This is a genomic window from Mesorhizobium sp. P2_F8 (assembly GCF_056403655.1).
The window spans coordinates 391,318-505,841 of record NZ_JBFUFB010000002.1 but is presented as its reverse complement, the minus strand read 5'-3'; the positions used below and the strand labels follow the sequence as shown (position 1 = coordinate 505,841).

99 protein-coding genes, 1 pseudogene and 1 riboswitch (2 of these 101 only partly in view) are annotated in these 114,524 nt (G+C 64.0%); of the genes and pseudogenes, 43 read left to right on the top strand and 57 right to left on the bottom strand.

All coding sequences use genetic code 11. The annotated features are described in order from the left end of the window. The 3 genes from AC1DZP_RS06125 to pcaQ form a co-directional block, all read right to left on the bottom strand. A protein-coding gene (locus AC1DZP_RS06125; protein ID WP_477301160.1) for an ABC transporter ATP-binding protein crosses the window boundary here: on the bottom strand, positions 1 to 654 show its 5' portion. The gene continues 90 nt to the left of window position 1, outside the view; only the first 654 of its 744 coding nucleotides appear in the window; it begins with the start codon at positions 652 to 654; its stop codon lies beyond the left edge, outside the window. Positions 655 to 675: 21 nt separating this feature from the next. Beyond that, the gene (locus AC1DZP_RS06120) at positions 676 to 1,992 is read right to left on the bottom strand and encodes an ABC transporter substrate-binding protein (protein WP_477300838.1); all 1,317 of its coding nucleotides are present in this window, start codon (positions 1,990 to 1,992) and stop codon (positions 676 to 678) included. 143 nt (positions 1,993 to 2,135) lie between these two features. Further along, entirely contained in the window at positions 2,136 to 3,053 is a 918-nt protein-coding gene (pcaQ, locus tag AC1DZP_RS06115; protein ID WP_477300836.1) for a pca operon transcription factor PcaQ, read from the bottom strand. Between the two features lie 93 nt (positions 3,054 to 3,146). Here pcaQ and pcaD point away from each other — a divergent pair, with 93 nt between their 5' ends. The 6 genes from pcaD to pobA are packed head-to-tail and all read left to right on the top strand — an operon-like array spanning position 3,147 to position 7,952. After that, on the top strand, positions 3,147 to 3,956 hold the full coding sequence (gene pcaD / locus AC1DZP_RS06110; protein ID WP_477300834.1) for a 3-oxoadipate enol-lactonase: 810 nt from the start codon (positions 3,147 to 3,149) through the stop codon (positions 3,954 to 3,956). Further along, positions 3,949 to 4,356, top strand: a complete 408-nt coding sequence (gene pcaC / locus AC1DZP_RS06105; RefSeq protein ID WP_095080935.1) for a 4-carboxymuconolactone decarboxylase — start codon at positions 3,949 to 3,951, stop codon at positions 4,354 to 4,356. Before pcaD ends, pcaC begins: the two co-directional genes overlap by 8 nt. Next, positions 4,346 to 5,101, top strand: a complete 756-nt coding sequence (gene pcaH, locus AC1DZP_RS06100; protein ID WP_477300833.1) for a protocatechuate 3,4-dioxygenase subunit beta — start codon at positions 4,346 to 4,348, stop codon at positions 5,099 to 5,101. The genes pcaC and pcaH overlap by 11 nt, the downstream gene beginning before the upstream one ends. Beyond that, on the top strand, positions 5,101 to 5,715 hold the full coding sequence (pcaG, locus tag AC1DZP_RS06095; RefSeq protein WP_477300831.1) for a protocatechuate 3,4-dioxygenase subunit alpha: 615 nt from the start codon (positions 5,101 to 5,103) through the stop codon (positions 5,713 to 5,715). Before pcaH ends, pcaG begins: the two co-directional genes overlap by 1 nt. A gap of 12 nt (positions 5,716 to 5,727) precedes the next feature. Next, positions 5,728 to 6,780 carry a 3-carboxy-cis,cis-muconate cycloisomerase gene (locus AC1DZP_RS06090; RefSeq protein ID WP_477300829.1) on the top strand — a complete coding sequence of 351 codons (1,053 nt, stop codon included), beginning with the start codon at positions 5,728 to 5,730 and terminating at the stop codon, positions 6,778 to 6,780. Beyond that, complete coding sequence (gene pobA, locus AC1DZP_RS06085; protein ID WP_477300827.1) at positions 6,780 to 7,952, top strand: 4-hydroxybenzoate 3-monooxygenase; 1,173 nt, start codon at positions 6,780 to 6,782, stop codon at positions 7,950 to 7,952. The genes AC1DZP_RS06090 and pobA overlap by 1 nt, the downstream gene beginning before the upstream one ends. On the opposite strand, the gene AC1DZP_RS06080 is transcribed toward pobA, so the two are convergent. After that, positions 7,949 to 8,347: a GFA family protein gene (locus tag AC1DZP_RS06080; protein ID WP_095080944.1), complete on the bottom strand. Its 399-nt coding sequence runs from the start codon at positions 8,345 to 8,347 to the stop codon at positions 7,949 to 7,951. The genes pobA and AC1DZP_RS06080 overlap by 4 nt on opposite strands. 291 nt (positions 8,348 to 8,638) lie before the next feature. Beyond that, positions 8,639 to 9,112, bottom strand: coding sequence for an NUDIX hydrolase (locus AC1DZP_RS06075; RefSeq protein WP_477300825.1), 474 nt, complete (start codon positions 9,110 to 9,112; stop codon positions 8,639 to 8,641). A 189-nt stretch (positions 9,113 to 9,301) separates the two neighbouring features. Between AC1DZP_RS06075 and AC1DZP_RS06070 the strand changes: the two genes are divergently transcribed. After that, a complete protein-coding gene (locus AC1DZP_RS06070; protein WP_477300823.1) occupies positions 9,302 to 9,835 on the top strand; it encodes a sterol desaturase family protein in 534 nt (177 codons plus the stop codon). Between the two features lie 24 nt (positions 9,836 to 9,859). Here AC1DZP_RS06070 and rsgA read toward each other — a convergent pair whose 3' ends face one another. Next, the gene (gene rsgA / locus AC1DZP_RS06065) at positions 9,860 to 10,870 is read right to left on the bottom strand and encodes a ribosome small subunit-dependent GTPase A (protein WP_477300821.1); all 1,011 of its coding nucleotides are present in this window, start codon (positions 10,868 to 10,870) and stop codon (positions 9,860 to 9,862) included. Between the two features lie 426 nt (positions 10,871 to 11,296). On the opposite strand from rsgA, the gene AC1DZP_RS06060 reads away from it, so the two are divergent. After that, positions 11,297 to 12,331: a LacI family DNA-binding transcriptional regulator gene (locus tag AC1DZP_RS06060; protein ID WP_477300819.1), complete on the top strand. Its 1,035-nt coding sequence runs from the start codon at positions 11,297 to 11,299 to the stop codon at positions 12,329 to 12,331. A gap of 10 nt (positions 12,332 to 12,341) precedes the next feature. Here AC1DZP_RS06060 and AC1DZP_RS06055 read toward each other — a convergent pair whose 3' ends face one another. Together AC1DZP_RS06055 and AC1DZP_RS06050 are read right to left on the bottom strand one after the other, a co-directional pair. Next, entirely contained in the window at positions 12,342 to 13,286 is a 945-nt protein-coding gene (locus tag AC1DZP_RS06055) for an alpha/beta hydrolase (protein WP_477300817.1), read from the bottom strand. A gap of 10 nt (positions 13,287 to 13,296) precedes the next feature. Continuing rightward, positions 13,297 to 14,433 carry a Gfo/Idh/MocA family protein gene (locus AC1DZP_RS06050; protein WP_477300815.1) on the bottom strand — a complete coding sequence of 379 codons (1,137 nt, stop codon included), beginning with the start codon at positions 14,431 to 14,433 and terminating at the stop codon, positions 13,297 to 13,299. A gap of 187 nt (positions 14,434 to 14,620) precedes the next feature. Here AC1DZP_RS06050 and AC1DZP_RS06045 point away from each other — a divergent pair, with 187 nt between their 5' ends. The 10 genes from AC1DZP_RS06045 to AC1DZP_RS06000 are packed head-to-tail and all read left to right on the top strand — an operon-like array spanning position 14,621 to position 24,125. Further along, a complete protein-coding gene (locus AC1DZP_RS06045) occupies positions 14,621 to 15,967 on the top strand; it encodes an ABC transporter substrate-binding protein (protein ID WP_477300813.1) in 1,347 nt (448 codons plus the stop codon). A gap of 4 nt (positions 15,968 to 15,971) precedes the next feature. Further along, positions 15,972 to 16,904, top strand: coding sequence for a carbohydrate ABC transporter permease (locus tag AC1DZP_RS06040; protein WP_477225902.1), 933 nt, complete (start codon positions 15,972 to 15,974; stop codon positions 16,902 to 16,904). Beyond that, complete coding sequence (locus AC1DZP_RS06035) at positions 16,901 to 17,737, top strand: carbohydrate ABC transporter permease (protein WP_457151421.1); 837 nt, start codon at positions 16,901 to 16,903, stop codon at positions 17,735 to 17,737. Before AC1DZP_RS06040 ends, AC1DZP_RS06035 begins: the two co-directional genes overlap by 4 nt. 5 nt (positions 17,738 to 17,742) lie before the next feature. After that, complete coding sequence (locus AC1DZP_RS06030) at positions 17,743 to 18,564, top strand: sugar phosphate isomerase/epimerase family protein (protein ID WP_477300811.1); 822 nt, start codon at positions 17,743 to 17,745, stop codon at positions 18,562 to 18,564. Positions 18,565 to 18,575: 11 nt separating this feature from the next. After that, positions 18,576 to 19,652 carry a Gfo/Idh/MocA family protein gene (locus tag AC1DZP_RS06025; RefSeq protein WP_477300809.1) on the top strand — a complete coding sequence of 359 codons (1,077 nt, stop codon included), beginning with the start codon at positions 18,576 to 18,578 and terminating at the stop codon, positions 19,650 to 19,652. Further along, positions 19,652 to 20,470: a sugar phosphate isomerase/epimerase family protein gene (locus tag AC1DZP_RS06020; protein WP_477300807.1), complete on the top strand. Its 819-nt coding sequence runs from the start codon at positions 19,652 to 19,654 to the stop codon at positions 20,468 to 20,470. Before AC1DZP_RS06025 ends, AC1DZP_RS06020 begins: the two co-directional genes overlap by 1 nt. Then, complete coding sequence (locus AC1DZP_RS06015; RefSeq protein WP_477300805.1) at positions 20,470 to 21,300, top strand: alpha/beta fold hydrolase; 831 nt, start codon at positions 20,470 to 20,472, stop codon at positions 21,298 to 21,300. Before AC1DZP_RS06020 ends, AC1DZP_RS06015 begins: the two co-directional genes overlap by 1 nt. Beyond that, positions 21,297 to 22,019, top strand: a complete 723-nt coding sequence (locus tag AC1DZP_RS06010; RefSeq protein ID WP_477300803.1) for a ribulose-phosphate 3-epimerase — start codon at positions 21,297 to 21,299, stop codon at positions 22,017 to 22,019. The genes AC1DZP_RS06015 and AC1DZP_RS06010 overlap by 4 nt, the downstream gene beginning before the upstream one ends. Next, complete coding sequence (locus AC1DZP_RS06005) at positions 22,016 to 23,038, top strand: ROK family protein (RefSeq protein WP_095080966.1); 1,023 nt, start codon at positions 22,016 to 22,018, stop codon at positions 23,036 to 23,038. Before AC1DZP_RS06010 ends, AC1DZP_RS06005 begins: the two co-directional genes overlap by 4 nt. Beyond that, entirely contained in the window at positions 23,031 to 24,125 is a 1,095-nt protein-coding gene (locus tag AC1DZP_RS06000) for an ABC transporter ATP-binding protein (protein ID WP_477300800.1), read from the top strand. Before AC1DZP_RS06005 ends, AC1DZP_RS06000 begins: the two co-directional genes overlap by 8 nt. A gap of 74 nt (positions 24,126 to 24,199) precedes the next feature. Here AC1DZP_RS06000 and AC1DZP_RS05995 read toward each other — a convergent pair whose 3' ends face one another. Continuing rightward, positions 24,200 to 25,528 (bottom strand): dicarboxylate/amino acid:cation symporter, encoded by a 1,329-nt coding sequence (locus AC1DZP_RS05995; protein WP_477300798.1) that lies wholly within the window; start codon positions 25,526 to 25,528, stop codon positions 24,200 to 24,202. Between the two features lie 322 nt (positions 25,529 to 25,850). Between AC1DZP_RS05995 and AC1DZP_RS05990 the strand changes: the two genes are divergently transcribed. From AC1DZP_RS05990 to AC1DZP_RS05980, 3 genes are read left to right on the top strand one after another with little or no spacing between them, the layout of a single operon-like run. After that, on the top strand, positions 25,851 to 27,671 hold the full coding sequence (locus tag AC1DZP_RS05990) for a sensor histidine kinase (protein ID WP_477300796.1): 1,821 nt from the start codon (positions 25,851 to 25,853) through the stop codon (positions 27,669 to 27,671). After that, complete coding sequence (locus AC1DZP_RS05985) at positions 27,668 to 29,059, top strand: sigma-54-dependent transcriptional regulator (RefSeq protein WP_477300794.1); 1,392 nt, start codon at positions 27,668 to 27,670, stop codon at positions 29,057 to 29,059. Before AC1DZP_RS05990 ends, AC1DZP_RS05985 begins: the two co-directional genes overlap by 4 nt. 39 nt (positions 29,060 to 29,098) lie before the next feature. Next, on the top strand, positions 29,099 to 29,527 hold the full coding sequence (locus tag AC1DZP_RS05980) for a GNAT family N-acetyltransferase (protein ID WP_477300792.1): 429 nt from the start codon (positions 29,099 to 29,101) through the stop codon (positions 29,525 to 29,527). On the opposite strand, the gene AC1DZP_RS05975 is transcribed toward AC1DZP_RS05980, so the two are convergent. The 9 genes and pseudogenes from AC1DZP_RS05975 to murA form a co-directional block, all read right to left on the bottom strand. Continuing rightward, on the bottom strand, positions 29,528 to 30,643 hold the full coding sequence (locus AC1DZP_RS05975; protein WP_477300790.1) for an anhydro-N-acetylmuramic acid kinase: 1,116 nt from the start codon (positions 30,641 to 30,643) through the stop codon (positions 29,528 to 29,530). 10 nt (positions 30,644 to 30,653) lie between these two features. After that, positions 30,654 to 31,662 (bottom strand): annotated as a pseudogene (locus AC1DZP_RS05970) (serine hydrolase domain-containing protein). Between the two features lie 202 nt (positions 31,663 to 31,864). After that, positions 31,865 to 33,613 carry an ABC transporter ATP-binding protein gene (locus AC1DZP_RS05965; RefSeq protein ID WP_477300788.1) on the bottom strand — a complete coding sequence of 583 codons (1,749 nt, stop codon included), beginning with the start codon at positions 33,611 to 33,613 and terminating at the stop codon, positions 31,865 to 31,867. After that, positions 33,610 to 34,449, bottom strand: a complete 840-nt coding sequence (locus tag AC1DZP_RS05960) for an ABC transporter permease (protein WP_477300786.1) — start codon at positions 34,447 to 34,449, stop codon at positions 33,610 to 33,612. The genes AC1DZP_RS05965 and AC1DZP_RS05960 overlap by 4 nt, the downstream gene beginning before the upstream one ends. Next, a complete protein-coding gene (locus AC1DZP_RS05955; RefSeq protein WP_457152837.1) occupies positions 34,449 to 35,408 on the bottom strand; it encodes an ABC transporter permease in 960 nt (319 codons plus the stop codon). The genes AC1DZP_RS05960 and AC1DZP_RS05955 overlap by 1 nt, the downstream gene beginning before the upstream one ends. A 31-nt stretch (positions 35,409 to 35,439) precedes the next feature. Continuing rightward, positions 35,440 to 36,960: an ABC transporter substrate-binding protein gene (locus AC1DZP_RS05950; RefSeq protein WP_477300784.1), complete on the bottom strand. Its 1,521-nt coding sequence runs from the start codon at positions 36,958 to 36,960 to the stop codon at positions 35,440 to 35,442. A 146-nt stretch (positions 36,961 to 37,106) separates the two neighbouring features. Then, positions 37,107 to 38,030 (bottom strand): N-acetylmuramic acid 6-phosphate etherase, encoded by a 924-nt coding sequence (gene murQ / locus AC1DZP_RS05945; RefSeq protein ID WP_477300782.1) that lies wholly within the window; start codon positions 38,028 to 38,030, stop codon positions 37,107 to 37,109. 180 nt (positions 38,031 to 38,210) lie between these two features. After that, on the bottom strand, positions 38,211 to 39,089 hold the full coding sequence (locus AC1DZP_RS05940) for a glucosamine kinase nucleotide-binding domain-containing protein (RefSeq protein ID WP_477300780.1): 879 nt from the start codon (positions 39,087 to 39,089) through the stop codon (positions 38,211 to 38,213). Next, positions 39,086 to 40,342: a UDP-N-acetylglucosamine 1-carboxyvinyltransferase gene (gene murA / locus AC1DZP_RS05935; RefSeq protein ID WP_477300778.1), complete on the bottom strand. Its 1,257-nt coding sequence runs from the start codon at positions 40,340 to 40,342 to the stop codon at positions 39,086 to 39,088. The genes AC1DZP_RS05940 and murA overlap by 4 nt, the downstream gene beginning before the upstream one ends. Before the next feature lie 131 nt (positions 40,343 to 40,473). Here murA and AC1DZP_RS05930 point away from each other — a divergent pair, with 131 nt between their 5' ends. Then, a complete protein-coding gene (locus tag AC1DZP_RS05930; RefSeq protein WP_477300776.1) occupies positions 40,474 to 41,334 on the top strand; it encodes a MurR/RpiR family transcriptional regulator in 861 nt (286 codons plus the stop codon). Positions 41,335 to 41,340: 6 nt separating this feature from the next. Here AC1DZP_RS05930 and AC1DZP_RS05925 read toward each other — a convergent pair whose 3' ends face one another. Then, positions 41,341 to 42,696, bottom strand: a complete 1,356-nt coding sequence (locus AC1DZP_RS05925) for a glutamine synthetase family protein (protein ID WP_477300774.1) — start codon at positions 42,694 to 42,696, stop codon at positions 41,341 to 41,343. A 341-nt stretch (positions 42,697 to 43,037) separates the two neighbouring features. Between AC1DZP_RS05925 and AC1DZP_RS05920 the strand changes: the two genes are divergently transcribed. Then, positions 43,038 to 43,850: a class I SAM-dependent methyltransferase gene (locus AC1DZP_RS05920; protein ID WP_477300772.1), complete on the top strand. Its 813-nt coding sequence runs from the start codon at positions 43,038 to 43,040 to the stop codon at positions 43,848 to 43,850. 131 nt (positions 43,851 to 43,981) lie between these two features. On the opposite strand, the gene AC1DZP_RS05915 is transcribed toward AC1DZP_RS05920, so the two are convergent. After that, complete coding sequence (locus AC1DZP_RS05915) at positions 43,982 to 44,680, bottom strand: GntR family transcriptional regulator (RefSeq protein WP_477300770.1); 699 nt, start codon at positions 44,678 to 44,680, stop codon at positions 43,982 to 43,984. A 371-nt stretch (positions 44,681 to 45,051) separates the two neighbouring features. Between AC1DZP_RS05915 and ftsZ the strand changes: the two genes are divergently transcribed. The 6 genes from ftsZ to AC1DZP_RS05885 all read left to right on the top strand — a co-directional run bounded on the left by ftsZ (position 45,052) and on the right by AC1DZP_RS05885 (position 53,677). Then, positions 45,052 to 46,089: a cell division protein FtsZ gene (ftsZ, locus tag AC1DZP_RS05910; protein ID WP_095088258.1), complete on the top strand. Its 1,038-nt coding sequence runs from the start codon at positions 45,052 to 45,054 to the stop codon at positions 46,087 to 46,089. A gap of 200 nt (positions 46,090 to 46,289) precedes the next feature. Then, on the top strand, positions 46,290 to 47,672 hold the full coding sequence (locus AC1DZP_RS05905; protein WP_477300768.1) for an SWIM zinc finger family protein: 1,383 nt from the start codon (positions 46,290 to 46,292) through the stop codon (positions 47,670 to 47,672). Between the two features lie 305 nt (positions 47,673 to 47,977). Then, positions 47,978 to 49,108: a DUF5691 domain-containing protein gene (locus AC1DZP_RS05900; protein WP_477300766.1), complete on the top strand. Its 1,131-nt coding sequence runs from the start codon at positions 47,978 to 47,980 to the stop codon at positions 49,106 to 49,108. A gap of 19 nt (positions 49,109 to 49,127) precedes the next feature. After that, positions 49,128 to 50,207 carry an ATP-binding protein gene (locus AC1DZP_RS05895; RefSeq protein WP_477300764.1) on the top strand — a complete coding sequence of 360 codons (1,080 nt, stop codon included), beginning with the start codon at positions 49,128 to 49,130 and terminating at the stop codon, positions 50,205 to 50,207. A gap of 4 nt (positions 50,208 to 50,211) precedes the next feature. After that, positions 50,212 to 52,461 (top strand): DUF5682 family protein, encoded by a 2,250-nt coding sequence (locus tag AC1DZP_RS05890; RefSeq protein WP_477300762.1) that lies wholly within the window; start codon positions 50,212 to 50,214, stop codon positions 52,459 to 52,461. Further along, positions 52,454 to 53,677: a VWA domain-containing protein gene (locus tag AC1DZP_RS05885; RefSeq protein WP_477300760.1), complete on the top strand. Its 1,224-nt coding sequence runs from the start codon at positions 52,454 to 52,456 to the stop codon at positions 53,675 to 53,677. The genes AC1DZP_RS05890 and AC1DZP_RS05885 overlap by 8 nt, the downstream gene beginning before the upstream one ends. Positions 53,678 to 53,742: 65 nt before the next feature. On the opposite strand, the gene fba is transcribed toward AC1DZP_RS05885, so the two are convergent. The 3 genes from fba to AC1DZP_RS05870 form a co-directional block, all read right to left on the bottom strand. Further along, positions 53,743 to 54,807: a class II fructose-bisphosphate aldolase gene (fba, locus tag AC1DZP_RS05880; protein WP_477225929.1), complete on the bottom strand. Its 1,065-nt coding sequence runs from the start codon at positions 54,805 to 54,807 to the stop codon at positions 53,743 to 53,745. A gap of 163 nt (positions 54,808 to 54,970) precedes the next feature. After that, positions 54,971 to 55,444 (bottom strand): 6,7-dimethyl-8-ribityllumazine synthase, encoded by a 474-nt coding sequence (locus AC1DZP_RS05875; protein WP_477300758.1) that lies wholly within the window; start codon positions 55,442 to 55,444, stop codon positions 54,971 to 54,973. Positions 55,445 to 55,520: 76 nt separating this feature from the next. Continuing rightward, positions 55,521 to 55,668: riboswitch (FMN riboswitch) on the bottom strand. A gap of 201 nt (positions 55,669 to 55,869) precedes the next feature. Further along, positions 55,870 to 57,045, bottom strand: a complete 1,176-nt coding sequence (locus AC1DZP_RS05870; RefSeq protein WP_477300756.1) for an MFS transporter — start codon at positions 57,043 to 57,045, stop codon at positions 55,870 to 55,872. 48 nt (positions 57,046 to 57,093) lie between these two features. Between AC1DZP_RS05870 and AC1DZP_RS05865 the strand changes: the two genes are divergently transcribed. After that, on the top strand, positions 57,094 to 57,633 hold the full coding sequence (locus AC1DZP_RS05865) for an Lrp/AsnC family transcriptional regulator (protein ID WP_095088168.1): 540 nt from the start codon (positions 57,094 to 57,096) through the stop codon (positions 57,631 to 57,633). 122 nt (positions 57,634 to 57,755) lie between these two features. On the opposite strand, the gene mtnA is transcribed toward AC1DZP_RS05865, so the two are convergent. Together mtnA and mtnK are read right to left on the bottom strand one after the other, a co-directional pair. Further along, entirely contained in the window at positions 57,756 to 58,850 is a 1,095-nt protein-coding gene (mtnA, locus tag AC1DZP_RS05860; protein ID WP_477300754.1) for an S-methyl-5-thioribose-1-phosphate isomerase, read from the bottom strand. Next, positions 58,847 to 60,118 (bottom strand): S-methyl-5-thioribose kinase, encoded by a 1,272-nt coding sequence (gene mtnK, locus AC1DZP_RS05855; RefSeq protein ID WP_477300752.1) that lies wholly within the window; start codon positions 60,116 to 60,118, stop codon positions 58,847 to 58,849. Before mtnK ends, mtnA begins: the two co-directional genes overlap by 4 nt. A gap of 135 nt (positions 60,119 to 60,253) precedes the next feature. Here mtnK and AC1DZP_RS05850 point away from each other — a divergent pair, with 135 nt between their 5' ends. From AC1DZP_RS05850 to AC1DZP_RS05840, 3 genes are all read left to right on the top strand, one after another. Then, positions 60,254 to 61,765 (top strand): sugar ABC transporter ATP-binding protein, encoded by a 1,512-nt coding sequence (locus AC1DZP_RS05850; protein ID WP_477300750.1) that lies wholly within the window; start codon positions 60,254 to 60,256, stop codon positions 61,763 to 61,765. 79 nt (positions 61,766 to 61,844) lie between these two features. Continuing rightward, entirely contained in the window at positions 61,845 to 62,840 is a 996-nt protein-coding gene (locus tag AC1DZP_RS05845) for an ABC transporter permease (protein WP_477300748.1), read from the top strand. Between the two features lie 48 nt (positions 62,841 to 62,888). Then, the gene (locus AC1DZP_RS05840) at positions 62,889 to 63,941 is read left to right on the top strand and encodes a substrate-binding domain-containing protein (protein ID WP_457150317.1); all 1,053 of its coding nucleotides are present in this window, start codon (positions 62,889 to 62,891) and stop codon (positions 63,939 to 63,941) included. A 48-nt stretch (positions 63,942 to 63,989) separates the two neighbouring features. Here the strand turns inward: AC1DZP_RS05840 and AC1DZP_RS05835 are convergent, their stop codons facing one another. The 4 genes from AC1DZP_RS05835 to AC1DZP_RS05820 all read right to left on the bottom strand — a co-directional run bounded on the left by AC1DZP_RS05835 (position 63,990) and on the right by AC1DZP_RS05820 (position 67,770). Then, positions 63,990 to 64,277 carry a type II toxin-antitoxin system RelE/ParE family toxin gene (locus AC1DZP_RS05835; RefSeq protein WP_477300746.1) on the bottom strand — a complete coding sequence of 96 codons (288 nt, stop codon included), beginning with the start codon at positions 64,275 to 64,277 and terminating at the stop codon, positions 63,990 to 63,992. Continuing rightward, positions 64,270 to 64,530 (bottom strand): type II toxin-antitoxin system ParD family antitoxin, encoded by a 261-nt coding sequence (locus tag AC1DZP_RS05830; protein ID WP_477300744.1) that lies wholly within the window; start codon positions 64,528 to 64,530, stop codon positions 64,270 to 64,272. Before AC1DZP_RS05830 ends, AC1DZP_RS05835 begins: the two co-directional genes overlap by 8 nt. Positions 64,531 to 64,657: 127 nt before the next feature. Beyond that, entirely contained in the window at positions 64,658 to 66,712 is a 2,055-nt protein-coding gene (locus AC1DZP_RS05825; RefSeq protein WP_477300742.1) for a bifunctional aldolase/short-chain dehydrogenase, read from the bottom strand. 92 nt (positions 66,713 to 66,804) lie between these two features. After that, complete coding sequence (locus AC1DZP_RS05820) at positions 66,805 to 67,770, bottom strand: sugar-binding transcriptional regulator (RefSeq protein WP_457150319.1); 966 nt, start codon at positions 67,768 to 67,770, stop codon at positions 66,805 to 66,807. A 188-nt stretch (positions 67,771 to 67,958) separates the two neighbouring features. On the opposite strand from AC1DZP_RS05820, the gene AC1DZP_RS05815 reads away from it, so the two are divergent. The 4 genes from AC1DZP_RS05815 to AC1DZP_RS05800 all read left to right on the top strand — a co-directional run bounded on the left by AC1DZP_RS05815 (position 67,959) and on the right by AC1DZP_RS05800 (position 74,939). Beyond that, positions 67,959 to 69,599 carry an acyl-CoA synthetase gene (locus tag AC1DZP_RS05815; protein WP_477300740.1) on the top strand — a complete coding sequence of 547 codons (1,641 nt, stop codon included), beginning with the start codon at positions 67,959 to 67,961 and terminating at the stop codon, positions 69,597 to 69,599. A 176-nt stretch (positions 69,600 to 69,775) separates the two neighbouring features. Further along, positions 69,776 to 70,396, top strand: coding sequence for a TetR/AcrR family transcriptional regulator (locus tag AC1DZP_RS05810; protein WP_477300738.1), 621 nt, complete (start codon positions 69,776 to 69,778; stop codon positions 70,394 to 70,396). Between the two features lie 52 nt (positions 70,397 to 70,448). Beyond that, on the top strand, positions 70,449 to 71,588 hold the full coding sequence (locus AC1DZP_RS05805; RefSeq protein ID WP_477300736.1) for an efflux RND transporter periplasmic adaptor subunit: 1,140 nt from the start codon (positions 70,449 to 70,451) through the stop codon (positions 71,586 to 71,588). A 204-nt stretch (positions 71,589 to 71,792) separates the two neighbouring features. After that, positions 71,793 to 74,939 carry an efflux RND transporter permease subunit gene (locus AC1DZP_RS05800; protein WP_477300734.1) on the top strand — a complete coding sequence of 1,049 codons (3,147 nt, stop codon included), beginning with the start codon at positions 71,793 to 71,795 and terminating at the stop codon, positions 74,937 to 74,939. A 66-nt stretch (positions 74,940 to 75,005) separates the two neighbouring features. Here the strand turns inward: AC1DZP_RS05800 and AC1DZP_RS05795 are convergent, their stop codons facing one another. From AC1DZP_RS05795 to AC1DZP_RS05720, 16 genes are all read right to left on the bottom strand, one after another. Beyond that, positions 75,006 to 76,715, bottom strand: coding sequence for an APC family permease (locus AC1DZP_RS05795; protein ID WP_477300732.1), 1,710 nt, complete (start codon positions 76,713 to 76,715; stop codon positions 75,006 to 75,008). 404 nt (positions 76,716 to 77,119) lie between these two features. Continuing rightward, complete coding sequence (locus AC1DZP_RS05790; protein ID WP_477300730.1) at positions 77,120 to 79,489, bottom strand: DUF1989 domain-containing protein; 2,370 nt, start codon at positions 79,487 to 79,489, stop codon at positions 77,120 to 77,122. A gap of 129 nt (positions 79,490 to 79,618) precedes the next feature. Further along, positions 79,619 to 80,248 (bottom strand): sarcosine oxidase subunit gamma, encoded by a 630-nt coding sequence (locus tag AC1DZP_RS05785; protein WP_477225942.1) that lies wholly within the window; start codon positions 80,246 to 80,248, stop codon positions 79,619 to 79,621. Then, on the bottom strand, positions 80,241 to 83,222 hold the full coding sequence (locus tag AC1DZP_RS05780; protein ID WP_477300728.1) for a sarcosine oxidase subunit alpha: 2,982 nt from the start codon (positions 83,220 to 83,222) through the stop codon (positions 80,241 to 80,243). The genes AC1DZP_RS05785 and AC1DZP_RS05780 overlap by 8 nt, the downstream gene beginning before the upstream one ends. Beyond that, positions 83,222 to 83,497, bottom strand: a complete 276-nt coding sequence (locus AC1DZP_RS05775) for a sarcosine oxidase subunit delta (protein WP_477300726.1) — start codon at positions 83,495 to 83,497, stop codon at positions 83,222 to 83,224. The genes AC1DZP_RS05780 and AC1DZP_RS05775 overlap by 1 nt, the downstream gene beginning before the upstream one ends. A 14-nt stretch (positions 83,498 to 83,511) precedes the next feature. Continuing rightward, complete coding sequence (locus AC1DZP_RS05770) at positions 83,512 to 84,765, bottom strand: sarcosine oxidase subunit beta family protein (protein WP_477300724.1); 1,254 nt, start codon at positions 84,763 to 84,765, stop codon at positions 83,512 to 83,514. A 35-nt stretch (positions 84,766 to 84,800) separates the two neighbouring features. Further along, complete coding sequence (gene glnT / locus AC1DZP_RS05765; protein ID WP_095088209.1) at positions 84,801 to 86,108, bottom strand: type III glutamate--ammonia ligase; 1,308 nt, start codon at positions 86,106 to 86,108, stop codon at positions 84,801 to 84,803. Between the two features lie 63 nt (positions 86,109 to 86,171). Further along, entirely contained in the window at positions 86,172 to 87,500 is a 1,329-nt protein-coding gene (locus AC1DZP_RS05760; RefSeq protein WP_027023053.1) for an FMN-binding glutamate synthase family protein, read from the bottom strand. 6 nt (positions 87,501 to 87,506) lie between these two features. Next, positions 87,507 to 88,238, bottom strand: coding sequence for a GltB/FmdC/FwdC-like GXGXG domain-containing protein (locus AC1DZP_RS05755; RefSeq protein ID WP_477300722.1), 732 nt, complete (start codon positions 88,236 to 88,238; stop codon positions 87,507 to 87,509). A gap of 4 nt (positions 88,239 to 88,242) precedes the next feature. Next, positions 88,243 to 89,139: a class II glutamine amidotransferase gene (locus AC1DZP_RS05750; RefSeq protein ID WP_477300720.1), complete on the bottom strand. Its 897-nt coding sequence runs from the start codon at positions 89,137 to 89,139 to the stop codon at positions 88,243 to 88,245. 85 nt (positions 89,140 to 89,224) lie between these two features. Continuing rightward, entirely contained in the window at positions 89,225 to 89,554 is a 330-nt protein-coding gene (locus AC1DZP_RS05745; RefSeq protein ID WP_095088217.1) for a hypothetical protein, read from the bottom strand. Then, complete coding sequence (locus tag AC1DZP_RS05740) at positions 89,551 to 90,240, bottom strand: hypothetical protein (protein ID WP_477300718.1); 690 nt, start codon at positions 90,238 to 90,240, stop codon at positions 89,551 to 89,553. The genes AC1DZP_RS05745 and AC1DZP_RS05740 overlap by 4 nt, the downstream gene beginning before the upstream one ends. Before the next feature lie 45 nt (positions 90,241 to 90,285). Next, entirely contained in the window at positions 90,286 to 91,680 is a 1,395-nt protein-coding gene (locus AC1DZP_RS05735) for an APC family permease (protein WP_477300716.1), read from the bottom strand. 14 nt (positions 91,681 to 91,694) lie between these two features. Beyond that, positions 91,695 to 91,856, bottom strand: a complete 162-nt coding sequence (locus AC1DZP_RS05730; RefSeq protein WP_095088222.1) for a hypothetical protein — start codon at positions 91,854 to 91,856, stop codon at positions 91,695 to 91,697. Positions 91,857 to 91,888: 32 nt separating this feature from the next. Continuing rightward, positions 91,889 to 92,266, bottom strand: coding sequence for a hypothetical protein (locus tag AC1DZP_RS05725; protein WP_477300714.1), 378 nt, complete (start codon positions 92,264 to 92,266; stop codon positions 91,889 to 91,891). 13 nt (positions 92,267 to 92,279) lie between these two features. Further along, positions 92,280 to 92,567 carry a hypothetical protein gene (locus AC1DZP_RS05720; protein WP_477300712.1) on the bottom strand — a complete coding sequence of 96 codons (288 nt, stop codon included), beginning with the start codon at positions 92,565 to 92,567 and terminating at the stop codon, positions 92,280 to 92,282. 287 nt (positions 92,568 to 92,854) lie between these two features. Here AC1DZP_RS05720 and AC1DZP_RS05715 point away from each other — a divergent pair, with 287 nt between their 5' ends. Genes AC1DZP_RS05715 through AC1DZP_RS05700 form a run of 4 tightly spaced genes read left to right on the top strand, consistent with a single transcriptional unit; the run spans position 92,855 to position 96,638 of the window. Next, complete coding sequence (locus AC1DZP_RS05715) at positions 92,855 to 93,988, top strand: aminomethyl transferase family protein (RefSeq protein WP_457153357.1); 1,134 nt, start codon at positions 92,855 to 92,857, stop codon at positions 93,986 to 93,988. 41 nt (positions 93,989 to 94,029) lie between these two features. Beyond that, positions 94,030 to 94,626 (top strand): dimethylamine monooxygenase subunit DmmA family protein, encoded by a 597-nt coding sequence (locus AC1DZP_RS05710; RefSeq protein WP_477300710.1) that lies wholly within the window; start codon positions 94,030 to 94,032, stop codon positions 94,624 to 94,626. Beyond that, positions 94,623 to 95,588 carry a PDR/VanB family oxidoreductase gene (locus AC1DZP_RS05705; RefSeq protein ID WP_477300708.1) on the top strand — a complete coding sequence of 322 codons (966 nt, stop codon included), beginning with the start codon at positions 94,623 to 94,625 and terminating at the stop codon, positions 95,586 to 95,588. Before AC1DZP_RS05710 ends, AC1DZP_RS05705 begins: the two co-directional genes overlap by 4 nt. Positions 95,589 to 95,597: 9 nt before the next feature. Continuing rightward, positions 95,598 to 96,638 (top strand): heme-dependent oxidative N-demethylase family protein, encoded by a 1,041-nt coding sequence (locus AC1DZP_RS05700; protein WP_477300706.1) that lies wholly within the window; start codon positions 95,598 to 95,600, stop codon positions 96,636 to 96,638. On the opposite strand, the gene AC1DZP_RS05695 is transcribed toward AC1DZP_RS05700, so the two are convergent. Further along, on the bottom strand, positions 96,635 to 97,360 hold the full coding sequence (locus AC1DZP_RS05695; RefSeq protein ID WP_477300704.1) for a helix-turn-helix domain-containing protein: 726 nt from the start codon (positions 97,358 to 97,360) through the stop codon (positions 96,635 to 96,637). The genes AC1DZP_RS05700 and AC1DZP_RS05695 overlap by 4 nt on opposite strands. A 314-nt stretch (positions 97,361 to 97,674) precedes the next feature. Between AC1DZP_RS05695 and AC1DZP_RS05690 the strand changes: the two genes are divergently transcribed. Then, on the top strand, positions 97,675 to 99,033 hold the full coding sequence (locus AC1DZP_RS05690; protein WP_477300702.1) for an NAD(P)-binding domain-containing protein: 1,359 nt from the start codon (positions 97,675 to 97,677) through the stop codon (positions 99,031 to 99,033). A gap of 15 nt (positions 99,034 to 99,048) precedes the next feature. Here AC1DZP_RS05690 and AC1DZP_RS05685 read toward each other — a convergent pair whose 3' ends face one another. The 7 genes from AC1DZP_RS05685 to AC1DZP_RS05655 form a co-directional block, all read right to left on the bottom strand. Next, positions 99,049 to 99,855, bottom strand: a complete 807-nt coding sequence (locus AC1DZP_RS05685; RefSeq protein WP_477300700.1) for a hypothetical protein — start codon at positions 99,853 to 99,855, stop codon at positions 99,049 to 99,051. Positions 99,856 to 99,872: 17 nt separating this feature from the next. Next, positions 99,873 to 101,855, bottom strand: coding sequence for an ABC transporter permease (locus AC1DZP_RS05680; protein ID WP_477300699.1), 1,983 nt, complete (start codon positions 101,853 to 101,855; stop codon positions 99,873 to 99,875). After that, positions 101,852 to 102,931, bottom strand: coding sequence for a quaternary amine ABC transporter ATP-binding protein (locus tag AC1DZP_RS05675; protein WP_477300698.1), 1,080 nt, complete (start codon positions 102,929 to 102,931; stop codon positions 101,852 to 101,854). The genes AC1DZP_RS05680 and AC1DZP_RS05675 overlap by 4 nt, the downstream gene beginning before the upstream one ends. A 77-nt stretch (positions 102,932 to 103,008) precedes the next feature. After that, positions 103,009 to 103,983: an ABC transporter substrate-binding protein gene (locus tag AC1DZP_RS05670; protein ID WP_477300696.1), complete on the bottom strand. Its 975-nt coding sequence runs from the start codon at positions 103,981 to 103,983 to the stop codon at positions 103,009 to 103,011. Positions 103,984 to 104,420: 437 nt separating this feature from the next. Further along, positions 104,421 to 105,185: an SDR family oxidoreductase gene (locus tag AC1DZP_RS05665; protein ID WP_477300694.1), complete on the bottom strand. Its 765-nt coding sequence runs from the start codon at positions 105,183 to 105,185 to the stop codon at positions 104,421 to 104,423. A 67-nt stretch (positions 105,186 to 105,252) separates the two neighbouring features. Next, positions 105,253 to 106,131 carry a DUF427 domain-containing protein gene (locus AC1DZP_RS05660; RefSeq protein WP_095088254.1) on the bottom strand — a complete coding sequence of 293 codons (879 nt, stop codon included), beginning with the start codon at positions 106,129 to 106,131 and terminating at the stop codon, positions 105,253 to 105,255. A gap of 2 nt (positions 106,132 to 106,133) precedes the next feature. Beyond that, a complete protein-coding gene (locus AC1DZP_RS05655) occupies positions 106,134 to 107,789 on the bottom strand; it encodes an ABC transporter substrate-binding protein (protein WP_477300692.1) in 1,656 nt (551 codons plus the stop codon). 113 nt (positions 107,790 to 107,902) lie between these two features. On the opposite strand from AC1DZP_RS05655, the gene AC1DZP_RS05650 reads away from it, so the two are divergent. Further along, positions 107,903 to 108,805, top strand: coding sequence for a LysR family transcriptional regulator (locus AC1DZP_RS05650; RefSeq protein WP_477300690.1), 903 nt, complete (start codon positions 107,903 to 107,905; stop codon positions 108,803 to 108,805). Positions 108,806 to 108,835: 30 nt separating this feature from the next. On the opposite strand, the gene AC1DZP_RS05645 is transcribed toward AC1DZP_RS05650, so the two are convergent. The 4 genes in view from AC1DZP_RS05645 to AC1DZP_RS05630 are tightly spaced (at most 11 nt apart) and all read right to left on the bottom strand, a layout consistent with a single transcriptional unit that may run on beyond the window. Next, complete coding sequence (locus AC1DZP_RS05645) at positions 108,836 to 110,866, bottom strand: dipeptide ABC transporter ATP-binding protein (RefSeq protein WP_477300688.1); 2,031 nt, start codon at positions 110,864 to 110,866, stop codon at positions 108,836 to 108,838. After that, a complete protein-coding gene (locus AC1DZP_RS05640) occupies positions 110,859 to 111,737 on the bottom strand; it encodes an ABC transporter permease (protein WP_477300686.1) in 879 nt (292 codons plus the stop codon). Before AC1DZP_RS05640 ends, AC1DZP_RS05645 begins: the two co-directional genes overlap by 8 nt. Continuing rightward, the gene (locus tag AC1DZP_RS05635; protein ID WP_457152682.1) at positions 111,734 to 112,687 is read right to left on the bottom strand and encodes an ABC transporter permease; all 954 of its coding nucleotides are present in this window, start codon (positions 112,685 to 112,687) and stop codon (positions 111,734 to 111,736) included. Before AC1DZP_RS05635 ends, AC1DZP_RS05640 begins: the two co-directional genes overlap by 4 nt. Positions 112,688 to 112,698: 11 nt before the next feature. Then, positions 112,699 to 114,524, bottom strand: partial view of a molybdopterin guanine dinucleotide-containing S/N-oxide reductase gene (locus AC1DZP_RS05630; protein WP_477300685.1) — the 3' portion only. It continues 526 nt past the right edge of the window; 1,826 of the gene's 2,352 nt are visible here — the last part of the coding sequence; the start codon falls outside the window, past its right edge; its stop codon occupies positions 112,699 to 112,701.

The window sequence follows — 114,524 nt, the reverse complement described above, 5'->3', positions numbered from 1 at the left end:
ATCCATGCAGATCAGCCGCTCGGCCACCTGCAGCAGGATATGAACGATGTGCTCGATCCAGACGATGCCGATCTTGCGCCGGCGCAATTCCTTGATCGTGTCGACAAGTTCGCCGGCTTCGCCATCGGTCAGGCCGCCGCCGATCTCATCGAGCAGCAGCAGCGTCGGTCTTGCGGCAAGCGCCCTTGCCAGTTCCAGCCGCTTGCGATCGAGCAGCCCGAGCGTTTCGGCGCGCCGGTTGGCAACGCCCAGCATGCCGCACAGTTTCAACGAGCCGAGCGCTTCCTCATAGGCCTCGTCACGGCCGAGACCGGCGCCGTGCGAGGCGGCGACGAAGACATTCTCGAAGGTGGTCATGCCGCTGAACGGTTTTGGCACCTGGTGCGTGCGCACCAGGCCGAGCCGGCAGCGCTGCGTCGCTGACAGCGGCGTCACGTCGCCGCCCTTGAAGCTGACCGTGCCTGAGCTTGGTGGAAAAGCCCCGGCCAGCACGCTGAGCAGTGTCGTCTTGCCTGCACCATTCGGACCGACAATGCCGACCGCCTCGTCGGCGGCCATGGTGAAGTCGACGGCATCCAGCACCACGAGTGCGCCGAAGCGCTTATGGATAGCGGCGGCGGCGAGGATCGCCTGTTGTTGCGGATGGGTCACCAGGCGATCCTCGTCAGCGGTCCATCAGCCGTTGTAAGGCAAAAGCTTGGCTTCGACGGGCACTTTCGGGTCCGTGGCATTCTCGGTCACGACATAGTCGAGCGGGAACTTGGCTCCTTCCTTGGCGGCCACCCATTGCGTGCCGATGATCGGGCCGGGAGAGACATTGGCAACCGGGCCGCTGGTGAAGTCGACCTTGCCGATCATCGTCTCGGTTTTGAGCTGGCTCAGCGCCTTGGCCACCGCCGCCTTGTCCTTGGCGTCGGTGCTTGCCTTCAGCGCTTCGAAGCCGGCGTCGAGCAACGACATCGAGGCGCCAAGCTGCTGCGTCCACTGCTTGCCGCTCGCCGCCTCATAGCCGTCGGCCAACTCGGTTCCCGAAACGCCGGTCAGCGGCGACTTGTAGGGGAATGCCTTGTGCCAGTAGGCGGCACTCGAAATCTTCATGCCGAGATCGCCGAGGGCTTCGATATCCGACGGGAACAACCCGGTCTTGGCGACCTGGCAGATCTTGATCTGCTTGATCAGCCCTTGCTGTGCCGCCTGACGCCAGAACGCCGCGAAGTCCGGCGGGATCGGGAAGGAATTGAAGATCTCGACGCCTTCCTGTTTGAACAGCGCGATCTGCGAGGAATAGTCGGTGGTGCCGGTTTCATAGGCGCCGGGATCGACGATGGTGAACCCCTGCTTGGCCAGCAGTGGCGCCAGATTGGCACGGATGGCGTTGCCGTCGGCGTCGTTCGGATACATGACGCCGACCTTCTTGTTGGTCTCGATCAGGTTCCATTGCGAGATGTAGGTCTTGAAGAACTCGCCGACGCCGAAGCCGAAATGATAGGTCCATTTGAACGGCGAGGGTGCACCGGGCTTGGCGCCGCGGCCGAAATACCAGGCCTCCCAAGGCATGACTGTCGACAGGCACGGCACCCCTGCGGCTTCGCAGGCGTCGGCCACCGGGTTGATCACCTCGGGCGTCGACACGGCCAGCATCAGGTCGATGGCCTGGTTGTTGATCAGGTCCTTGGCCAACTGGCCGGCGCGCGATGGGTCGGACTGCGTGTCCTGGTCGAGGATTTCAACGTTGTACTTCTTGCCGCCCAAGTCGAGCCCGCCGGCCAGCGCCTTGCGGGCCAGATCGAGCACGTAGCCGTCGGTCTGACCGAAACCGGCGAGCGGCCCAGTGCGCGGACTGACGAAGCCGACCTTGAGCGTGTCGCCTGCTTGAGCAAAGGCGCCGCGGCCGCCAAGCGCGAGCGCTGCGCCGCCGGCAATCGATGTGGCGATGAACTGGCGTCGCGATAGGCCTGTAATGGTGGATCTGCTGCCAATGGCGTGGGTCATATTTTCCTCCCTCTGTGGCTCCTCCATCGCCACAGTGCACCACCGGTTTGGTTCGGTAAAATGATATTTTGCGGTGTTTCATTAACCCCTGGGTTAGGAAACCACGCAGCCGAGACGACGTCCGGTTGGAATGTTCCGAGACGTCAGCTGCCTTGCCTTGCCGCTTCGCGGATGGTCTGCAGCAGGATGGAGAAGGCCGGCGAGGGCGCGGTATCCGTCCGCATCGTCAGGCCGACCGGGCCCTTGGTTTCCTCGGTGTTGACCGGCAAGGCGATGAAGGCGCCGCTGCCCAGTTCATTGGCGACGACGCCGGCCGAAATGATCCAGACGGCATTGCTCTGCCGCAGGAAGGCGCGACCGAACGAGTCCGAGACGGTTTCGATCTCGGTTGCCGGCGCGGTCATGCCGTTGGTGATGAACAGCCGGTCGACGAAGGGACGGATGACGGATTCCCGCGTCGGCATCAGCATCGGGAATTCGTCGAGGCGCGCGAACACGTCCTGCCCGGGATCAAGCAGCGGATGTCCCGCTCGCACCACGAACAGCACCTGTTCGGAGTAGAGGTGCTCGAAGAAGAAGCCGGTCATGTTCTCCGGCGCTGCCAGCCGCCCGACAACGAGATCGAGCGCGCCGGTGCGCAATTGTTCGAGCAGCACCGCGTTCTCGCCGGTGACGATCTTGATCGCCGCCCCGGTGCCCTCCTTGAGGAACAGGGTCATGGCAAGCGGCATCACCCGCGCCGACACCGTCGGCAGCGCGCCGATGCGGATCGGGTGCCGGTTGACCGCCCCATCCTGCCGAACGGAATCGACGCCTTGCTTGAGCGCCGTGATCGCCGTGCCGGCATGGCGAAGGAAGATCTCGCCGATGCGCGTCAGCCTGATGCCGCGGCCATCGCGTTCGACCACCGCGACGCCGAGCGCCTCTTCCAGTTCCCGCAACGTCTTGGTCACCGCCGGTGGGCTGACATGCAGCAAATCGGCCGCTCGCGCCACGCTTCCTTGCCGTGCAACTTCCAGGAATGCCTGCAGGTGACGGAACCGGATGCGGCTCTCGGACATGGATTTGATAACCCCTAAGTTAATGAAACGGCGCAAAATATCATTTTACCGAACCAAATGCCTTGTGCAATGTGGAGATGGAGGATCGAAATCGTGCCATTCGTCACCATTGGCGGCATCACGCTGCATCACCGTCACGTCAGGGCGAACGGCAGTGCGCGCCCGATCGTGTTCATCAATTCGCTCGGCACCGACTTCCGGATCTGGGACGAAATTGTCTCGGCTCTTGATGGGGAAATGCCCTTGCTGGTCTATGACAAGCGCGGCCACGGCCTGTCCGACATCGGCGACATCAGGTCGATCGACGATCATGTCGACGATCTCTCGGCGCTCCTCGATCATTTCGGGTTGGAGAAGGTCGTACTGTGCGGCCTGTCGGTGGGCGGCATGGTCGCGCAAGGCCTCTATGCCCGGCGACCCGAGATCGTCGAGGCCATGATCCTGTGCGACACGGCCCACAAGATCGGCACGACGGACAGCTGGAACACGCGCATCGCAACGGTCGAAAGCAAAGGGATCCAGGAGATTGCCGATGGTGTGCTCAAAGTGTGGTTCACCCCCAGCTTCCACGCAACGCGTTCAGCCGAGCTCGACGGCTACTGGAACATGCTGACCAGGCAGGCGCTCGCCGGCTATCTCGGGACATGCGCGGCCGTTCGCGACGCCGATTTCACCGAGGCCGCGCGCCGTATCTCCGTACCGACGCTTTGCATCGCCGGTGATCAGGACGGCTCGACGCCTCCCGATCTTGTCCGCTCGCTGGCCGCTCTCATTCCTGGCGCGCGCTTCGAGATCATCCGCGACGCCGGACATATTCCCTGTGTCGAACAGCCCGAAGCACTTGTCGCCCTGATCCGCCATTTTATCGCATCGCTTGCCCTTGGAGCCGAAACCCATGGATGAAGTCCCCGGCAACACCGCCAGATATCGCACGGGCCTTGGCGTACGGCGGTCCGTGCTCGGCGATCCGCATGTCGATCGGGCCGAGGTCGCCGCCACCGGTTTCGACCAGCCTTTCCAGGAGCTGATCACCGAGGCCGCCTGGGGGACGGTGTGGGCACGGCCGGGCTTCACCAAGCGCGAGCGCTCGATCGTCACGCTGGCGCTGCTGGCAGCACTCGGCCATGATGAGGAGGTCGCCATGCATGTGCGCGCCACCGCCAACACCGGTGCCTCGCGCGACGACATCTGCGAAGCGTTCCTGCATGTCGCCATCTATGCCGGCGTGCCGGCCGCCAACCGTGCCTTCAAGATCGCCAAGGACGTGTTTTCGGAAATGGACGGAGCCAAGAATGCCCGCTGAGTCCGGATCGAACCGGAGGCCCGAGACAGGCGCCTTCTTCCAGCGCGACCGGACATGGCATCCGCCGGCGCTGACGCCGAACTACAAGACTTCCGTACTGCGTTCGCCGCAGAAGGCACTGCTCGCCTTCGACAACACGCTTTCGGAGATTGCCGGCCCGCTCTTCGGTCACGCCATGCTCGGCGAACTCGACGCCGACCTGATCCACAATTTCGCCAGACCAGGCGAGAGCGCCATCGGCGAGCGCATCATCGTCCATGGGCGGGTGCTCGACGAACGTGGCGTTGGCGTGCCCGGCGCACTGCTCGAATTCTGGCAGGCCAATGCCGGCGGCCGCTACCGCCACAAGAAGGACGGCTACCTGGCGCCGCTGGACCCGAACTTCGGCGGCTGCGGCCGCGCCATCACCAGTGAGGATGGCGGCTATGCCTTTCGCACCGTCAAGCCCGGTCCCTATCCCTGGCCGAACGGGCCGAACGACTGGCGGCCATCGCACATCCATTTTTCGGTCTTCGGCCATGGCTTCGCGCAACGGCTGATCACGCAGATGTATTTCGAGGGCGACCCGCTGATCTGGCACTGCCCCATCGCGCGCGGCATTCCCGACAAGGCAGCGATCGAAACGCTGATCGCCGCGCTCGACATGCAATCGACAATCCCCTTCGACGCGCGCGCCTACAAGTTCGACATCGTGCTGCGCGGACGCCGCTCCTCGCTGTTCGAAAACAGGCTGGAGGGCAATTGATGGCCCAGTCGCTCGACCGGCTCAGGGAAAGCCCCTCGCAAACCGCGGGACCCTACGTCCATATCGGGCTGACGCCCAATTTCTGTGGCATCGGCGGCGTCTATGCGAGCGATCTTGGTGCGACCATGGTCAACGACAAGACCAAGGGCGAGCGCATCGGCCTGCGCATCCGCGTGCTCGATGGCACCGGCACGCCGCTCAAGGACGCGCTGATCGAGATCTGGCAGGCGGATGCCGACGGGCTATACAATTCGCCGGCGGAACTGCGCGGCACGGCCGATCCGAATTTCATCGGCTGGGGCCGTTGCCCGACCGACATGGACACCGGCCTGTGCACGTTCGACACCATCAAGCCGGGTCGCGTGCCTTTCGCCGATGGCCGCCTGATGGCGCCGCATATCACGCTCTGGATCGTCGCCCGTGGCATCAATCTCGGCCTGCACACACGGCTCTATTTTTCCGACGAGGAGAAGCCCAATGCGCAGGATCCGATCCTGGCGCGCATCGAGAACCGCATCCGCGTGCCGACGCTGATCGCCGAGCGCACCGGCGATATTTATGTCTTCGACGTCCATCTCCAGGGGGAGAAGGAAACGGTCTTCTTCGACAGCTAGGAGGCTCGCGCCATGACCGTTTCGCCCTTCGACCATCCATTGCTCTCCGCTCTTCTCGGCGACGAGGAAGCGAGCCGGCATTTTTCCGTCGAGGCGGAAATCGAGGCGATGCTGGCCTTTGAGCGCGCGCTGGCGGAAGTGGAGGCGGAAAACAGACTGATCACGGGGGAGGCGGCAGCAGCCATCGTGGCGGGGCTCGGCACATTCCGGCCCGACACCGCCTTGTTGCGCGCCGGTGTCGCCAGGGACGGCGTCATGGTGCCGGAACTGGTGCGCCAGATCAGGGCGGCGGTCGGCGAACCGCATGGTGCCTCCGTTCATTTCGGCGCGACCAGCCAGGATGTCGTCGACACAGGCCTGATGCTTCGGCTCAAATCCGTCGTCGAACATCTCAGCCTCCTGTTAACCGAAACCGGCATGCGCCTCGCCTCGCTCGAAGAGCGTTTTGGGGGCAGGGCGCTGACCGGGATCACCCGCATGCAGAACGCTATTCCCATCCGGGTATCGAATCGCGTGGCAGCATGGCGGGCACCGCTGCAACGACACCAGGAGAGGCTGGTGGAACAGTCGAGGCGCCTGTTGGTGGTGCAGTTCGGCGGCGCCGCCGGCACGCTGGAAAAGCTGGATGACAAGGGGCCGGCGGTGCGGGCGGCCCTCGCGGCAAAGCTCGGCCTTGCCGATGCGCCGCAATGGCATAGCCAGCGCGACGCGTTTGCCGATTTCGCCGGCTGGCTGTCGCTGGTGACGGGCAGCCTCGGCAAGTTCGGCCAGGACATCGCGCTGATGGCGCAAGGCGGCACCGACATCGGGCTTTCGGGCGGTGGCGGCTCGTCGGCCATGCCGCACAAGCAGAATCCGGTAATGGCCGAGGCGCTGGTGGCGCTTGCCCGTTTCAACGCCACGCAGCTTTCCGGCATGCATCAGGCCGTGGTGCATGAGCAGGAGCGCTCGGGCGCGGCCTGGACGCTGGAATGGCTGCTGTTGCCGCAGATGGTGGTGGCGACAGCCGCGTCGCTGCGCCTTGCCGCCGAACTGGCAGGGCAGGTCGAAAGCCTGGGACGCTGATGCGCACGCAGATCCTCATTGTCGGGTCCGGACCGTCCGGCCTGCTCCTTGGCCAGCTTCTCGGCACGATCGGCATCGAGACGGTCATTCTGGAGCGCGCCAGCCGCGAGCATGTGCTCGGCCGCGTGCGCGCCGGTGTGCTCGAACAGGGTACCGTCGAACTGCTGGAGGAAGCGGGTGCCGCGGCACGGCTGCACGCCGAAGGGCTGCCGCATTCCGGCATCTCGCTCGCCTTCGACGGACGTCTGCACCGCATCGACATCGAGGCGCTGACCGGCGGCAGGCATGTCACCGTCTACGGCCAGACCGAAGTGACGTATGATCTGATGGACAAGCGCGATGCGGCAGGACTGACCACGATCTACGAGGCGGCAAACGTCACGCTGCACGATTTCGACGGCAATGCGCCTTTTGCCACCTATGACAAGGACGGCGTCACCCATCGCATCGAGTGCGATTTTATTGCAGGCTGTGACGGCTATCACGGCGTCAGCCGCAAATCGGTGCCTGAGCGCGCGCTGAAGACCTTCGAGCGCCACTATCCGTTCGGTTGGCTCGGCGTGCTGGCCGAAGTGCCGCCGGCCGACCACGAACTGGTCTACGCCAACCATGAGCGGGGTTTTGCGCTGTGCTCGATGCGCTCGACGCATCGCAGCCGCTACTATGTCCAGTGCCCCGAGGGCGACCGCGTCGAGGCGTGGTCGGACGACCGGTTCTGGGACGAGTTGCGCCGCCGCCTGCCGGAGCAGACGGCGGCAAGCGTCGTCACCGGTCCGTCCTTCGAGAAGTCGATCGCGCCGCTGCGCTCCTTCGTTGCCGAGCCGCTGCGTTTCGGCCGGCTGTTCCTGGTCGGGGACGCCGCCCACATTGTGCCGCCGACCGGCGCCAAGGGCCTCAACCTCGCCGCCAGTGATGTGCGCTACTTGTTTGCCGGTTTGCGCGACTTCTACCGCGACAAATCGATGGCCGGCATCGACGCCTATTCAGACAAGGCGCTGGCACGGGTCTGGAAGGCGGTACGCTTCTCCTGGTGGATGACGACGATGCTGCACCGCTTTCCCGACACCGGCGATTTCGGCCAGCGCATCCAGGAGGCCGAGCTCGACTACCTCGTACACTCGCGTGCAGCGTCGACTGGGCTCGCCGAGAACTATGTCGGCCTGCCTTACTAGTTTTTCGTATAGTCAGGCCCAAACCGTGTCGGCAGGCCGTCGGCGAGTTTCAACCAAGGGAGCTTCTCCTCAAAAGCGACATGCAGCGTGGGTGCAAATTTTTCCGGCTCCTCCATCGCTGCGGCAAAAAAATGCATGACACCGGACATGTTCTTTGAGCGGAAGGACAGCGGCGAGCCACATTCATCGCAAAATGTTCTTTCCACACCGGGAGAAGAGTTGAATACCTTCGGTGGCTTGCCTAGCCATCGCCATTGGCTGTCCAAGACGCCAATGTAGGTGGTCATCGGCGCAGAACATTGGCGCCGACAACTTTCACAATGACAGCTCACGCATGCTTGTGCCGGGCCATCGACTTCGAAAGCAATAGCGCCACATAAGCAATGACCGCGCATGCAAATTCTCCTTGAGTCAACTGACCTGGCCAATACTTTGTACCGGGCGTAGTGAGAGAGTCGCCATGAGATACGCCGAGCTGGCGCTCAATTGCGACATCCGGCGCTAGTGATTGTTCTCGCATGCGCGGGGAGTTGTTTTGGCCTTGGCGGCCATCAGATTGGCGCTTCGCCTTTATGAGTCCGCGGCCTGATGCATGTCGCCCAAAAGTGGTCCCGGTCTTGGGACAACGACATGCAAAAAACATAGCTTCAAAGCGCGGCGCGCCTTAAGGACCGCATCGCCGGCGATCATCGTTCAGCGTCTTTTTGCCTGGCAAGATCCGACAGCATCGGTCGCTGCCCCTTGAGGATCTTGACCTCAGCCTCGGGCAAGGCGAACCAGCCGGCTCTGTCGACTTCCGGGAATTCCTTCATCGATCCCGACCTTGGCGGCCACTCCATGGTGAAGGTGTTGCTCCTGATGGCTGCCACATCGATGTCGATACGCGCCTCGACGGACCACGCCATGACGATCTTTCCACCCGGCTGCCTGTAGTCGCCGAGCCGCGTGAAGGGACCATCGATCTTGATGCCAAGCTCTTCCTCGGTCTCGCGTCGCGCCGCCGTCAACTCGTCCTCGTTCTCATCGACGAGGCCCTTCGGTATCGACCACGCACCATCATCCTTCTTCGCCCAGAACGGTCCGCCCGGATGAACCAGAAGCACCCTGAGATCGCCCTTGCTTCGACTGTGGATCAGCAACCCCGCACTACGTTTTGCCATTTTTTAATGTCCGTTTGTAAAGCTGGTTGTGAAGGCGGCGGTCCACCGATTCCCCTGGATCATGGGCGCCGACCTTGCGCCGAATGATTGCGACGCTATGTCAGGTGCGACTGCATTGCTCCTCACCCGCGAGTCCGGCAATCTGACCATCGCTTATTTGGCGGCTCGAAGGCTAGATGAGGCGTGACGATGCAACTCGGTCTTATTGGCTACTACAGCGACTTCGTGGTGTATCCGCTGGTGATCGCCGTGCTGGCAGTGGCCGGGCTGATCGAGGCCGGCGAAGACAATGCGCCGGGCTGGCTGGTCACTGTCGTCGCCTGCCTCTTGCTCTGGACGCTGACCGAATACGTCCTGCACAGGTTCGTCCTGCACCACATCCCCCACATCAAGGACCTGCATGATCGTCACCATGTCGAAGAGCGCAGTTCGGTGGGCACGCCGACCTGGCTCAGCCTTGGAGTGCATGCGTTGGTCGCGTTTTTCCCGGTCTGGATGATTTCAGGTTTCGCCGCCGCAAGCGCTGTAAGTTGCGGACTGATGCTGGGTTACCTCTGGTACATCAGCGTCCATCACATGATCCATCATTGGCACCCCTCCCATCCGAGTTATCTCTACACACTCAAGCGCCGTCACGCCGTGCATCATCATGTCGACGAAACGGTCAATTTCGGTGTCACGTCCATATTCTGGGATCGTGTTTTCGGCACRGCGCGGCTCTGAAGCCAGGGGCAGTGCCTCGGTCGTTCAACGCCTTTTTCCGCGACCGCCGGGGGATTTGGCTCCGCGAGGTCCGCTCTGAACCGGCGTGTTGCTCTGGTTTTCGTCGGACAGTTTTCGCCAGCGGGCAAGACGCTCCGGATCGAGCGTGCCTGCCTTCAAGGCGGCCTGCACCGCGCAGCCCGGTTCATGCACGTGGGTGCAGTCGCGGAACTTGCAGAGCGGCGCGAGTTCGGTGATTTCGGCAAACAGCGTGTCGATGCCGTAGGCGACGTCGCTGACCTGCAGCGTCCGCATTCCCGGCGTGTCGATCACCCAGCCGCCACCGGCAATGGCGTGCAGTGACCGCGACGTGGTGGTGTGACGCCCCTTGGCGTCGTGTTCGCGGATGTCTCCGGTCTGTTGCGGCAAGCGCTGGCCCGATCCGGCCAGCGTGTTGACCAGCGTCGATTTGCCGACGCCGGAGGAGCCCACCAGCGCGACCGTCTGGCCAGCACCGCACCAGGCGGCGAGCGCGGTCGCCGCATCCGATGTGCGCGGGTTCAGCGTCATCACCGCCAGGCCGCGTTGCAGCGCGGCGGCCTGCCGCTGATACGCGTCGGCGTCGGCTGCGGTATCGGCCTTGGTCAACAGGATCACCGGCGTCGTTCCGGCCTCGTTGGCCAGCGCCAGATAGCGCTCGAGCCGGGCCGGATTGAAGTCGGCATTGCATGAGGTGACGATGAACAGCGTGTCGACGTTGGCCGCTGCCAGCTGCGGCACCCGACCGCCCTGGGTGCGGCGTTCCAGCACCGTCTTGCGGGTCAGGCGGCGCTGCACAAGCCGGTCATGCGCGTCGACGAGCACCCAGTCGCCGACGGCGTAGTCACCGGTGTTCGCCTGCGCCGGCAGCGTCAGATCGATTGGCCCTGCCCGGGACAGGCCGGTCAGGCGGTCGCGATGGACCGTGGCGATCCGCGCAGGGACGAGATTGGCTTCGCCGGGCTCGAGCTGGTCGCCGAAAAAATCCGTCCAGCCCAGGCTGGCGAGAGATGGCATGGAAGGATCCGTCACGGCTTTGCCCGGGGGTACGGCGTCGCAGACATCGGGCAGGATCCCTGGCAGGTGGGGCGTGAACGGGGCGGGGGCGATTGCCCAGCCGTGTATGGGCGGCATGGCGGCATTTGGCAAGGCGGGCCTTGCCGATGGCCCGCGCGGCAAGCATCCAGTCGGAACCTATCCCGTCACACGGCGATCTGGGATCCCGCCGCACGACGGGAGGCTTCGTTCTGATCGAGGAATGTCATTTTTCATATCGTCAACAAATAAATTGACGCTCGTAATGTTTTCGCGCTGTACTGGAAACTGTGAAAATTGACTGAATAAGTTCGGCCAAGCATTGCCGCCTTCGGACAACGGCCGCATGACTGGTGACGGGCGGATCGTTCCGATCGGCGGGTGTGGGCAAGAGGGACCTGACGTTCGATGGCGGAGAAGACGCACCGCACGATGGATGATTTTGCCCGGGCATGTGGCGTGTCCCGGCCGACGCTGTCGAAATATTTTGACGATCCGGCGAGTGTGAAGCCGGCCACGCGGGCGCGCATCGAAGCCGCGTTGCGTTCCTCGGACTATCAGCCGAACCTTTTCGCCCGCAATCTCAACCGCAAGCGCACCCGCAACATCGGCATCGTCGTACCGACGATCACGGATCCGTTCTATGCCGAGATGGTCAGCCGCATCGAATTTCGCTGCCGCGACGAGGGCTATTGGCCGATCGTCATTTCTTCGCATGGCTCGCAGAAGCTGGAGGCGGAGTCGGTCAGGACGTTGCTGTCACTGAAGGTCGCCGGCGCGATCATCGCGCCGCTCGGCCTGGCCTCCGATCGGAGTGTTTTCGACAAGTTGGGGCAGGACATTCCGATCGTCTATTTCGACACCTATATCGAGGGTGACACGCCCTTCGTCGGTAACGACAACCACCAGAGCACGTCGACCATGGTTGACTATCTCAACCGGTCCGGAGAACCGCCTGTCTATGTCGACATTCCGCATGTCAACCACAATTCGGGGGAGCGGCTGCAAAGCTACATGGCGACGATGAAAGTCGCCGGCTTGGAACCGGTCGTCATCGACGCGGCGCGCGACTACACCTGGGACTTCGAGCGCATCGGCCATGAATGGATGGAAAGGACACTCGATGTTGGCGGTCTGCCAGGCCGCACCATCCTGTGCGCTAATGATCGTCTGGCCTTCGGCGTGATGGCGGCCGCGTTCTCGCGCGGACTGAAGATCGGCCGCAGACCTGACTGCGATCTGCGCGTTGCCGCGCATGACGATCATCCGCTGAGCCGCTACACCTGTCCGGCACTGACCACCATGGCACAGGATTTCGCCGCCATGGCAGGCCGCAGCGTCGAGATCCTGCTAGCTCTGCTGGACGAGGCCGAACCGCCAAGGCAGGGCATGGCGCAAAGGGTCAAGCTCGGCGCGACGCTGGTGATGCGTCAGTCGGCCTAAGCGTCCAGCTTCAGCGATCCTTCTCGAACTGGCGCCAGGCCGCCACCGCTTCGGCCACCGCTTGCCGCGCGGCGGGGATATGGCGCCCCATCGAGACGAAGCCGTGGATCTTGCCCGGCCATTGCCGCAGGACCAGCGGCACGCCCGCGGCTTGCAGGCGTTCGGCATAGGCTTCGCCTTCGTCGGCAAGGATGTCGCAGCCGGCAAGTGCGACGAAAGCCGGCGCGACGCCGCCGAGATCGGGTGCCAGCAAGGGCGAGACGCGCCAGTCCACGATGTCGTCAGGCGTTCGCACATAGTGGTCGCGGAACCATGCCATGGTGGTTGCCGTCAGCCCGAAACCGTCGCCGAAACGCCGGTAGCTGTCGGCCGTCTGCCGCGCATCGGTGTTGGGATAGATCAGGATCTGTGCGGCGAGGGATGGCGCCAGCCCATCGCGAGAAAGCAGCGCCAGCACGGCGGCGAGATTGCCGCCGGCGCTGTCGCCGGCAACGCCGATGCGGGATGGGTCGATCCCGAGAGCGGCGGCGTTCTGCGTCATGAAGCGCAGTGTCGCCAGGCAATCCTCCAGCCCGGCGGGAAACTTGTGGTCCGGTGCCAGGCGATAGTCGGGACAGACAATGACGGCGCCTCCGAGATTGGCCAGCCAGCGGCAGATCTCGTCATGCGAATCGAGGTTGCCGACGACCCAGCCGCCGCCATGCAGGTAGAGCAGCGCCGGCGCCCCGCTTTGCGGTGCGCCGAGGCCGCGATGGATGCGGACCGAAATAGGGCCGTTCGGCCCTTCGATCCGCTGTTCCAGGGTCGCAGCGGTCGGCTCGCGCTCGCCCTGCAGCGTCGGGAACGAGGCGTTGTAGGCGGCCCGCGCCGCAGCCACGTCCCCATTCTCGAACGGCTCTCCGCCAGCCGCGCGGCCGATTTCGAGGACGTGCAGCGCATCCGGGTCGAGTGTCATCGTCATATCCTCAGGCAAGCAGGTCGCTTGCCTCTTCTTCGGTCAGCAGAGACGGCTGAGTGACGTCGCCCGCGACCATCACCGAGCCCTGGCCCTCGCCGGAACGCAGGATCGCCTCCATGATCTCAAGCACATGCAGCGCGAGGTTGCCGGAGGCGCGTGGCGTGTTACCGGTTTGTAGCGAACGCGCCAGATCGGCGACGCCGAGCATGCGATAATTGGCGCGGTCGGGCGCCGCATAGGGCCAGTTGCGGGAGCCGTAGAGGTCGCCTTCGCTGGCAAAATCCTTCCAGTTGGCGCCGTGCTCGGACAGCGACACGGTGCCGCCGAACGTGTCGGGATCGGGCAGGCGTAGCGAGCCTTCCGTGCCATGCAGCTCGATCGGGTGGTTGGAGTGGCGAAAGACGTCCCACGAGGCGCCGAAGGTGACCGTCGCACCCGAGCGGAATTCAAGCAGCGATAGCACGTTGGTCGGCGTGCCGACCTTGAATGTGGTGTTCTTGAACGGTCCGTCGGCGGTGATCAGCCTTTCCTCCTGACCGCGCGTCGCCATTGCCATGACACGCTCGACCGGGCCAAGCAGGTTGACCAGCATGGTCAGATAATAGGGGCCCATATCGAACACCGGGCCGCCGCCAGGCTGGTAGTAGAATTGCGGGTTGGGGTGCCAGTGCTCCATGCCGCGGCCCATCATGAAGGCGGTGCCGGTGACCGGACGGCCAATGGCGCCGGCGTTCATCAGCCGACGCGCGCGGCGTCCGGCAGCGCCGAGGAAGGTGTCGGGCGCCGAGCCAAGCAGCAGGCCGCGCGACTTCGCCTCGCTGACCAGTCGTTGTCCGTCGGCGGCTGAGGTGGCAAGCGGCTTTTCGGTGAAGACGTGCTTGCCGGCCGAAAGCGCCGACATGGTGACGTCGAAATGCACGGCGGGAATGGTGAGGTTGAGAACCAGGCCGATTTCGGGATCGGCAAGCAAGGCATCGACGCCCATTGCCCTGATGCCGTATTCGCGGGCCCGCAGGGCGGCCGCGTCCGCGGAGATGTCGGCGCAGGCCTTCAACTCCACGCCTGCAAAAAGAGCTGCGTTGCGCATGTAGGTCATGGCGATGTTGCCGCAACCTATGACCCCTACACCAAGCTTTTCCATCATTCCTCCAGTCGGCGTCCGTCCGTCAGGATCGGCGATTCTTCGTTCACGTGGCCATCCTTCGCCCACGTCATAAGCACATTGATGCACCATTATGCAGTTTAAATCTTGACGCGCGACAATTTTTTATGAATCATGTGCGAAGTTGGACGGGCGGGAGTGGCTGCCGTCAACTCTGGGAGGACTACACATGGACGAGTCAAAGAAGGGGCCGCGCAGCGGTTCCAAGTCGATTGGGCATGTCACCATCGCCGATCGCCGGCAATTTCTCATCGGTTCCGCCGGCCTTCTCGGCGCGGCGGCTTTCGGGGCGGGGACGTCGCTCGGCATTGGCCGGGCCCGTGCCCAGAGCCGGGCCGAGATCAGCTTCGCCAGCGCCGCCTTCTTCGGCAAGGAGACCTTTGGCGACCTGATCAAGGCCTTCAACGAATCGCAGGACCGCATCCTGGTCAAGAACATCGAACTGCCGCCCCCGAGCTCCTCGACCGAGGTCTACCAGGGCCTGGTGCAGCAGCTCGCCCGCCGCACCGGCACGCCCGACGTCTTCAGCCAGGACGTGATCTGGATCGCCGGCTTTGCCGCCGCCGGATGGGCGCTGCCGCTGGACGAGTATTTCCCGGCCGACAAGCGCAGCGTCTACTTCACCGGGACCCTAGATGCCTGTACCTATGGCGGCAAGCTCACCGCCCTTCCCTGGTTCATGGATTCGGGCATGTTCTATTACCGCAAGGACGTGCTGGAAAAGCATGGCGGCAAGGTGCCGGAAAGCTGGGCCGACATGGCGACCATTGCCGCCGCCGCGCAGAAGGCCGGCGACATCGATTACGGCTATCTCTGGCAAGGCAAGCAGGCCGAGGTGCTGGTCTGCGACGCGGTCGAGATCATCACCTCCAACAACGGTGCCATCCTGGCGCCCGACGGCAAGTCGTCGCTGATCAACCAGAAGGGCGCGGTGGAGGCGATCCAGTTCCTGCACGACACCCTCGCCACCAACAAGATTAGCCCGAAGGACGTGCTGTCCTGGGACGAGGAGCCGTCGCGCCAGCCCTTCACCTCGGGCAAGGCGATGTTCATGCGCAACTGGTCCTATGTCTATCCGATCGCCCAGGACGCCAAGGCTTCCCAGGTGGTCGACAAGGTCGGCGTCGCGCCGCTGCCGTCGTTCCCCGGCGGCAAGAGCTCGGCCTGCCTCGGCGGCTACCAGCTCGGCGTCAATGCCAACTCGAAGCAGCGCGAAGCCGCGATCGAGCTCTTGACCTGGCTGTCGTCGACCGAGGTCCAGCACCGCATCGCGCTGAACTTCGGCCTCGCACCGACGCGGCCGGCGCTGTTCCAGGACGCACAGATCAAGAAGGAACAGCCGTTCATGGCCAGCCTCGAGAAAGTCTTCACCGGCGCCACGGCGCGGCCGATCACGCCTGAATACGCGAAAGTGACGCTTGCCTTGCAGTCCGGCATCTCCAAGGCGCTGGTCTCCGGCAACGTCCAGGCCGAGATGGACGCGACGGCGGCGCAAATCGACAAGATCGTAGGCTGAACCAATGTCCGCCGCGGCCACCATTCCCAGTGTCGGCCGGCCGCGGCGTCTCGGCAAAGCGCTTCCGGGCGCCTTGTGGGCCTTGCTCCTGCTGACGCCGGCCTTCGTGTCGCTGGCGTCGGTTTCCTTCTACCCGATCGTCAACGGGCTCTACCTCTCGCTCACCAACACCTCGCTGATCACGCAGGAACAGGATTTCACCGGCTTCTCCAACTATGTCGAGCTGTGGGGCGACCCGCAGTTCTGGAATGCGTGGTGGCACACGATCTGGTTCACCACCGCTTCGACCGTGCTGGAGACGGTGATCGGGCTCGGTATGGCGCTCATCCTGTGCGAAGCCTTCAAGGGGCGGGGGCTCGTCCGCGCGGCCATGCTGGTGCCGTGGGCGATGCCCACCGTCGTCACCTCCAAGATGTTCGGCTGGCTGTTCGATGGCCAGAACGGCATCATCAACTACATCCTCCTGCATGCCGGGCTGATCGACCAGAACATCAACTGGTACGGCTCCACTGACACGGCGATGATCACCATCATCATCGCCGATGTCTGGAAGACGACGCCGTTCATGGCGCTGCTGCTTCTGACCGGGTTGCAGACCGTGCCCAATTCGCTGATCGAGGCGGCGCGCATGGATGGCGCCAAGGGCTGGATAACCTTCTGGTACATCCGCTTGCCGCTGTTGATGCCGACCCTGCTGATCGCCGGCCTGTTCCGCGCGCTCGACGCCTTCCGCGTCTTTGACCTCGTCTATGTGCTGACCGGCGGTGGCCCGGCCGATTCGACCGAAACGCTGTCGACGCTGTCCTACAAGGTGCTCTTTTCGACGCTGCAGTTCGGCTACGGCTCGGCCGTCTCGACGGCGATGTTCGTCACCGAGGGCATCATCGCGCTGGTGTTCTGCCTCTACCTCGTCCGCCAGATCAGGAGAGCGCAATGAACGACACGCGCTCGCCGCTGCAGACCTTCGCCATCTATCTCGGCGCCTTGCTGATCCTCGTCTGGTCGGGCGGTCCGTTCATCTGGCAGTTCTCGACCTCGTTCCAGCTCGACAAGGCGCTGACGTCAGGCTCGCCGTCGCTGATCCCGGATCCCTTCACGCTGGAGCACTACTACAACGCCTTTGTCGAGAAGCAGCTTCACCGCTACGTCTGGAACTCGCTGGTGGTCTCCCTGGCGACCACGTTCCTCTGCCTGTTCGTCGGCTCGCTGGCCGCCTTCGCGCTGTCGCGGCTCAACATCAAGGGCCGCTTCGGCATTCTCATGGTCATCCTTTCGGTATCGATGTTCCCGCAGATCGCGCTGGTCGGGCCACTCTATCTGGTCGCCACCAATCTCGGCCTGCTCGACACCTACACGGCGCTGATTATCACCTATCTGGCGCTCGGCCTGCCGCTCGTCACCTGGGTGCTGTTCGGTTATTTCGAGACGCTGCCGCGCGAGATCGACGAGGCGGCGCGCATGGACGGCGTCAGTGTGCCTGGCCTGCTCTGGCGCATCATCCTGCCGATGTCGCTGCCGAGCCTGGTGACCACCGGCCTGCTCGCCTTCATCACCGCGTGGAACGAATTCCTGTTCGCGCTCGCCTTCACCTCCAACATCGACCGGCAGACGATACCGGTCGGCATCGCCAACTTCACCAACCTCTATTACGTCCCCTGGGGCGACATCGCCGCGGCCTCCGCCGTGGTGACCGTGCCCTTGATCCTCCTGGTGCTGTTCTTCCAGCGCCACATCATCGAAGGACTGACCCAGGGCGGCGTCAAGGAATGAATGACATGACGGAGACGAAGCTCAAGGTCGGCTGTCAGACCTTCACCTGGGAAATGCTGGGCAAGGGCTGGACCGGCGGCCCCGACGATCTGTTGAAGGCGATAGAAGATGGCGGCTATGCCGGCATCGAGATCACCGACACCATGATCGGCCGCTACGCCGACAGGCCGGCTGAATTCGCTGCCGCGCTCGACGCCCGAGGCCTCAACCTCGTTTCCTTTGCCTTTGGCTCGAAGAGCGGTTTCACGTTGAAAGAGGCGCTGGAAAGCGACCTCGAAGCCGCCCGGCGCTGGACAGGCTTTGCCGCGAACTTTCCCGGCGCACTGGTCTCGATCGGCTCGGCGACGGTCGTCTCCGATGGTCCGCGCGAAGACAAGTTCGCCATATCGGCCGAATTCTACAATCGCGCCGCCGAGATCGGCCGCAAGGCCGGTGTGGATGTCGCGGTGCATCCGAGTTCGCACCACAACACGCTGCTCTTCGACCGCGCCGACTACGACACGATCTTTGCCTTGCTCGACCCCGATCTGGTCGGCTGGGTGCCGGATACCGGCCACATCCTGCGCGGCCACAAGGACATGCTCGACACGCTGCGCACCTTCCGCGACCGCATCCGTTACATCCATCTCAAGGACGTCGACGCCAAGGGCAAATGGGCCATGCTCGGTCAAGGCGTCTGCGACACCCCGGCGGTCATCGAGATCGCCGGCACCGCGCCGCGTTTCACCGGCTGGCTGGTGCTCGAAGAGGAATCCGACACCGCCGCCGCGGACCCCGCCGGCGCGGTCAAGACCAACCGCCAAACAATGCGCAGCTACGGCGCCTGAAGAACGAGACGATGATCAAGAAACAGGACAGACGCCTCAGGGTCGGCGTGCTCGGTTGCGGCCCCATCGCGCAGTTTGCGCATCTTCAATCCTGCGCCAAGGCCAGCAATGCCGATCTCTACGCCATCTGCGACGCCGCACCCGACCTTCTCGCCCGCATGGGTGCTACCTACGAGCCGCGGAAGATGTATGCCGACTATGACGCGATGCTCGCCGATCCCGAACTGGAAGCGGTGATCGTCGCCACCTCGGACGCCTATCACGTGCCGATGTCGATCAAGGCGCTCGATGCCGGCAAGCACGTGCTGTGCGAAAAGCCGATCGGCACCTCGGTGGAGGAGGGCGAGGCGCTGGCCGAGGCGGTCAGGCGCTCCGGCAAGGTCCTGCAGGTCGGCCACATGAAGCGCTTCGATCCCGCGCTGGAGGCGGCGCGCGATTTCGTCCGCGACGAGATCGGCGACGTGCTGGCGCTGAAGGCCTGGTACTGCGATTCCACTTATCGCTATACCAACACCGATGCCGTTCAGCCGCTGCCCGTCACCAGCAAACTGGCGAGGAAACCGAGCGGCAATCCGAAGGCTGATCTCAGGCAGTATTTCATGCTGGCGCACGGCTCGCATCTCGTCGACACGGCGCGCTTCCTGTGCGGCGATATCGTCGCCGTGCGCGCCCGCCTCAACGAGCGTTTTGGCGCCTATTGCTGGTTCGTCGAGACCGAATTCGCCAGCGGCGCGCTCGGCCATCTCGATCTCACCGTTGCCGTTCGGATGGATTGGCACGAAGGTTTCCAGCTCTATGGCGAGAACGGCTCTGTCATCGCCAAGACCTTCAACCCCTGGTACTTCCGCGCCAGCGAGGTCGAGATCTTTCACGAGAAGTCGGCCACGGCCCACAAGCCGCTCGGCGCTGACGGCCATTTCTTCCGCCGCCAGCTGGAAGCTCTTGCCGAAACGGTGCTCGAAGGCGCGCCGATGCGCGGCGCCAACGTCGAGGACGGCGTCGCGTCGATCCGCGCCATGGTCGCCATCGCGCGCTCGGTGGTATCAGGCGAGCGGGTTGAGCTCGCCTCGGTTTCGGGGGCGGTGTGATGCGTCTCGGCATTTTCGCCAAGACCTTTCCAGGCGCCGAGCCAGCCGCCGTGCTGGCTGCCGTGCGGCATGCTGGCTATGAGACCACGCAGTTCAACCTCGCCTGCGCCGGCCTGCCGTCAATGCCGGATGCCGTGCCGTCGGACGCCATCGCGGCGATCCGCGCCGCCACGCAGTCGAGCGGTGTTTCGCTCGCGGCACTATCGGGCACCTACAACATGGTGCATCCCGACAAGGCCGTCCGCGACGATGGCCTCAGGCGCCTTGCCGTCGTCATCGAGGCTGCTGCTGCCCTGGACATTCCCCTGGTCACGCTCTGCACCGGCTCGCGCAACGCCGCCGACCAATGRGCATACCATCCCGACAATGCCGACCCGGCGGCCTGGTCCGACATGGCCACCGAGATGGCGAAGGCGCTGGCGCTGGCCGAAACCGCCGGTGTCGATCTCGGCATCGAGCCCGAGCAGGCCAACATCGTCACCTCTGCGAAGGATGCCAGCAGGCTGATCGCCGAGATGGGATCGAAGCGCCTGAAGATCGTGCTTGATCCGGCAAACCTGTTCGAACATGCGACGCCCGGCGAAGCGCGTACCATTGTCGCCGCCGCGATCGGCGAGGCGGCCGGCCACATCGCCATGGCGCACGCCAAGGACCGCTATGGTGACGGCCGTTTTGCCAGCGCCGGCCAAGGCATCGTCGACTTCCCGGATTTCATCGCGCGGCTGAAGGCGGTGGGCTTCGACAGGGCGCTCGTCACCCACGGGCTGTCCGCCGGCGAAGCCCCCGGCGTCGCGACCTTCCTGCGGAGGCTCCTCTGATGGACACCGCTCCGACGGTCATGCTTCGCGACGATGCGGCGCTTTGTGTCTTCGATACCGGGCAGGGGTTTCCGGTCATCTTCCAGCATGGTCTCGGCGGTGATGCGGCGCAGGTGGCGCAGAATTTTCCCGACAGCCTGTCATACCGCCGGCTGACCGTCGAATGCCGCGCACACGGCGGCTCTGGCGCCGGCTCGACGCGGCCCTTTTCGATCGCCATGTTTGCCGACGACGTGCTGGCCGCCGCCGACGCGGCCGGGCTCGACCGTTTCGTCGCCGGCGGCGTCTCGATGGGCGCGGCGATCGCGCTCAGGCTTGCAAGCCATCACGCGGACCGTGTCCTGGGTTTGGTGCTGGTGCGCCCGGCCTGGCGCTTCGATGCGGCGCCGCAGAACATGCAGCCCTTTTCGGAGGTGGCGAAGCTCATCCGCGATCGCCCGCTGGAGGACGCGCGCAACGCCTTTGCAACCTCGGTCACCGCCGCCCGCTTTCGTGGGGAAGCGCCTGACAATCTTGCTTCCCTGCTTGGTTTCTTCGAGCGCGAAAATGCGGCTGTCTTCGCCGAGGTGATGCGGGCGATCGCAAACGATGGGCCCGGCGTCACGCCGGCCGCTGCCCGCAACCTCGCTGTCCCCACGCTGGTCATCGGCAGCGGCGTCGATCTCGTCCATCCGCTGGCAACCGCCCAAGAGCTTGCCGAAACCATCCCCGACGCAGTCTTCACTGAGGTGACGCCGAAGGCCACCGACAAGGATCGCCATTTCGCCGAGGTCCGTGCTGCTATCGCGGGCTTCCTCGGTGATCGTTTCAACAACCAGGACCAGTCATGATCTCGAAACCTCTCTCAGGCCAGGCCGCCATCGCCGCATTGCCGCGCGATCGCATGATCGCTGAATTCTCGCTTTGGTCCGCCGACCTCGTCAATTTCGAGCGCGATCTGAAGCGCATCGAGCCCTATGTCGACCTTCACCACATCGACGTGGCGGACGGTCATTTCGCCCCGTCCTTCCTGTTCTTTCCCGATCTCGTCGCCCGCATCGCTGGGCTGACGGCCAAACCCATCCATGTCCATCTGATGGTCGATGCGGCTGTAGTCGAGTCGCAGACGCGCCAATTCATCGAGGCCGGCGCCGACATGATCAGCGTCCATGCCGAGAACGGCGAGGCGGGACAGCGCGCCGTCCGGCTGGCGCGGGAACTCGGCGCCGAAGCCGGCGTCGTGCTCAGGCTGGAGACGCCGGTCGAGACGGTGACGCCTTTCGTCTCCGAGGTCGCCTTCGTCACGCTTCTCGGAACGGCAATTGGCGTCAAGGGGCAGAGCCTGTCGGACGAGGCCTGCGGCAGGCTGGCCGCTGCCCGCGCCATCCTGAGAGAGACCGGCCGCGAGGCGGCCGTGGTTCTTGCCGCCGATGGCGGTATCCGCCACGAGACCGTGCCCTTGCTGCGTGCCGCCGGCGCCGAAACCGTGGTTCTCGGCTCGCTGGCCTTTGGCGACAAGGATCTGGCCGGCCGCATCGGCTGGCTGCATGGCCTGAAGGTTGCGGCATGAGCAACGAAGCCGCCCTTGCGATCGATCTTGGTGGCACCGAGCTTCGTGCCGCCCTGGTCGACCGTGACGGCAAGATCCTGGCATTCGCGGCGGTGCCGACGCAGGCGCAGGCTGGCCCCGACGTGGTGATCGGCCAGATCGAGGCGCTGGCCGCGACCATCTACGCCGAGGCCCCGGCGCTCGCCATCGTCGGCGTCGGCGTCGGCGCGCCGGGACCGCTCGATCCGCTGGCCGGCATCGCCGTCGGACCGCCGACACTCGCCGGCTGGCTGGACGTGCCGCTTGCCGATATCCTCGAACGGCGGCTCGGCCTGCCGGTGCGGCTGGAGAACGACGCCAATGCCGCGGCACTCGGCGAATGGCGCTTCGGCGCCGGTCACGGCGCCCGCTCACTGGTCTTCGTCACGGTTTCCACCGGCATCGGCGGCGGCGTCGTCGTCGACGGGCGCATCCTGCATGGCCGCCGAGGCCTCGCCGCCGAGATCGGCCACATGACCATCACCAATGAGGGCGAGCGCTGCATGTGCGGCGTCGTCGGCTGCTTCGAGGCCATTGCCTCGGGCACCGCGCTCGGTCGCCGTGCCAACGCCGCGACAGCACCCTTTGATGGCTCGGCGCTGCGGCGCCTCTCGGGCAACGGTGAGGTGACCGGCCGTCACGTGGTCGAGGCGGCACGACTGCTGGACGAGCTTGCCTTGGCCCTGCTCGAGGAGGAAGCCCGCTGGCTTGGCATCGGCTTCACCAATCTTTTGCATCTCTATTCGCCCGATGTGCTGGTCGTCGGCGGCGGCATTGCCAATGGCCTCGACCTCATGGCGCCTGCCATCGAGGCGACCATCAGGCAGCGGGCCATGCGTGCCTATCGCGACGTGCCGGTCGTTCAGGCCCAGCTTGGCCGCCACGCCGGGCTGGTTGGTGCTGCCAGCCTTGTCCTGTTCGATGACAGAGGTACGCTGGCGGCACGCATGCCTGTCGGTCCAAGCACATATCCGGATGCGAGGAGGGACTTCAATGGCTGAGCTCAAGCTGCGCGGCGTGCGCAAATCCTATGGCAATGCCGAGGTGATCAAGGGCGTCGACCTCGATGTCGGCGACCGCGAGTTCGTCGTCTTCGTCGGCCCGTCGGGCTGCGGGAAGTCGACGCTGCTGCGCATGATCGCCGGTCTCGAGAAGATCACCTCCGGCGAGCTGATGCTTGATGGCGCGCGCATCAATGAGGTCGATCCCTCCGAGCGCGGCCTCGCCATGGTGTTTCAGTCCTATGCGCTTTATCCGCATATGACGGTCGCCGAAAATATGGGTTTTGCGCTGAAGATCGCCGGGCTGCCGGTCGTCGAGCGTGACGCCAAGGTCAAGGCGGCGGCCGAGGTGCTGCAATTGTCGCATCTGCTCGAGCGGCGCCCGAAGGAGCTGTCCGGCGGCCAGCGCCAGCGTGTCGCCATCGGCCGCGCGATCGTGCGCCAGCCGAAGGTGTTCCTGTTCGACGAACCGCTGTCGAACCTCGATGCAGCACTGCGCGTCAACATGCGGCTGGAACTGATGCAGCTGCACGAACGGCTCGCCGCCACCATCGTCTATGTCACGCACGACCAGACCGAGGCGATGACCATGGCCGACAAGATCGTCGTCCTCAATGGCGGCACGATCGAACAGGTTGGCACGCCGCTCGACCTCTATGCCAGGCCAGCCAATGTCTTCGTCGCCGGCTTCATCGGCTCGCCGAAGATGAACATGCTGCCGGTCAGGGTTCTGTCCGCCAACGCGGATGGCGTTGCCGTTGCCCTGCCGGGCGGATCCAGCCTGGTCGTTCCGGTCGAGGCGGGCGCACTTGCACAAGACAGCGAGCTGCTGCTCGGCATCCGGCCGGAACATATCCGCATCGCGGATGCGGGCCAGTTCAAGGGCGAGGCGGTGCTGGCCGAACGGCTCGGCGGCCTGACCATCCTGCATGCCGAGATCGGCGAGAAGACGAGGCTCGTCGTTCAGACCGAGGGCATCGACACGACACCGCTGCACAGCCCCATCGCCATGCAGGCCGACCCCTCCCGCTGCCATCTCTTCGCCACCGACGGCAAGGCGCTGGCACCGCTGCGCAAAACCGCCTGACATCGTTGTCACCTGTACGGCAGCGGCCGGAAGCCATGGGCTTCCGGCCGCTGATTGGTGTTGAAGCGCTCGGATTATTCGGCGGGAACGAGATCAGCCGGCAGGCTGTCGTCGGCCGTGCCCGCCAATGCCCTGGCGAGCTTGGCTTCGTCGAGTTCGCCTTCCCAGCGGGCCACGACCAGCGTGGCGACGGCATTGCCGACGAAGTTGGTCAGCGCCCGGCACTCCGACATGAAGCGGTCGACGCCAAGGATCAGCGCCATGCCGGCGACCGGTACCGCCGGAACGACCGACAGCGTGGCGGCCAGGGTGATGAATCCGGCTCCGGTGATGCCGGCGGCGCCCTTGGAGGAAAGCATCGCAACCAGCAGCAGCAGGATCTGGTCGCCGATCGACAAATGGATGTTGGTTGCCTGCGCGATGAACAGCGCCGCCAGCGTCATGTAGATGTTGGTGCCGTCGAGGTTGAAGGAATAGCCGGTCGGGATGACCAGGCCGACCACCGAGCGCTTGGCGCCGGCCTTCTCCATCTTTTCCATCAGCGACGGCAGGGCGGCTTCCGATGAGGACGTTCCCAGCACCAGCAGCAGCTCTTCCTTGATGTAGCGGATCAAGGACAGGATTGAGAACCCGTTATAGCGGCAGACAGCACCCAGCACGACGAACACGAACAGCAGCGACGTCACGTAGAAGGTGCCGACCAGCATGGCGAGGTTGATGACCGCGCCGATGCCGTATTTGCCGATGGTGAACGCCATGGCGCCGAAGGCACCGATCGGTGCGGCCTTCATCAGCACGCTGACCAGCTTGAAGATCGGCGTCGTTAGCGCCTGCAGGAAGTTGAGGACGGGCGTGCCCTTGTCGCCGACCAGCGCCAGCGAAATACCGAACAGCACCGAAAAGAACAGCACCTGCAGGATGTCGCCGTCGGCGAAGGCGCCGACGATCGTCGTCGGGATGATGTTCATCAGGAAGCCGGTGACCGACTGGTCATGCGCCTTTGCGGCATAGGTGTTGACGGTCGAGGCGACGAGTGTCGCCGGGTCGATGTTGAAGCCGGCACCCGGCTGCACGACATTGGCCACGACAAGGCCGATTATCAGCGCCAGCGTCGAGAAGGTGAGGAAGTAGAGCATCGCCTTGCCGGCCACACGTCCGACCTTCTGCAGGTCGCTCATGCCGGCGATGCCGGTCGCTACGGTCAGGAAGATGACCGGGGCGATGATCATCTTGACCAGCTTGATGAAGGCGTCGCCGAGCGGCTTCATGCTCTCGCCGATCGACGGATAGAAGTGACCGAGCAGGATGCCGACGGTGATCGCGACGAGCACCTGCACGTAGAGTTGGGCATAGAAAGGCTTGCGCTGCGCGGAAGGCGCGCCTGATTGGTCTGCGATGTGCATCGAACTCTCCCTTGCCGGAGGGGCGGAAATGCACCGCCCTGCGTGACTTCTCCCATCGCGGCGCTCCGGTCGCGCGCCGCTGCAAGGACTTTTGCAAGCGCTGTGCCAGATCGGTGAAAGGCCGGAATCCCTGGATTTCGGCGGTTGTCAGCCGCTTTGCCGCGAATGCCTGTGCGGATTTCCGCACAGGCAGCGTTTGCCTGGGCGGAATTTCGCATTACACTGGGCCCCAAGGCTGCGGGGGAAAAACGGGCCGCGAGGAAAAGGGAGAGGGCAGACGTCGCAAGCAGGCATCGATAGGGGATACGCGGCCGGCCGTGAATTGCTTCGCGAAGCGGTGGCCCGGCTGCGCGATGGCCGCTGGCGTGTCGTGGTCGTCGCTCTTGCGGTTCTGGCAGGCGCGATCGCCATCGCCGGGCGCATCGCCACCGGCCAGGCGGCCGACAATCTGCGCGACGGAGCGCTTGCCGCCCTGCCGCTGGCGGCGGGAACCCTGACCGGCGAAATCGAAAAGCAGCGCCTGGTTCCATTGGTGCTGTCACGCGACGATGCCCTGCGCGGGGCGCTGCGCCGGGCCGGAAAGATGCAAGAAGCGGCCCTCAACGACAAGCTCAGGGCGATTGCCGGCGATGCATCGGCGTCCGCCATCTATGTCATCGACACAGCAGGCATCGCAATCGCCGCCAGCAATGCAGGCGAGCCGACGAGCTTTGTCGGCATCGACTATAATTTTCGTCACTATTTCCAGGAGGCAATGGCCAAAGGTGCTGCCAGCCAATATGGCCTCGGCACGATCAGCGGCCGGCCGGGTCTTTACCTCGCCAGCCGCGTCGATGATGGCGGCAAGCCGCTTGGCGTTGCGGTGCTGAAGGTCGAACTCGACCGCGTCGAAGCCAATTGGCGTTCCAGCGGCTTTCTTGTTTTCGTCACCGACGAACGCGGCGTGGTGCTGGCCACCAGCCAGCCCGAGTGGCGGTTTCATGCCCTAGCGCCGCTCTCGGCGCAGGACGCCGCCGCTGCCCGCGAGCAACTTCAGCTGGCCGATGCCGGCTTCGAACCGCTGCCGTTGCGACGCGGTGCCGGTGACGGCCTGGCGACAATCGACAGCTCCGGAAAGCCGCGCCAGTTCGTTGAAGTGGTGCAGGACCTGCCCGGTGCGGTGCCCGGCTGGCGTCTGTGGGTGCTGACGCCCGCCGACGCGGCTTTGTCGTCCGCCGCCAACACGGCGTGCCTGACCACGCTGCTCGGGTTGCTGCTCATGGGCCTGCTTGCCTTCGTGGTCACCCGGCGCCGGCGCGCCCGCCGGCTGCGGCAGGAAGCGCTGGCGCGCATGAATGCCGAACTGGAGAGCCGGGTGAGCACGCGAACGGCCGAGTTGACCCGATCCAACACGGCGCTTGCCGGCGAAATCGCCGAGCGTGAGAACGCCGAAGCCAAGGTCCGCCGGTTGCGTGACGATCTCGCCCAGGCCAACCGGCTTTCCATCCTCGGCCAGATCGCCGCCGGTGTGGCGCACGAGATCAACCAGCCGGTCGCCGCCATCCGCACCTATGCCGAGAACGCCGGCCGCTTTCTCGACACGGGCAAGACCGAGCCGGTCAGCGGCAATCTGACATCGATCGTTTCGATGACCGAGCGCATCGGCGCGATCACCAGCACCTTGCGCACCTTTGCCCGGCGGCCAGGCGTCGCCGCCTCGCCATTGCCAGTGCGCGAGGCGATCGACGGCGCACTGTCGCTTCTGTCCGGCCGCATCCGTGATTCCGGCGTGACCATCGTCAAGCCGCGCGGCAGCGCGTCGCCGGTGGTCATGGCCAGCCGCATCCGGCTCGAGCAGATCCTCGTCAACCTGTTGCAAAATGCGCTGGACGCGATGAAGGACCAGCCCGATCCCCGCATCGAGATCGACATCGCCGAGCGCGACGACAGGGTGCTGATCTCGGTGCGCGACAACGGCCCTGGCCTCGGTCCGGAGGCAGCCGGCAATCTGTTCATGCCGTTCCAGACCACCAAGGAGAAGGGGCTTGGCCTCGGATTGGTGATCTCGCAGGAGATCGCCCAGGAATTGGGCGGCACGCTGCGGCTCGATCCCGGCAGCGCGGGCGGCGCATCCTTCACCATCGACTTGAGGCGAATTGAATGACAGACGCATCAGGGCTGGTGGCGCTCGTCGAGGACGATGCGGACCTGCTTCACGCCACCACGCAATTGTTTGAGCTTGCCGGCTTCGAGGTGGTCGCGCTCGACGCGGCCGAGGCGGCGCTTGCCGTCGTCGACAGGAATTTCGAGGGCGTGGTCGTCAGCGACATCCGCATGCCGGGCATGAACGGGCTGCAGCTTTTCGATCGCGTCAAGGCGATCGACCCGGACATACCGGTGATCCTGGTCACCGGGCATGGCGACGTCGATCTTGCCGTGGCAGCGCTCAAGGATGGTGTCTACGATTTCATCCCGAAACCCTATGCGGGTGACCGCCTCGTCGAGGCACTCAGACGGGCATCGGAGAAGCGGCGGCTGGTGATGGAGAACCGGCGGCTGCGCGAAGCCGCGGCGCAGGCTACCGACGGTCTGCCGCTGATCGGCGAAGCGCCCGCCATCCGGCGGCTGCGTGAGACCTTGCGGCAGATCGCCGACATGGATGTCGACGTGCTGGTGGAAGGGGAGACCGGAACCGGCAAGGAGGTGGTGGCCGACCTCCTGCACAGATGGGGCCGGCGGCGCGCGAAACCCTTCGTGGCGCTGAATTGCGGTGCTCTGCCGGAGACCGTCATAGAAAGCGAGCTGTTCGGCCACGAGGCGGGCGCGTTCACCGGCGCGCAGCGGCGACGGATCGGCCGCATCGAGCATTCCAGTGGCGGCACGTTGTTCCTTGACGAGATCGAATCCATGCCGCCGGCCCTCCAGGTCAAGCTGCTGCGTGTGCTCGAAACGCGTAGTGTTACCCCGCTTGGCTCGAACGAAACCCGGCGCGTCGACCTCCGGGTCGTCGCGGCGACCAAGGTGGATCTCGGACGGCAGGGCCAGCGCGGCGACTTTCGCGAGGATCTCTATTTCCGCCTCAACGTGGTGACGCTGCGCATTCCGCCGTTGCGCGAGCGGCGCGGCGACATCCCGATGCTGTTCGGCCATTTCCTCGGCAAGGCCGCGGAGCGGTTCGGCCGGCCGGTCGCCGGGGTCAACGCGGCGGTCAGCGATCATCTCCAGTCGCACGCGTGGCCGGGCAATGTGCGCGAGCTTGCGCATTTTGCCGATCGCGTCGCGCTCGGCCTCGGCCCCGACGACGAGACGAAAGCAATTCCAGTGCACTTGCCGGAGCCCGCGGCCACACTGCCCGAACGGGTCGGCCATTACGAGGCGCAACTCATCCGCGACGCACTGCGCGACCACGGTGGCGATGTGCGCAGCGCCATCGACGCACTCGGCGTGCCGCGCAAGACCTTCTACGACAAGCTCAAGCGCTACGGCATTGCTGCGTCCGAGTTTCGCAATGGCGGCGATGCGGATACGCACCCTGTTCGGGGCCAGATATAAACATTGCGCAAGCATAGTGCCCCTTGTTCGGAAAAGGCCATGAAGACGACACTTGAAACGACGGCAAATCCCTCGCCGGAAGAACTCACCTTTCTCGCCGAACGGCTGACGGCGTTCAACGACGGCGATGTCGGTGCTTCCGAAAGAAAGGCCCTGGCCGTGTTCGTGCGCGACGAAGACGGCACTGTCGTCGCCGGCATCTCGGGCTACACCGCCTGGGGCTGGCTCTATGTGCAGTGGCTGTGGGTCGATGAAAGGCTGCGCGGCCAGCAGATGGCCGGCAACATGCTGGATGCGGCCGAGCAGGAAGCGGTGGCGCGCGGCTGTCGGAATGCCTGGATCGACACCTTCAATCCGCACGCCGCCAAGGTCTATCAGCGCCAGGGCTATCAGCCCTTCGGAACGCTTGCCGATTTCCCTGTCGGCCGCAGCCGCATCTTCCTGCAGAAGACGCTTCTAGGGACCTGACTAACCGGCGAGCCGTCCGCCGCGCATCGGCTGCGGTGCGCCGGTCGTGCTTGGAAAGCTGATCGGCAGGCCCCTCAGCACGCGAACCGCGAGGAAGGCAAAGCACTCCGCCTCCACCGCGTCGCCGCTCCAGCCAAGGCTTTCGGCCTGCACCACCTCGACTCCGGCGCGGCTGGCGAGCATCGCCATCATTGTCGGGTTGTGGCGGCCGCCGCCGCTGACCACGAGTTTTTTCGGGCGGCGCGGCAACAGGTCGAGCGCCTTGCCGACGGCGGCAGCGGTGAAGGCGGTCAAAAGGGCTGCGCCATCCTCGGCGTTCAGGCCGTCCGCCATGGCGGCGCCGAAGTCGAAACGGTCCAGCGATTTCGGGTAGGGCTTGGTCAGATAAGGGTGCTGCAGGAGTTTCGCCAGCCGTGCCTCATCCACTGTTCCCGCGCGACCAAGCGCGCCGTCGCGGTCCATGTCGCCGAGCCCCTTCGACTTGATGAAATCATTGAGCGGCGCGTTGGCAGGTCCGGTGTCGAAGGCGACGACGTTGTCGGCGCCATCCCACCAGGTGATGTTGGCGACGCCGCCGAGATTGAGCACAGCCACCTCGCCACTGGCGCCGGCGCTGCGCATCAAAGCGGTGTGATAGGCCGCGGCCAATGGCGCGCCTTGGCCACCGGCGCGCATGTCGGCTGAGCGGAAATCATAGGCGACCTTGGTGCCGAGGATTGCGTGCATGAGTTCGCCGTCGCCGAGCTGCCGGGTCTGGCCGAGCCGGCCCACCTGTGGCGCGCGATGCAGCACGGTCTGGCCATGAAAGCCGACGACGCCGATATCGGCCATCTTCATGCCGTAGCTTTCCACGAGTTCCTTGACCGCCGCCGACTGGGCACGCGTCAGGGCTTCCTCCGCCTTGCGAAAGATCGCCGGCTCCGGCCCGGTGAAATTCCAGGCCCTTGCCTCCTTCAGCGTCTCCTCCAGCAGCGAACGAATCGACGGGGCATAGGGCATCAGCCGATAGGTGCCGAAATCATCGATGCGTTCGCCATTGGTCTTGATCAGCGCGACGTCGATATTGCCGTCAAGCACGGTGCCGGTCATCAGGCCGACGGCCCAGATTGGTTCCATGGTCACTTCCCTAACAATCCTCGTTAACAAGATCTCCGACCGCCTGCCGAAGCGGAGCGATGCCGCTGTCGAAATGACGTGTCGGATGGATCCGGTTGGTGAGCAAGGTCCAGGCCTTGCCTCTGTCGAAGTCGATCCACAGTCCCGTGCCGGTAAAGCCGGTGTGGCCGATGGTTCCCGGGCTACACAACGCCCCGCCGGACCAGCCCTCATAGCGGCGCTCCCAGCCATGCGTCCGGGTGGCAGACAAGGGCGTTCGCATCAGCGCGATCGAACGCTCGGACGCGCCCGTGCTGTCCAGCAGCCCCTGCGCGAAATCGAGGACGGAAGCGGCTGTTCCGAACAGGCCGGCATGTCCGGCCCCTTGCAGCGCCGAGCAATTGTCGTCGTGCACCTCGCCGGACAAAACGCGATGGCGCCAGGTGCAGTCCTCGGTCGCGGCTGACGCATCCGGCTCGGCGGAAAAAGCGAAGCCCGGGCCGGGATCCATGTTCCGGATTGTTTTTCCCGAGAGCCGCTCCAACGCAAAGCCGAGCAGGATGAAGTTGATGTCTGAATAGACCGGGTCGCGGGCGCGCCATTCGCGCTGCAGGATGAAGGCGCGCAACAGCTCGGGATCGCGCCCATACGTGTAGATCGGCACGACGGCGGGAAACGGCGTCTGGTGGCACGAGACACTGGCGAAACGTCACCTTCCGCTCCCAGGCCTGTGCATCATACTGGCGAAGGTCCGGCAGAGCGGAGATCAGCGGCGCATCGAGATCGATGAGGCTGTCTTCGGCCAGCGCCAGGATGCGCGGTGTCGTAAAGATCACCTTGGTCAAGGACGCCAGGTCGAACCAGGTTTGGTCGTGCATTGGCCGCAACTTCGGTACGAGTTGCGCGGAGCCGACCGACCTGACGACGCGTTCGCCATTTTTGTCGACAATGCCGAGCACGCCGCCGGGGATGCGCTTGGCGGCGACTGCGGCCTTCAGCGGTACGAACGCGCGATCGAAGAGCTCGGCGAGGGTGCTCAATGCCGGCCTCCATCTGAAAGGCAGCGTTCCGTCCCACCCCCCTCTGTCCTGCCGGACATCTCCCCCTCAAGGGGGGAGATCGGATGCCATCTTGGCTTTCGCCAACTTCCAACGTTGGAGACGAAGACACGGAGCGTGAAGCTGCCAATCTCCCCCCTTGAGAGGGAGATGGCCGGCAGGCCAGAGGGGGGTACTCTTGATCTCACGCTTCTACCCTCGCCATATGATCAGCCCCAAACTGCTCCCATCTCGCCGGCGCCGGCTCGTACCCCTGCGGGCGCACCAGGGAGGGGACCTGGCGCGTGTCGAGTTCGAAATGTTCGTGGCGCCGGTCGATGGTCGGAACGGCGGCAATGAGCTTCTTCGTATAGGAATGCTGCGGCTTCGACAGCACCGAGGTCGCGTCGCCGATCTCGACGATCTGGCCGGCATAGATGACGGCGATCCGATGCGCGATCCGCTCGACGACGGCCATGTCGTGCGAGATGAACAGATAGGCCAGCCCGAACTCGCGCTGCAGGTCGACCAGCAACTCCAGCACCTTGGCCTGCACCGAAACATCGAGCGCCGACACTGCTTCATCGAGAACGACCACGGAAGGGTTGAGCATCAGCGCGCGGGCGATGCACAGCCGTTGCCGCTGGCCGCCGGAGAATTCGTGGGGGTAGCGTTCAAGGCTGTTCTTCGGCAGGCCGACGCGCTCCAGCAGGCTTGCCATCCTGGCCCGTGTCTCGGCATTCACCCGGCCGCCGGTGGCGATCACCGGCTCGGCCAGGATGCTCTCGATGCTGAGCCTTGGATTGAGCGAGGCATAGGGGTTCTGGAACACCATCTGCACGGGCAGGGCGCTCTGCTCGGCCGAAGCCTTTCGGACGCCGACCGAGAAGCTGCCGCGTGTCGACCGCACCAGCCCCAGGACGGCGCGTGCGGTGGTCGATTTGCCCGAACCGCTCTCGCCGACAATGGCCAGCGTCTCGCCGGGCATCAGGTCGAAATCGACGCCATCGACGGCATGCACCGCGCCTGTGGCGCGGCTGAAGAAGCTGCTCTTGAGGGGAAATCGTACAACCAGGTTATCCACCTTCAAGGCCGGTTCCTTGCTTGCACCCGTGTCGCGCTGCCCGTCGGCGCGTGTCGCGCTGCCATTGGCGAAATGCGGCACGTCCTGCAGCAGGTGCTGCGTATACGGATGCTGCGCATTGTCGAGGATCTGGTTCAGCTCGCCTTGCTCGACGGCCTGCCCGTTCTGCATCACCATCACCCTGTCGGCGATGCCGGCGACCAGGCCGATGTCGTGGGTGATGAAGATCATTGACATGCCGGTTTCCCGCTTCAACTCGGCCAGCAGCGCCATGATCTGCGCCTGCACCGTGACGTCGAGCGCCGTCGTCGGCTCGTCGGCGATGAGCAGGCGCGGATTGCAGGCCAGCGCTATGGCGATCATCACCCGCTGCAGCATTCCCCCGGACAGCTGGTTTGGCGTGTATTTCAGCCGCCGCGCGGCGTCGGGAATGCGCACGCGGTCGAGCGCATCCTTGGCCGCCGCCGTGGCTTGCCGGCCGGTCAGCCCACGGTGCAGCCGAAACGATTCCTCGATCTGCCTGCCGATGGTCAGCACCGGATTGAGCGAGGTCATCGGCTCCTGGAAGATCATGCCGATCTCGGCGCCGCGAATGCCGGTCAGTTGCGGTTCAGTGGCGCTCATCAGATCGAAGACGCTGCCATCGGCCCGCTTCAACTTCATCGCGCCGCCGGTGATGCGGCCGCCGCCGAAATCGATGAGACGGTTGATCGACAAGGCGGTGACGGATTTGCCCGAGCCGCTTTCGCCGACAATGGCCAGTGTCTCGCCGTCGGCGAGGTCGAAACTGACGCCGCGCACCACCTCATTGGCTTGCGGATTGCGACCGAAGCCGACGCGCAGATCTGAGACGGACAGCAGCGGGGTCATGCCGGCGCCCTCCGTATCTTCGGGTCGAGGATGTCGCGCAAGGCATCACCAAGCAGGTTGAAGCCGAGGATGCTGATCATGATCGCCAGACCGGGGAAGATCATCAGCCACGGCGCGGTCTCCATCAGATTGCGGCTGTCGCTCAGCATCAGGCCGAGCGAGGCGGCGGGCGGCTGCGTGCCGAGCCCCAGGAAACTCAAGCCTGCTTCCGTCAGCAGCGCCCAGGCCAGCGCCAGCGTCACCTGGACGGTCAACGGCGCCACCAGGTTCAGCAGCAAATGGCGCGTCACGATGTAGCTCGAACTGCTGCCGAAGGTGCGGGCGGCGTCGACGAATTCGCGCGCCTTGAGCGACAAAGCGGGGCCGCGCACGACGCGGGTGAAGATCGGAGTGTAGACGATGCCGATGGCAACGACGCTGGTCCATGTGCCCGGCCCGGCGACCGTGACGATGAGCAGCGCCAAGAGGATTGCCGGGAAGGCCAGCAGCACATCCATGATGCGCATCAACACGCCGTCCCAGCGGCGGCCGAGCCAGGCCGCGGCCAGCCCCAGCACGGTGCCGGCAAGGGTCGCGAAGGCGACCGAGAAGAAGGCGACCGTGAACGACTGCCCGACGCCCGCCATCAGCCGGCTGGCGACGTCGCGGCCGAACAGGTCGGTGCCCATCCAGTAGGCGCCGTTGGGCGCATGCAGCCGGTCGACCCGGTATTGCGTGATGGGATTGTGCGGCGTCAGCCCCAGCATGCCGAGGATGGCGACCAACAGATAGACGCCGACGATGATGCCGCCGATGCGGCCGCTGCCGTGGCCGAAGATGGCGCGCAGGATGCGCATCACGGCTCTCCCAGCCGGATGCGCGGATCGAGCGCGACGTAGGCGAGGTCGACCAGGAGATTGACGATCATGAAGTTGAAGGCGATGAACAGCACGGCGCCTTGCACCAGCGCATAGTCGCGCTGCTGGATCGCATCCAGCACCATGCGTCCGAGACCGGGCAGCGCGTAGATCTGCTCGACGATGACGGCGCCGCCGAGGAGATAGCCGAACTCGATGCCGCTCAGGGTGACGACGGGGATCAGCGCATTGGGAAGCGCATGCCGCCAGATGACGCTGCGCGCCGAGGCGCCCTTGCTGCGCGCGGTTCGCACATAGTCGTCGCTCAGCACGTCGAGCATGGCCGAACGCGATATGCGGGTGACCGAGGCTGCGAAGGCGAAACCGAGCGTGATGGCAGGCAGGATCAGCTGGCTGAGATTGCGCAAGGGATCCTGCCAGAGCGGCGCGAATTCGCCCATCGCCGGCAGCACGCCGAAGCCGGCCGACAGCGTGTAGATGATCAGCAGGCCAAGCACGAAGCTCGGTGTCGACTGGCCGAGCATGGCGACGATGCGCACCCCGAGATCGGACAGTTTCTCATTGTGCGTGGCGGCAAAGATCCCGGCAGGCATGCCAACCGCAAGCGCGATGATCATCGACAGGATGGCCAGCTCGAGCGTCAGCGGGAAGCGCTCGACGATGACGTCGAGCACCGGCCGGCCATAGGTGACCGAGATGCCGAGATTGCCGTGCAGGATGCCGCCTATCCACCGCCAGTACTGGACGAACCAGGGCTGGTCGATGCCGAAATAGGCGGCGAGCGAGTCACGCTGCGCCGGCGTCAGCAGGCCCGCCTCGGTGCCCAGCATTGCCGTGATCGAATCGCCCGGCACCATCCGGATCGCAACGAAGACCAGGATGGACACGCCAAGCAGGACGAGAGGAAACGTCGCCAGTCGTCGCATCAGATAATTCACGCGAAGAAGTCCTCTCGTCCAAGGCCGCCGGCTACTGCTGGATGGTCACCTTGCTCAGGCTGAACAGCGTGCCCGTCGGCGTCGGTACGAACCCGGCGATGTTCTTCTGCTGCGCCGTATAGCTGTACGAGGTGTAGAGCCAGATCCATGGCGACATCTCGGCGAGGTGCTTCTCGAACTCGGCGAAGATCGCCTTGCGCGCCGCCGGGTCGGTCTCGGCGCGGCCTTTCTGCATCTGGCTGTCGAGCGTGTCGTCGATGTAGTTGGCCACCTTCTGCAAATTGCCTGCCTTGGTCCAGTAGCGGTTGTACATGGTGTAGGGGTCGGCACGGCCGCCATTGAGGGCGATCGCCATGTCGAAGTCGCCCTTCAGCCAGGCGTCGACATAGACGTTGAGCTCCATCATCTTGATGTCGAGCTTGACGCCGATCTCGGCCAGCTGCGACTGGATGACCTGGGCTTCCGCCGCCGCCGTCGGCGGCTCGCCGGTGGCACCGATCACTGTCGCCGAAAAGCCGTCGGCATAGCCGGCTTCCGCCATCAGCTTCTTGGCCTTCTCGACATCGCGCTTGTAGCAGAACAGCTGGCTCGGATCGGTCGCTAGAGCCGGGATCGTCAGCGGTCCCGTGACCTTGCCTTCGCCGAGCGAAGCGGTGTCCAGCACCTCCTGCCGGTCGACGGCGCAAGAGATGGCCTGGCGCACCTTGAGCTCCGTCATCGGCTTGCGCGACGGATTGAGCTGCAGCACGTGATAGGCGAGCACCGGCACACGGTTCAGCTGCAGGCTGGCTTCCTTCGGCACCAGCGTGGCGACAAGCGGGTCGTTGAGCAGCGCGAAATCGATCTGCTTGGTGCGCATGGCGGCCAGGATCGCGGCTTCATCGGGAAGCACGCTGATCTCGATGCCATCGACGCCGGTCGGGCCGCCGGCCCAATCCTTGTTGGCGCTCAGAACTTCCTTGGCGTTGGGGTCCCATTTGTCGAGCTTGAACGGTCCCGAGCCGACCGCCTTGGTGCCGATCGAACCGGCCTTGATTTCGCTTGCCGGAACGATGGCGGCGTTGACGTCGCTCATCGCCGTCAGGATCGGCACGTCGGGCTGCGAGAGATGGAACACGACGGTCGTCGCATCGGGCGTGTCGATGCTGGCGATCGACAGGAAGTTGGCGCGGGCGGCCGCGCCCGTCTTCTCGTCGAGGATGCGCTCGAACGATGCCTTGACGTCGGCCGAGGTCACCGCGGTTCCGTCCTGGAATTTCGCCTTGGGATCGAGCTTGAAGGTCAGCTCCTTGCCATCCTTGGAGAATTCCCAGGAGGTGGCGATGGCGGGGATGATTTGCAGGCTGGCGTCGACCCGCACCAGCGGCTCATAGATCAGCTCCAGCAGCCGCAGCGACGAAAAGGCCGTCTGCTTGTGCGGATCAAGCCCGGTGGCGTCTTGCGACCAGGCCATATGCAGTGTCGCTGCATTCGCCTGCGTTGAAACCGCGGCCACGCTGAGCATCGCGGCCAGCGTGATGCCCGACAGCAGCTTTCTTGTGAGGTGAACCATTCTCGTCTCCCATTATGATTGAACTCGATGCCTTGCAGTTTCTGCGGACCGCTTCCAAGACACACATGCTTTGGAGTATCGGCCCAGTCTATGCGGCTTCACGCCGTCTTGTCTCATGCGGCTTTGCCGTCGTGTCTCATGCGGCTTCATGCCGTCGTGTCGCTGATTGCCTTTCGCAGGAAGCCCCCGGCCTTGCCGAGAGCCACGCGCGCCTCCTCGACGCCCATGCCGGTGATCGTCACCAGGATCGCCAGCTTCACATCGTTGCCGGTCTGGGCGAGCGCTTGCTTGGCTTGCTGCGCCGCGCAACCGGTGGTCTGCATGACGATCCTGGTTGCCCTGGCGACCAGTTTCTTGTTGGACGGGTTGAGGTCGACCATCAGGTTCTGGTAGCTCTTGCCGATGCGGATCATGCTGGCGGTGGTCAGCATGTTGAGCACCAGCTTCTGCGCGGTTCCCGATTTCAGCCGGGTCGAGCCTGTCAGCACTTCCGGCCCGACAACCGGCGAGATGGCGATGTCGGCGATGCCGGCAATGGTCGAGGCCGGATTGCAGGACAAGGCGACCGTCGCCGCGCCAACTTGCTTCGCATAACTCAATCCGCCGATGACATAGGGCGTGCGCCCACTGACGGCGATACCGACGACCACGTCGTCTGATGTGAGCCCGATCTCCAGCAGCGCCTTCGCGCCCATTTTCGGATCGTCCTCGGCGCCTTCCGTCGACCGCACCAGGGCGTCGGGACCGCCAGCGATCAGGCCGACGACCATGCCTTCGGGCACGCCGAACGTCGGCGGACACTCCGAAGCGTCGAGAACGCCGAGCCGGCCGCTGGTGCCGGCGCCCATATAGATCAGCCGCGCGCCTTTCTGGAAGGCAAGCACGATGCGGTCCACCGCGGCGGCGATTTCCGGCACGACCTTTTCGACAGCCGCCGGGACAGCCTCGTCCTCGTCATTGATCTTGCGCAGCACATCGATGGTCGGCAGCAGGTCGATGTCCATCGTCCTTGGGTTGCGGCCCTCGGAAATCAGCCGGTCCAGCTCGGACATCAACCCTTGTTCGGTCATCCCAGTGCTTTCAAATCGTGCGGCACGGCCGGCGTTGAGCAGAGCTCCCGACCGGCGCCAGCGCACACGGACGCTGTGTCCGTTTGCTGCTACCCTGTTTTCGTTTGTTAACTTTTTAGAATTTGATATTCGCAACGTCAACAGAAATATGGAATATATTATTCCTAACGGGGCCGGGCGCTATCGCCCGCCGCAGGACCGTTTGGCGAGGATGATCGCACCCGAGACCGCATCGCCATCAGCGGGCTTCAGGCGGCGCCGGACATCGGGGGAGAGCCAGGGCTCGAGCGCACTGGACAGGCCGCCCAGCAAGGTGACGCGCGGCGCGCCTTGTTCGAACAGCACCCGCACCAGCGTGTCGATCTGCTCGGCCGCGCCTTGCACGATGCGCCGCCCGACCGGATCGCCCTGGTCGGCATGGCGCATCACCATCGGCGCCAGCGCCGCATAGTCGGTGGCGCTGGCGCGGTCCATCCAGGCGACCGCTGCCATCGGGTCGCCCTCGAAGCGCTGCATCACCTCCGCCAACAGTGCTGTCCGCTCATGCCGGCCGTCGTGGGCGCGCAACGCCAGCTGCACGGCTTTCAGTCCAAGATCGGCGCCGCTGCCTTCGTCGGAGATCGGAAAGCCGTAACCGCCGACACGCAGGTCGCGGCCGTCGACAAAGCCGAGGCCGATCGAGCCGGTGCCGGCAATGACGATGGCGCCGTCCTGGCCGGAATGCGCGCCAAGGCAGGCGCCGACGCCATCGCTGACGAAATCGATGCTGGCAAACGGATGCGCGATCGCCCGCAACGCCTCCAGCGCACCCTTGCGGCCGATGCCGGCAAGGCCGATGCCGGCACGAATTCTGGCTGTCTCGGCTGGTCCGAAGCCTGTCTCTTCGATCGCCGCGCCAAAGGCTTTCGCAATGGAGGCCCAGGCCGCATCGATGCCGAGCCGCGTGGTCGCCGGGCCCGACAGGCCCTGTCCCAGCACGGTCCCATCCGTGTCCTCGATGCGGGCGCGACACCCGGTCCCGCCGCCATCGACGCCGAGAAAATAATCCGCGCTGTTCATGCGCTCAGCCGCTCGATATCGGCGCCGCACAGCCGCAGCTTACGGTCTAGTTGTTCATAACCGCGGTCGAGGTGATAGACGCGGTTGATGGTCGTCTCGCCCTCGCACACCAGCGCCGCCAGCACCAGCGACACCGAAGCGCGCAGGTCGGTGGCCATCACCGGTGCGCCATGCAGCTTGGCGCCACCACGCACCAACGCCGTGGTTCCCTGCAGCTTGATGTTGGCGCCGAGCCGCATCAGTTCGGGAACATGCATGAAGCGGTTCTCGAAGATGGTTTCACGCAGCAGCGATGCTCCCTCGGCGCAACACATCAGCGCCATGAACTGCGCCTGGAGATCGGTTGGAAACCCCGGATAGGGTTCCGTCGTGACGTCGACAGCCTTCAACGGCCGGTCGCGTGACACGATGAGCCCGCGGTCGCCCGGCCAGACGCTGACGCCGGTTGCTTCCAGCAATTGCACCACCGAGGCCATATGCTCGAGCCGCGCATGGGTCAGTTCCAGCTGGCCACCGGTGATGGCCGCGGCGATGGCATAGGTGCCGGCCTCGATCCGGTCCGGGATGATGTCGTGCCTTGCGGCATGCCAGTTCGTGTCGCCCGCGATCAGGATGCGGTGCGTGCCGGCGCCCTCGATGCGCGCGCCCATGGCGTTGAGGCACGCGGCGAGGTCCGCCACCTCGGGCTCGCGCGCCGCGTTGAGGATTTCGGTTTCGCCCTTTGCCGTGGCCGCCGCCATCATCGCGGTTTCCGTTGCCCCGACCGACGGCGAACTCAAGACGATGCGCGTCCCGGTCAGCCCGTTCGGCACCGATGCGACGATGGAACCATTCTCGATGGCGATCCTGGCGCCGAGTGCCGCGAGTGCGGCAACATGCATGTCGACCGGCCGCGCGCCGATCGCACAGCCGCCCGGCAGCGAAACCCGTGCATGGCCGAACCGGGCCAGCAGCGGCGCCAGGACAAGCACGGTCGCCCGCATCTTTCGCACCGTGTCGTAGGACGTCTCCTTGGAAACGGCGGCACTGGTGTCGATCGTCGCGGTATGCGCCGACCTCGTCACTTCCGCGCCGTGCAGCCGCACCACGCCGAGCATGTTTTCGACGTCGGTCACATCAGGCAGGTTGGTCAGTTCGAGCGGGTAGGGGCTGAGCAGGGCTGCCGCGATCTGCGGCAGGGCGGCGTTCTTGGCGCCGGATATGGTGACCGCGCCTTCCAGTCTCTGTCCGCCCACGATCCGCAATCTGTCCATGCGCCGAAACCTTGTGTGATGAGGTTCGAGAATTAATTGTGCGTTCTTGGCTGTCAATCAGAATTGGAATATTTTATTCCTATCGCGGCACGCTGTGCGGCTTGTCGACCTGAAAAGCGTAAGGGAATCTCGTGTCCGTTCTGAACAGGATCAATGCGAAGCTCGACGGCATGGCGCCTGGCGATCGTGAGATCGGCCGGTACATCGTCGACAATCCCGACCAGATGCTGCGCCTGTCGACGGCCGCACTTGCGGCCGAGATCGGACGCAGCCAGTCGAGCGTGGTCAAGTTCAGCCAGAAACTCGGCTATGCCAGCTATCAGGAGCTCAAGCTCGCCGTCAGCGAGGCCAAGGCGCAGGAATGGCAGGTGCCGGCCGGCGTCATTCATGGCTCGATCGAGGTCGGCGACAGCTACCAGGTCATCCTGAAGAAGCTGGTCGGCAGCAAGCTTCTGTCGATACAGCGGACCGTCGCCGCCAACACCGAGCGGATCATCTCCAGGACGCTGGAATTGCTGGATGGCGCGCGCCGCATCCATCTGGTCGGGGTCGGCGCCTCTTCGCTGGTGGCGCGCGATTTCTCCTACAAGCTGATGAAGCTCGGCCGCAATGTCCTGCATGACAGCGACAGCCACGTCCAGATGGCCAATGCCTCGACGCTCGGGCCAGGCGATGTGCTGTTCGCACTTTCCTATTCCGGCGCCAGCATCGAAACCTTGCGCATCGCCGAGCTGGCCCGCAAGCGCGGCACGATGGTGATCGCCGTCACCGGCGTCCACGACAATCCGCTGAGCCGGGTCTCCGACATCTGCCTTTACACCATCGCTGACGAGGAGCGTGCGCGCTCATCCTCCATCACCGCGCGCGACGCACAGCTGGCGCTGACCGACCTTCTGTTCATCCTGCTGGTGCAGAAGCAGCCGGACGCCAACGAGTATGTCCACAACAGTGAGGTGGCGGTCTCGGTGCTGAAGGCCGAGCTGTCCTCGTAAAATGCTTCAAACGCTTTCCAGATAGGTCTCGATCTCGAAGTCGCTGACATTGAGGGCGAACGTATTCAACTCCTGGCGTTTGCAAGCGACAAAGGAGTCGCGCAGGATCGCCGGAAAGATCTCGGCCACATGTGTTCCGCTCTCAAAACTGGCGATCGCCGATGCCCAGTCCGGCGGCAGCTTGGCCGGCACAAGCCCTTGTCCGTCGCTCCCGGTCGGATCGCCAGGCGACATCTGCCTTTCAATGCCGATCAGCGCGGCGCCCAATATGGCGGCAAGCACCAGATAGGGATTGGCATCCGCTCCCGAAACGCGATGCTCGATGCGACGCGCGCCGGTCGGGCCGCCGGGAATGCGGATCGCGACCATGCGGTTCTCGTAGCCCCAGGCCACGGCGGTCGGCGCATAGGATCTCGGACGCAGCCTTCGGTATGAATTGAAGTGCGGCGCGAACACCAGCGTGCTCTCGGCCATCGCGGCGAGCAGGCCACCGACCGCATGGCGCATGATCTCCGAACCCTGATCCGTGCCGTCGTCGAAAACGTTGCGCCCTTCGGCGTCGGTCAGGCTGAAGTGGACGTGAAAGCCGTTGCCAGCGCGGTCGCCATAGGGCTTGGCCATGAAACAGGCAGCAAAGCCGTGCTTGCGGGCGATGCCCTTCACCGTGCGCTTGAACAATACGGCATCATCAGCCGCCCGCAGGGCGTCGGCGACGTGGTTCAGATTGATCTCGAACTGGCCGACGCCATTTTCGGCAATGGCCGTGTCGACGGGAATGCCTTGCGTTCGGCAGGCTTCGTAGACGTCGTGGATGAAAGACTCGAAGTCGTCGATCTCGTCGATCGACAGCGCCGCATCGGAATCGAGCCGGCGCCCGGTGACCGGCGAGACGGGCCCGACCGGCCGCTGCGACTGCGGATCGACGAGGTAGAATTCGAGTTCCGTCGCCGCGACCGGGGTCAATCCCAAGGTCTTGTAGCGATCGAGAATGCGGGCCAACGCCCGCCGTGGATCGCCAAGATACGGCGCGCCGGTTTCGTCAGCGAGCCAGAGCGGGACAAGCGCCGTCGGATGCGCCGTCCAGGCCACCGGGAGAATGCCGCGTCCTGTCCATTGGCAAAGCCCGTCGGCGTCGCCTGTCGAGAAAACCAGCGTGTTGCCTTCGATGTCTTCGCCCCAGATGTCGAGCCCTATCAGGGAGTAAGGCATGCGCAGCTTGCCTTCGAGCGCCTTGCGCGCCTGCTCGACCGGGATGCGCTTGCCGCGCATGACGCCGTTGAGGTCGCACACAGCCGCCCGCAGGCTCTGGATGTCGTTCCTGCTTTCAAGCCAGTTCAAAACGTCCGCAATTGCATCGCTCAATTTGTAACCTCTGGTTTTTGAAGGTGCCGCAGCCTGATCGGCTACACTGTCCCTGGTAAAAATAGCTCGTGAGTTTTCGAAAACGAAACCTGGCCATTGCCAGGCGTTTTTCTTATTTTTTCAAGTCACTAGCCGGGATGTCGGGAGGCATTTCAAAACCAATTGCGCGATCTGCGATCGCAACATAGAGGCAAGAGAGCGGAAAGCCAAGGGGGCATTTGAACTGCCGCGGCTCTCCGCCGACATAGCTGCATATGCTGCTGGAGCCTCTCGGTCAAAAGCGACCAGGCCGACAATTATGTGCTAGTCTCGAGCGCTTTGAATGATGGCGGGTGGTGGTGATGTCAGAAACGGACAAGGTGTTCGCGGGCTCGATTCCGGAAAACTACGACCGCTATATGGTGCCGTTGATTTTCGAGCCGTTCGCCGCGGATCTTGCACGACGAGCAGCGTCCCTGTCGCCAAGTGCCGTCTTGGAGATCGCCGCCGGCACCGGGGTTGTCACCCGCGCATTGGCGCCAAAACTGCCCCCGGGCGCAAGCTATGTCGTCACCGACCTCAACCAGCCGATGCTCGACTACGCCGCTTCGCAACAAGGTCCCGACAGTCGCATCGAATGGCGCCAGGCGGACGCTTTGGCACTACCGTTCGAAGATGCGGCCTTCGACCTCGTTTGTTGTCAGTTCGGCGCGATGTTCTTTCCTGATCGCCCGTCTGGCTACCGAGAAGCAAAGCGGGTCCTGAAGCCCGGAGGTCATTTTCTGTTCAACGTATGGGATCGCCTCGAGGAGAATGTGTTTGCCAATGATGTGACGAATGCTCTCGCAAGAATGTTTCCGAATGATCCGCCGCGCTTTATGGCACGCACGCCACACGGCTACCACGATACGGCCCTGATCCGTAGCGAACTGGAGGACGCGGGTTTCTCCCGTGTGGTGATCGAGACGAGAGCCGAACAAAGTCGTGCATCCTCGCCGCGCCTTGCGGCCGTTGCTTATTGCCAGGGAACTCCTCTTCGCAACGAAATCGAGGCCAGGGGCGCGGGAGGACTGGAAGCTGCAACCGACTGCGCCGCCTCCGCGATTGCGGACAGACATGGCCGCGGCGAGATTGCCGCCAAAATTCAGGCCCACGTGATCATGGCCGTGGTCTAGCGCCCTCGAGCAATTCCAGGAAAAGTGTGAAACGGCTTTCCCGGGAAAAGCGCGTAGCGCTTTCCCTAAGGGAATTGCGTCAAAACAAAGAGATAGAGCCGTTCGGCGTTTCCGTGAAACGGTGAACCGCTCTAGGCTCTCGGTTCCGGAAACCGCGCCTGCTGGAGAATATGCGTGGCGCCCTCGTCGATGTCGCGAACGATGGCCGAGCGCGCGCGCTCCCCATCCTGGGCCTCGATCGCCGCGACGACCTCCTCGTGATAGTCGATGTCGAGGATGGAGGCGAGATCGTCCTCGAACCCCATGGCCAGGTTCCTCAGAAAAGGGCCGACCTGCATCCAGACGGTCTCGATCAGGAAGATCATCTGCTCGTTGCCGCAATGGCGATAGATCGAGAATTTGAAGTCGTAGTTCTTCCGCAGATAGTCATCGATATCGCCCTTGCGGGCCGCCAGAGTCAGGTCGGTGGAGTGGCGTCGGATCGTCCGCAGGTTGTTGCCGTTGATGAGCTTTGTCGCAAATTCGGTCGCCGAGCCTTCGAGGATCGTCCGCACGGCGGTCAACTGCGAAAATCGCTCTGCCGAAATGACTGGCACTTCCACGCTGCCGTTCGGCATCGGGCTCAGCGCCCGCAGCGCCTGCAGCCGCATGAAGGCACTGCGCACCGGCATGTCGCTGGTGCCGAGTTCCTTGGCGAGCTTGCGCGAGGTCAGCTTCTGGCCGGGCAAGAACTGGCCGGACATCAAGGCTCTGACAAGCTCCAGATAGACCTTCTCATGCAAGGGGACGGTGTCGACGGCGGTCAACCCGAATTGTGTTTTGTCGGCCATTGGCGGGGGGCGCTACTTCATTCGTTCTGAAATTGACCCTGACGACATCAGCCGCAGATAGTCTTGGCTGGCCGAACGCGGCGAGAACGCTGAAGTCAGCGACTTCTCGTCCGGCATGATAGACGCAGCGATCGCAGCGCCGCAAGCCGTGTCGGCACAGCCGAGGCCTTGGCTGCCGGCGTCCATGCCACGGTGTGCAAAACCATCATCACAAAACTTGACCTTGCTTGCACTTGCACCTCTGGCCGCTCTCTGGCTTTTTGAGGTACCCATCCGAACGGACTGATTCGCGTCATGCCGCTCGATTGCAATCTCCCCAGGCAGTCTGCGGATGGATCGTGAAGCGCGCAATTGGCGAAGGAGAAACAGGCATGGCCGAGTTCAAGAAGCCCGAAATCTCCGAAATGAGACCCAAGATCACCGTTATCGGCGTCGGCGGTGGCGGCGGCAACGCCGTCAACAACATGATCGCGGAGCAGCTTCAGGGGACCGAATTCATCGCCGCCAACACCGACGCGCAGGCGCTGACCATGTCGAAGGCAACGCGGCTGATCCAGCTTGGCGCGCATGTCACCGAAGGGTTGGGCGCCGGATCGCTCCCCGAGATCGGCCGCGCCGCGGCCGAGGAATCGCTCGACGAGATCATGGATCACCTGGCCGGCACGCATATGTGTTTCGTCACCGCCGGGATGGGCGGCGGCACGGGAACCGGTGCTGCTCCGATCATTGCCCAGGCGGCGCGCAAGGCCGGCATCCTGACAGTGGGCGTCGTCACCAAGCCTTTCGCTTTCGAGGGCAGGCGCCGCATGCAGATGGCCGAAGAGGGCATCGAGCGGCTGCGCGAGAGTGCCGACACGGTGATCGTCATCCCGAACCAGAACCTGTTCCGGATCGCCGATGCCAAGACCACCTTCGCCGATGCGTTCGTCATTGCCGACCGCGTGCTCTATTCAGGCGTCAGCTGCATCACCGATCTCATCGTCAAGGAAGGCCTGATCAATCTCGACTTCGCCGATGTCAAATCGGTGATGCGCGACATGGGCCGCGCCATGATGGGAACCGGCGAGGCCTCCGGCGACGGCCGGGCGATGAAGGCGGCGGAAGCCGCGATCGCCAACCCGTTGCTGGACGAAGTGTCGATGAAGGGCGCCAAGGGTGTCCTGGTCTCGATCTCTGGCGGCAGGGACATGACCCTGTTCGAGGTCGACGAGGCCGCCACCCGCATCCGCGAAGAGGTCTATGAGGACGCCGACATCATCGTTGGCGCCATCTTCGACAAGAGCATGGAAGGCCGCTTCAGGGTTTCTGTGGTGGCGACCGGGCTCGATCGCGCCTTTGGGGCAGAGGACGCCGATGCCGGCATCGCCCGGGGCCATGTCGGCCAGCCACCAGCGCGGACGCTTCAGTAGCCATCTTCTGCGCACATCCCTGGCAAAGGGTCAGGTTGCCTGACAACGCCTGCGTAACGGCTTTGCTCAGCGCCGTTTAGCTTGCGGCCCGCTGTATCGGTCTCTATCCCTCTGCTGCTACAAGAATCCTTCACAGACGGCCATCTATACTGGCAACCGGCATTCGTTCGAGTGACGAGAGGCGCGGCTTGGAATTTGACTTGAAAACCATCGAGGCGCTCGCGCCCGACCAGGCGTCATTGAGCGCCGCTTCCAAGTTGACCAAGCAATCGAACTGGCCCCGGCTCGAAAAGAACGAAGAGCTGGCTCTCATCTGGGGCGAATGCCAGGGCTCCGGCTCCAATCCCTACCGTGTGGTCGTCGACACCGGCGACCATGGTTACAAATGCACCTGCCCGTCGCGGAAATTTCCCTGCAAGCACTCCTTGGCGCTGATGTGGATCGCTGCCACCGCGCCGGCCAGCTTCGCCGCGGCCGGCTCGACGCCGGAATGGGTGAACGATTGGCTGAGCCGCCGCAGGAAGACCACGTCGCAACCTGTAGAACCGACACAAGGTGCGGGAGGCAAGAGCATCGGCGAAGCCGCGCGCGACGAAAGCTCTGTCGTCGAGGACGCGGCCGCGGTTGAGCGCCGCGAGGCAGCGCAGCGCAAGCGGGCAGAAGACACGCGATCCGCCGTGTCCGCAGGACTGGATGAACTGGATCAATGGATCGCCGACCAGTTGCGGCTTGGCCTTGCCGGCTTTGTCGACAACAGCAGCGATCGTTGCCGCCGGATTGCCGCGCGGCTGGTCGACATGAAGGCGACGGCACTTGCCGGCCGCATCGACGAGATACCGTCTAGGTTGATGGCGTTGCGCAGCGAGGAACGGCCGGACGCGGCGATCCGCGAACTCGGCAAGCTTGTGCTGCTGGCCAAAGCCTGGCGGTCGGCACCCGATGACCCGGAACTGAGGCGGTTGGTCTCGACCTCCGAGAGCCGCGAACAGGTGCTGGCCAATCCCGATGCGACCCAGGTCGAAAGCGCTTGGGAAGTGCTCGGCGAGAAGATCGAATCTCGCCGTGACGGTCTTGTCAGCCACTCGACCTGGCTGCTCGACCTGAACAGCGCCACCTCGCAATTTGCCCTGCTGCTCGACTATTTTCCGGCGTCGGCCGGTCGCCGGTCGAACGCGTTCACGCCGGGCGATCGTTTCGAAGCCCGGCTGATCTTCTATCCGGCGCGCCAGCCGCTGCGGGCATTGGTGGCGGACCGCAGGGGTGACGTCTCGTCCGGCGACTGGCCCGATTTCGGCGTTGACGCGTCGGATCCGCTGGCGGCCCATGTTGCCCGCCAGGACGCCGCGCCCTGGGTTACCGATTGCCCCGTCATGCTGCCGCCCGGAGCGATCCTGCTGGACGATCGCGGTGCCGCCTGGTGGCAGGCCGCTGGCGATCCGCACGGCATCGCCTTGCCAATCGCCGACACCGTCAATCCAACGCTGCTTGGGCTGGACCTCAAGGCAACGGCCGCACTTTGGAACGGCAGCCGGCTTGAACTCCTGGCGGCGCAAAGCGGGTTTGGGAGGCTTGATCTGTCATGAATGAGATCGAGCAGACCGGCCTGGCGACCATGCGCGACTGCTGGATAACCGGCGGCGCCGCCTTCGACCTGGCTCCGGCTGCATGGCAGCAGATCGCCAGCAGTGCAAACCCCGACGAGCGCGAGCGCCGGTTGCTGGCAATCGCCGCGCAGGCCCTCGACATTGCCTTGCGGCCAGCCGCGCCGAAGATGCTGAAACAACGCCCGCCACTGCCTGAACTTGCCTTGCCCATGCTGCCGGAGCGGCTGCGGCCGCTTTTGCGAGCCGCGCTGAAGCATGCAGCCGACGCAAGGACCAAGACACGCGTGGCCACGCTCGTCGCCAGCCGAGGCTTCGTGCTGCATCCAATGGATTGGATGCCCTCTGCGTCGTATCAGGAAGGTCCGGACGTTTATGCCCCCTGGGTCGATTGGCAAGCCGGTGTGGGTGGCGAGAAACAATCCCGCCGGGAACAACTGACCGTGGAAACCTGGGATGATTTCTATCCCGCTGCGCGCCGTACCGCGCTGGCCGATATGCGCCGCACCGCTCCGGCGCTGGCCAGGCAACTGATCGAGGCCAAGGGGTCAAGTGAGCCGGCGGAGATCAGATCCGCACTCATCGAACTCATGCGCTTCGGCTTGGGCGCCGATGACGTGCCATTCCTGAAGAGCCTCTCCGCCGACCGCTCCGGCAGGGTGCGCGAACTGGCTGGCCGGCTGCTGGCAAGGTTGGGAGAGCATGGCAACCCAGGCGATGGCGGGACGGAAGATCCGACAGCCGAGCTCGCCGCCTTCATCGCCGAAGGCAAATCCGGCTTCATCCGCCGCCGCACCACCTATACACCGATAAGACTCAAGGCGCCCGCGCAGGAAGCACGCCGCGGCGACTTGTTTGCCACCTGTTACCTGGGCGATCTTGCTGCCCACTTCGGCAAGACAGAGTCCGATTTCCTTGGGGCATGGCAGTTCGGCGTCGACGACAATGCCGATCTCTTCCTCGTTCGAATGGTCTCGGTGTCCGGCAGTGATGCAGCGGTGGCGCATTTGGCGGACACACTTGTCGCCGAAGGCGGCAAGCCGGCGCTTCTCATCCTCCATCTCATGGCGCGCCTGGACAGCGGCAGGAAGCGCGCCTTGATCAGACAGATCGTGAAAGACACGTACGATCTTCACGCGCTCATCCAGGTCGAAGGCGTCGAAGCGGGCTGGCTGGGATGGGACGACCTGACAAACGGCCAGACGCTCCCGGCATTGCGTTCCGCTGTTGCGGGAAACGACGAGCCCTTGAAGCGAAGCGCCGACCAGATACTGGAAAATTTGGGCTTTCTCGCGACAGCCGCGACGGCGGAAAAATTGATTGGGGATGTTGTTGCGGCCGGTATGGCGCCGGCGGCGCCTTCGCTCGGTCTCCTGCGCCTCAATGCGGCACTGGCCGGGCCTGGAATCGACACATGATCACTCGGGAGAACAGCAAATGAACGCAGTCATCCGTCTTCCGGTCGAGCAGGCCTACGCCGCCGAGTTGCAGGCCCTCTCGCGCAATGACGACCGGCAAAGGCCCGCCGGATGGAGCCTTTCGCCCAAGGCGGTTCTCACCTATCTGCTCGGCGGAAAAGCCGACGACGGGACGCTGATAACGCCCAAATATGTCGGTCGCCGCCGGCTGATGGAGACCGCCGTGGCGACGCTCGCCACCGACCGCGCGCTGTTGCTGCTCGGCGTGCCGGGCACCGCCAAATCCTGGGTGTCGGAGCATCTCGCCGCTGCCATCATGGGCGACTCGACATTGATCGTGCAATGCACGGCCGGCACCGACGAGAACCAGATCCGCTATGGCTGGAACTACGCGCAGCTTCTGGCCAAGGGCCCGAGCCAGGAGGCGCTGGTGCCGACCCCGCTTTACCGCGCCATGCAGGACGGCAAGCTCTGCCGCCTCGAGGAACTGACGCGCATGGGCTCTGACGTGCAGGACACGCTGATCACCGTGCTGTCCGAAAAGATGATGCCGATCCCGGAACTCAACACGTCGATCTACGCGCAGCGCGGTTTCAACATCATCGCCACGGCCAACAACCGTGATAAGGGCGTCAACGAGCTGTCCTCGGCACTGAAGCGCCGCTTCAATGTTGTCGTGCTGCCGTTGCCCGAGGATATGGCGGAAGAAGTGGCGATCGTCTCCAAGCGGGTCGGCGAGATGGCTGGCGGCCTCGACCTGCCGGTGCCGAAGAATGTCGGCGAGGAGATCGCCCGCGTGCTCACCATCTTCCGCGAATTGCGCTCCGGTGCCACCGCCGATGGCAAGGTGACGTTGAAGACGCCGTCCGGTTCGCTGTCCACGGCCGAGGCCATCGCCACCATGGTTGGCGGCCTCAGCCAGGCGGCCTGGTTCGACAGCGGCAAGCTCGGCGCCGAAGGCCTGGCTGCGAGCCTGGTCGGAGCGATCATAAAGGATCCGGTGCAGGACAAGCTGGTGCTGGAAGAATATCTGGAAACAGTGCTCAAGAAGCGGCCGGACTATGCCGGCTATTACGCGGCCTTGAACGCGGCGATCTGACGCCATGGCGCTGAGCGACGTTTCCTATTTCGGCATACGCCATCACGGGCCCGGCTCCGCCGACAGCCTGGTGCAGGCGTTGCAGGACTTGAAACCGGTCGCCGTGCTGATCGAAGGGCCGGCCGATGCCTCCGCGTTGCTGCCGCTGCTTGCCCGGGCCGAAATGCAGCCGCCGGTGGCGCTGCTCTGCTATCCCGAAGACGATCCGGCTTCGACCAGCTTCTGGCCCTTCGCCGAGTTTTCGCCGGAATACCAGGCGGCCCTGTGGGCTGTCGCCAACAATGCGGCCTTGCGGTTCATCGACCTGCCGTCATCGGCCCGGGTAGCGCCTGTTGATGACGCGGAAAATGCCGATGCCGATGAAGCGGAACCCGTTGCCGACAACGAGATGGCTCAGCATGTGCGTGACCCGATCGGCACACTGGCGCAAGCCGCCGGCTATGAAGATGGCGAGAGCTGGTGGTCCGATATCATCGAGCAGAACCCGCAGCCGGGTCCCATCTTCGCCGCGATTTCCGATGCCATGACGACGCTGCGCGACGGCGAAGGTCCGCTTGCCGAATTCGAGGCCAGGCGTGAAGCGCATATGCGGCTTGAAATCACCGCCGCGCGCAAGGAGTTCGAGGGGCCGATCGCTGTCGTTTGCGGCGCCTGGCATGTGCCTGCATTGCAAGCGACGCGACCGCAGAAAGAGGACCAGGCCCTTCTCAAGGGGCTCGCCCGGCGCAAGAGCACGATGACCTGGGCGCCATGGACGGGGCCACGCCTGGCGCTGGGCTTCGGCTATGGCGCTGGTGTCGTCGCACCCGGCTGGTGCAAGCATCTGTGGCGGACGCGCGGCCGCCACGACGCGGCAACCTTGTGGCTCGCAATGATCGCGGCGGTGCTGAGAGGCAAGGGACATATGGTCTCGACCGCTTCGCTGATCGAAGCCGAACGGCTGGCGCGTGCGCTTGCCGCGATCCGTGAGCGGCCAAAGCCTGGTTTCGAGGAATTGCGCGACGCCGCTATCGCCGCTCTGTTCAACGGCGAAGCGCTGCTTTGGGCGCTGGTCGAAGCCGAACTGCTTCTGGGCGCCGATGTCGGTGAAATTCCGCCCGACACGCCACTGGCGCCGCTGATCGAGGATCTGCAACGCAACCAGAAGGCGGCGCGGCTGAAGCCTGAGGCGCTGGAGCGCGAACTCTCGATCGATTTGCGCAGCGAAAGCGGGCTGTTTCGTTCGACATTGCTGCACCGGCTGAACGTGCTTGGCGTGCATTGGGGCAATTTGACCGACAGCGGACGCAGCCGCGGCACCTTTCGCGAGCGATGGGCGCTCTCGTGGGAGCCGGAATTTGCCGTTCGCCTGGTCGAGAACCTGATCTACGGGCCGACCATCGAGAAGGCCGCCAATGGCCGGCTGATCCAGATGATCGGCGCGTCGGCCTCTCTCGACGCGCTGGCGGGACTGGTTCAGGGCGCCATCACGGCAAACCTGTCCGAGGCGTCGGCCGCCGGTCTCGTGGCATTGGAGGAACGCGCGGCGCACAGCAGCGAGTGCCTGGAAATCCTGGCATCGGTGCCGCCGCTCGCCGGCATCATCCGCTATGGCGAGGCGCGCAAGACGGAAACGGCCCGCCTGTCCGGTCTGCTGGAACGGCTGATCATCGAAGGCGGGATAGCACTCGCCTATGCCGCCCGCGACCTCGATGACCAGGCTTCGACGACGCTGGTTGGCGCGATGCGCAAGGCCGACGAAGCGATCAGGCTGGTCGAGCCTGGGGAAGACGTGCTGGACGCCTGGCGCAATGGACTGGCCGCGGTGCTCGATGGATCGCGATCGACGGCGCTGGTGGCAGGCTGCGCCGCGCATCTGCTCTACGAAGCCGGCCATCTGTCCGCCGACGCCGCCGCGGGCCTGATCGCACGGCGCCTGTCGCCGGGAACGCCGGTCATGGAGGCCGCAGGGTTCTTCGAAGGCTTCTTCAGCACCGCCAGTCAACGGCTCATCTATGACGAGGCCCTGCGCGGAGCGGTCGATGCCTGGCTCCAATCCCTCGACGAAGATGCCTTCATTGCGCATCTGCCGCTGCTGCGCCGGGTCTTCTCGCATCTGGACTCGATGGAGCGGCGGCGGCTGATCGAAGCGGTGCTCGGCCGCACCGCACGCCTGCCGGCCGGACTGACACCGACGCCGGATGGCGACGCCGCATGGCGTCGGCACCTGGAACGGCTTGGACCCTTGCTGACGGGCGGGAACGGCAATGGATGACGCGGCCGAAATGAACGAACCCGCCACCGAGGACGGACGCGAGCGCCGCTGGCGCCTGGCGATCGGCGCCGATGATGAGAAATCGACTTCGCTTTCCGACACGGACAAGCGGCTTTCTGCGGCGCTCGATGCACTCTATGGCAATGGCGCCGGCGATGCGGCTGCCGACCCGCGCAGGCGCCGCGGCGGGCTCGGCCGTTCGGCGCCTAGGGTCGCGCAATGGATGGGTGATATCAGGTCGTTCTTTCCCGCGCAGGTCGTGCAGATCGTCCAGAAGGATGCCTTCGAACGCCTCAACCTGAAGCAGATGCTGATGGAGCCAGAGTTCCTCAAGGCGATTGAGGCGGACGTCAATCTCGTTGCCGACCTGATTTCGCTGCGCTCGGTCATGCCGGCCAAGACCAAGGACATCGCCCGAACGATCATCGCCGATATCGTTGCCAAGCTAATGCAGCGGTTGGAGCAGAAGACGGCCGAGGCGATACGCGGCGCGGTCGACCGATCGCAGCGCACCAATCGGCCACGCCAGCGCGACATCGACTGGCCGCGGACCATCTCGGCCAACCTTCGCCACTACCAGCCCGAGCATAAAACCATCGTGCCCGAGAAGCTGGTCGGCTTCATGCGCAAACAGCGCCGGCTGGTCGATCTGGACGAGGTTGTGCTGTGCGTCGACCAATCCGGCTCGATGGCAAGCTCGGTGATCTACGCCTCGATTTTCGCCGCGGTGATGGCCTCGTTACCCGTCGTGCGGACCAAGCTCGTCTGCTTCGACACGGCCATCGTCGATCTCACCGAGGAGCTCAGCGATCCCGTCGAAGTCCTGTTCGGCGTGCAGCTTGGCGGCGGCACCGACATCAACCAGGCCGTCGCCTATTGCGCGGAGCGCATCGAACGGCCGACCAAGTCGCATATGGTGCTGATCACCGACCTTTATGAAGGCGGCAACGGCCAGGAATTGCTGCAGCGGCTGGCAGCACTTGTTCGGTCCGGCGTCAACGTCGTGGTGCTGCTGGCGCTGACCGACCAGGGCAGGCCCGGTTACGACCCCAACATGGCAGGCTCCGTTGCCGCGCTCGGCATTCCGGTCTTTGCCTGCACGCCGGATCTGTTTCCAGACCTGATGGCGGCGGCATTGCGCCGCGAGGATATCGGCGCATGGGCGGCCGCCGCCGACATCAAGCTTGTCCGCGCCGAGGCAGAGACACTGGAATGAAACACAACACAATAGCCTCCAGGGCCGCCAGCATGTGCTTGGCGGCTCTGGATGGTTGATCGAGCTCAGCCGAATTTCGGGTCGAGACTGCCCGATTTGTAGCGCTTGGCCATTTCGGCCACCGGCAGCGGCTTGATCTTCTGCGCATTGCCGGCGGTGCCGAACTGCTCGAAGCGCTCCTTGCAGAGCTTCCTCATCGCCGCCATGGCCGGCGTCAGGTACTTGCGCGGATCGAACTCGCTCGGATTCTCGGTCAGCACCTTGCGGATGGCGCCGGTCAGCGCCATGCGGTTGTCGGTGTCGATGTTGATCTTGCGCACGCCGTGCTTGATGCCGCGCTGGATCTCCTCGACCGGCACGCCCCAGGTCGGCTTCATCTGGCCGCCATATTTGTTGATGATCTCCTGCAGATCCTCGGGCACCGAGGACGAGCCGTGCATGACCAGATGCATGTTCGGCAGCCTGCGGTGGATCTCCTCGATGACGTTCATGGCCAGCACCGCGCCGTCCGGCTTGCGCGAGAATTTGTAGGCGCCGTGGCTGGTGCCCATGGCGACCGCCAGCGCATCGACATGGGTGTGCTTGACGAACTCCACCGCCTGTTCCGGGTCGGTCAGAAGCTGGTCGTGGCTGATCTCGCCTTCGACGCCGTGGCCGTCTTCCTGCTCGCCCCCACCGCTCTCCAGTGAGCCAAGCACTCCGATCTCGCCTTCGACGGAAACACCGCCCCAATGCGCCATGTCGACGACGCGCCGGGTGATGCCGGAATTGTAGGCGTAGTCGGCCGGGGTCTTGCCGTCCTCCTTCAGCGATCCGTCCATCATCACGGAGGTGAAGCCGTACTGGATCGCGGTGACGCAGGTGGCTTCGTTGTTGCCATGGTCGAGATGCATGCAGACCGGGATGTCGGGGTGGATTTCGACCAGCGCGTCGATCAGCTTGGCCAGCACGACGTCATTGGCGTAGGCGCGAGCACCACGGCTCGCCTGCAGGATGACCGGCGACTTGGTCTCCTCGGCGGCCTCCATGATGGCGAGGCCCTGTTCCATATTGTTCATGTTGAAAGCGGGCACGCCGTAGCCGTATTCGGCGGCGTGGTCGAGCAATTGTCTCAGTGTTATGCGAGCCACCCAATAGTCTCCCGTATCTGGTTTCAAGCGCAACGTCGCGGGCCGGCCGGTCGCCGGTCGGCCCCTGATGCTTCTGGCCGGATTTCAGGCCAACCGCAACCTTCTGCGGTCCTGTCGGTCGCAATTCTTGTTGCAGGGCTGAAATCCGGGCGTTTTGGCGATCTCAGGCCGCGATCAATTCCCGCGCGGCCAGGATCTGCACGCAGGCATTGGCCGCTTCCTTGCCCTTGACGGTGAAGTGCTCGAAGAAGAAGCGGTGATGCTCGGCGCTGTCGTGGTAGTTGTGCGGCGTGAGCACCGCCGACAGCACCGGCACGCCGGTCGACAGTTGCACATTCATCATGCCGTCGATGACCGCGCTGGCGACGAACTCATGCCGGTAGATGCCGCCATTGACGACGAAGGCCGTGCCGAGGATCGCGGCATAGCGGCCGGTCCCGGCCAGGGTCTTGGCGTGCAGCGGAATTTCGTAGGCGCCGGGCACGTCGAAGACATCGACGGCGAAGCGCTCGCCGCCGATGTCAGCCAGTTCCGTCTCGAAGGCCTGCACGCACTGGTCGACGATGTCGGCATGCCAGCGCGCGCGAATGACGGCGATGCGGGTCGTTTCGTAGTCTTTGTGGGAATGCTGATTCATGGGTCCATCCTTCCGTTTCGAACCAGAATCAGGACGCACGATACGAAATCCGGCCCGCCGAGACGGTCCGTGTTCCGTTCGTTCTCTTCCATCCGGACTCTAACCGTCGGCTCCGGAATCACACCGGATCTGCTGACCTCTCCGATCTTGCCGGAAAGCGCTCGCGGGCTTGGGCCGAAACCATTACCGCCGGTGGGGACTTTCACCCCGCCCTGAGAACATTAACGCCGTTTGTATGAAAGGGCAGGGCGCCGCTGTCAATCGTGTGAAAGACGGATGGCCAATACAGTCTGTCAACTGGAGCAATTCCAGGAAAAGTGTGAAGCGGTTTTCCCAGGAAAGGCGCATAGTGTTTTCCCTTGGGAATTGCGTCAAAAAAGGGAGAGATAGAGCGGTTCGGCGTTTCCGCGAAACGATGAACCGCTTTATCGCGTGCGCCACGCCGCCGCCGAAGCGGCAATCAGCATGAGCAATGCCGCAACCGTCGCGCAGGTGGCGAAACCGAAGCTGGAATAGAGCGGGCCGAACCCGGTCGTGCCGACGAAGACCGCCAGATAGGTCACCGCGCTGTTCAAACCCATGATCGTGCCGCGCCGCGAAGGATCGAGCGCCGACAGGCGCATCACCAGGACGTTAAGTCCAAAATGATTGGCAAGCCCCCAGACCGCCACCATGGCGATGGTCAGGCCGAAACTGCCACTCGTCGCGGCCATGGCGACATAGACGACGGCGACAAGAAGATAGGCAAATGGCATGACGCGACGGGCGCCCAGGCGATCGATGACGCCGTCGAGGAGAGCAGCCGTGCCGAAGCCGATGCCATAGGCAAGTGCTGCCCATCCGTTGGCGCTGACCGGTCTCCCCAATCCGCTGTGCAGGTGATCACCGAGATAGCCATAGACGCCGTAGAAGGCTGTCATGAAGGCGGCACAGGCGATGAGCAGCGGCACGATGCCGGGAATGCCGAGCGCCTCCAGTGGCGTCGGCGCCGGGCCACTCTTCCTGGCGTCGCTCAGTGACGACACTGTAAGACCGGCCAAGGCAAGCGTTGCCAGCAGCGCGACCGCGGCGAAAACGGCGCGCCAATGCACGAGATCGGCAAGCACGGCCGACAGCGAAACGCCGGCGACCATGCTCAGCGTCCATCCGGTCAGCACGACGCCGATCGTGCCGCTTTCCCGGCCAGGCGGCGCGATGGCCGCGGAACTGGCATAGATCGCCGGCATGGCGATACCGGCAGCAATGCCGGCGAGCAATTGTGCCGCGACCAGCATCACCACCGTCGGTGCAGCCGCGCTGGCGACGAGCGCTATCGCCAGCAACAGCAATGCGCCCTGCAACATCCGGCGGGCGCCGATCCGGTCGATGTAGCGCGCCAGGAACAGGGCGCTTGCGGAGGTGCCAAGGCCGAACACGGCCGCCGCGATCATGACCACCGGTACGCTGGTCGCAAACGACGCGGCCACGGCCGGTGCGATCGGGCCCAGCACAAGCGAATTCGAGCCGATCACGGCGATGCATCCGGTCAACAGATAAGCGAGCGCCGGGATGGGCGCCCGGGCGTTCGCGGCCAATGGTACAACTTGATCAGCGTTCGACATATGACCATAATGACCGCATTAAATTCTGCGGCAACCGGAGATTTCAACATGGACGAAGAAACAGATGGCATTCCGCAGAACAGGTCTGCCGCCCGTGAGCTCGACGCAATTGACCGAAAAATATTAGGCGTCCTGGTCGATGACGCGACCGTCAGTTATGCCGAGCTCGGCGATCGCGTGGGGCTTTCACCGCCGGCGGCGCACGAGCGCGTCAAGCGGCTGCGGCGCAGCGGCGCCATCCGCAACACCGCGGCAATCATCGATCCCCACGCGGTGCGCAAGCCGCTGCTGGCTTTCGTCCACATCGACACCAAGGGCTGGGGAAAGACGCCGGAACTGATGGCGGTTTCACAGTATCCGGAAGTCGAGGAAATCCACACCGTCGCCGGTGACACCTGCATGCTGCTCAAGGTCCGCACCGAAGACACCAGAGCACTCGAAGGCCTGCTGTCACGCCTCTACGAAACGCCGGGCGTCACCTCGACACGCAGCTACGTGGTGCTGTCGACCTATCTCGAGCGGCCGGTACAGCCGGGCGTGACCGCGACGTGGCCGACGCCCAAGCACATGAGCAAGCCGCTTTATTAGCGTTGCGTTCGAAGTCCGGTCCTAGAGCGGTTCACCGGTTCACGGAACCGGCAACCTGCTCTAACTCATTGTTTTGACGCAATTCCGGACGGAAAACCGTTTCACACTTTTCCTGGATTGCTCTAGCCGCGCTCGGGAAACATCGCCTTCAGACCCTCGCGCGACGCCTTGGCGACGCCGCGTTCGGTGATCAGGCCGGTGACCAGCCGCGCCGGCGTCACGTCGAAGGCCGGGTTCGCCGCGGGTGTCGTCTCGGGCGAGATGCGCACCTGGGCGATCTCGCCGGCAGAGGTCTTGCCCCAGACCAGCGAAACCTCGTCGGCCGAGCGCTGCTCGATCGGGATATCGGCCAGCCCGTCATGCACCGTCCAGTCGATGGTCGGCGACGGCAGAGCGACATAGAACGGCACATGATTGTCGGCGGCGGCAAGTGCCTTGAGATAGGTGCCGATCTTGTTGCAGACATCGCCGTCGGCGGTGGTGCGGTCGGTGCCGACGATGACCATGTCGATTTCGCCGCGCTGCATCAGATGGCCGCCGGCGTTGTCGACGATCAGCGTGTGCGGCACGCCATGGCCGGCCATCTCCCAGGCGGTCAGCTGGGCGCCCTGGTTGCGCGGCCGCGTCTCGTCGACATAGACGTGGACCGGAATGCCGGCCTCGGTTGCCAGATAGATCGGCGCCGTGGCGGTGCCGTAGTCGACGGTCGCCAGCCAGCCGGCATTGCAGTGGGTCAGGATGTTGACCGGTTCGCCCTTCGGCTTGCGCGCCGCGATCGCCTTGATGATGGCGAGACCGTTCTCGCCGATGGCGCGGTTGAGGCCGACATCCTCGTCGGCGATCTCGCCAGCGCGGCGATAGGCGGCTTCGGCGCGTTGTTCGGGAGCCAATGGCTTGAGGAAGCGCCGCATCTCGTCCAGCGCCCAGCGCAGATTGATCGCCGTCGGCCGCGTCTCGTGCAAGGTCTCCCAGACCGCATCAAGTGCGGCATCCGATGAATCGTCCGCCATCTGCATGGCGACGCCATAGCCGGCGGTGACGCCAATCAGCGGCGCGCCGCGCACCCACATGTCACGGATCGCTGTGGCGATGCCGGTGACGGTGTCGATTTTCTCGACGCGGAAATCATGCGGCAGCCAGCGCTGGTCGATGATCTCCACCGAACGCCCGTCGTCGCTCAGCCAGATGGTGCGATAGTGGCGGTCGCCGACGTTCAAATGCTGCTCTCCTGTTCAATCAGCGCGGCCAGGTGATTGACCTCGTCGATGCTGTGGATCTGCCGCCGGTTGACGGCGAGGTGGCGGCCGAATTTCAGCGCCTTGGCCTCACAACTGGCGCGCAGATCCTCGTCGGCAATGGTCTCGAAATCGGCATTGTGGGCGAGGCCGAGGATACGCCGGTGGACCTCGATGCCGGCAAAGCCGAGCAGATCGGTCCAGATCTGCTGCAGCACATGGTCGAGCGCCTGTTCGGCGCCGAGCCTGTCGCCCTGATCCTCGAACAGGCTTTTCTGGTAGAGCATGCCGGTGCGCTCGGTGCGCCACAGATGCGAGAACTCGGCGCGGAACACGACCCAAGTCTCGACGGTCACCCCGAGTAGGTAGGCGCGCATGGCGTCGCGCTTGCCGCTCTGCTCGTGCCCCCGCTGCGAGAAGAAGGACATCCAGAAATTGGCGAGCAGCATGCCGACATCGAACGCCATCGGGCCGTAGAAGGCGAATTCGGGGTCGATCATCCGCGTCTGCGACTCGGTGACCATGATCGAGCCGGAATGCAGGTCGCCATGCAGCAGCGTTTCGGCATTGGCGGCGAATATGTGCTTCAGCCGCTGCGCCTCGACCTTGAGGTCGCGGTCGGCGCGCAGCTCTGCGACGAGGTCGTCGAGCTGCGGCGAGGTGTGCCGGTTCATCCTGGCGTCGAAATAGGGGTCCGAGAACACCAGGTTCTCGGTGATGTCGCAGAGTTCGACATTGTCGGCGAACAGCGCCAGATCGGCCTTGCGGTCCTTGGCTGCCATATGCAGGTCGGAGCCGCGAAACAGGGTGCGGGCCATGAACAGGCCGATATCCCTGGCAATGTTCGGCAGCTGCCGGCCTTCGATCAGCGCCCGCCGCAGGATGATGTGCGGCGACAGATATTCCATGATGATCAGCGCCTGGCCTTCATCGAAATGGTAGATCGCCGGCACCGAGCCCGGCGCGCGCGCCTCTTGCCGGGTCAGCGCGTGGTATTCGAAGAACGAGCGCTTCAGCGGCAGCGGCCAGCTGTCGCCGACCAGGCGGACATAGGGCAGGGCCTGCTTGACCACCGCTGCACCGCTGGCGCCTTCGACGATGAAGACGAGGTTGAGATTGCCGTCGCCGACCTCGCGGACCTTCCACGCGCTCGTGTCCTTGCCGATGCGCGCGCGCAACGCCTCGTTGTCGCCAAGACGGCTCGGGAGCGTCTCGACCGACAGTGCTTCGAACTGCAATTTTCCAGTCATCGTCATCCTCCCGCATATGCGCTCCGAGCATAACGGAGGCATGGCGGCCGGGCCAAGCTAGGAAGCGATCTGGCAATTGTCAATCGTGTTGACAATTGCCGATGTAGCCCATAGCGTCATGTCAGGGAGGAACGCATGGTCGGCAATGCCGTGTTCCGCGCGGAGGGGCTGAGGAAATCCTTTGGCCAGAACGAGGTGCTTGGCGGCGTCTCGCTGGAGCTGCATGCCGGCGAAGTGACGGTGCTGATGGGCGCCAATGGCGCCGGCAAATCCACCCTCGTCAAGATCATCAGCGGCGTCTATGAGCGCGGCGACGGCACGATGGGCCTCGCCGGACAGGCCTTCGCGCCGAACACGCCGGCGGAAGCGATCCGCGCCGGCGTCGTCACCGTGCACCAGAACATCAATGACGGTGTCGTCGCCGATCTCGATGTCGCCACCAATTTGACCCTCGACCGCTTGAGCGGCAGCGGCGCTTCGTTCCTGTTCAATCCGGCGCGCGTGCGTCGCCAGGCAAAGGCCGTCGCCGACCGCATGGGGCTGGCCATCGATCTCAAAGCGCGCGTCAGCGATCTTTCGCTGGCCGATCGCCAGATGGTTGCGATCGCCCGCGCTTTGGCGCATCAGCCGAAAGTGCTGATCCTCGACGAGCCGACCTCGTCGCTGTCCAGCGCCGAGGCCGATCGGCTGTTTGCGCTGATCGACAGGCTGCGCGAGCAGGGCGTCGCGATCCTCTACATCTCGCACCGCATGTCGGACATCCGGCGGCTTGCCGATCGTATCGTCTCGATGCGCGACGGCGTCATCTCTGGCGTCTTCGACAAGAAACCGCTCGACTATGAAGGCGCCGTCAACGCCATGCTCGGGCGCAAGATCCACCTCGACCAGATCGTCGTCAGGAATTCGGCCAAGGCGATCCTGACGATCGAAGGGCTGCGCATAGCGCAAGGCGCCAGGCCGATCTCGCTGACGCTCGGCGACGGCGAGGTCGTTGCCATCACCGGCCTCGTCGGCGTTGGCAAGACGGTGCTGGCCGAGACGCTGTTTGGCGTGCGCAAGCCGCTCGGTGGCACCATGGTGCTGAACGGCAAGCCCTACGCGCCTGAAACAACAGGCGAGGCGATCGCCGCCGGCGTGTTCCTCGTCGCCAAGGACCGCGTCGAGAACGGCATCGTCAGCGGCTTCAATATCCAGGAAAATATCAGCCTGCCGTTTCACAAGCGCATGTCGCGCCTCGGTGTTCTCAGACGCCGCCTCGAACGCAGCACCGCGCGCCGCCAGATCGAGGAACTGGGCATCGTCTGCCGCTCCGAGAAGGACGAGCTGGCAGCACTTTCCGGCGGCAACCAGCAGAAGGTGATGGTAGCCCGCTGGATGGCGCAGGATGCCGGACTGTTCATTCTGGATGAGCCGTTCCAGGGCGTCGACATTTCGGCCCGGCGCGACATTGCCGCCAAGCTCAGGGCAAGTGCGAACGGCCGCGCCACGCTGCTGTTCGTCACCGAGCTCGACGAGGCGTTGGAGACGGCCGATCGCATCCTGGTGATGTCCGAACAAACCATCGTCGGCGAGCATCGCAATGCCGATGTCGATCTCGATCGCCTGCTGGCCGAGGTCGCCGGCGGACCGCTGCACAGCGCCGCCTGAGCGTGGCGGCAAGGAATTGGAATGGAGAGACCATGGGTTCGAGTTGGGTAGAAATCGCAGCGGCGCGAGAGGGCGCTGAATGACGTTGCGAGACCATGCCATTCGCTACGGCTTCATCGTGCTTTTGTTCGGTTTGATCGCCTATTTCGCGATCGCCGCCGACGGTTTCGTTTCGCCGCAAAGTGCCGTCTTCATCTTTCAGTCGGTCGCCATCACCGGCGTGCTGGCGCTCGGCGTCACCGCCACGCTCGTCGTCGGCGGCTTTGACCTGTCGATCGGCTCGGTTGCCACATCAGCCATGATGGCGGCGGCCTATGTCATGGTGGTGCTGGAGCAGAACGCTCTCGTCGCGGTCGTCGTCTGCCTGCTCATCGGCGCCATTGTCGGCCTCATCAATGGCTGGCTGATCGTCTATATGCGCGTGCCCGATCTCCTGGCGACGCTTGGCATGATGTTCCTGCTGGTCGGCCTGCAACGCATCCCGACCGAGGGCCGCTCGATCGCCACCGGAATGACCATGCCGGACGGTTCGGTCGCCAATGGCAAGTTCAGCGACGCTTTCCTGGCGCTTGGCCGCCACCGCTTCGATTTCTTCATCCCGAACCTCATTCCGGTGTCGGTGGTGGTGCTGCTCGTGCTCGCGGTGCTGATCTGGTTCTTCCTCGAATACACGCGTTTCGGGCGCATGATGTATGCGGTCGGCAGCAATGAACGTGCCGCCGAACTCGCCGGCGCGCCTGTCAAGGCATACAAGATCTGGGCCTACGTTATTTCAGGAGTTTTTGCCTCGATCGGCGGCATTTTGCTCGCCGCCCGACTTGGACGCGGCGACATCGCCTCGGGTAATAATCTGCTGCTCGACGCTGTCGCCGCGGCGCTCATCGGCTACGCGGTGCTTGGCGCCGCCAAGCCGAACGCCTTCGGCACTGCCGTCGGCGCGCTGTTCGTCGGCATCTTGCTGCAAGGCCTGACGATGATGAACGCGCCTTACTACACGCAGGATTTCGTCAAGGGCGTGGTTCTGGTCGTCGCCCTTGTCTTCACCTTTGCCCTTTCGGGCAAGGGCAGGAGATAGCTTTCGACCGGATAGGATTTTGGGTTCAACAAGAGTGGAGGAAACAAGGTGAACATTACGAGAAGACTTCTGGGGAAGGTGGCACTCGGGCTGGCCGGGGCGACCATGCTGATGCAGTTCCCGGCACTGGCCGCGGACAAGCCGGCGCCTTTCGACAAGCCCGGCGTCAAGATCGCGCTGGTGCGCTATCTCTCGACCGGCGACTTCTTCCAGGCCTATCTCTCGGGCGTCGAGGCGCAGTCGAAGGCGCTCGGCATCGACTTGCGCGTGCTCGACAGCCGCCAGGACGCCGCCCTTCAATCCGATATGGTCGACCAGGCCATAGCGCTTGGCGTGCAAGGCATCATCATCCAGCACGGCCTGACGGAATCGATGAAGGACGCCGCCCAGCGCGCGGTCGACGCCGGCATCAAGGTGGTGGCTTTCGACGTCAATGTCGAAAACCCCAAGATCCCGCAGGTCGAACAGTCCGACCGCGACTTGGCCCGGCTCGCTCTCGAGCAGGCGGTCAAGGACAATGGCGAGAGCTGGAAGGCCGGCTATGTCTATGTCGCCGGCATCGCGCCGCTCGACCGCCGCAACGAGACCTGGGTCGACGTCAAGAAGAAGCATGCCGGCATCAGCGAAGTCGCGATGTTCGGCACGCTCGACAATCCGATCGCCAACTCCGTCGCCAACCAGGCGCGTTCTGTGCTGTCGGCCCACCCCGACATCAAGGTGATGTTTGCCCCCTATGACGAATTCGCCAAGGGCGTGAAGATCGCCGTCGACGAGGCGGGATTGAACAAGGGCATCAAGATCTACTCGGCCGACATCTCGACGTCGGATATTGCCGCGATGCGTGAGCCCGACAGCGCCTGGGCGGCAACCGCCGCCACCAATCCGGCCGTCGTCGGCCAGGTCTCGGTGCGCGCGCTGGCACAGCTGCTCGCCGGCGAAGACCCCGGCCACAACGTCGTCGTGCCTCCGACGCTGATCACCCAGAAGGACCTCGTCGACAAGGACATCAAGAACATGGAGGACCTGTCGGCCAAGCTGCCGCAGTTCGCCCATGCCGACGTCGCGATGCCGGCCTGGATGCCGAACCCGAACGCCAAGTAATTTGGCTATCCGGCGAAGGAAGGAGCGGCGCTCGCGCCGCTCCTTCCGTTACATCCAGTGTTCTGGGTCGCGCATCCCGTGGACAATCGCCACGACCAGGACACCTTCCGACTGCGGTTCGTAGATGACGATGTAGCGGCCTTCGACGAGTACACGGGCCGTCATGCTCAACTCCGGCCGAGCCGCGCCCATCTTGGGGTGCTGTGCCGCCAGTTCCAGCTTGTCAAAAATGCGCAAAAGCAGCTTGTCCGCTGCCTTTTCGTTGTCGATTGCGATTGTATGCCAGATGTCTCGCAAATCCTGCGAGGCGCGAGGCGTAAACCGGTATCTAGCCACGGGCGCGGCGTTCTGCCTTCAGGCCGCGTATGAACTCCGCGGGTTCGACTTCCACCGGCTTGCCGCTGGCCATGCCGTCAGCATAGGCCCGCTTCAAGTGATCGAGCTCCAGGGTTCGCAATTCCTCACGCTGCTCCCACAAACGCAAAGCGTCGCGGACAATCTCGCTGTTGGAGGCATATCCGCCACCTTCTATGGCGCTTTGCAGGCGAGCGGCCTGCTGTGGCGTTAGCGATATGGTAAGGGTGCGCATGGGTTCGTTTTTCATCCCCACCCTATACCATTCCCCACAAGATCTAACAATCGTTGTTAGGATTCTGGCATATGAGCCTTACAATCCCATCTCGCAAGGCAGGGGATTGTAAGGGCGAGGCTTTCGCCTACCGCATCGCCGCCGCGATGTTGCCGCCGTCGACGGTCGTCACATCGGCGGTGGTCCGGTCAGCCAGCGCGTGATGCAGGAAGGCCTGCGCCACGTCCTGCGCCGTCACTTCCTGGCCGAGCAGATTGCCGGACATGTAGTCCTTCTCCGACACGCCGCGCGCGCCGGAGCGGCTGGCGATCATGGCGTCGGTCAAAAGTCCGGAGCGGATGCGGTCGGCGTTGACGGCGTTCGAGCGGATGCCGTGGGCGCCATAGTCGAGCGCATATTGCCTGGACAGGAACAGCGTCGCCGCCTTCGGCACGCCATAGGCGCCGAATTTCGGACCCGGATTGACCGCCTGCTTGGAGGTGTTGAACAGAAGCACGCCGCCGGTTCCCTGTTCGAGCATGATGCGCACGGCATTCTGCGCCACCGACTGGTGAGCAAAGAAATTGAGCTCGAAACTCCTGCGCAAAAGCGCATCGTCGAGCTCGCCGATCCGGCCTTCCCAGGCGGCACCGGCATTGGAGACCAGGATGTCGACGCCGCCGAACACGGCAACCGCCTTGTCGAAGGCGGCACGCACCTGTGCCGGGTCGGTGATGTCGGCGGCGACGCCGATCGAGTTGTTGCCGGCCTTCTTCGCCGCCTCGGCTGCCTTTTCGGCATCGAGATCGACAACGACGGCATGGGCGCCATTGTCGGCGAACAGCTTGGCCGTCGCCGCGCCGATCGCGCCGGCGCCGCCGGTGATCAGCACCACCTGGCCGGTCAGCGGCTTCGGCTTGTTGGAAGCGAGCTTGGCTTGTTCCAGCGACCAGTATTCAAGCGGGAACAGGTCGGCCTTGGAGAGCGGATGAAACCGGCCGACCGCCTCGGCACCGCGTACCGCCTCGATCCACATCTCGCCGACATCCGAAGCGATCTTCGCATCCTTCAGCGTGCGGCCATGGCCGAACATGCCGAGGCCCGGCACCAGCGTCAGGCGCGGCATCTGGTCGAGCATGGTGCGCTTGACGTCGTCGAGCGCATCGTTGGCTTCGAAATAGGCGCGGTAGTCCCTGGCGAAGGCTTGGACGTGATCCTTGATCACCGCCTTGTAGTCGCCGACCTTGTCGGCATTGGGCGCCGGCAGTGCCATCGGCCCGGTCTTGATGCGGATCGACAGATCGGGCGTCGACACGCCGCGCCCGGCATAGTCGGCGATCTCAGCTGAATTGATGAAATCGACGATCGCCTCCGAGGTGCGGAAGTCGCTGATCATGCGGTCGAAACGGCCTTCGCCGCGTGCTACGGCCACAGCCCCCCGCAGCGTCGGTGCGATAGCCGCCGGTGTCGCGAGCTTTGCCGGCAATGCTGCCTTTGCCGCTGTCGGCTTGGCGTTCTTGGCGACGTACTCCTCGGCGACATTCACATAGTGGATCATCCGGTCGTAGGCCTGCCTGGCGTCGTCGCCGAAGGTGAAGATGCCATGCTTGTCGAGGATCAGGCCCTCGACCGACGGATCGGCGTCAAAGATGTCGGCCGCCGCCTTGGCGAGGTCGAAGCCGGGCATGATGTAGGGCACATAACCAATCCTCGCACCGAACACCGTCTCCACCAGCCGTTTGCTGTCCTCCTGGTCGACGATGGCCAGGATGGCGGTCGAATGCGTGTGGTCGACGAATTTATGCGGCAGGAAGGCATGCAGCAGGGTCTCCACCGAAGGGTTGGGCGAGGACGGGTCGATGAGGTTGGCGCGTTGCAGGGCAACCATGTCTTCGTCGGCCAATCTGTTCAGTGCGCGGGCCTTGAGCAGCGGCTTGAGCTTGACCGCCGGCAGGCCCTGCGGCTCGATGACACCCATGTCCCAGCCGCTGCCCTTGACGCACAGCACGTCCCACTGGTCGCCGACGAGATCGGTGGCCGTCGTCTTGCACGACGTGTTGCCGCCGCCATGCAGGACCAGCCGTGGTTCACCGCCCAGCAGCCGCGTCGTGTAGACACGCAGCGCCAGGTCGCGGCCAACACCCTTTTTTGCATAGTCGGCAACGAGTTTTTCGGCTGCGTCGTCGTTCCACAGGTTCTTCATGTTCGCTTCGTCCGGTTGTTGTCTTTGATGGTGAAACAGGAATGCCGCGACGCTTTGATGACAATGCGCCGGCGGCGGAAATATGTGTTTTCCTAGGAGGCCTTTTCTGTCGTGGCAGCCGCGTGATCCAGCAGCCTCTGCGCCATGCGCGCGCCGACCACCAGATGCGTGCAAAGTCCGCCGGCGATCGCCGCGAGCAGGGGCTCGAACTTGCTGTCCTCCTGCACGACCATCAGGCGCCTGGCGATGGCGCGCAGCGAGGCAAGCTCGGCCGAGATCACCCGGCGGTTGTAGCTGCAGTCGAGCACCTTGCCGTCAGCGTCGATGATCTGCCCGGCAATGACGCCGGCAGCACCTCGGCTGCGCAGCTCCGCCATTTCGCCTGATGTCAGCGCACCGCATTTGACCAGATGGCTGTCGGCGTCGACAGCACCGACCGAGTACAGCGCCAGATCGCATTCACCGACGCCTGACAATTGCTCGCGGATCACTGGTTCGGCGCGCAACGCCCGCGCCAGCTCTTCCGTCGACAGCACCAGCGGCGCGTAGAAGTTGAGCCCCTTGGCGTTGAGCCGCCGCGCGATTTCCATCGTGCATTGGTCTGGCCGGTAGGAATAGGGCGCGCCGAGATTGCCGCAGAGCTGCACCACGGTGACATCCTGCAGGTCGGCATAGGACATGATATCGGCGATCATGTAGACGGTGCGGCCCCAGGCGACGCCGATGCGGTCGCCCTTCTTGACCAGTTCGAGAAAGACGCTTGCCGCCAGCACGGCGATTTCCGTCGACGGATCGGCGATATGGTCGTTCTCCGGCGCGATCCAGACGGCGTCGAGGCCCAGCGCATCCTCGAGCTTGCGCGCGAGCACATCGTCGGTGAAAAGCTGGGTCGAGGTCGAGATGTTGACGATGCCGGTCTCGCGCGCCTTGCGCAGATACATGGCGACCGAGGCACGGGAAATGTTAAGCTGGCTCGCCACCTGGTCCTGTCGCAGGCCATGGGCGTAGTAGAGCCAGGCGGCCTTGTGGATGAGCTGTTCTGCCGGTCGTATCGCCATGCCGTCTCCTCGGCTGACATTATTCACGGCCTTCGACAAAAGTCAAACCACAAGGTATACGATGCCTTTTCATCAGCTGAATCTAGATCATCATTGTGCCAAATGCGCTCTATCGCGGCATCGTTGGTGGTGACGCGGCCCGAGCCTGTGATTAGAACATCTCAAAGAAGAAACTCGGGGAGGACGGGATGGGCAATCCTTACGAACAGGATCTCGAAAAGAACGCGGCCAACCACCAGCCGCTGACGCCGCTCACCTATCTGGAGCGCGCGGCAAAGACCTATCCCGACCATGTCGCCATCATCCATGGCCGCCAGCGCATCGACTATCGCACCTTCTGGCGCCGGTCGTTGAAGCTTGGCTCGGCCCTTCAGAAGCGCGGCATCGGCAAGGGCGACACCGTCACCGTCATGCTGTCCAACACGCCGCCGATGCTGGAAGCGCATTTCGGCGTGCCGATGACCAGGGCGGTGCTGCACTCACTCAACACCCGCCTCGATGCCGCCGTCATCGCCTTCCAGCTCGATCATGCCGAGAGCAAGATACTGATCGTCGATCGCGAGTTCTCCAGCGTCGTCAAGCAGGCCCTGGAACTGGCCAAGGTCAAGCCGCTGGTCATCGACTATGACGATCCCGACTACGCTGCCGACGCGCCGTATCCGAAGGGCGAGCGCATAGGCACATCAGACTATGAGGATTTCATCGCAAGCGGCGACGAGGACTTCGCCTGGTCGATGCCCGACGATGAGTGGGACGCCATTTCGCTCAACTACACCTCCGGCACCACTGGCAATCCGAAAGGCGTCGTCTACCACCATCGGGGTGCTGCCCTCATGGCCTACACCAACACCATCCATGCCGGCATGGCCAAGCACGCCGTCTATCTGTGGACGCTGCCGATGTTCCACTGCAATGGCTGGTGCTTTCCATGGACGCTCGCCGTCCAGGCCGGCACTCATGTTTGCCTGCGCTGGGTGCGGCCGAAGCCGATCTACGATGCGATTGCCGACCACGGCGTCACCCATCTGTGCGGCGCGCCGGTCGTCATGTCGGTGCTGATCAATGCGAAGGACGAGGACAAGCGCGAATTCGCGCAGACAGTCACCTTCAACACCGCGGCTGCCCCGCCACCGGAGGCCGTGTTGTCGGGCATGGCCGATGCCGGCTTTGCCGTCACCCATCTCTACGGATTGACCGAAACCTATGGCCCGGCGGTCGTCAACGAATGGCACGGCGCCTGGGACAATCTCGAAAAGGGCGAGCGCAGTGTCAAAAAGGCGCGGCAGGGTGTGCGCTATGCAGCGCTCGAAGGCCTGACCGTCATGGATCCCCAGACGATGCGGACGACGCCGGCGGATGGCGAGACCATCGGCGAGGTGATGTTCCGCGGCAACATCGTCATGAAGGGCTATCTCAAGAACCGCAAGGCGAGCGACGAAGCCTTTGCCGGCGGCTGGTTCCACTCCGGCGATCTCGGCGTCATGCATGCCGACGGCTATATCCAGCTCAAGGACCGTTCCAAGGACATCATCATCTCGGGCGGCGAGAACATCTCCTCGATCGAGGTCGAGGATGCGCTCTACAAGCACCCCTCTGTCGCCTCTTGCGGCGTCGTCGCGAGGGCCGATGACAAATGGGGCGAGGTGCCGGTCGCCTATGTCGAGTTGAAGCCCGGCAAGGCGGCGACCGAGGCCGAGATCATCGAGCACTGCCGCGCACTGCTAGCCCGCTTCAAGGTGCCGAAGGCGGTGATCTTCGCCGAAATCCCCAAGACGTCGACCGGCAAGATCCAGAAGTTCCGGCTGCGGGAAATGGCCAAGGTCGCCTGACGTCTAGGGCAGAAATATTTTCAGCGACCCGCATCCTCGGGCCGCCTGGTGACGTCTGTTGGATGTCACCAGCTGTCACCAATCGTACGCGTACATCGATTTCGCGTTGACAGGTCGGTCATTTCGATTTACGACTGACGAAAATTGAAATTCGTCAGTCGTAAACAAAGAGAGCCATGTCCGAAGCCGCCAACATAGTCGCTGACGTTGCCCGACAGGAAGTCGCTCGGCAGGAGAATGTGACGCGCATTCTCGACTGCGCCGAGCGCCTGTTCCGGCACTACGGTTACGGCAAGACCAATGTCGCCGACATCGCCCGTGAACTCGGCATGTCGCCGGCCAATATCTACCGCTTCTTCGCCACCAAGGTCGAAATCCACCAGGCCGTCTGCGGCAGGATGCTCGGTGCCAGCTACAAGATGGCCTACGAGATTTGCCACCTGCCGATCAGCGCGGAAGAGCGGCTTCGGCGCTACGTGCATGCCCAGTACAAGATGACGATGGAAGTCATGCTCGACGAGCAGAAGGTCCATGAAATGGTGATCGTTGCGCTCGAACGCGATTGGGGCGTCATCGACAAGCACGTCGACAGCATCCACGATCTGTTCGCGGAAGTCATCCGCGATGGCATCGAGGCCGGCGAGTTCAGGCAACAGGATCCGGTGATCGCCTCGCGCTGCTTCGGCGCCGCCACAGTCATCCTGTGCCATCCGCAGATGGTCGCGCAGTGTCTGGCCAAGACCAACCGGGCCATGCCCGACGACCTCATCGATTATGCAATCAAGGCCCTGAAATAGCGCCGCACTCTGGTGCCGGTGTCGCCCATTCATCTCCAGTCGGAGTAGCAAGATGTCTTTGTCCCGTTCCATCCTTCGCAAGCTGCCGGTCGCCGGCCTGATCGTCGCGGCGCTCGGGCTTGCCGGCTGCTCGCAGGAGAAAGCCGACGTCAAGGACATCATCCGCCCGGTCAAGGTCGTCGAGATCGCCCAGGCGCATGACACCCGCACGCTCTCCTATTCCGGTTCCGTGCGGGCCCGCACCGAAAGCGCCCTGGCGTTCCGGGTCAACGGCAAGATCACGGAGCGCCTTGTCGACATTGGTCAGCATGTGGCCTCGGGCGATGTGCTCGCCCGCATCGATCCCATCGACTACGACCTTTCGGTCAAAAGCGCTCAGGCAGCGCTCGATGCCTCCGAGCGGCAGGTCGAGACCGTCGAGCTTGCCCGCAAGCGCGCCGAGCAGCTTTTTGCCAAGAATTTTGCACCGAAATCGCAGCTCGAACAGGCGACCCTGAGCTATGACCAGGCAGTCGCCACCCGCGATTCCGCCCGCTCGTCGCTCGACCAGGCGAAGAACCAGGCCGGCTACACCGACCTCAAGGCCGACAGGGACGGCATCGTCACCGCGGTCAGCGCCGATGTCGGCCAGGTGGTCGGCTCCGGTACGCCGGTGGTCACCGTCGCGGTCGATGGCGAAAAGGAAGTGCTGATCGCGGTGCCGGAAATGGAAATCGCCGAGTTCAAGCCCGGCAAGATCGTCAAGGCGGGCTTCTGGTCCGACGACGCACTCGCGCTCGACGGCAAGGTCCGCGAAGTCGCCGGCAGTGCCGATCCGCAATCGCGCACCTTTGCCGTCCGTGTCAGCCTGCCCAATGATCCGCGCGTGCTGCTCGGCATGACCGCCAGCATCGAAGCATCGGCGGCCAATGAGCGGCAGCTCGTTTCGATCCCGCTGAGTGCGCTGGCCAAGCAAGACAGCCAGTCGATCGTCTGGACCGTCGATCGCGGCGCCGACACCGTCCACGCCCGACCGGTCAAGGTCGCCAAGTTCGCCGCCGATGGCGTGCGGGTCGCCGACGGATTGAAGGCCGGCGATGTCGTGGTCGCTGCCGGCACGCAGTTCATGACCGAGAACCTGAAGGTGAAACTCACCGGCGATACCGTGCAATCCGCATCTGCGGGAGACAGCGACACCAAACAGGTGCGCTGACGACAGACACCGGCTGCGCGTTCCGCAGCCGCTGGTTTCCGGGCGGCAAACGCTCGAACCGAGGCGCTCGATTGGTGTGACCCCCCGCGCATCAATTTTCGCGTCCCCAACCGCGATGAGTGTTCTCCGCTCGGAGAGCCTTGCCGCCCGGAAGCCAACTACCGAACCTCGATCTTGCTGCGCTAGACAGATGGACCTGTATCGATGACCAATTCCACGGACGAGAAGCGGCCCTTCAACCTGTCGCGCTGGGCGATCGGCCATCCCTCCATTGCCCGGTTCCTGTTCGGCCTGATCATCATTGCCGGTGCGCTCGGCCTGATGCGCATGGGCCAGAAGGAAGATCCCGATTTCACCTTCCGGGTGATGGTCGTCCAGGCGATCTGGCCCGGCTCCTCGATCCAGGAGATGGAAGACCAGGTCGTCAACAAGATCGAACGCAAGCTGCAGGAAACGCCGCACCTCGATTTCGTGCGCTCGTTCACGCGCGCCGGCAGCGCCATCATCACGGTCCAGATCAAGGGCGACACCAACGCCGCCGAGGTGGCGGACGCCTTCTATCAGGTGCGCAAGAAGGTCGGCGATATTGCTGGCGATCTGCCGCAAGGCCTGCTCGGCCCGTATTTCAACGATGAATTCGGTGACACCTTCATCACGCTGCATTCGATCAGCGGCGATGGCTTCAGCTATCCCGAGCTGAAGAAGTTCGCCATCCAGGCGCGCGACATGCTTTTGACCACGCCCGGCGTCGAGAAGGCCGTCATCATCGGCGACCAGCCGGAAAAGCTCTATATCGACATCTCCTCCAAGGCGCTCTCCGAACGCGGCCTGACGCTGACCGATCTGCAGAACGCGATCAAGGGACAGAACAATGTCGACCCGGCCGGCTCCGTCGACACCGGCACCAACTCGGTGCGCATTTCGGTCGAGGGCGACGTCAGCAAGGTCGAGGATATCCGCAACCTGCGCTTGCGCGCCGGCGGCCAGGTCACCCGGCTCGGCGACATCGCCACGGTGACGTCGGGGCTGGAAGATCCTTTCCAGCGCAAATACCGCTTCAACGGTCATGACAGCGTGCAGCTTGGCGTCGTCATGGCCAAAGGCTTCAAGGTCACCGATGTCGGCAAGGAGGTCGAGGCGACCTACAAGCGCTTTGAGGAGGCGCTGCCCTATGGCGTTTCGGTCGACCAGATTTCCGACCAGCCGGGCGTCGTCACCGATGCGGTCGCCGAATTCATGCATGCGCTCGGCGAAGCGCTGCTGATCGTGCTCGTCGTCTCGTTCCTGTCGATCGGCTGGCGTTCCGGCCTGGTCATCGCCATCGCGATTCCACTGGTGCTGGCCGCCACTTTCGCCATCATGTACGAACTCGGCATCGACCTGCAGCGCATCTCGCTCGGCGCGCTGATCATCGCGCTCGGCCTGCTCGTCGACGACGCCATGATCGTCGTCGAGATGATGGAGCGCAAGCTGGAGGAGGGGCTGGTCAAGATCGAGGCGGCGAGCTTCGCCTATTCCTCGACCGCCTTCCCTATGCTGACCGGCACGCTCATCACCACCGCCGGCTTCATCCCGGTCGGCTTCGCCGCCTCGACGGCCGGCGAATATGTGCGCACGCTGTTTTATGTCGTCGGCATCGCGTTGATCGTCTCGTGGTTCGTCGCGGTCTATTTCACGCCGTGGCTCGGCTACATGATCCTCAAGCAGCGCAAGCATGCTGGCAGCCATCACGACGTCTTCGACACGCGCTTTTATCGCCGGCTGCGCTCGACCGTCGGCTGGGCCGTGCGCCACCGCATCATCGTGCTTGTCATGACCCTGGTGACCTTCGGCACCAGCCTGTGGGCGTTCCAGTTCATCCCGCAGAACTTCTTCCCACAATCGTCTCGGCCCGAAATACTCGTCGATCTCTGGCTGCCGGAGGGCACCAGCATCAAGGAAGTCGAGGTGCAGGCCAAGGCGCTTGAAGCCAAGATGATGGACGACAAGGACAAGCGTTTCATCGCCACCTATATCGGCGAAGGCGCGCCGCGCTTCTTCCTGCCGCTCGACCAGCAGCTGAGCAATCCGAACTTCGCCCAGCTTCTGGTGATGGCCAATGACGAGCCGGCCCGCGAACGGCTGATCGTCAAGCTGCGCACCGTCCTGGCCGAGGACTTCCCGTCCATCCGCGCCAAGGTCGACCGCCTGTTCCTCGGCCCGCCGACCGGCTGGCCGGTGCAGATGCGGGTCATGGGCCCGGACCGCCAGGAGGTACGCCGCATCGCCGACCAGGTGAAGGCCAAGTTCCGCGAAGATCCGCTGCTTGGCGCCGTCCATGACGATTGGCTCGAGCCGGTGCCGGCAATGAAGCTGGTCATCGACCAGGATCGCGCCCGTGCACTCGGCGTGACCTCGCAGCGCATCCGCCAGATGCTGCACGCGACCATGTCCGGCGCGCCGCTCGACGACTTCCGCGACGGCGAGGAGACGGTGTCCATCGTCGCCCGCGAGCCGGATGCCAGCCGCAGCCTGCTGTCCTCGGTCGACTCCGTCTATATCCCGACCGATTTCGGCGGCTTCGTGCCGCTGTCGCAGGTCGCCAAGGTGGTGCCGGTGCTGGAGCAAGGCATCGAATGGCGGCGTAACCGCTTGCCCACCATCAGCGTGCGGGCAACGCTGCCCGACGGCGTGCAGTCCAACGACGTCGTCACCAAGTTGTACAAGGACATGCAGGGTCTGCGCGATGGGCTGGCACCTGGCTACAAGATCGAGATTCAGGGCGGTGCCGAGGATTCGGCCGAAAGCCAGGCTTCGATCGCCGCCAAGGCGCCGATCATGCTGGCCATCATCGTCGTGCTCTTGATGATCCAGCTGCAGAATTTCGGCAAGGCGATGCTGGTGCTGGCGACCGGCCCGCTCGGCATCATCGGTGCTGCCGCGGCCCTTCTGATCAGCGGCGCGCCGTTCGGCTTCGTCGCCATCCTCGGCGTCATCGCGCTGCTCGGCATCATCATGCGCAACTCGATCATTCTGGTCGACCAGATCGACCAGGACATTGCGGCGGGCATGGAGCGATCAGAAGCGATCATCGGCTCGGCCGTGCGCCGTTTCCGGCCGATCACGCTGACCGCCTTGACGGCGGTGCTGGCGCTGATCCCGATCTCGCGCGCCGTGTTCTGGGGGCCGCTCGCCTACGCCATGATGGGCGGCATCCTGGTTGCCACCGTGCTGACCATCCTGGTGCTGCCGGCGGGCTACGCCCTGTTCTTCGGCCGCGAGCCCAAGAAGCACGGGGTGGAGGGGCGGATCGACGATCTGGAACTGATCCCGGAAGCCGAGAAGCCACAACTGGCGCTGGCGGCCGAATAGATCGACTACGCCAGCTGAAAAGGATCGGGCGCGCCGAAGCGCGCCCGATCCTTTTCATTTCCGAGGTCAGATGACGAAATACCAGTTGGCGAGCAGCATCACCACCACGCCTGCGACCAGTGTCAGGTAGGGCAGCATGCCCGCCTTCTTGACCGCCAGATCGGACGAACTCATGCCGAGGTCGGCCAGCATATGGTCGGGGAACTTGCCGCCGTCCTGGATGTAGTGGCGGAAGCAGAACACCGGGATGATCAAGGCCGCGGTGATCAGTCCGGCCCACAGTGCCATCGGGTTCCAGACCTTGGCGCCGGCGCCCATGAAGATCGCGTTGACATAGGCGAAGATGGCGCCGACCCCGAGCAGCCAGCTCGGCGCCTTCCATGGCCGCGCGATATGGCCGTTGTCGATGCGATGGATCCAGCCGGCGTTGAGGTTGAGGAAGTTGAAGATGATGTAGCCGCAGTTCGACACGGCGAGGATGAAGAAGAAGCTCGTCGCGTCGGCCGAAGCGATGGCCAGCACGATCAGGTTGAAGCAAAGGTCGGTCCACATGGCCCGCGTCGGCGCGCCATGCTCGTTGACGTGGCTGAGATAGCGCGGCAGCCAGCCGTCGACAGAGCCCTGGTAGAGCGTGCGCGAAGAACCCGCCATCGCCGTCATGATGCACAGCACCAGAGCCAGGATCATCAGCATCACCAGCAGGCTGTGGATCAGCGCTCCGCCACCGACCATCCCGGCCAGAGCATCGGCGACACCGGAGCCGTCGACGATCGGGGTGGCCAGCATTCCGTTCAAGCCGAGCACGCCCTGGAAGGTGAACGGCACCAGGATGAACAGCAGCATGCAAAGCAGGCCGGAATAGAAGATGGCCTTGAACGTGTCGGTGCCGGGGTTCTTGAATTCGGAGGTGTAGCAGACGGCGGTCTCGAAACCGTAGGTCGACCAGGCGGCGATGAACATGCCGCCGAGCACGAGCGTCCAGCCGGCGATGTTCCAGGCGCCGGGCTCCGGCGCGTAGGCGGCCGCCAGCGGCACCAGCGGCGAAAAATTCGCCCAGTTGATCTGGCCGGTGAAAATCGGCACGACGCCGACGATCAACATCGGGATGATGACCAGCAGGCCGATATATTTCTGCACATTGGCGGTGCCCAGAATGCCGCGATGCTGGATCGAGAAGATGATCAGCATCAGCACCGCGCCGATGAAGAAGGTGGCATTGAGCGTGAAGGAGACTGGGCCGAGTGTGTGGCTGTACAGCGTCCAGTTGCGGATCGCCGGCGTCGCGGCAGCGGTCACCGCCGTGATCGCATCGGCGGCGCTCGTGCCGGCATGGGCCGCGATATAGGCGACGACATCGGGCGAGGTTTCGGTGAACAGCGGCACCGGCGCCAGCGCGTTGAGGATATAGGCGGCGGCGATCGAGCAGCCGAGCGACAGCACCGGCGACCAGGCGAACCAGTTGCACCACACCGACAGCGGCGCGATGAACTTGGAATAGCGCAGCCAGGCGGTGGCGCCATAGATCGAGGCGCCGCCCGACTTGTTCGGGAACAGGCCGGCGATCTCGGCATAGGTGAAGGATTGCAGGAAGCCCATGATCATGGAGGCGATCCAGATCGCGAAGGCCAGCGTGCCGGTCGTGCCGGCAATGCCGCCGATCGAAAACAGGACGAGGGCAGGGACGCCGCTGGCCACCCAGAAGGCGCCGCGCCAGTCGATATTCCGGTGCAGCTTGCTCTCGGCAAGCGGCTCCAGCGTAGTGGTTATCGTGCTCATGTGTTTGGGTTCCCCTTTTGATGTTCCCCGTCCGTGACGGCCGCGACTTCGCGAGGCTTCATCATCGACGCATGCGTTGGGCGGCTGCCGGTGTTTCCACTCAGTCGCATTTTTTTCTTAGCAGTGAAGATTGATCCGGCGCGCTTGCACGTCAAGCGTTTTGTGAAACCATGCACATCACGCTTGCGAAACATGTCAGCTTCGCACTGCTGTGGGCGGGATTGTTTCGAAAGAAGGACCAGAGGCCCTGAAATGAAAAACCCGCCTGAGGCGGGTCGCGGCGCAAACCAGCACCATTCCCGTATGAATAGCATAACTGCCGGCACTTGTCGATCGAAACGCCTAGCCGCGGCGATCGCTCAGACTGCCGGCGCGGCTCTGACTGTCTTGTGAGTGAAGCGCGGTCAGGAGCGTGGCTTGGTCTTCTGTGGATCGTAATGGGCAAAGGCGACGACCCGCGCCGGCAGCCGTTTGGCATGGCCGTCGAGCTTGCCGATCTCGACCTCGGTGCCGATCGCAGCGTGGGTGACGTCGAGCCGCGCCAGCGCGATGGTCTTGTTCAGCACAGGCGAGCGCATACCTGACGTGACCACGCCGATCTGGGCGCGGCCGACATGCACGCAATCGCCATGGCCGACATCGACATTGGCGTCGATGTCGAGGCCGACCAGTTTTGTCTGCGGGTTTTCCTTGCGCCGGATCAGCGCCTCGCGGCCGATGAAATCGTCGGTCTTGCTCTTCAACGGCACGGTGAAGCCGATGCCGGCCTCGAACGGGTCGGTCTGGTCCGAAAATTCGTAGCCGGCGAAGATCAGTCCGGCCTCGATGCGCACCATGTCTAGCGCCTGCAGTCCCATCGGCTTCAGCCCGTTCGGTTGGCCGGCCTCCCAGATGGCGTCGAACACTTTTTCGGCGTCGCGCGGATGGCACCAGATCTCGTAGCCGAGCTCGCCGGTGTAGCCGGTGCGCGAGACGACGACCGGGATGCCGTTGCCGCCACCGATGCGGGCGACGGCGAAACGGAACCATTCGAGCTCCTCGATCGATGGTTGCAGCGGCGAGGTCCAGATGACCTCCCTCAGGATGTCGCGGCTCTTCGGGCCTTGCACGGCGATATTGTGCATCTGGTCGGTCGACGAGCGGACCAGGACGTTGAGGCCGAGCTTCTTCGCCGTTTCGCGCAACCATTCGCCGGACAGATCGTCGCCGCCGACCCAGCGGAAATTGTCCTTGCCGAGCCGCAGCAGCGTGCCGTCATCGATCATGCCGCCATGCTCGTAGCACATGGCGGAATACACGACCTGGCCGACGCCAAGCTTCTTGACGTCGCGCGTCAGCGTGTATTGCAGCAGCGCCTCCGAATCCGGCCCGGTGACCTCGAACTTGCGCAGCGGCGACAGGTCCATGATCACCGCGTCCTGCCGGCAGGCCCAGTATTCGTCGATGGGGCCTTGCCTGGCGAAGGAATTGGCCAGCCAGTAGCCCCTGTACTCGACGAAGTTGCGGGTGTGCTTGGCAAAGCTCGAATGAAAGGAGGTCTCGCGGGTCATTTTCGGTTCCGAATCAGGCGTCATGCGTCTGGCGATCGCTCGCGAAAATTTGTGCTGGCCGGAATAGGTGCGCACATGGATGTCGGTCAGGTTCCAGCCATTGGCCGGCGTCGTGTCGTCGGGGCAGGCTGAGGAAACGCAGACGATGTCGGTCAACGCCTTGAGCAGCACATAGTCGCCCGGCCGCGACCATGGCTCGTCCGACACCATGACGCCATGCGCGTCGATCGCCGTATTGAAGAAGAAGTTGATCGCCATCCAGCCGGCACGTGGCGTAACACCCTTGTCCGACAGCGCGCGATTGAAATTCTCGGAGCAGTTGGTGTGACCGGGATAGCCGATGTCGTCGTAGTATTTGGCCGCGCAGGCGAGCGCGAAGGCATCGTGCCGGCCGCACGTGTCCTGCACCACCTCGACCAGCGGCTCCATGTCCTGGTCGTAGTATTTCGAATGCAGGCCGGGCATCGGATAGCTCGCGCCCATCAGCGTGCGGGTCGTCGTCACGTCGAGCGGATGGTCGCGACCCTTATCCAGCTTGCGTGCCGAAAAGCACTGGAAGTCGGTGCATTGGCGCCCGTCGACGTCGATGATCTGCAGATAGTCGCCGGCCCTGACGAAGTAGGATTCCGCCGTCGCCGAGTGGACGCGCAGGTCGAGCACCGGCTCGGCGAGCGGGTCGGCCAATTGCGACTTCGCCGCCGGACGGATCGTGGCGCGCCGGACGATGACGCCGAGCGGCGTCGCCGTGTCGTGGCCATCGACAAGCATCGGCCCGCCGGGCGCGGCGATGACCATCGCGCCGTCGCGCACGACATTGAAACCCTGCTCGGTGCCGGCCGGCGTGGTGCAGCCGAAAACACGCACTGCCTTGGCCTGATCCAACTGCACCTGCCGGCGCGCAAGCCCGCGCCGCAACGCGCCAAGACTGTCGTCACCCTCGGCCAAAAGCGCCTTGATGCCGGCAGCATTGCTGTTCGATGTTTCGCCAAAAATGCCGGGGTCGGTCACGCCGGCCTTGTCCCACGCCAGCAACTCGCATGCCTGGCCGCCTTCGACATTGCGCACCGTCAGTGTATCGCCGGCTTCGACTTCGATGAGAACGGCGCCGTTGCCCTGGATGGTATAGCGCTCCATGCCCGGCGGCAGCGCGATCTGGCCGGGCCTCAGGATGAGGCTCGGCCGTGGTGGTCCGGCAGCGACGGCAGGGTAGGGCGATTGGCTCATCTCAGCCTTGCGTTTCGAGACATCGGTTCGAGAAACAAGTTTGCCTGTACGTGAAATTATTTTAGCAGGAAGAATAGGCAGCAAGGCCGGATTTGGCAAGCGAAGGTGGCCTTTCTTGTCTGTTCCGCGCTACGCCAACTCCTCCGAATGCGCGATCGTCACGCCGTACTCAGCCGCCGCGTCGAGCATAGTGTGCCACAGGCTTCCGGCGAAGGTCGCAAACACCAGCAGGTTGAACACGGCCTGCCCATCCGGCCGATCGCCGCCGCGCCAGAGCGTGACGCTGGTGTGATCGATCGAAGTTGCGGCGGCAGCGCCAATCGGGAATGCCGACGGGTGCAGGTCAATCGACGACAACTTGGCCAGCATGGTGCGGGCCCTGGCCCCGGAAATGCTGACCAGGGCGCGCGCATGCGACTGGTCGGACAGGGAGGCAGGGCCGGACAATGCCGGCGCCAGCGTGTCCATCGTGTGCTTGCCGCCCTTCGACAGGATGAAGAACTGATCCGGCCCGGACCAGATCAGCGTGGCGTCCTGGCTTTGCACCGCCTTCGGCGCATTGGGAGCCGCCACGCCGAAACGGCCGTTGGCCGCCCGCGCCAGTTCGGCCGCTTTTCCGCGCCGCGCCATCACCTGGATCAGGTCGAAATTGCGGATTTCCGTCAGCGAGACGCCGGCCTCGATGCCGCGTGCGCCATGCGCGCCGGTGACAAGCGCATGATCGAGCGGACTGCGGGAAGCCCAGGAAAACTCAGCCACGCTGGCGCCCTCCATCCGGATCGTAGAAGACGGGATTGCACAGTTCGACGTCGTAGTCCTCACCGCGCAGCGGATCGTGTGCACGGACGATCTCGCCGACGCGTTCGCGGCCGCGCTCGACCAGGCCGAGCCCGATCCATTGGTCTGATGTCGGCGAGAAGCAGACCGAGGTGACATAGCCCTGGTCGTTGCCCGGCCCAGGTGCCTGCCCCTTCGGAATGATATGCGCGCCGGAGCGCAGCCTGCGCGCCTTGTCGACCGGCTTGATGCCGACCACGACCTGACGGTCCGGTGCAACCAGCGCCTCGCGCCCGGCCATGACGCGGCCAATGAAATCCTTTTTGGTCGACATCATCTTGCCGAGACCAAGATCCGCCGCCGTCGTCGTACCGCTCAGTTCCGGTCCGGCGATGTGACCCTTTTCAACCCGCATAACGCCGAGCGCCTCGGTGCCGTAAGGCGTGACGCCGAATGGCGCGCCGGCCAGCATCAGATTGCGCGCCATGGCATCGCCAAAGCGTGCCGGCACCGAAATCTCGAACGCCATCTCGCCGGAGAACGAGATGCGGAACAGCCGCGCCTTGATGCCGCCGCGCAAGCGGACTTCGCGCGCGCCCATGAACGGGAAACCTTCATTGGAAAGGTCTTCCGCCGGATCGACAATCGCCTTGAGCAGGTCACGGGTCTTCGGCCCGGCGATCGAGAACTGTGCCCACTGGTCCGAGACCGAAGTCAGTTGCACGTCGAGTTCGGGAAACAGCACCTGCCGGCAGAATTCGAGATGCTGCATCACCAGTCCGGCCTTGGCCGTCGTGGTGGTCAGGAAATAATGATCCTCGGCCAGCCGCGACGTGGTGCCGTCGTCATAGACCATGCCGTCCTCGCGCAGCATCAATCCGTAGCGGGCCTTGCCGACGGCGAGATTGGAGAAGGTGTTGATATAGACGCGGTCCAGGAAAGCGCCGGCATCCGGGCCGTGCACGTCGATCTTGCCGAGCGTCGAGACATCGCAGAAGCCGACGCCGCCGCGCACCGCCTTGACCTCGCGGGTCACCGATTCCAGCCAGTCCTTCTCGCCGGCGCGCGGATACCACTGCGCGCGCTTCCACAGCCCGGTGTCGACGAAAACAGCACCTTGTTCGGCGGCCCAGTGATGCGACGGTGTCAGCCGCGTCGCATGGAACGTCTCGTCGCGATGATGGCCGGCAAAGGCGCCGATCGCGACGGGCACGTAAGGAGGGCGGTAGATCGTCGTGCCGGTCTCGGGAATGGACCGGCCAATGACCGCGGCCATGATGGCGAGACCGGCGACATTGGAGGTCTTGCCCTGGTCGGTCGCCATGCCGAGCGTCGTGTATCGCTTCAGATGCTCGACCGATTCAAAGCCTTCGCGCTGCGCCAGTTCGATGTCGGAGGCGGTGACGTCGTGCTGGTAGTCGACAAAGGCCTTGCCCTTGCCGGCAACGTGCCAGAGCGGCTTGAGCGAGAACGCCTCGTCGTCGGCGACAGGGGCGGTGCCTGCCTTGCCGCCGTGCCCGGTGTCATGCGCGGCTGCGCTACCCGCGGCAAAGCCCTGAGCCAAGCAGGCGCCGAGCCCGAAGGCACCGTTGGCGGCGCCCACGGCCACCATTCCGGGAGGCGCGCCATTCGGCACGAAGGCGGCGATGTTATCCAGCCATTTCGGCCGGCCGCGATGATAGGAGGTCAGCCCGACAGCCGGGTTCCAGCCGCCGGAAACGGCAAGCCCGTCGGCTTCGACCTCGGCGCGCGCGCCACCGGTGAGTGACGCAGCGATCTTCCTGACGCCATCCTTGCCGCCATCGACCCCACTGACCGAACCGTGCAGCACCGGGAAGCCGCCCTTGGACGCCAGCGAACGATGGGCGGGCGATACGTCAGGCCGCGCGTCGATGACCGCCGCGATCTGCAACCCGGCGCCGAGTGCGATCTCGACCGTGCGCCAGCCATCCTCATTGTTGGTGAACAGCGCGATGCGTTTGGCCGGCGCTGCCGCGTAGCGCGCGACGTAGGTCCGCATGGCGGAAGCCATCATCACGCCAGGCGTGTCGTTGCCGGCAAAGACGATCGGCCGTTCGATGGCGCCGGCCGCGACCACGCAGCGCCTGGCCACGATCCGCCACAGCCGCTGGCGCACCTGATGCTCCGGCGGCGAGGGCAGATGGTCGTTGACCCGCTCGATGGCGCCATAGGTGCCGCCGTCATAGACCCCGAACAGCGTCGTGCGGGTCATGATGCGGACGTCTGGCAGGGTAGCAAGCTCAGCCAGCGTCCGCGAAAGCCATTCCGCTGCCGGCAGGCCATCGATCGTGCCGCCATCCGCCAGCAGGCGGCCGCCCGGCGAAAAATCCTCCTCGCACAGGATGACACGGGCACCCGAGCGTCCGGCTGCCAAGGCCGCGGCCAGTCCGGCCGGGCCCGAGCCGCCGATCAGCACATCGCAATGCGCCCACGCCTTGTCGTAATGGTCGGGATCGGCGACGCCCGCGGCGCGGCCAAGTCCGGCGGCGCGGCGGATCGCCGGTTCGTAGATCGCTTCCCAGAATTTCGCCGGCCACATGAAGGTCTTGTAGTAGAAGCCGGCGACGAAGATCGGCGCGAACAGCTGGTTGACCGACATCACATCGTGGCGCAGCGATGGCCAGCGGTTCTGGCTAGCGGCCTCTAGCCCTTCATAGAGCTCGGCCGTGGTCGCCTTGGTGTTCGGTTCGCGCCGCGCGCCGGTGCGCAATTCGACCAGCGCGTTCGGCTCTTCCGAGCCAGCGGTGAGGATGCCGCGCGGGCGATGGTATTTGAACGAGCGGCCGACAAGCTTGACGCCATTGGCGATCAGCGCCGAGGCGAGCGTGTCGCCCTGGAAGCCGGAGAACGTCTTGCCGTCGAAACGAAAATTCAGCGGCGCGGAGCGGTCGATCAGGCCGCCACTGTCCAGCCTGTTGGTCTGTCCGCCGGCCATCACGCACCAACTTTCGCGGCACCGGCACCCGCCGCCGGCTCAACCGAAGAAATCTCGTGCGTCAGCGTGTTGCGGGCGATCTTCAGCCAGGTCCGGCAGCCGCCGCCATGGTACCAGTATTCGCTGGTCTCGCCGGCGACATTGTCGCGCAGATAGACATAGTCGAAGACTTCGTCTTCCGAAGCGCCGGCCGCCGGCCGCAATGGTTTGGCGTCGCCCAGATAGGTGAATTCGCCGAGTTCACGTTCGCCGCAGAAGGGACAGACTATGCGCATGGTTCCGTCCGTCCTCAGTGCAGGTTCGGTTGGGCGCCCTGGCCCTTTTCGTCGATCATCGCGCCAGTCCGGAAGCGGTCGAGGCGGAACCGCGCGGCTTCTTCGTGCGGCGTGTCGCGGGCCAGCAGGTGGGCAAAGACAAAGCCTGATCCCGGCGTCGCCTTGAAGCCGCCATAGCACCAGCCGGCGTTGAGGTAGAGCCCGTCGACCGGCGTCTTGTCGATGATCGGCGATCCGTCCATCGACATGTCCATGATGCCGCCCCACTGGCGCAGCAGGCGCACGCGGCCGATCATCGGCATCAGCGCCATGCCGCCCTCGCAGACATCCTCCATCACAGGCATGTTGCCGCGCTGGGCGTAGGAATTGTAGCCGTCGATGTCGCCGCCGAAGACCAGCCCGCCCTTGTCCGACTGGCTGACGTAGAAATGGCCGGCACCGAAGGTCATGACACCGGGGATCAGCGGCTTGATCGCTTCGGAGACGAAGGCCTGCAGCACATGGCTTTCGATCGGCAGGCGCAGGCCCGCCATCGCCGCGACTCGCGACGAACTGCCGGCGACCGCCATGCCGACCTTGCCGGCGCCGATCTTGCCGCGCGAGGTCTCGACGCCGGTCACCTTGCCGTTGGCGTCGCGGGTAAAGCCGGTCACCTCGCAGTTCTGGATGATGTCGACGCCGAGCGCGCTCGCCGCATGGGCATAGCCCCAGACCACGGCATCGTGGCGCGCCGTGCCGCCACGCCGCTGCAAGAGCCCGCCTTGCACGGGAAAGCGCGCATTGTCGAAGTTCAGGAACGGGATCATCTTCTTGACCGCGGCGAGGTCGAGCAGTTCGGCATCGATGCCATTGATGCGCATGGTGTTGCCGCGCCGCGCATAGGCGTCGCGCTGTGCGTCGGAATGGTAGAGGTTGATGACGCCGCGCTGGCTGACCATCGTGTTGTAGTTGAGGTCCTGCTCCATCCGTTCCCACAGCTTCATCGACAGTTCGTAGAAGCCGGTGTTGCCGGGCAGGCCATAATTGGAGCGGATGATGGTGGTGTTGCGGCCGGCATTGCCGGAGCCGATCCAGCCCTTTTCCAGCACGGCGACATTCTTGATGCCGTACTCGCTGGCGAGAAACCATGCGGTGGCCAGGCCATGGCCGCCGCCGCCGATGATCACCACGTCGTAGCGATCCTTCGGCGTGGCGTCGCGCCAGGTGCGCTGCCAGTTCTTGTGGCCGGACAGGGCGGCGCGGGCGAGCGAGAAGATCGAGTATTTCATCAGTTCATTCCGAGGTCGCTCGCATTCGCTGGGAGTTAGATATCCAACGTGTGGTCGCGCTCCCATTGCGTGAAGTGCGAAGCATAGGAATTCCATTCCTGGTGCTTCAGCTTTAGGTAGGCCGACGAGAATTCCTCACCCAGCGCCGCCTTCAGCGATTTGTCCTTGTCGAACTCGCGCAGCGCGTCGAGCAGGTTGAGCGGCAGCTTCGGCGCGCCCTTCACCGTATGGCCGTGCTGGTACATGTCGATGTCGTAGCGCTTGCCCGGGTCGGCCTTCGAGCGGATGCCGTCGAGGCCGGCGGCGATGATGACCGCCTGCAGCAGATAGGGGTTGGCCGCGCCGTCGGGCAGCCGCAGTTCGAAACGGCCGGGGCCGGGCACGCGCACCATGTGGGTGCGGTTGTTGCCGGTCCAGGTCACCGTGTTCGGTGCCCAGGTTGCGCCCGAAATGGTGCGCGGTGCGTTGATGCGCTTGTAGGAATTGACCGTCGGGTTGGTGATCGCGGCAAGCGCGGATGCATGCTTCATGATGCCGCCGAGGAAATTCTTGCCCTTGGCCGACAGGCCGAGTTCCATCGCATTGTCGGCAAAGACGTTGGTCTTGCCGGCCTTGTCCCACACCGAGATGTGCGCATGGCAGCCATTGCCGGTCAGGCCCTGGAAGGGCTTCGGCATGAATGTCGCGCGCAGGCCATGCTTTTCCGCGATCGACTTGACCATGAATTTGAAGAAGGAATGCTTGTCGGCGGTCGCCAGCGCATCGTCGAAGGCCCAGTTCATCTCGAACTGGCCGTTGGCATCCTCGTGGTCGTTCTGGTAGGCGCCCCAGCCGAGCGCCAGCATATGGTCGCAGATCTCGGCGATGACATCGTAGCGGCGCATCACCGCTTGCTGGTCGTAGCAGGGTTTCGATGCGGTATCGTATTCGTCGGAGATCGTCTTGCCGTCCGGCGAGATCAGGAAGAACTCGGCCTCGACGCCGGTCTTGACGTGCATGCCGTCGCTGGCCGCCTCGGCGATCAACCGCTTCAGCGTGTTGCGCGGCGCCTGGTCGACCTCCTTGTCGTCCATGATGCAATTGGCGGCGACCCACGCGACTTCCGGCTTCCATGGCAGCTGGATCACCGAATTCGGGTCCGGCACCGCCAGCATGTCGGGATGTGCCGGCGTGAGATCGAGCCAGGTGGCGAACCCGGCAAAGCCGGCGCCGTCCTTCTGCATGTCGGCGATGGCCTGCGCCGGCACCAGCTTGGCACGCTGGCCACCGAACAGGTCGGTGTAGGAAATCATGAAATATTTGACGTTTTTCGCCCTTGCGAATTCTGCAAGATCAGCTGTCACGGAAGTTCCCCATTTTTTGTCGATTGGTGGCCCCAGGTCGTGTGGGCTTCGGCCCTTCGTTGATCAGAAGCCGTTCTTTCCCGGTATCCAGTTGGTGCCGGCCAGCGGCACGCCGGCCATGGCGGCGGCCTCGATCGTCAGCGCGACGAGGTCCTCGGGTTCGAGATTGTGCAGGCTGTTCTTGCCGCACGCGCGGGCGATAGTCTGAGCTTCCAGTGTCATCACCTTCAAATAGTTCGCCAGCCGGCGCCCGGCGGCGACCGGGTCGACGCGCTTCATCAGTTCCGGGTCCTGCGTGGTGATGCCGGCCGGGTCGCGGCCCTCGTGCCAGTCGTCATAGGCGCCCGCCGTGGTGCCGAGCTCGTTGTACTCGGCCTCCCAGCGTGGGTCGTTGTCGCCGAGCGCGACAAGGGCAGCCGTGCCGATCGAGACCGCATCGACGCCCAGCGCCAGCGCCTTGGCGACATCGGCGCCGTTGCGGATGCCGCCGGAGACGATCAGCTGCACCTTGCGGTGCATGCCGAGATCCTGCAGCGCCTGCACCGCCGGCCTGATGCAGGCGAGCGTCGGCTGGCCGACATTTTCGATGAACACTTCCTGCGTGGCCGCCGTGCCGCCCTGCATGCCGTCGACGACGACGACATCGGCGCCAGCTTTCACGGCAAGCGCCGTATCGTAATAGGGCCGGGCGCCGCCGACCTTGACGTAGATCGGCTTTTCCCAGTCGGTGATTTCGCGCAGTTCGAGGATCTTGATCTCGAGATCGTCGGGCCCGGTCCAGTCGGGATGGCGCGAGGCCGAGCGCTGGTCGATGCCTTTCGGCAGCGTGCGCATTTCGGCGACGCGGTCGGAAATCTTCTGGCCAAGCAGCATGCCGCCGCCGCCGGGCTTCGCGCCCTGGCCGACGACGACTTCGATCGCATCGGCACGGCGCAGGTCGCGCAGGTTCATGCCGTAGCGCGACGGCAGGTATTGGTAGACCAGCGTCTTCGAATGGCCGCGCTCTTCCTCGGTCATGCCGCCATCGCCCGTCGTGGTCGAGGTGCCCGACAGGGTCGCGCCGCGTCCGAGCGCTTCCTTGGCCGGGCCGGACAGCGAGCCGAAGCTCATGCCGGCGACGGTGATCGGGATCTTGAGTTCGATCGGCTTCTTGGCATGCCGCGAGCCGAGCACGACGCTGGTGTCGCAGCGCTCGCGATAGCCTTCCAGCGGATAGCGCGAAATCGAGGCGCCGAGGAACAGCAGGTCGTCGAAATGCGGCAGCTTGCGCTTGGCGCCGGCGCCACGAATATCATAGATCCCCGTCGCCGCGGCGCGGCGGATTTCAGAAAGCGTGTAGTCGTCGAAGGTCGCGGATTTGCGCGGCGTCGTCGGCGGGTTCCTGTAGGTCATGCTGCCTCAATACGCGTCGGCGTTGTCGATATTGAAATTGTAGAGCGTGCGCGCCGAGCCGTAGCGCTTGAAGTCCGATGGCTTGACGCCGGTGACGCCGGCGCGGTCGAGCAGGCCTTGCAGCAATTCCAGGTGTTCGGCCCGCATCTCCTTGGCGATGCAGTCGGCACCGAGACTGTCGACCTTGCCGCGCACGAACAGCCGCGCCTCGTAGATGGAATCGCCCAGCGCATCGCCGGCATCGCCCAGCACCACCAGATTGCCGGACTGCGCCATGAAGGCCGACATGTGGCCGATATTGCCGTGCACGACGATGTCGATGCCCTTCATCGAAATGCCGCAACGCGACGAGGCATTGCCCTCGATGACCAGCAGGCCACCCTTGCCGGTGGCGCCGGCATACTGGCTGGCATCGCCCTTCACGGTGATCGAACCCGACATCATGTTCTCGCCGACGCCGGGCCCGGCCGAGCCATGCACGGTAATGGCGCTGCCGGAATTCATGCCACCGCAATAATAGCCGACGCTGCCGCGCACATCGATGGTAACAGGCTGATCGACGCCGACGGCGACCGAATGGTTGCCTTTCGGGTTGAGCACTTCCCACGCCGTCTCGTTGGAGCCGGGCGCCAGATTGTGCAGCGCCTGGTTGAGCTCGCGCAACGACATCTGATCGAGATCGAAGATCCTCGAAGCGTGCTCGTGCGCCGCCGTCTTTGAAAGTTTGGTTGCCGGCATGAACTCAATGCTCCCAGAAATAGACGGTTGCGGGCTCGGGTTCCCAGACCCTCGCATTGTCTATGCCGGGCAGTTTGGTCAGCGCGCGATACTCCGAGCCGAAGGCGACATACTGGTCGGTCTCGGCCATCACGGCGGGTTTGCAGGCGATCGGATCGCGCACCACGCCAAAGCCGTTCTTGGTGCCGACGACAAAGGTGAAGAAGCCGTCGAGGTCGGAGAGCGTGCCCTCCAGCGCTTCGCCGAGATTCTTGCCATGCGCCATCTGCGAGGAGAGATAGGCGGCCGCGACCTCGGTGTCGTTCTCGGTCTCGAAGGTCATGCCTTCGCGGATCAGTTCGCGGCGGACGTTGTTGTGGTTGGACAGCGAACCATTGTGCACCAGGCACTGGTCGGCCCCGGTCGAGAACGGATGCGCGCCCATCGTCGTCACTGCCGATTCCGTCGCCATGCGTGTGTGGCCGATGCCATGCGTACCGGTCATGCTGCGGACATCGAAGCGGTCGACGACCGCCTCGGGCAGGCCGACCTCCTTGTAGATTTCGACCACGTCGCCGGCGCCCATGATGCGGATGTCGGGGCGCAGCGCCTGGATCGCTTCGCGCGCCTCGTCGATCTTGGCAGGCGTGGTCCTGACCACCGCATGGGTCGATTTGACAGTGATCGTCACCGGCGTGCCGATGGCCTTGGCGAGTTCAGCCTCGAGGCCGCGGAAATCGCGTTCCGGCTTGGCCGACTGGATGGTGATCTTGGCCTCATTCCTGGAAGGCGCGCCATAGATGGCGATGCCGGCGCTGTCCGGACCCCGATCGCTGAGCGAGATCAGCATCTGCGACAGCATCGAGCCAAGCTGGGGTTCCAGCGACTTGTCCTTCAAAAACAGTCCGACAATTCCACACATGTCAGCCTCCCGGTGTTTGCAGCTCTGAGATGATGTACCGAATGAGTCTCCTGAATTCAATCGTATGAAAAAAATATTCCTCCAGTTACGTATGTTTCTCAATGCCGCTCTGCGCACCATCATTGTCTCGCCGGAGCTTGTGAACCCATTTGGCGGTGCGGATGCGGGCTATCCTGTAGGCGTCGAGGATCGATAACGCATAAATCAGGAAGCCGCCGGCATGACGGCCGACGAAGCTGGCGTCCGGCGGTGCGATCTTGGCGGTGACCCATGCCAGGATCACCATGAAGAAAAGAAACTGCAGGCCGCGCACCGGCACGCCGAGAATGACATGTCCGCTTGCCGGCAGCACGATTGCCGCGCCGAGCACCAGATACGGGTTGGGAGGGGCGGGTACAGTGACGGAACTGGTCATGCGGCCTGCCGATCGCTTTTGTTGATGGCGTCGCGAAGTGCCGACACCGACACCAGCAGTCTTTCGATCAGCTTTGGATCGAGTGTGGCATCCCCAAATTCGGCTTGCCGGAACACGCCGTAGCGTGCCCGCTCGGCCTCGGCCAGCAGCCAGACGATGCGTATGCCCTTGGGCGTGATCAGCAGTTCCTTGGCGCGCCCTTCGGCGAAGATCTCGACATGGCTGGCGATGATACCTTGGGGAAAACGCGCGCCCCTGCGATCGGTGCGCAGCACTGCCTCGGCTGGAAATCCCGGAGCCTTCGGCAGCGTATGGTCGAGATGATCGAAATTGGAGAAGGTCGTCGGCGAGCCCGGCCGCATCATCATGTCGAAGGTGCCGGGCACCGACACGGGCTCGGTGATCGAGACGCTCAGCCAGCGTGCCGGAAGTTTTCGTGTTGCCAGCGTATCGACGATGGTGCGCACCTGGACGCGTCGGCCGTTCCAGGAACCTTCCCATGTGATGACACCGGCGGTGCCGTCCGAAACATCGGCAGCGTCGGCAATGACGGTACGAACGCTGGCATGGTCGATGGCGAGCGCCACTGACGCCCTGTTGCGGCTGGCGCGCGCCAGCCAGGCAAGATGAAGGACGAGGGCCAGGACGATTGCCCCGGCAAAGAGTGCTGACGTCACCTCGGACATTTTGTCATGCCAGGCCCGTCCAGGTTCCGGACGGGACTACTCCCATCAATAACCCTGCGGCTTCGGCCACGGCATGGTGAACTGATCGCCGCGCCGCACGAATTTGTAGCGGTAGAAATGAAACCATAGCGAGATCAGGAAGTAGAAGGCGACCATGGCGATCAGCTGCGAGCCGAAGCCGAGGAAAATGGCGAAGAAGGTCACCACGCACAGGCAGAACAGCACGATAGCCGGCAGCGGATGGAACGGATGCGTATAGCCACGGCGGATCGAGCCGAGCGGCCACTTCTTCCTGAACATGACGATGTTGATGCTCATGAACGTGTATTGCAGAACGCCCGACAGGATCGAGAAGGTGATCGCCTGGTTGAGGTCGGCGATGAAGGCGAAGGCCAGCGCGATCGGCAACAGGAACAGGATCGAGCGATAGGGCGTGCGATATTTTGGATGCACGGCCGAGAACCATGTCGGCAGATAGCGGTCGCGGCCGAGCGAGAACCAGGCTCGCGCCGCATCGTTGATGCAGCCATTGGCGGAGGCCAGTGCGGCAAGCAGTGTCGCGACGAACAACAGGTTCTCAAGCAACGGGCTGCCGGTCAGCTTGCCCGCATCCCAGAGCGGATAGGGGGTGATGCCGAGATACTCCCACGGCATCATCGAGGCGCAGACATACCAGGTCATGGCGGCGGCGATCAAAAGCGTGATCATGCCGGCCATCGTGCCGTAGGGCAGCGAGCGGGCCGGCGAGCGCACTTCCTCGGCCGCCTGCGTGGTGCCCTCGATGCCGAGATAGTACCAGATGCCGAACTGGAAGGCGGCGATGACGCCGATCCAGCCATAGGGCAGGGCGTTGTCGGGTGTGACCAGCTCGTTGAGCTTCAGCACGGCGCCCTGCGTCCACGGGCTGACCGAGAAAAACAGGACGACGATCGAGATGTAGGCGATTGCGGTGATGACGAAGTTGACGTTCAGCGTCATCAGCACGCCGCGATAGTTCAGCCATGCCAGCACCACGATGGTGGCGGCGATGAAGGAATTGTAGCTCATCCCTTCGACGCCGGCCTTGGCGACGATTGTCTGGCCGAGCAGGATCGCGTCGGAGACTTCGAGCATCGTATAGGCAAAGACCAGGAACAGCGCGACGTTGAAGGCCATCAGCGGCCCGACAATGTGCTTTGCCTGCGCGTACTGGCCGCCGGCGGCGGCCACCGTTGACGTGACCTCGGAATCTATCATCGCCACGGAGGTGTAGAGCAGACCGACGACCCAGCAGACCACCAGCGCGGCGAGCGTGCCGCCCTTGTCGGCGGAGAAGTTCCAGCCGGTAAACTCGCCGACCAGCACGATGCCGACTCCGAGCGCCCAGACATGGGCCGGGCCGAGCACCCGCAGCAGTGAGACCCTGTCCCCGTGGATTACCGGTTCAAGTGTGATCGTCATTGTTCAATCCCCACTCAGATCCGGTGTTTTTCGGAAACGGCTTCCAATTCGCCTTCGCGCGACGAGGTCAGCACCTCTTCTGAGAAGGTCGTGTCGACCTTGAACCAGTCGTAGAGCATCCACAGGGCAAGCACGATCGAGATGCCCCAGCATGCGTAGGAGAGTGCCATCCACATGATCGTGTCCCCCGATTGTTTGTGGAAAGTTTTTACTTGTCGTCGAACTTTTCGTTGATGACTTCGCGATATTCGCGGTCGGAGGCGCGGAACAGGAAGACGAAATAACCGATCAGCACCGCGGCCATGATGATCAGCGTCGGCCAGTCGATGACATAGTGGAAGCGGTTCTGGATGATGTCGTGCGCGGTCTCGGGCGTGTAGCCGAGCTTTTCCCAGATCGAGGCCATGGTCGCGTTCTGGCCGAGCGTCTCCCAGGTCTTGGTATCAAGTGCGTCGATCGATTTCGCCGCACCCGCCAGCCCGAGTTTCAGCGGCAGCCACAGGGCGACGAAGATGGCGACGACAACGACGACGATATCGAAAATCTGTCCGGCCTTGCTCTGCTCCGGCGGTTTGTAGCGCGACATATCTTCTACCCCTTCAGGACTTGCGGTTGCGGAACGCGTCGGCGTTCTTGATGTCGAGCCCGTAGATGAAGTCCTTGTCTTCCTTGTAGTGCTTGACCATCGCCAGGATGGCGGCCGTGTTGAAGATCAGCACGGCGGCCGCCGCGATCGCGACGACGACCTTGATGCCGCTATCGGGGATGTATGGCCACGTCATGAGAAGGACGAATAGGATCGTCGCCCACAGGCAGACGATCAGGAGCATGGATCCGCGCACGTCGGAACGGTACAGCGCTTCAATGCGCTGCTGCATGTCTGACATCGGTTTTCCCCTTTTTCCGACGCACGGTTCCGAATCCACCGCGCGTCGCCCTCTTTCAAGAGAGTGAAATTTTTTTCATAAATTCCGTCCGATTTCCGCAATTGTCAAGCCGATTTTACGTTGGGTTAACCGTTTGCTTCGTGCGACGGATTTTGCCTGACAATGAAATTAATTGCTTATGGGTATTGCGGCGCCCGAATGTTTGCGGTCAATATTCGGCCAAAGCCCCCGCCGAAGTGCAGGGGGCAGGGAACAGCAAACGATTTTTCGAAACGGAGGACGAGCGGATGACGGCATCCTGGAGATTTTCGACCCTGGCGGATCGCCATCGCGCCCTTGGTTCGAAGCTCGAAGACTGGAGCGGCATGGGGACTGCCTGGACCTACGACAAGGACGCCGACGAAGAGTACGTCGCCATCCGCACCAAGGCCGGGCTGATGGATGTTTCGGGCCTCAAGAAGGTCCACATCACCGGGCCACACGCCTCGCACCTGATCGATTTGGCCACCACGCGTGACGTCGAGAAGATCTATCCCGGCAAGTCGGCCTATGCCTGCATGCTGAACGAGGCGGGAAAGTTCACCGACGACTGCATCCTCTACCGCACCGGACCGAATTCCTGGATGGTCGTGCATGGCTCCGGAACCGGCCATGAGGAGTTGCAGCGCGCTTCCGTCGGGCGCGACGTCTCCTTGCGCTTCGATGACAATCTTCATGACCTGTCGCTACAGGGGCCGACCGCCGTCGACTATCTGGCCAAGCATGTGCCTGCTATTCGCGATCTCAACTATTTCCATCACATGCAAACGCAGCTGTTCGGCTTTCCGGTGATGATTTCACGCACCGGCTACACCGGCGAGCGCGGCTACGAGATCTTCTGCCGTGGCCAGGATGCCGGCACGATCTGGGACAGGATTCTCGATGAGGGCAAGAGCGCCGGCATCATTCCGTGCCGCTTCACCACGCTCGACATGCTGCGCGTCGAGAGCTACCTCTTGTTCTATCCCTACGACAATTCGCAGAAATACCCGTTCGACAACGAAGGTCCCGGCGACACGCTGTGGGAGCTCGGCCTCGACTTCACCGTCAGCCCCGGGAAGACTGGCTTCCGCGGCGCCGAGGAGCATTACCGCCTCAAGGGCAAGGAACGCTTCAAGATTTATGGCGTTCTGCTCGACGGCAAGGAGCCGGCCGACGAGGGCGCGCCGGTCTATCGCGACGGCAAGAAGGTCGGCGTGGTGACCTGCGCGATGTATTCGCCGCTGGTGAAGAAATCCATGGGCATCGCCCGACTCGACGTCGACTGCGCGGTCAAGGACACCAAGCTCGAGATTCGCAACAAAAGCGGTTCGATCAAGGCGACGGCGCAGCCGCTCCCCTTTGACGATCCCAAGAAGACCAAGCGCACGGCCAAAGGTTGAGGCATAATCAACAGCGAGGGGTTCGAGGCACGAAGACTTAAATGGCAGCCAAAAGCATCATCAGCCGGCCCGTTTACGGAACGCTGTCTCCACAGCCCGGCAAGCACCATCTTTTCGTGGCGGATGCGGAGGGCGCGCTGGCGATAGCGGAGATGGCCGAGCGAACCCCGTCAGGGTTTTTCGACGGCGCCGAAATCGTCTTCATCCCTGGCCCTGACCGCAAACACGTTGCCGCGCTCGAAGCGCTGAAGCCGGCGCAGTTTCATGAGGCGCCGTCCTTTGCCAGCCTGCTGCCGCGGCTCAGGCAGACGCTGGCCAATGCGCATATGGGCCTGCGCCTCTATCTCTCCGGCACCGAAGGCCTGATCGGCCAGGCGATGCAGGCCGCCCTTGAAGCTGGCATCGATCACACCTCGATCCAGACCGAGCATCGCGGCTCGCTGGCACGGCGCATGCAGTGCGTGCATTGCAAGGGCATCACCGAGAACGTGACGACGCAGCCGGCGACCTGCGCGCATTGCGGCCTGCTGCTCCTGGTGCGCGACCATTATTCCAGGCGCATCGCGGCGTTCCAGGGCGTCTGCATCAACGCCGAGGATCGCAGCGAGATTCCTCCGATGGAGGAGATTTTTCGATGAGCACCGGAACGACAAAACTCGATGTCGTGGTCAGCGATGTGGTGCCGGTCAATGAGCTGGTCACCCGCTTCCATTTCCGCCGCCGCGACGGCCAGCTCTTGCCGACCTTTTCCGGGGGCGCCCATGTCGTGGTCGAGATGCGCGACGGCGAGCGCACCCGGCTCAATCCCTACTCGCTGATGGGCTCGCCGCTCGACACGCGCGAATACACGATCAGCGTGCGCCGCGACGATGTCGGCCGCGGCGGCTCGCTGTTCATGCACAGGAATGTCCGGCCTGGCCATGAAATGGTGGTCAGCTATCCGGTCAATTTGTTCTCGCTCGACCTGCGCGCCAAGAAGCACCTGATGCTGGCCGGCGGCATCGGCATCACGCCGTTCATGGCGCAGACCGCGCAGCTGGCGGCGGAAGGCGGCAATTTCGAGCTGCACTACACCTGCCGCACCGCTTCGCTCGGCACCTATGCCGATGTGCTGCGCGAGCGCTACGACCGGCGGATCAGGCTCTATCATGACGACCTTGACGAGCGCATCGAGCTCGACCGGCTGTTGTCGTCGCAACCGCTCGGCACGCATCTCTATGTCTGCGGTCCGGCCGGCATGATCAACTGGGTGCGTGAGCGCGCCGCCACCCTGGGCTGGCCGTCGGAGACCGTGCATTTCGAGCATTTCGCGGCGCCCCAGCCCGGCCTGCCGTTCGACGTGACGCTTGCCGTAACTGGCAAGACGATCAGGGTCGATGAACAGCAGAGCCTGCTCGAAGCGATCGAGGCGGCCGGCGTCGATCCGCCCTATCTGTGCCGTGGCGGCGTCTGCGGCCAGTGCGAAACCAATGTCATCTCGTATGACGGCAAGTTCATCCACAACGACCACTGGCTGAGCGAGGAGGACCACCGCTCGGGCTGCAAGATCATGCCGTGCGTGTCGCGCTTCGAGGGCCGGTCGCTGGTGTTGGAAAGATAGGAGGCGAGCTTGGGAATCACTTTTCGCAAGGAAACGTTCCGCGACGATTTCACCTTCAAGAACAGCCCGGAGCACATCCGGCGGTTCCCGTTTCCGTTCCACGAAGACGCCTACATGTATGCGGTCAACATCGAGCCGCATGTCGTGGGACCCAAGGGCAGCGTGCTGGAAAACCTGATCGACGTCGACGAGCACTATGTCGCCGAGATGCAGGACCGTGCGCTGGTGCTGGCCGAGGATCCGCTGCGCTGCCAGTCGCTGCCGCACATGACGCTGGCCGGCTGGGACCTGCTGGAGCTCCTGATGGAGCAGCAGGCGCTGGGTTATCCCGAGCATTTCACGCTGACCCGCGACGGCGATCGCTGGCGCTGGATCAACCGCCCGCTCGGCATCGACGATACCTTCACCTTTGGCGACACCTCGAGGCTGCCCTACGGGCCGATGGAGTACATCACCCGGCAAAGCCAGGGCGATTTCTGCATCCTCGACCAGCGCGACGGCAATCTGTGGATGGATGCCGGCATGGTCACCACCCAGGCCGACTGGTCGCTCGACTTCGACATCGGCATGAATTTCTTCGAATGGCACGCGCCGGTGCCGCTGGCGCATGAAAAGGGGATTTTCACCCGGGCGCTGAAATTCCTCACCAACATCCAGCAAGGCAAGCCGGCACGGCGCCTGAACTGGACAATGACCATCAATCCGCGCCTCGATACCAGCCCGGAAAACTATCACAAATGGGGTCCGGACCGGACCACGGTGACGCCGGAGAATGTCGGCGACAAGGTGCACCTGCGCGTCGAGTTGCAGAGTTTCTGGCGGCTGCCGCGCTCGAACGGCATCGTCTTTCCGATTCGCTGCTATCTGATCAAGATGGACGAACTGGTGACGCAGCCGAAATGGGCGCGCCGCCTGCACCGCGTCATCCGAGACCTTCCGGATGAACTCGCCAACTACAAGGGCCTGACGCGCTATCGCCCGACACTGGTCGAGTGGCTGTCGAAGCTCGACGACGGCAGCCCGACATCGCCGGGCTTCGGGCCGGACTAACCCGCGCTGTTCTGCGGATAGCAGATGATCGAGAGGTAGCGCATCGGTAGCTGTGTCAGCTGTTCGGGCCCGTGCGGCGCGTCCGCGTCGAAGAACAGGCTGTCGCCGGGCTTCATCGGATAGAGGTTGCTGCCGTGCCGGTAGACGACCTCGCCTTCAAGCATATAGAGAAACTCCATGCCCTCATGCTGGAAGGTCGGGAACACGTCCGAATCCTCGGTCAGCGTGATCAAATAGGGTTCGACGACGACGCCGCTGGTGTTGGAGCCGATATGGCCGAGCAGATTGTACTGGTGACCGGCGCGCGTGCCGCGACGTTCGACGTCGAGCCCTTCGCCGGCCTTGACGAAGACAGCGCTGCGCTCCTCCTCGAAGCGGCGGAAGAAGGCGGTGACCGGAACGCCGAGCGCCCGCGACAGCGCCTGCAAGGTGGTCAGCGACGGCGAGGTGATACCGTTCTCGATCTTCGACAGCATGCCCAGCGAAATGTCAGTGGCGACCGCCAGATCGGCGACGGTGATGCCGAGCTTCTTGCGGAACGCCCGCACCTCGCGGCCGATCGCGACCTCCAGCACTTTTTCGCGGGTGTCGCGAATGGCGTGCGGGTCCTGCGTCAGCGGCGCCCGGATGGTCTTGCCGTCCGACGAAACCTTGGGCAGCGGCTTGGCCTTTGCGCCGGCATGGCCGGCACCAGGCTTGGGATCGGAAATCTTGTTGGCCATGTCGCCCTCGGACTCTGCGGATTTATTTCACTCTAGGTGAACATGTCAGGTGCCGATACATGAGCGCAACCGCGACGGCAAGTCGCCTGAAGCCGCATGCACCCGATCCAGCGTTTGGTCGCACGAGGTTTTGTGAGAAATCCTCCCAGACGAAACGCTGTTTCGACACAGGAACTGTTGACAGCACGAACGGGCCAATTACTGTCCTGTGAGTGAAATTTGTTTCGTAAGAGCAATTCCAGGAAAAGTGTGAGACGGTTTTCCGTCCGGGATTGCGTCAAACAAAAAGTCGAAATCAGATCGGGAGGCCTGCAATGAAAAGTCGCGTTGCCGTTATCGGAGCCGGGCCGTCCGGCCTGGCACAGCTCAGGGCCTTCAAGTCGGCCGCCGACAAGGGCGCCGACATTCCCGAGATCGTCTGCTTCGAAAAGCAGTCCGACTGGGGCGGCCTGTGGAACTACACCTGGCGCACCGGCCTCGACGAGCATGGCGATCCCGTGCACGGCTCGATGTACCGCTACCTCTGGTCGAACGGACCGAAGGAATGCCTGGAGTTCGCCGACTACACGTTCGAGGAGCATTTCGGCCGGCCGATCGGCTCCTATCCTCCGCGCGCCGTGCTGTGGGATTACATCAAGGGCCGCGTCGAGAAATCCGGCGTGCGCAAATGGGTGCGCTTCAACAGCCCGGTGCGCATGGTGACCTTCTCCGAGACGACGAAGAAATTCACCGTCACCGCGCATGACCGCACCAACGACATCACCTATTCGGAAGAGTTCGACAATGTCGTCGTCGCCTCCGGGCACTTCTCTGTCCCCAACGTGCCCTATTTCGAGGGGTTTTCGACCTTCAACGGCCGCATCCTGCACAGCCATGATTTCCGCGACGCCATGGAATTCAAGGGCAAGGACATCCTGATCATCGGCCGCTCCTATTCGGCCGAGGACATCGGTTCGCAGTGCTACAAATACGGCGCCAAATCGATCACCTCCAGCTACCGCTCGAAGCCGATGGGTTTCAAATGGCCGGAGAACTGGAAAGAGGTGCCGCTGCTTCAGAAAGTCGTCGGCAAGACCGCGCATTTCAAGGACGGCAGCACCAAGGATGTCGATGCCATCATCCTGTGCACCGGCTATCTCCATTCCTTCCCCTTCCTCACCGAGGATCTGAAGCTCAAGACCGCCAACCGCATGTGGCCGGACGGGCTCTATGAGGGCGTCGTCTGGGAGAAGAACCCGAAGCTGTCCTTCATCGGCATGCAGGATCAGTTCTATACCTTCAACATGTTCGACGCGCAGGCCTGGTTCGCCCGCGACGTCATTATGGGCCGTATCAAGTTGCCGTCGGCCGAGGCGATGGCCGCGCACGGCGCAAAATGGCGGGCGCGCGAGGAAACGCTGGAAGACGCCGAGCAGATGATCTGGTTCCAGGGCGACTACACCAAGGAATTGATGGACCAGACCGATTATCCCCGCTTCGACGTCGAGGCGGTCAACAAGACCTTCATGGAGTGGGAGCACCACAAGGGGGAAGACATCATGAGCTTCCGAGACCACGCCTATCGCTCGCTGATGACCGGCACCATGGCGCCGCTGCACCATACGCCCTGGCTGCAGGCACTGGACGATTCGATGGAGAGCTATCTCGAGGTGAAAGGCGTCGCGGCGGAGTAGCGAGGCGCGCCGGCTTCAATCGAGCGGATAGTCGGGCGGAGCGTCGGTCTCCGTCACCTTGACCGACAGCACGTCGCTGGTGTTGGCAAAGTCGGGGCCATCGCCGCGCACTGCCAGCGTGTCCGCCATCAGCAGGAATGTCATGGCGGCGAGGGTTGGTCCGCCCGGCTCCTCTGGCCATGCGAAGATGCCGTCGGCATTGGCGCCGAATTTCACATCGTGGCAGACGAATTCGATCTCGACTTTCCAGGATCTCAGCGGCCGTGTGTCGCCAAGTGGCGGATGCGGCGGGTCGGGAAGCTCGAAATGATTGGCGACAAGGATTTTGGTCGGCACCGCCGGCACGATGCCCTGGCGATTGAAGGCGGCGATGGCGTCGTCACGGAACCGGTCGAGCAGGCCTTGCCCCGACAGCCTGTACGGCTCGCGGAAAAAGCCTCCGGCCCAGACCGACTCGTCATTGTCGTTGGAGATCAACAGGGAGGCACGGAAGCGGGGCAGCCTTGGCGCCAGCGCCTGCCAGTCGCATTCGGCAGGCGTCGCCGGCGTTGCGATGAACTCGTCGAGAAGATCGCTGCCGCGCACCGGATTGCCCAACACCGAGCAGTCTTCGCCGTAGAGGTGCCAGAGCTGGCGCAGCTCAGCGGCCGCGATGTCGGGTTTGCGCAGTTCCTCCACCGAGGCGCGAACCCGCGCGACGGCGTAGGCCGTCGCCGCCTCCAGCGTGCCGAATCCCGGGACGAAATGTTCGCCGTCCGGCTCGCCGGTTCTGGCCATGTCGAAAACGAGGACGGTAAAGGGCGGCTCGCCTGGCTCAGACATTTCGGCACCAAATTGGACTAACCCAGCCTTGCCCGTGCCTTCGCCGTCCACGCGTTGAACAGCCGGTCGGCGACGATGCCGATGAAGGCGATGGCGAGGCCGGCGACGATGCCGCGGCCGGAATCCGCCTTGGACAGCGCGATGAACACTTCCTGGCCGAGATCGCGGGTGCCGACCATGGCGCAGATGATGATCATCGCCAGCGCCATCAGGATCGTCTGGTTCACGCCCAGCATGATTTCGGGCAGCGCCAGCGGAAGCTGCACGCGAAAGAAGGTCTGGCGCGGCGTGCAGCCCGACACTTTTGCCGCCTCGATCAGCGCTGGCGGCACCTGGCGGATGCCGTGATTGGTGTAACGGATGGCCGGCACCACGGCGAAGGCGACCGTTGCGATCATCGCCGTGACGTCACCGACCCGGAACAGCATCACCACCGGGATGATGAAGCAGAAGGATGGCAGCACCTGCAGCGTGTCGATGATCGGCGTGACGATCTTCTCGAAACGGTCGCTGCGTGAGGCCATCAGGCCAATGGGGATGCCGATCAGGCAAGCGATGAAGGCCGAGATGCCGCAGAGATAGACCGTCGCCATGGTCTTTTCCCACAGCCCGGTGATGGCGCAGAAAGCGGTGAGTGCGGCAACCAGGGCCGCGAGCCGCAGGCCCGAGAGCTGATAGCCGGCAAGGCCGAGCAGGAAAACCGCGCCCAGCCACGGAAAGCCTTCGCAGAAGGCGCGCAGCGGGTTTAGCACGTTGAGGATCAGCGCCACGCGAAACGCCTCGATCGTGTCGAAGAAGTTGATGGTGATCCAGTTCACCGCTGCCTTCCAAAGCGGCGCGGTGGTGAAGGTGATCGCTTTCGGCACCGCCGCGAAGGCCGGCACGAACAGGCCGAGCAGCGTGGTGACGACAAGGATGGCGATCGCCAGTGTCAGATTGGGGTAGCGCCGCCAGAAGCTCGGGCTCATTTCCCGATGAACATGGCCCTTTGCCTGCTTGTGCGCGATCGCCTGGCTTAGTCGGTCGAGTGCGATCGCCAGTGCGACGATGGCGAGACCGGCTTCCATCGCCTCGCCGACCTTCAGCGCGCGCAACGCCAGAAGCACGTCGTAGCCGAGACCGCCGGCGCCGATCATCGAAGCGATGATCACCATGTTTAGCGCCAGCATGATCACCTGGTTGACGCCGACCATCAGCGTCGGCCGCGCCGACGGCAAAAGCACCCGCCACAGTTTCTGCCGCGCCGTGCAGCCGGCCATCTCGCTGAAATCGTCGATCTCGGACGGCACCCGCGACAGCCCAAGCATCGTCGCCCGCACCATCGGCGGCGTGGCGAAGATGGCGGTCGCGATCATCGCCGAAACCGGGCTGTTGCCGAACAGAAGCAGCATCGGGATCAGATAGGCAAAGGTCGGAATCGTCTGCATCAGGTCAAGGGCGGGGGAGACGATGAGCCTTTCCGCCCATGGTTTGCGCCACGCCCAGATGCCGGCGAAGAGGCCGGTGACGATGCAGAACGGCACGGCGATGGAGATCAGCGCCAGCGTCAGCATGGCGCTGGTCCATTGGCCAAACAGTGCGATGTAGAGGAAACACCCGCCGACCAGCATGCCGAGCTTCCGGCCACCGGCGGCATGCCCGGCAAGGAAGGCGGCGGCGCAGACGCCGACCCAGGACAGGCGCGGCAAGACAAAGGCGTCGGCGCCGTGACCGATCTTGAAATTCTTGGCCAGCAGGTTGAGCGCGAAGTCGAGCGGCACGCCGAGCACCGCTGTGATCGAGCGCGTCAGCCACGACAGGTTCGACTTGATCCAGCCCATCAAGGCGCCGACCCAGTCGGCGACCGGGACGATTGCACTGGCGGGATAATTGACAGCCCAGGGCAGGCTGTCCTGCAGCAGGAACACGACAAGCACGGCAGCAAGCGCCGAGGCCCAGACGATCAGCCAGATCTGAACCGGACGCGCCCTTGCCTCGCTGGCGCCAGCCGTCACCGTCATGCGCCGGCCCTCGAACGATCGATGCCGGCCAGCAGATCGATCACCGCTTGCGGCGTCACCTCGCCGATCGGCTTGCCGGTGCCGTTGACCACCGCGAACGGCTTGCCGGCGGATACGATCTCCGCTGAAAAGCTTGCGATCTTGGCATCCGGCGCAACGGTGCCGCCATGCTCGGCGCCGTCGCAGGCGCGCATCAGGCTGCGCGCCGAGATCACCTTGGCGCGGTCGACGTCGCGGGTGAATTCGGCGACATAGTCGGTCGCCGGGTTGACCACCAGCTCTTCCGGCGTGCCGATCTGGATGACCTCGCCGTCCTTCATGATGGCGATGCGGTCGGCCAGCCGGATCGCTTCGTCGAAATCATGGGTGATGAAGACGATGGTCTTGTGCAGCATGGTCTGCAGCCGCATCAACTCGTCTTGCATCTCGCGGCGGATCAATGGGTCGAGCGCCGAGAACGGCTCATCGAGAAACCAGATTTCCGGTTTGGTCGCGAGGCTGCGGGCGATGCCGACACGCTGCTGCTGGCCGCCGGAAAGCTCGCGCGGGTAGAAATGCTCGCGGCCACGCAATCCGACGAGCTCTATGACCTCATGCGCCCGGGCTTCGCGAGTCGGCCGGTCCTGTCCTTGGATGCTGAGCGGAAAGGCGATATTTTCCAGCACGTTGAGGTGCGGCAAGAGCGCAAAATTCTGGAACACCATGCCCATCCGGTGGCGCCGCAATTCGATAAGTGCCGCATCCGAGATTTTCAGCAGGTCGTTGCCTTCGAATTCGACCTTGCCGTGCGTCGGCTCGACCAGCCGCGACATGCAGCGCACCAGCGTTGACTTGCCGGACCCCGACAGGCCCATGATGATGAAGATCTCGCCCTGGCGGATTTCAAGGTCGACGGCGCGCACGGCCCCAACCAGCCCGGCGGCAGTGACGTCGGCCATGCTGGCCTTGCCATCGCGCTCGCGGATGAAATTGGCCGCGTTCGATCCGAACAATTTCCAGACATTGCGGCAGGCAAGCTTAATCGGGCGGGCATCCTTGCCCGGCTGCGTCGGTGCCTGTTCAGTCCTATCCGTCATCCAATCGTCCTTCTGGAATATCAGGAATCGAGACCCGGCCGATCAACAGCCGGGTCTCATCTCTCCAGTCGGAACAATCACTGCGCCCAGGCTTTCCAGTCTGCCTCGTGGGCAGCGATCCAGGCGGCGGCGACGTCTTCCGGCGTCTTGCCGCCGAGATCGATCTCGCCGCTCATCTTGTTGAGCTCATCGGTGTCGATCGTATACGCCTTTGCTACCTTGTAGGCGACCGGCCACTTGTCCTTCATGCCGGACCAGGAGTACTTCCAGATCTCGCCATGCGGCTTGCCGCAATCATATTTGGCGTCCGGGTTCACGCCCCATTTCGGGTCATTGTAGCATTCGGGTGTGTATTCGGGGAACTGCACCCATTCGCCCTTGTACTTGGCCGGTGCCCAATGCGGCGAATAGATCCACAGCATGATCGGCGCCTTGCGCTGGTAGGCCGAGTCCAGCTCGGCGAACATCGCCGCGTCGGTGCCGGCATGGATGACGGTGAAGGGCAGTTTCAGCGCCTCGACACGCTCGTCGTCAAAGCCTTCCCAGGTCACCGGGCCGCCGAGATAGCGACCCTTGGGTGCGGTCTCCGCCGTCGAAAATGCTTCGGCGCATTTCGGGTCCTTCAGCGCTTCCCAATTGGGGAGGCCCGGGCACTTTTCCTTCATGTATTCGGGAAACCACCACTCTTCCTTGGCCTTGGGCCCGAGCTTGCCGAGCCGTTCGGTCTGGCCGGTCGCGTCAGAGGCTTTCATGGCTTCGCCGGCGGTCGTGTCCCAGAACTCCAGGCCGACATCGAGGTCGCCATTGGTGAGGCCTGTGGTCAGGCTGGAGAGGTAGTCGGCGGTCGGGTATTCGACGGTATAGCCGAGCTTTTCCAGGATGCCGCCGAGGATCTTGGCATTCAGGTTGACGCTGGTCCAGTCGAACAGCGCGATCTTGATCGGGTCGTTGGATTCGGGTGCTGCGGCTTGGGCGGAAGGTGTCAGCAGGCTTAGGGACGCGAGCGCGACCGCGCCCATCGACAGTTTCGAGATCTGGCTGCGAAATGACATGCTTGTTCTCCTTCAAGCTGTGAAAATTATCGTTCGTTCCCTTCTTGCGGCTTTTCTTGATTGTGTTGGAAAGGCTGGTCGTTGCGCAAGGCCGTCGGCACCAAATTGTCGCCCTGACTTTGGCCAAGGCAGGCAAGACGGTGCTCAATTCTGCTGATGGTCGAATGGGACTGGAGGGTCAGCGTCATGGCTGCCGACGGATCGCTGCGGAAGCGATCACCTGCGGATCAATTTCCAGTCTTGCGGCGCCCTGCAAGGTGCGAGCCATCAAGGTCCCATGATCTCGGCTGTCGGCCCGGCAAGCCCCATCTCGCCAGGACCGTTTCATAGGATGAAAGTATATATACCAACGTTCATGTCGCGCAACGACTAACGCCCGCGGGTTGCAAAATTTCAGACTACAGGCGAAGTCGAGCCCGGTCGCCAGATCTTCCATCCTACCAGCAGACGTAGCCGCCATCGACAATCAGGTCGAGGCCGGTGACGAAGCTCGACGCACGGCTGGCCAGGAACACCGTCGGCCCGACCATTTCCTCCGGCGCCGCCATGCGCCCCATCGGCGTGTCGCGCTTGAAGATCTTGACCTCTTCCGCCACCTCCGGCCGCTTATTCATCGGCGTCAGCGTGTAGCCCGGGCTGACGACATTCACCCGCAGCCCGCGGTCGGCCCACTCCATGGCGAGGCTCTTCGACATGTGGATGACCGCTGCTTTCGAGGAGTTATAGTGCGCCTGCGTCAGGCCCCGGTTGACGATGGTACCCGACATCGAGGCGATGTTGATGATCGAGCCCTTGCGCCGCGCCAGCATCTTGCGGGCTTCGGCCTGGCAGGACAGGAACACGCCGGCGACATTGACCTCGTGCACCTTCTGCCATGTCTCCAGCGACAGCGTCTCGGCCGGTTCCGAACCGGCGATGCCGGCATTGTTGACGGCGACGGTCAGCGCACCGAGTTCACTCTCAAGGCGATCGATCGCCGTCGCGAGATCGCTCTGCGATGTCACCGTGCCGGTCAGCACCAGCGCCTTGCGGCCGAGCGCCGTGATCCGGTGGGCGGTTTCGTCCAACCCGCCTTTCGAAGCATGGCCGAAACAGGCGACGTCGGCGCCTGCCTCGGCCAGTCCGATCGCGATTGCCTGGCCGATGCCGCTGCCGGCGCCGGTGACCAGCGCGACATCGCCGTCCAGTTTGAAAAGATCCATCGATAGCCCTCCCTGCCTCGGAGAGGGTACGCGCTGAGCCGTGCTCCGATCAAGCGCTCTGCATCGTTCAGAAATAGCCGTCCGACGCGGCCGTGGCTTCCTTCGGGATTTCGACCCCGTCGACGAGGATCTTGTCGACCAGTTCGTGGTGGAAGCAGACCAGCCCCTTGATCCGCTCCGCCTCGTGCACCGGCTCTGGATAGTACCAGACGAGGTTCTCGTGGCGCTTGGCCTTGGTCGTCACGTGATAGTAGTTGGAGATGCCCTTGTAGGGGCAGCGTGAGATGTAGCGGCTGGGCGCAAACATATCGAGCCGCGTATCGGAGATCGGCAGATAGTGGCGCACCGGATGTCCGGTTTCGAACAGGAACACGCCACGGCGTGAATCGGCGACCTGCTCACCGTCGAGAATGACCTGCACGCGCCGTGACGACGGCAGGCAGTCGACGCGGCGGAACGGATCGCGGGCATGCACGAAGATCTCCTCGTCCTCCTCGAACCAGTGGCCCATCTTGCTCCAGTAGAACGACATGTAGTCGGCGAGCGGCGGGCTGCCTTTCACCGGATCGGCGTAGCGCCAGGCCGCGTCCTCGACCAGCGTCACGCCGGTGTTGAGTGAGTAGTGGGTCGCCACGCCCTTGAACGGGCTCTCGGTCGTCGTTGTGCTCGGCAACAGAAACTCTTCGCGCACGTCGCTCATCGGGAAATAATAGACCGGCAGGTGGTCGGACTCGTAGAGCACCAGCGCGTTGACCGTGTCGGCGACAATCATCGACCCGACCTGCACCCGCAGCCGCTTCTGCGTCGGCATGGTGAAGGCGACATAACCCGGCTCGAAATCATATTGGGTGATGCTGTCGAGCAGCGGAAAATGCGGCCCGCGGCCGCGCAGATGACGCTTGCGAATGGTACTCTCCCGGTTCTTGGTCTTGGCGATCACGTTCATGATCAGCCTATGGATACGCGATCGAGCAGCAGCCCGGCGGCGATCGGCGGCAGTCCGCTGACATTCTTGCGCACCGGCACCAGCAGGTCGGGGAAATAGCTGAAAATGACCGGCGTCTCGTCAAGCAGCAGTTTCTGGATGTCGGAGGCGGCACTGCGCTGTGCGCCGATATCGAGCGCCTTCAGATAGCTGGTGACCATGCCGTCATAGGCGGGGCTCTTGAAATGCGCAGCGTTCCAGGGGCCGTCGCTGACCAGCGGGCTTTTGAGGAAGACGTTGGGCACGCTGCGATGCGCGTAGTCGGTGATGCCGAGCGGACTGTCCAGCCAGTCCGACTGGCCGAACACCGCCTTGCCGTAATACTTGTCCTGGTCCTCGATGTTGAGCGCGATGCGGGCGCCGATTTCCTTGGCGAAGTTCTGGAACAGCTGCGCGTAGCCGGGAATGTCCGAATAGCGCAGCGTCGTCAGCGTGATGTCGAAGCCGCTGGCAACGCCGGCCGCTTCGAGCAGCTGCTTGGCCTTGGCGATGTCCTGGACGCGTTGCGGCACCGTCTTGTCCGTCGCGGGGAAGGCAGGCGCGAACGGGCTGTCATCGCCGGTCGCCGCCATGCCGCGGCACAGACCATCGACCAGCTTGGAGCGGTCGATGCACAATGCCAGCGCCTGGCGCACGCGCTTGTCGGTGAAGGGGCCGGTGTCGCAGCGCATGTGCAGCTGGCGATGCGCGGTCGATGCGACGCGCAGCACCGTAATGTCGGGGCTGTTCAGCACGACCTGGCTGACGTCGAGCGGAACGGCGTCGAGGATGTCGACCTCGCCGGCCTGCAGCGCCAGGATGCGCGGCTGCACGTCGCCGTAGAACTTGAATTCGAGACGGTCCGGCAGCGCCTTCTCGCCCCAATAGTCGGGGTTGCGCACGAAGGTCGCGCCGACCTTCGGCGTGTAGGTCTCCAGCCGGAACGGTCCGGTCCCTTCGAAGGTCTTTTCGTAGTCGCCCTTGTAGCTCGCCGGCAGGATGACGGCGTTGTAATTGTCGATCGACACCGAATAGGGAAAGCTGCCGTTCGGCGCGTCGAGATGGAAGGCGACGGTATGGTCGTCGACCTTCCTTGTGCCGCCCTTCGACAGCAGGCCCTTGAACACCGACAGCGCGTTCGAGGCGCCGCTCGGATCGGCCAGCCGGTCGAAGGTCGCGACGACGTCGTCGGCCTTGAAGTCCTCGCCATTGTGGAATTTCACGCCTTTGCGCAGCTTGAAGGTCCACACGCTGCCATCCTCGTTCGGCGCCCAGCTTTCCGCCAGCACCGGCTTCAACGTGAGGTCCGCCTGGGTGATGCAGAGAAACTCGGCGGTCTGGAAAACCAGCTGGTAGCTGCCGCTGTCATAGTAGGTGACGGGATCGATGGCGCCGCCCGGCGTGGCCACGCCGGCGCGCACCGTGCCGCCCGGCTTGCCCTCGGCGCGGGCCTGTTGCGTGCCGAGACCGGCTGCGCCCACTAGGCCGCCGAGGAATGGCAGGGAGAGGCCAAGCACGCTGCCATGGCGCAGGAAATCGCGCCGGCCCATCCTGCCGGCGAGCAGTTCATCGACAGCGGAATTTTCGATTGCTGTGAGATTCCGGCGAGCGGCGTCGATCATCCTGAAATGCTTTGGCATGGCTGCATTCCTCGCTTGGCTTGGGGTTTGCCATCTAGTTCATTGTTGACTGCCGCCGCAAAGCGATATTTTTTGATAGGGGCCATCGAAATTTTCGATGCAAGGGGTGAGGCATGGACACTGAAAATCTGCGCAGCTTTCTCGAAGTTGCCGCCCATGGCAGCTTCACCGTCGCGGCCAGCCGGCTCAACCTCGCCCAGTCCACCGTCAGCGCGCGGATCCGGGGACTGGAGGAGCAGTTGGGGCGCCGGCTTTTCGTGCGCGACCGCGATGGCGTGACGCTGACGCCGGCCGGCCGCCAGTTCCTGCCGCATGCCTCCTCCATCACCCGCACCTGGGAGCAATCGCGGCAGGACATCGCCRTTCCCGATGGCTACGAGACGCTGCTGCGGCTGACCGCCCCCGCCTATCTGTGGGACCGCATCACCTCGCCATGGGTCGAGTGGATGCGCGCCAGGCGGCCGAACGTCGCGCTGCGCCTGGAGGGCAGTTTCCCCGATCTGGCGATCGACCAGCTGGCGGAAGGCCTGCTCGACATCTGCATCCTCTATCTGCCGCGCCCGCATCCCGGCATCGTCTACGAAACGCTGGCGGTCGACCAGGTCGTGCTCGTCCAGCATGCCGCGCAGACGAAGTCCTGGACCGAAAACTACATCCTCATGGACTGGGGGCTGGAGTTCCGCATCGAGCACGACCGCGCCTTTGCCGGCATGGTCAAGCCGGCCATCTCGGCAGGACTGGTCTTCATCGGCCTGCAGCACGTGTTGTCTCGGCAGGCGGCGGCCTACCTGCCGCTCAGTGCCGTCAGCACACATATCGAGCGCGGCGAAATGCGCCGCATCGACAACGCGCCGGTGTTCCAGCGCCCGATCTACCTTGCCTATCCCAGCAATCCGGTCTCTTCGGATGTCCTGGATGTCGCGCTCACCGGGCTGCGCTCGCTGGCTGGAGATTGGGCGGAAGGTCAGGGGTTTTCGGAAGGCGACCGTTCCCTGGGCATGACCGGCCAGATGTGACGGGCCAGACCGTATGCATGGTGATCCCCGCTACGCCGGTTCGGTCACCACGTCCTTCTGCAGCCGTGCCAGTTCCTCGTAGGGGATATGGCAGCGGATCGAGTGGCCGGGTTGCGCTTCGCTGAGCGGCGGTTCCTGCTGCTCGCAGATCGCACCGATCTTGCGCGGGCAGCGCGTGTGGAACACGCAGCCCGACGGCGGGTTGGTGGCGCTGGGGATTTCGCCGTCGAGGCGAATGCGCGCCGTCTCGGTCTGATCGAGCTTGGGCACGGCCGACAGCAGCGCTTCGGTGTAGGGATGATGCGGGCCGGAAAAGACGTCTTCCGACGGTCCGAGTTCCATGATCCGGCCGAGATAGAGCACGGCGATCTTGTCCGAGAGGTAACGCACCACGGCAAGATCATGCGAGATGAAGATGTAGCTGACGTCTTCCTTCGACTGCAGGTCGGCGAGAAGGTTGAGGATCGCCGCCTGCACCGACACGTCGAGCGCCGAGGTCGGCTCGTCGCACACGACGATGCGCGGGTCGCCGGCGAAGGCGCGCGCAATGGCGACGCGCTGCTTCAGGCCGCCAGAGAGCTGGCGTGGCTTGACGGCAAGATGCCGGTCGGTCAACCGGACTGAACGGACGAGGTCGTTGAGCCGAGCCTCGAGCGCCTTGCCGCTCAAGCCCGCAAGCCGCTTCAGTGCGCGGCCGATCAAGTGCCGGATCGAGTGCGAGCGGTTGAGTGCCGAGTCCGGATTCTGGAAGACGATCTGCATCGCCTTGATCTGGTCGTCGCTGCGGTTTTCCAGCCGCGGCGCCAGCGCCTTGCCTTCGAGCACGATCGTGCCGCCGTCATCCGGCGGCACCAGGCCGAGCAGCAGCCTGGCGAAGGTCGTCTTGCCGCTGCCGGACTCGCCGACCAGCCCAAGCGTTTCGCCCGGGCGCAAATCGAGCGAAACGTCCTTCACGGCGCGCAGCGCGTGGCCATGGCTGGAATAGGTCTTGTTCAGCCCGGCGACGCGCAGCACCGGCACGGCTGCCGCCTTTGGGGCGGGCGCGACATCGCTCGGGGTTGCGCGCGGCAACGCCTGCGCCTTTTCGTGATAGAAGCAGCGCGACAGCCGGCCGCCCAGATCGTAGAGCGGCGGCAATTCGCTGCGGCAGCGGTCGTCGGCCAGCGCGCAACGGTCGGCGAACGCACAGCCCTTGATGTCGGCACCGATGCCGGGCAGGAAGCCTGGAATGGTGTCGAGCCGACCCTGATCCTTGCGCTGACCGCCGCGCGGCAGGCAGCGCAGCAGTGCGACTGTATAGGGATGGCGCGGATCGTTGAATACGACCTCGGTCGGCCCTTCCTCCACCAGCATGCCGGCATAGAGCACACCGACCCGGTCGCACATGTTGGCGACGACCGCGAGGTTGTGGCTGATGAACAGGATCGAGGCCGACAGTTCCTGCCGGAGCTGCGCGATCAGGTCGAGCACTTCGGCTTCCACCGTCGCATCGAGGCCGGTCGTCGGCTCGTCGAGGATCAGCATCGACGGATCGTTGGCCAGCGCCATGGCAATCGCCACGCGTTGCTGCATGCCGCCGGAAAGCTGGTGGGGGTAGCGCTGCATGACGCTTGTCGGATCGGAGATGCGCACGCGGTTGAGCATGGCAACCGCACGATCCTCGGCCGCCTTGCCTGTTATGCCGCCAAGTTCAAAAATCTCGGTCAGCTGGCGGCCGACGCGGATCGACGGGTTCAGCGCCTTGCCCGGATCCTGGTAGACCATGGAGACGCTTTCGGCCCGCGCCCGCCTGAGCGCCTCGGCATCCAGCTTCATGACGTCCTGGCCGTCGAGCGAGATTGCGCCGCCGGTGATCGAACCGTTTCGCGGCAGATAGCGCACGACGGTGAGCGCCACGGTGGATTTGCCGCAACCGGACTCGCCGACCAGCCCGTAGGCTTCGCCCTGGCCGATGTTGAGGCTGAGGTTGCGCAGCACCGCGCGGTTGCGGCCGGCGACGCGATAGGCGACCGACAGGTCTTTGAGTTCGAGGGCGTTTTCGGCCTTGGCGGATTTAGTCATTGAGCGCTCCGTGAACGCCATCAGCCGCCAGGTTGACGCCAATCACCAGCGAGGCGATGGCCAGCGCGTCGAACAGCACCGTCCACCAGAAACCGCCGCCGATCATGCCGTAATTGTTGGAGATCGAGAGCCCCCAGTCGGGCGAGGGCGGCTGGATGCCGAAGCCCATGAAGGAGAGCGTGGCGACCGCGAAAATGGCATAGCCGAGCCGCACGGTGGTCTCGACCAGGATCGGCGGGATGACGTTGGGCAGGATCTCGACGAACATCGTATGCGCAGCACTTTCGTGCCTGAGCTGTGCGGCGGCGACATAGTCGAGCTCGCGCTCGGCAAGCACTGCGGAGCGCACCGTGCGCGCGATGATCGGCGCGAAGCTGAGGCCGATGACGACGATGACTGTCGTCTTGGATGTGCCGAGCGCCACGATGGCCAACAGCGCGACGATGACCACCGGGATCGCCATGAAGGCTTCGAGGATGCGGCTGACGACATCGTCGACGAGGCCGCGAAAATAGCCGGTGATGAGGCCGAGTGCCGTGCCGGCCACGGTCGCCAGCAAGGTTGCCAGCGGGGCGACGGTCAGGATGTCGCGCGAGCCGACGATGACGCGCGAGAAGACGTCGCGGCCGATCTGGTCGGTGCCGAACCAGTGTTCGGCCGAAGGCGGCGCTAGCGCGTTGATGATGTCGTCGGCAAGCGGGTCGTAGGGCGCGAAATGCTCGCCGAACAGGGCGCAGGCAACCCAGAACATCACGATGGCGAAACCGGTCAGGAAGGTGCCGGAGCGCAGCAGCGAAAACAGCACCTCCGCCAGCGGGCCGCGCTTTCGCGTGTCGTCTGGAGTGGGGGAGGTGGTCTGGACAGCGCTCATTGATCTGACCCCAGCCGGATGCGCGGATTGAGCACGGAATAGAGGAAGTCGGCGACGAGCGTCGCCACGGCATAGACGATGCCGATGGTGAGAATTCCCGATTCCAGCATCGGGAAATCCTTGCCGCGCGCTGCGGTGAAGATCAGCGAGCCGATGCCCTGGTAGCGGAACAGCGTCTCGATCACGACGAGGCCGCCGATGAGATAGCCGGTCTGCGTCGCGATGACAGTGATGGTCGGCAACAGCGCGTTGCGCAGCACATGCCGCCAGATCACCGTGCGCCATGGCAGGCCCTTGAGCACGGCTGTTCGCGTGTAGTCGGAATCGAGTGCCTCGATCATGCCGGAACGCGCCATGCGGGCGATATAGCCGAACAGCACCAGGAACAGCGGCAACGAAGGCAGGATCAGGTAATAGAGCTGGGTGAAGAAGCCGGCATTGCGCGGCCAGGCGGCCGATATCGGCAGCCAGCGCAGCCAGACGCCGAAAATCAGGATCAGGATGATGCCGGTGACGAATTCGGGCAGCACCGTCACCGACAGGCCGCCAAGGCTGATGATGCGGTCGAGCGGCCGGTTGAGATTGAGCGCCGCGATGACGCCGCCGAGGATACCGATCGGCACCACCAGCACGAAGGCGACCGCCGCCAGCTTCATCGAATTGCCGAGCGCATCGATGACGAAGGGCGCGACTGGAGAGCGGAAGATGTAGGACGTGCCCATGTCGCCCTGGACGAAGTTCGAGATCCAGCCCCAGTACTGCGCCAGCAGCGGGCGATCGACACCGAGCGTGTGATTGAGCGCGTCGACGGCGCGCTGGTCGGCGAACGGGCCCAATATGGCGCGCCCGACATTGCCGGGCAGCACCTGGCCGCCCAGGAACACCATGATGCTGAGCAGGAACAGCGTCACCAGCGACAGCGAGACACGCCGGGCAAGGAAGGAGAGAATGGCATCGACTCCTATGTAAGATCCATCGGCCCAGGCATGCCGGACACGTCGGGTAAACTCACTGTGACAGGCGGATCGAATGCTGTCACCGGGGGAACGGCTCCGTCAAATCGCGACACCTCGACCAGCGTCGAATTGCAGGTCGGCGATTGGGCAAGGCGCGACGTCCCCCGGTCGGGTGTCAGCACATTCGGATTGCCATGCTTTTCCAGACTGTTCGGCTGTCCGGGCGAGGAGGGGTCGAACCATGCACCGGTGGGCAGCTGGACGACGCCCGGAATCAGGCCGTCCGTCAGCACGGCGCCCGCGAGGCACGCACCGCGATCGTTGAAGACGCGCACGACCGTGCCGTCCAGGATGCCGCGCGCGGCGGCATCGGCAGGGTTGATCCACAGCGGCGCGCGGCCCGACACTTTGCCCGCCCGGCTCACCGAGCCGTGATCGTACTGGCTGTGCAGCTTGTCCGCCGGCTGCGGGGACAGAAGATGCAGCGGGAACCGGCTGGCAAGGTCGCTGCCCAGCCATTCCCGCGGCTCGCGCCAGACAGCGTGACCCGGACAGTCGTCATAGCCGAAGGAATCGATTGTCGGCGAGAACAGCTCTATACGGCCCGATGGCGTCGCCAGCCGATGCCGCTCTGGATCGGCGCGGAAGGAACCGAGCAGTGTCTGCGACGTAACCTGCCGGGCAAGGTCGGCGTGGCCGTCATGCCAGAAACGGTCGAAGGGTGGCATCTCGACCCCGGCCGCGTCCGCATTGTCCCTGGCTTGCTCGTAAAGTACCCGGATCCATTCGCTGGCTCCGCGCCCTTCGGTGAAGGCTTCGCTGGTGCCGAGCCGGGCCGACAGGTCGGCAAAGATCCGATAATCGTCGCGGGCTTCTCCAACCGGGTCGATCGCTTGCTTCATGGCGACGACGAGGTTTTCCCGGTTCGAAAAGGCGAGATCGTTTCGCTCCAGCGGTGTGGTGACTGGCAGCACGATGTCGGCATGGCGCGCCGTCGCCGTCCAGAAGGGCTCGTTGACGATGATCGTTTCAGGCCGCCGCCAAGCCTCGACCAGCCGGTTCAGGTCCTGGTGATGGTGGAACGGATTGCCGCCGGCCCAGTAGACGAGCCTGATGTCGGGGTAGACAAGCGCGGCGCCGTTGAAGTCGAACGAGCCGCGCGGATCGAGCAGCATGTCGGCCATCCGCGCGACCGGGATGAAGTCCGGCACCTGGTTCCTGCCTTGTGGCACGGACGGCCACCGGAATCCCATCTCCGGTCTTCCGGCGCCATTTGTCGACGAATAGCCGAAGCCAAGGCCGCCGCCCGGCAATCCGATTTGGCCGAGCAGAGCGGCAAGCGTGATTGCCGCCCAATATGGCTGCTCGCCATGGTCGGCGCGCTGCAGCGACCAGCTCACCATCACCATCGTGCGCTTGGCCGCCATTTCCCTGGCCAGCGCGATGATCCTGTCTTCGGCCACGCCACTCAGGGCGGCCGCCCATGCTGGGCTCTTCGGCTGGCCGTCGCTTTCTCCCAGGATATAGGCCCGCACGACCTCGAAGCCGATGCAGTATCGCGCCAGAAATGTCTCGTCATGACGGGCCTCGGTGATGAGGACATGGCACAGGGCCAGCATCAAGGCGGTGTCGCTGTTTGGCCGAAGCGGCAGCCATTCGGTCTCGACGCCGCGCGGTGCATCGTCGCGCACGGGCGAAACGTTGATCAGATGGGCGCCGTTGCCGACGGCGTTGCGCAAGGCCGCCGACGCTTCGTGACGTGCCGCGCCGCCCCCCTGTATCTGCGCATTGCGCCAGGGCAGGCCGCCAAAGGCGACGATCAACTCGCTAT

What these genes read in the sequence shown, in the direction of transcription:
- AC1DZP_RS05820 (WP_457150319.1), bottom strand. Translation starts at nt 67,770, where the DNA reads ATGGCGATACGACCGGCAGAACAGCTCATCCACAAGGCCGCCTGGCTC.
- AC1DZP_RS05775 (WP_477300726.1), bottom strand. Translation starts at nt 83,497, where the DNA reads ATGCGCATAGTCTGTCCCTTCTGCGGCGAACGTGAACTCGGCGAATTC.
- AC1DZP_RS06035 (WP_457151421.1), top strand. Translation starts at nt 16,901, where the DNA reads ATGAACGACACGCGCTCGCCGCTGCAGACCTTCGCCATCTATCTCGGC.
- AC1DZP_RS05940 (WP_477300780.1), bottom strand. Translation starts at nt 39,089, where the DNA reads ATGAACAGCGCGGATTATTTTCTCGGCGTCGATGGCGGCGGGACCGGG.
- pcaC (WP_095080935.1), top strand. Translation starts at nt 3,949, where the DNA reads ATGGATGAAGTCCCCGGCAACACCGCCAGATATCGCACGGGCCTTGGC.
- AC1DZP_RS05710 (WP_477300710.1), top strand. Translation starts at nt 94,030, where the DNA reads ATGGCAGCCAAAAGCATCATCAGCCGGCCCGTTTACGGAACGCTGTCT.
- AC1DZP_RS06045 (WP_477300813.1), top strand. Translation starts at nt 14,621, where the DNA reads ATGGACGAGTCAAAGAAGGGGCCGCGCAGCGGTTCCAAGTCGATTGGG.
- AC1DZP_RS05810 (WP_477300738.1), top strand. Translation starts at nt 69,776, where the DNA reads ATGTCCGAAGCCGCCAACATAGTCGCTGACGTTGCCCGACAGGAAGTC.
- AC1DZP_RS05995 (WP_477300798.1), bottom strand. Translation starts at nt 25,528, where the DNA reads ATGCACATCGCAGACCAATCAGGCGCGCCTTCCGCGCAGCGCAAGCCT.
- rsgA (WP_477300821.1), bottom strand. Translation starts at nt 10,870, where the DNA reads ATGCCATCTCTCGCCAGCCTGGGCTGGACGGATTTTTTCGGCGACCAG.
- AC1DZP_RS05715 (WP_457153357.1), top strand. Translation starts at nt 92,855, where the DNA reads ATGACGGCATCCTGGAGATTTTCGACCCTGGCGGATCGCCATCGCGCC.
- AC1DZP_RS06000 (WP_477300800.1), top strand. Translation starts at nt 23,031, where the DNA reads ATGGCTGAGCTCAAGCTGCGCGGCGTGCGCAAATCCTATGGCAATGCC.
- pcaH (WP_477300833.1), top strand. Translation starts at nt 4,346, where the DNA reads ATGCCCGCTGAGTCCGGATCGAACCGGAGGCCCGAGACAGGCGCCTTC.
- AC1DZP_RS05825 (WP_477300742.1), bottom strand. Translation starts at nt 66,712, where the DNA reads ATGAAGAACCTGTGGAACGACGACGCAGCCGAAAAACTCGTTGCCGAC.
- AC1DZP_RS05730 (WP_095088222.1), bottom strand. Translation starts at nt 91,856, where the DNA reads ATGTGGATGGCACTCTCCTACGCATGCTGGGGCATCTCGATCGTGCTT.
- AC1DZP_RS05780 (WP_477300728.1), bottom strand. Translation starts at nt 83,222, where the DNA reads ATGGCCGGCGGACAGACCAACAGGCTGGACAGTGGCGGCCTGATCGAC.
- AC1DZP_RS06080 (WP_095080944.1), bottom strand. Translation starts at nt 8,347, where the DNA reads ATGCGCGGTCATTGCTTATGTGGCGCTATTGCTTTCGAAGTCGATGGC.
- AC1DZP_RS05915 (WP_477300770.1), bottom strand. Translation starts at nt 44,680, where the DNA reads ATGGCCGACAAAACACAATTCGGGTTGACCGCCGTCGACACCGTCCCC.
- AC1DZP_RS05670 (WP_477300696.1), bottom strand. Translation starts at nt 103,983, where the DNA reads ATGTCATTTCGCAGCCAGATCTCGAAACTGTCGATGGGCGCGGTCGCG.
- AC1DZP_RS05890 (WP_477300762.1), top strand. Translation starts at nt 50,212, where the DNA reads ATGGCGCTGAGCGACGTTTCCTATTTCGGCATACGCCATCACGGGCCC.
- AC1DZP_RS05845 (WP_477300748.1), top strand. Translation starts at nt 61,845, where the DNA reads ATGACGTTGCGAGACCATGCCATTCGCTACGGCTTCATCGTGCTTTTG.
- mtnK (WP_477300752.1), bottom strand. Translation starts at nt 60,118, where the DNA reads ATGACTGGAAAATTGCAGTTCGAAGCACTGTCGGTCGAGACGCTCCCG.
- pcaG (WP_477300831.1), top strand. Translation starts at nt 5,101, where the DNA reads ATGGCCCAGTCGCTCGACCGGCTCAGGGAAAGCCCCTCGCAAACCGCG.
- AC1DZP_RS06060 (WP_477300819.1), top strand. Translation starts at nt 11,297, where the DNA reads ATGGCGGAGAAGACGCACCGCACGATGGATGATTTTGCCCGGGCATGT.
- AC1DZP_RS06120 (WP_477300838.1), bottom strand. Translation starts at nt 1,992, where the DNA reads ATGACCCACGCCATTGGCAGCAGATCCACCATTACAGGCCTATCGCGA.
- AC1DZP_RS05920 (WP_477300772.1), top strand. Translation starts at nt 43,038, where the DNA reads ATGTCAGAAACGGACAAGGTGTTCGCGGGCTCGATTCCGGAAAACTAC.
- AC1DZP_RS05695 (WP_477300704.1), bottom strand. Translation starts at nt 97,360, where the DNA reads ATGGCCAACAAGATTTCCGATCCCAAGCCTGGTGCCGGCCATGCCGGC.
- AC1DZP_RS05750 (WP_477300720.1), bottom strand. Translation starts at nt 89,139, where the DNA reads ATGTGTGGAATTGTCGGACTGTTTTTGAAGGACAAGTCGCTGGAACCC.
- AC1DZP_RS05675 (WP_477300698.1), bottom strand. Translation starts at nt 102,931, where the DNA reads ATGACGGATAGGACTGAACAGGCACCGACGCAGCCGGGCAAGGATGCC.
- AC1DZP_RS05975 (WP_477300790.1), bottom strand. Translation starts at nt 30,643, where the DNA reads ATGGAACCAATCTGGGCCGTCGGCCTGATGACCGGCACCGTGCTTGAC.
- AC1DZP_RS05665 (WP_477300694.1), bottom strand. Translation starts at nt 105,185, where the DNA reads ATGGATCTTTTCAAACTGGACGGCGATGTCGCGCTGGTCACCGGCGCC.
- AC1DZP_RS05760 (WP_027023053.1), bottom strand. Translation starts at nt 87,500, where the DNA reads ATGACCTACAGGAACCCGCCGACGACGCCGCGCAAATCCGCGACCTTC.
- AC1DZP_RS06075 (WP_477300825.1), bottom strand. Translation starts at nt 9,112, where the DNA reads ATGGCAAAACGTAGTGCGGGGTTGCTGATCCACAGTCGAAGCAAGGGC.
- AC1DZP_RS05830 (WP_477300744.1), bottom strand. Translation starts at nt 64,530, where the DNA reads ATGCGCACCCTTACCATATCGCTAACGCCACAGCAGGCCGCTCGCCTG.
- AC1DZP_RS06005 (WP_095080966.1), top strand. Translation starts at nt 22,016, where the DNA reads ATGAGCAACGAAGCCGCCCTTGCGATCGATCTTGGTGGCACCGAGCTT.
- AC1DZP_RS06050 (WP_477300815.1), bottom strand. Translation starts at nt 14,433, where the DNA reads ATGATGGAAAAGCTTGGTGTAGGGGTCATAGGTTGCGGCAACATCGCC.
- murA (WP_477300778.1), bottom strand. Translation starts at nt 40,342, where the DNA reads ATGGACAGATTGCGGATCGTGGGCGGACAGAGACTGGAAGGCGCGGTC.
- AC1DZP_RS05870 (WP_477300756.1), bottom strand. Translation starts at nt 57,045, where the DNA reads ATGTCGAACGCTGATCAAGTTGTACCATTGGCCGCGAACGCCCGGGCG.
- AC1DZP_RS05790 (WP_477300730.1), bottom strand. Translation starts at nt 79,489, where the DNA reads ATGAGCCAATCGCCCTACCCTGCCGTCGCTGCCGGACCACCACGGCCG.
- AC1DZP_RS06010 (WP_477300803.1), top strand. Translation starts at nt 21,297, where the DNA reads ATGATCTCGAAACCTCTCTCAGGCCAGGCCGCCATCGCCGCATTGCCG.
- AC1DZP_RS05725 (WP_477300714.1), bottom strand. Translation starts at nt 92,266, where the DNA reads ATGTCGCGCTACAAACCGCCGGAGCAGAGCAAGGCCGGACAGATTTTC.
- AC1DZP_RS05680 (WP_477300699.1), bottom strand. Translation starts at nt 101,855, where the DNA reads ATGACGGTGACGGCTGGCGCCAGCGAGGCAAGGGCGCGTCCGGTTCAG.
- AC1DZP_RS05740 (WP_477300718.1), bottom strand. Translation starts at nt 90,240, where the DNA reads ATGTCCGAGGTGACGTCAGCACTCTTTGCCGGGGCAATCGTCCTGGCC.
- AC1DZP_RS05800 (WP_477300734.1), top strand. Translation starts at nt 71,793, where the DNA reads ATGACCAATTCCACGGACGAGAAGCGGCCCTTCAACCTGTCGCGCTGG.
- AC1DZP_RS06015 (WP_477300805.1), top strand. Translation starts at nt 20,470, where the DNA reads ATGGACACCGCTCCGACGGTCATGCTTCGCGACGATGCGGCGCTTTGT.
- AC1DZP_RS05980 (WP_477300792.1), top strand. Translation starts at nt 29,099, where the DNA reads ATGAAGACGACACTTGAAACGACGGCAAATCCCTCGCCGGAAGAACTC.
- AC1DZP_RS05950 (WP_477300784.1), bottom strand. Translation starts at nt 36,960, where the DNA reads ATGGTTCACCTCACAAGAAAGCTGCTGTCGGGCATCACGCTGGCCGCG.
- AC1DZP_RS05755 (WP_477300722.1), bottom strand. Translation starts at nt 88,238, where the DNA reads ATGCCGGCAACCAAACTTTCAAAGACGGCGGCGCACGAGCACGCTTCG.
- AC1DZP_RS06055 (WP_477300817.1), bottom strand. Translation starts at nt 13,286, where the DNA reads ATGACACTCGACCCGGATGCGCTGCACGTCCTCGAAATCGGCCGCGCG.
- AC1DZP_RS06030 (WP_477300811.1), top strand. Translation starts at nt 17,743, where the DNA reads ATGACGGAGACGAAGCTCAAGGTCGGCTGTCAGACCTTCACCTGGGAA.
- pobA (WP_477300827.1), top strand. Translation starts at nt 6,780, where the DNA reads ATGCGCACGCAGATCCTCATTGTCGGGTCCGGACCGTCCGGCCTGCTC.
- AC1DZP_RS05655 (WP_477300692.1), bottom strand. Translation starts at nt 107,789, where the DNA reads ATGCCAAAGCATTTCAGGATGATCGACGCCGCTCGCCGGAATCTCACA.
- AC1DZP_RS05805 (WP_477300736.1), top strand. Translation starts at nt 70,449, where the DNA reads ATGTCTTTGTCCCGTTCCATCCTTCGCAAGCTGCCGGTCGCCGGCCTG.
- AC1DZP_RS05960 (WP_477300786.1), bottom strand. Translation starts at nt 34,449, where the DNA reads ATGCGCATCCTGCGCGCCATCTTCGGCCACGGCAGCGGCCGCATCGGC.
- AC1DZP_RS05885 (WP_477300760.1), top strand. Translation starts at nt 52,454, where the DNA reads ATGGATGACGCGGCCGAAATGAACGAACCCGCCACCGAGGACGGACGC.
- AC1DZP_RS05895 (WP_477300764.1), top strand. Translation starts at nt 49,128, where the DNA reads ATGAACGCAGTCATCCGTCTTCCGGTCGAGCAGGCCTACGCCGCCGAG.
- AC1DZP_RS05815 (WP_477300740.1), top strand. Translation starts at nt 67,959, where the DNA reads ATGGGCAATCCTTACGAACAGGATCTCGAAAAGAACGCGGCCAACCAC.
- AC1DZP_RS05720 (WP_477300712.1), bottom strand. Translation starts at nt 92,567, where the DNA reads ATGTCAGACATGCAGCAGCGCATTGAAGCGCTGTACCGTTCCGACGTG.
- murQ (WP_477300782.1), bottom strand. Translation starts at nt 38,030, where the DNA reads ATGACCGAACAAGGGTTGATGTCCGAGCTGGACCGGCTGATTTCCGAG.
- AC1DZP_RS05850 (WP_477300750.1), top strand. Translation starts at nt 60,254, where the DNA reads ATGGTCGGCAATGCCGTGTTCCGCGCGGAGGGGCTGAGGAAATCCTTT.
- AC1DZP_RS05875 (WP_477300758.1), bottom strand. Translation starts at nt 55,444, where the DNA reads ATGAATCAGCATTCCCACAAAGACTACGAAACGACCCGCATCGCCGTC.
- AC1DZP_RS05685 (WP_477300700.1), bottom strand. Translation starts at nt 99,855, where the DNA reads ATGTCTGAGCCAGGCGAGCCGCCCTTTACCGTCCTCGTTTTCGACATG.
- AC1DZP_RS05965 (WP_477300788.1), bottom strand. Translation starts at nt 33,613, where the DNA reads ATGACCCCGCTGCTGTCCGTCTCAGATCTGCGCGTCGGCTTCGGTCGC.
- AC1DZP_RS06025 (WP_477300809.1), top strand. Translation starts at nt 18,576, where the DNA reads ATGATCAAGAAACAGGACAGACGCCTCAGGGTCGGCGTGCTCGGTTGC.
- ftsZ (WP_095088258.1), top strand. Translation starts at nt 45,052, where the DNA reads ATGGCCGAGTTCAAGAAGCCCGAAATCTCCGAAATGAGACCCAAGATC.
- AC1DZP_RS05705 (WP_477300708.1), top strand. Translation starts at nt 94,623, where the DNA reads ATGAGCACCGGAACGACAAAACTCGATGTCGTGGTCAGCGATGTGGTG.
- AC1DZP_RS05735 (WP_477300716.1), bottom strand. Translation starts at nt 91,680, where the DNA reads ATGACGATCACACTTGAACCGGTAATCCACGGGGACAGGGTCTCACTG.
- AC1DZP_RS05660 (WP_095088254.1), bottom strand. Translation starts at nt 106,131, where the DNA reads ATGAACGTGATCGCCAAGACCAAGAACCGGGAGAGTACCATTCGCAAG.
- AC1DZP_RS06040 (WP_477225902.1), top strand. Translation starts at nt 15,972, where the DNA reads ATGTCCGCCGCGGCCACCATTCCCAGTGTCGGCCGGCCGCGGCGTCTC.
- AC1DZP_RS05645 (WP_477300688.1), bottom strand. Translation starts at nt 110,866, where the DNA reads ATGACTAAATCCGCCAAGGCCGAAAACGCCCTCGAACTCAAAGACCTG.
- AC1DZP_RS05865 (WP_095088168.1), top strand. Translation starts at nt 57,094, where the DNA reads ATGGACGAAGAAACAGATGGCATTCCGCAGAACAGGTCTGCCGCCCGT.
- AC1DZP_RS06090 (WP_477300829.1), top strand. Translation starts at nt 5,728, where the DNA reads ATGACCGTTTCGCCCTTCGACCATCCATTGCTCTCCGCTCTTCTCGGC.
- AC1DZP_RS05640 (WP_477300686.1), bottom strand. Translation starts at nt 111,737, where the DNA reads ATGAGCGCTGTCCAGACCACCTCCCCCACTCCAGACGACACGCGAAAG.
- AC1DZP_RS05795 (WP_477300732.1), bottom strand. Translation starts at nt 76,715, where the DNA reads ATGAGCACGATAACCACTACGCTGGAGCCGCTTGCCGAGAGCAAGCTG.
- AC1DZP_RS05745 (WP_095088217.1), bottom strand. Translation starts at nt 89,554, where the DNA reads ATGACCAGTTCCGTCACTGTACCCGCCCCTCCCAACCCGTATCTGGTG.
- pcaQ (WP_477300836.1), bottom strand. Translation starts at nt 3,053, where the DNA reads ATGTCCGAGAGCCGCATCCGGTTCCGTCACCTGCAGGCATTCCTGGAA.
- AC1DZP_RS05770 (WP_477300724.1), bottom strand. Translation starts at nt 84,765, where the DNA reads ATGAAATACTCGATCTTCTCGCTCGCCCGCGCCGCCCTGTCCGGCCAC.
- AC1DZP_RS05985 (WP_477300794.1), top strand. Translation starts at nt 27,668, where the DNA reads ATGACAGACGCATCAGGGCTGGTGGCGCTCGTCGAGGACGATGCGGAC.
- AC1DZP_RS05690 (WP_477300702.1), top strand. Translation starts at nt 97,675, where the DNA reads ATGAAAAGTCGCGTTGCCGTTATCGGAGCCGGGCCGTCCGGCCTGGCA.